We start from the raw sequence: 98,605 nt of genomic DNA, 5'->3' as shown, positions 1-98,605 counted from the left end.
TATAGTTTAACACCTTATTCAAAAAAATTAAATTGAACGGTTTAATTTAGTAATGCTTATTTTATTTATAAGCACTTGACTAATCGTAGGAAATAGAGCACCTATCATAGTTGCATGGTCATAAACAACTATGCCCTATACAGTAGCATATGACGTTAAAAAGACATAAAAAAATGCCTACCCTGTTGGGTAGGCATATACGGTCTCGACGGGAATCGAACCCGCGATCTCCTGCGTGACAGGCAGGCGTGTTAACCGCTACACTACGAGACCTAAAATGGTGACTCCTACGGGACTCGAACCCGTGTTACCGCCGTGAAAGGGCGGTGTCTTAACCGCTTGACCAAGGAGCCGTTCTTAAGCACAAGATAGATTATAGCACAGCCAAACTTCGCATGACAAGATATTTTTTACATAATTTTATTGTTATTTTTTAATTACTGTTATAAGTGAAAAATTGCAATTTATTGGTATTCAATTTATTATCATTGCATCTTGTTTAAAGTATTTTTTGTTTGAATAACATCTTAACTCACACTTTATTACATCTCAACTTTCTCGATACCTCTTATTAATTAACAAAGTCTCGATTTCGAAACTAGGACAAAGCACATAATACACTGAATTGAAAATATCGGGCAGTAACTATCTAGACGATATAACATTGATAAATTAACATCTTATCACTATAGTCCTTCTTACCGAAGTCGGATGATCACATCATTTTCTACAAGTTCTATCTCAACATCTATAAGTTCTGCCTCGTTATCTATAAGTTCTGCCTCGTTATCTATAAGTTCTATCCCAGTCCATAAAGGCAAAATAAAAAATCCTCCGTAGAGGATTTTTCTTACCATAATTCTGTTAATAAGTTTGTTTGTTCTCTATCTGGGCCGACTGAGAAAATTGAAATTTGTACATTACATAGTTCTGAAATACGTTCTAAGTATCTACGTGCATTGTCTGGTAACTCTTCTAATGTACGTACTTGTGTGACGTCTTCTGTCCAGCCTGGTAATTCTTCAAAGATCGGCTTACAACGTTTTAATTGATCTAAGTTAGCTGGGTATTCTGTAATTTCTTGTCCATCTAACTCATAAGCTGTACAAATTTTAACAGTATCTAATCCTGTTAACACATCGATTGAGTTAATAGATAAATCTGTAATACCACTTACACGACGTGCATGTCGTAAAACAACTGAATCAAACCAACCTACACGACGAGGACGTCCTGTTGTCGTTCCATATTCACGACCAACTTCTCTAATATGATGTCCATCGTCATCAAACAATTCTGTTGGGAATGGGCCATCTCCAACACGTGATGTATAAGCTTTACATACACCAATCACTCTTGATACAAATGTTGGACCTACACCGCCACCAACTGTAACGTTACCAGCAATTGGGTTACTTGATGTAACGAAAGGATATGTACCATGATCGATGTCTAACATCACGCCTTGTGCACCTTCAAATAATACTTTTTCATCTGCCATAAATGCATCGTCTAATATTTTTGGTGTATCAACAACAAATTCTTTTAAACGTTGACCTGCTGCATAATATTCTTCAAAAATGTCATCAAATGATGGGCATGTTTCATTGAACATACCTTTAAAGTAAGCTTCTTTATATTCAATATTTGCTTTTAAAAGTCTTTCAAATGTGTCTTTTTCAAGTAAATCAGCCATACGAATACCGATACGTTGTGCTTTATCTACGTATGCTGGGCCGATACCTTTTTTAGTTGTACCAATTTTATTGTCGCCACGTAAACGTTCTTCATATTCATCTTGAGCTAAATGATATGGTAAGATCACTTGTGCACGATTTGAAATACGTAAATTACTTGTTGAAATGCCACGTTCATTTAAACCGTCTAATTCTTTTAATAGTGCAACTGGATCAACAACGACACCATTACCGATGACTGCTAACTTATCTTTATAAAAGATACCAGATGGTACTAAATGTAATTTATAAGTTTCTCCACCAAATTGAATGGTATGTCCTGCATTATTACCACCTGAAAAGCGTGCAATAACATCTGCTTGCTCTGCTAAGAAATCTGTAATTTTACCTTTTCCTTCGTCTCCCCATTGTGTCCCAACTACTACGATTGATGACATGTGAGCACCTCCAAGTTTTTCTCGATTAACCATTTGATATTCTACCAATATAAAACCTATAATGCAAATAAAAATCGAACATTAAATATTGGATATCTAACCAAAATTAATTATCTCATTTTTTACTATTAAAGTTATAAAAACGTTGTCATAACAATCGTTACAGACATTTTGCGCTTTAATCAATATACAAACTTAATAGAATATACTTTGAATATAACAAAATAAAAACCGTACAATAAAACTAAAATTAAGTTTATTGTACGGATAAAAATATTTTTACATCATATCAGCATGTGCGTAATCAATATCTGTAAATTTATTATATTGTTTCATAAAGTGTAGTTTCACGGTACCTGTTGGGCCGTTACGTTGTTTAGCAATAATAATTTCAATTTCACCATTTTCATCATTCGTTTGTGGTTCGAAATTACTATCATCATCGTCATCTTCTTCACCGCCACGATTATAGTAATCATCACGATATAAAAAGGCTACGATATCAGCATCTTGCTCAATAGACCCAGACTCACGAATATCACTCATCATTGGTCGTTTATCTTGACGTTGTTCTACACCACGTGATAACTGACTAAGTGCAATAACCGGACATTCTAGCTCACGTGCTAATGCTTTCAGTGTACGTGAAATTTCAGAAACTTCTTGTTGTCTGTTATCGGAGAAACGAGAACCGCTACCTTGAATCAATTGTAAGTAGTCAATCACAATCATATCTAGGCCATGTTCTTGTTTTAGTCGACGACATTTAGAGCGTAAATCATTAATACGGATACCTGGTGTATCATCAATAAATATCTTCGTACGTGATAATTTACCAACCGCAATCGTGAAACGACTCCAGTCTTCTTCAGTCATTGTCCCTGTTCTCAAGCGGTTAGAGTCAACATTACCTGAACTACATATCATACGTGTTGCTAATTGGTCGGCACCCATCTCTAGTGAGAAAATACCAACTGTGTACATACTTTCGTGTGTCGCAACTTTTTGTGCGATATTAAGCGCGAACGCAGTCTTACCTACGGATGGTCGTGCCGCTAAAATAATTAAATCATTACGTCCAAACCCAGCTGTCATTTGGTCTAAATCACGATATCCAGTTGGAATACCTGGTGTTTGACCGCTATTTTGATCAAGTTCTTCTGCTGTTTCATATACTTGACCTAAGACATCACGAATATCTTTAAAGCCATCACTTTCTCGTGATGACGATAATTCAAGTATACGTCGTTCAGCATCACTTAATATTTCATCTAATTCTAGTTCTTCATTATAGCCATCATTCGCAATACTATCAGCGGTTTGAATCAATTTACGTTTCAACGCATGTTTAGCCACAATATCTGTGTAATATTGCACATTTCGCGTTGTCGGTACATTCGTTGATAGCTCTGCTAAATATTGAGGACCACCCGCTTCATTCAACGTACCATCGCTAGATAATTGATCCATCAATGTTACAACATCAATGTCTTTAGTATCTTCATTTAAGTGCATCATCGCACGAAAAATATGTTGATGGGCTCCTCTATAAAACGACTCAGGAAGTAGCACTTCCTGAGTAGTATTAATTAATTCTGGATCTATAATGATGGAACCTAAGACAGATTGTTCAGCTTCATTGCTATGTGGCATTTGATTTTGCTCATACATTCTATCCATGATTGATTACACCTCTTATTTCAATCCATCTTTATTGTTCAACTGTATGGACACGAATTGTACCTTCTACTTCTTTATCTAATTTAACTGGTACATTGGTATATCCTAATGAATGGATACCATTTGGTAAATCCATTTTACGTTTATCAACTTTAATGTCATGTTGTTCTTTTAAAGCTTCAGCAATTTGTTTCGTACTTACTGAACCAAACAATTTGCCACCTTCACCTGTTTTAGCAGAAATTTCAACTTCGATGTTTGCTAATGTTTCTTTTAACTTTTTAGCATCTTCGATTTCTTGTTGTCTTTCTTCTTTAGCACGTTTTTTTTGTAATTCTAATTGTTTAAGATTACCAGGTGTTGCTTCTACAGCAAAATTCTTTTTCAATAAGAAGTTGTTAGCGTAACCTACTGGCACATCTTTGACTTCACCTTTTTTACCTTTACCTTTAACATCTTGTGTAAAAATTACTTTCATGCGTCTTCACTCCTACTTAATTGTTCTGTAATTGCTTGTTGTAACTGTGCGATTGCTTGTTCTACTGTTACGCCTTTAAGCTGTGTAGCTGCATTAGTTAAATGTCCGCCTCCACCTAGTGCTTCCATGGTTAATTGTACATTAACTGAGCCAAGTGAACGGGCAGAAATACCAACTAAATTATCTTCACGTTTAGCAACAACATATGATGCTTCAATACCTTCTAAACTTAACAATTCATCAGCTGCCTGTGCAACTGTGACAGGATGATAAATTTTATCGTCTGAACCATGAGCAATGGCTATACCGTTATCTTCGACTTGCACCGTACGAATTAATTCTGAACGATTGATATACGTATCTACATCATCTTTTAAGAAATGTTGCGTTAAGATGGTATCCGCACCATGTGCACGTAAATAACTTGCAGCATCAAATGTTCTTGAACCTGTACGTAATGTAAAGTTTCTAGTATCAACGATAATCCCTGCATACATGACAGTTGACTCGAGTCTTGTTAGACGTTGTTCTGTCGGTTGATACTCTAATAACTCTGTAACAAGTTCTGCTGTAGAACTTGCGTATGGCTCCATATAAACAAGTAATGGATTAGAGATAAAGCTTTCGCCACGTCTATGATGATCTATCACCACTTTACGATTCGCTTTATTTAAGACATTTTCATCTAAGACAAGTTCTGGTTTATGTGTATCTACAACGACTACGGTCGTCTTAGAAGTCATCATATCCCATGCATCATCAGATGTTACAAAACGTTCTCTTAATTCTGGTTTCTTATCAATTTCATTCATTACTCGACGAAGTGTTGGATCAATATCTGACTCGTTTAATACAATATAGGCTTCTAAATTGTTCATCATCGCAAATCGAGATACCCCAATTGCTGCCCCTATCGCATCTAAGTCTGGACGTTTATGTCCCATAATAATGACTTTGTCACCTTCAGCTAAAATATCTTTTAAGGCGTGAGAAATTACTCGCGCTCTTACACGTGTACGTTTTTCCATTGGGTCAGTCTTACCACCATAGAAACGCACATTACCGTTAATATTCTTGATGGAGACTTGGTCACCACCACGACCTAGCGCTAAGTCTAATCCTGATTGTGATAACTCACCTAAGTCAATTAAGTTCTCCGTACCTTCACCGACACCAATACTTAGTGTTAATTGTGCACGGTAACCAACACTTTTTTCACGTAACTGACTTAAAATATCAAAGTTGGATTTCTCTAAATCTGCTAATATTTTTTGATTCAAATACGCAACGAATTGATCTGAACTATATCTTTTAAAGAAGATATTATACTCTGAAGCCCAGCGACTGATGACACGTGTCACCATAGAATTAATTTCAGAACGTTGTGTATCGTTCATATTTTGTGTGATTTCATCATAATTATCTAAGAATAACGTTGCGATAATTGGTTTCGAATTTTCATATAATGTATGTGTATGTGCTTGTTCTGTCACGTCAAAGAAATATAAACAATGATCGTTTTCAGAATAACGTACATTAAAATGATATTGATTGTACTCTATTTGCAGTTCTTTCACTTTTTCTAATTGTTTTAAAATATTTGGAAATACTTCATTTACAGATTCTGATATCACATTGGTATCTAAATGCTCAGACATAAACTGGTTAACCCATTCTATGTGATCATTCTTATCTAGAATGACCATACCAATTGGTAAATGCTTTATCGCTTTATTGTTATTAGCTGATATTACCGCACTTAAATGATCCACATAATTATCCATTTTCAGTAGCGCTTTTCTAAATAATATAACGCTCACGATAATCATCACGATAAGAATTGCCGAAGCAATCAAAGCTACAATGCTATTAAAGATAAACCATACGCCCATTAAGACGATGGCTGTAATGATCATGATGACAAATGGTATAAGTAAAGCTTTCTTAGTGGATTGCCGATTCATTATTCCACCTCTATTCACTTTTTAAAATTATTCTTCATCATACGTTTTAAATTTAAACTTAAATCAATGATACCAAGTAAGCCTACGATATGTGTCGCAGGTGTAAGTATTGTTCCGATGACCATTAATAGAATGGTTACTACATTTGGTATGCGTTTTGCTTTACCAAAGAAGTGAATGACACTTAAACCTTGGATATACATCACTAATGATAACACAAGTTCAAAATTCAAAATAATACTCTGGAAAATACTTGGTTCATTCGTAAACATTAGACAAATTAAGACAATAATATACACCCACAATAAAACTGGGCTAATTTGCCAAGCAAATAGTGGTTTGAATATTGGTGTTGCTACTTTAAATTTTCGTAAAATTGGAAATGTAATCATTAAATTAATTAAGACAATAAGAAATGTAATCACAATGAGGTAACCAGGAAGTTGTGCTGTTGTCTGTCTAAATCCTTCTTCCATGATTTGTCTCATATTTGCATCTGCACCACTCATCATTGCCGCTTGATGTAAAGCATCTTTGAATGGTTTGACTAACACTGCTGATGTTGGAATTTTATCGAAAGTTTGTAACAACATAAATCCAATCAATGAGATAACACTCATTGAAGCCGTCGTTACGTAAAGAATACGTTCTTTAGATGTTCGTTCTTTTAATAATTGGCCAATGATTAAACTTGCAATTAAAACTAACACAATAGTACTTAGGACAAATGTATTACCGAGTACTGTCGTTAATACCACAGTAAGTAATGCAGTTATACCAAACGATTGCGTAGATTTGTTCCATAACACTATACCCGGAATTGTTGCAAACAAGCATAATACTAGCCCTAAACCAGGTATTAGATATAAAGCTACAGCAACAATTAATAATGAAATAATTGAAATTATTGTAGCTTTAGGTTGTATTTTTGAAAACACATACGCCACTCCCATATTTTTAACTATAGCTATCATTTTAACCTCTTTGCTACAATTTCACAATTAAAGGAATTTGGTTTGTATAACATTTCATACAATATAATTTTGATGCTACTTATTATAGTAATTAGGCAGTGCTTATTTGAGTGATATCATATGCTATTCTATTCATTAATATTGCTATATCACTTATTTACTTTTAAAGTAGCAGCTACGGAAGTGGGACAGAAACAAATTTTATTTTGTAATTGCACCATGGCCCACACTGACTAAATTTTAAAAACGTTGATTTATCAAAATTTAGAAACCAAACAGTTACTGCTAATTGATTAAATTTAAGTGTCAAATACCTTTTATCCCAGGATCATAAAGTCATTTACGTTTAAAATGCTTTAAATTTAGAAAATGATATAAGTTAGGTGCCCATCGATTAAAATTAAGTAGGAAGCCATCATGACCAACATTATCTGGCACAAAGAAATGGCGATGATATTTAAAACGTTCGCCTAATGCTTTCACTTGGTCATCTGGATATAACAAATCATCGATGAATCCCATTGTTAAAACTTTGGTATCTATTTGGCTAAATACTTGATCTACATCTTGTCGACCTCGATCAATATTATGACTATCTAAGACATCGAGTAGTGTGATATAGCAATTCAAATCGAATTGTTGTTTAAATTTATCACCTTGATATTGTTGGTATTCTACGACTTCGTCTGGTGTAAAGCGTTGATCATAACTTTTAGATGAGCGATACGTTAGGAAGCCAAGTTGTCGAGCTATACTTAACCCTTCTTTACCACCAATATGTATGGCTTGACGTGCTATTTCATTAAATGCTCTACTATACGACGACGTTTTGTCTGTGGCTGCTAAAATAACCGCTTTATCCACAGTAAAACGTTGATTATAGAGCATTTCTATCGCTTGCATGCCACCTAAACTACCACCGATTAAAATATTAATGTTTTCATACCCAAGTGCTTCTATGCCTAATTCATTAGCTCTAACAATATCTCTTAAAGTAAGATGACGCGGAAAATCAGGATCATTTAATGGTGAGCTTGAACCAAACGGGCTACCTATCACATTAAATGTTAAGAATTGATAATCGTTAATCGGCATATAACCACCATCAATAATTTCTCTCCACCAACCATGGTTATCATCAGTACCATAAGTTAGATGGTTTCCAGTTAAAGCATGACAAACTACAACTAATGGCTGTCCTTGATACCCAACGTGTTCATATCGTAATTGTAAATTATTAATTACTTCTCCAGATTCAGTTGTAAATTCACCTAAATTCAAAGTATCTACCGTGTAATTTGTCATCATACTTTCCTCCTTATTAAAAAAACTTCCTACCCAATGAACAGTAAGAAGTTTGTGTACTTATCATTCGAGTGATTCGTTGGTCTTAGCACCGTGCTAAAAAGTCGGTTGCTGAAGTATCATCGGGCCAAGTCCCTCAACTTCTCCTAATAAGATATATGCAATTGTTAAATTTTAATTATTTAGTACAAATCAGTCTTGCTGGGGAGTCTATGAAATATTGTTCAAATTATTTGTAACCAACTCCCATTTTTGAAAGATACTAACACACTGTTGTGATAATTATTCCATGCTGTCACAATTATTATTCTGAATTTTCTAATTACTAGTATTTTAACTAAGTTAGCTATGTCGTTCAACCTATTTAAAAGAAAAATCTAAGTAATGCCATGACAACAATGCCGCCAACAATGGTTATCGTTAGACTTCTAGAAATGATAGCTAGCAATAAAGTTGGAACTAACGCAATGACATAAGGCATATTTAACGTGTAACCATGACCATGCATTGGTTGCTGTATTATTGAATCTATGACGAGTGCTGTGAATAATGTGATAGGAATAAATGATAGCCATTGTACAACTTTATCAGGTAGATGAACTTTGGAAATAAGCATAAATGGCACAATTCGAATGATGAGTGTGACTACGCCACATAATAAAATAAGTATGAACATATATGTAGAAATCGTCATTTATCCATCACCACCCCTAATGTTGCTGCTAAAACAGCTGAAATTAAAATTGCAACGTATGAAGGCATCATTAAACTCAATATCAACATCATAACAATAACCACAACAATTAATACGACATAAATACGAAATCTTGATTTTGTTATTGATTCAAATTGAGCAATTCCTAAAAAGACAAACATTGCAGTAATGGCAAAATCTAAACCAAGCATTTCTGGATTTGAAATATATTTACCAAATAGAGCACCTGCAACACATGACACTGTCCAAAATAGATAGGCTGTAATATTTAAACCGTGTAACCAGCGATCATTAATTTTTTCTCCTTTTAAATACGGTGTAATTGCTACTGCAAATGTTTCGTCAGTAACTAATGAACCAAGACCTACTCTATTCCAGAAATTATATGTTTTATAATTGGGTGCTAAAGACATACTTAATAAGAACATTCTAGAATTGACTATTGCTGTCGTGAGAATAATGGCAGTCATAGGCGTGCTAGCAATCACCAGGGCACAGACAATAAATTGTGCTGCACCAGCGTATATAATGAGGCACAGTAAGATAATTTCTAAAATACTAAAATTTTGTGAAGCGGCTACAATACCAAATGAAATTCCCACACCTGCATAACCTAGTAATGTTGGAATACATTCTTTAACACCTTGTCTAAATGTTAAATGCGTCATTTATACTGTACCTCCTTTAATTAATTTTTTATGACAATGTAAAAAGAATATACCTAGTCTAATATATGGTTAGTAGATGCGCAATAACTTTAGACTTCGGTTTGTGTGAAGTTAGACATACATCAGTCTAAAAACTTTGATTTATAGAGTCTTAAAATTTCAGAATTTTTCGTTATTAATTTAGACTTACCCGAGGTTATTTTATTAATATTGGGATGTTATCGTTTGTTTTTTGCTTCAATAATTGGGTTACTCCCCTCCCCTATTGTTGTATTTATAAATTGTCTACCTCATCAGTTAACATCATTTCCATTGTGAATTTCTTCTGACTTTAACTATATTCTCCATCATCATCATAACTATGATTGCACATAAAAATACTCTTAAAGTCATCGACAAATGTATCGATAACTCCAAGAGTATTGAATCAGTTGCTTTAAATTAAGACTTATTTAATTGGTTTTGAAATTTGAGTTTTACCACCCATAAATGGTACTAATGCATCTGGAATTGTTACTGTTCCATCTTCATTTTGGTAATTTTCAACGATAGCAGCAAATGTACGACCAACTGCTAAACCACTACCATTTAATGTGTGTACTAATTCTGGTTTCGCAGATTTATCACGTTTGAAACGGATATTTGCACGACGTGCTTGGAAGTTCGTACAGTTTGAACATGAACTAATTTCTTTATAATCATTGTAACTTGGTAACCATACTTCTAAATCATATGTCTTACTTGCACTAAAGCCAATATCACCAGTACATAGTATGACACGACGGTATGGTAATTGTAACTCTTCTAAGATTGCTTCAGCATTTAAAGTCATTTCTTCTAATGCATCCCAAGAATCTTCTGGTTTTTCGAAGCGCACCATTTCAACTTTATCAAATTGGTGTAAGCGAATTAATCCTCTTGTATCACGACCAGCTGAACCCGCTTCACTACGGAAACATGCAGATTGTCCTGTGAATTTTTCAGGTAAGATATCTGGTTGAATAATTTCATTACGATAGAAGTTTGTTAACGGTACTTCTGCCGTTGGAATCGTATATAATCCTTCTTTTTCTACTTTGAATAAATCTTCTTCGAATTTTGGTAACTGACCAGTACCATACATTGTGTCAGCATTAACAAGTTGTGGTACCATCATTTCTGTATAACCATGCTGTGTTGTGTGTTTTGTAATCATATAGTTCATTAAAGCACGTTCTAATTGAGCACCTTCATTTGTTAAATACACAAAGCGAGCACCTGATACTTTTGCTGCACGATCAAAATCTGCCATTTTTAATTCTTCTACGATATCCCAGTGTGCTTTTGGTTCAAATGTAAATTCACGAGGTGTACCCCATTTTTTAAGCTCTACGTTATCTTCATCTGATGCACCTTGTGGTACGTCATCACTAATTAAGTTAGGGATACGACAAAGAATTCCTGTCATTTTATTATCTATATCATTTAATTGCTCATCTTTTTTCTTTATGTCATCGCCTAGTGAACGCATTTCGGCAATAACGTCATCAGCATTTTCTTTATTACGCTTTTTAATAGCGATTTCTTCACTGACTTTATTACGACGTGCTTTCATTTCTTCTGTTTCAGCAATTAATTTACGGCGTTGTTCATCTAACTCTAATACGTCATCGACAACTTTTGGATCATCTCCACGTAATTTAATTTTGCTCTTAACTGCTTCAGGTTCATTTCTAAATAATTTTAGATCTAACATTAACCTTCATCCTTTCCCTTTGAATATCTTTTTTATTGGGGGCTAACACTAATTGGTACTCTGACAATTGAGACTACTACTATTCATCTAAGTTGCTTAACTACCACTGTATTTATTATGACAAATAAAAAAAGACCACATCCCTACAAGGGACGTGGTCTACGCGTTGCCACCCTATTTAACAATTTAGTTTTAACTAAATTGCACTTCACTAAAATAACGGTTATGACCGATTGTTCTCATATAGTAGGTAGATTCATATAAATATTGATTCTTGTTCACACTAACCACAAGCTCTCTGAAATCAATTTATTTATATTACTTATCCTACGAACAATAACTTTATTAAGTTATTTTTAATATAGCAAACTACGCTTGTATTTTCAAGTGATTCTCTTAGTGTTTATTGCTACTATTTAAATTTATAACTGTCTGTATGCATCGTCTCTTAAATATTGTGTTACCGCTTCTATATCTTTATGGAATTGACGATCGTGTGTAATAGCTGGCACTATTTTGCGATATTCTTCAAATTTTTGGCGTGTCTTTGGTGATAATTTATCTACACCTTTTAACTCTGCCGCTTGTAATGCAATAATACATTCAATTGCTAACACACGTCTGGCATTTTCAACAATTTGATAACCATGTCTAGCAGCTGTTGTTCCCATAGAAACATGGTCTTCTTGATTGGCTGATGAAGTGATAGAATCAACACTCGCTGGGTGTGCTAACGTCTTATTTTCAGAAACTAAACTAGCCGCTGCATATTGCATAATCATCGCGCCACTTTGTAGCCCTGGCTCAGGACTTAAAAATGCTGGCAAGTCTCCATTTAATTGTGGATTAACTAAACGTTCTAATCGACGTTCTGATACATTTGCTAATTCACTAATACCTAGTTTTAGATGATCTAAGGCAAATGCAATAGGTTGTCCATGGAAGTTACCTCCTGAAATGACAAATGTTTCATTATCTTCTTCAAATATTAATGGATTGTCATTAGCTGCATTCATTTCAAGCTCTAATTTCTCTTTAACATAATTAAATACTTGGAAACTTGCACCATGTATTTGTGGAATGCAGCGTAATGTATAGGCATCTTGTACTCGTAATTCTCCTTGTCTCGTTGTTAATTGAGAATCTGCTAACCACTCTCTCATACGTGCCGCTACATCGATTTGTTCTTGGAAATTACGTACTGCATGTACTTCGTGACGATATGCATCTGTAATACCATTCAACGCTTGATGTGTGAGTGAAGCAATCCATTCTGCTTGATAGCCCAAATTTTCTGATTCTATGTAACTAATGACGCCTTGTGCAGTCATTGCTTGTGTACCATTGATAAGTGCTAAACCTTCTTTAGCTTGTAATTGTAGTGGTTGTCTACCTAATTGTTGTAATACGTATATACTGTCTGTTTCTTCATTTTGATAATATACAGTACCTTCTCCGATTAATGCTAAAGCAAGATGTGATAACGGTGCTAAATCTCCAGAGGCACCTAATGAACCTTGTGATGGTATAACGGGAATGATACGTTCGTTAATAAAATATTGTAATTGATCCACAAGTTCTACAGTTGCGCCTGAATGCCCTTTTAATAAAGTATTCAAACGTAAAATCATCATAACAAGTGCTACTTCTTGTGAAAATGGTTGTCCAACACCACATGCATGTGAACGAATTAAATTAACTTGTAATTCGTTGTATTGACTTGGATCGATTAATACATCACTAAATAAGCCAAATCCAGTTGTAATACCATAAACAGTTTCTTTATTGTCGATAATACGTTCAACGACAGCTCTACTTTTTTTAACACGTTCAAGTGCTTCATCACTAATTGCTACACGTGATTGATGTTGTAAAAAATGAGCTATGTCCTCAATTGTCAATGTTTGTCCATCTAAATTCAATGTCATCATAGATGATACCCCCTTGTGATATATAATCTATCACTTTGAAGTATACGTTTTCATTATTGTAGAAACAATGGTTTCAGCCATATTTATACTCTATTATCAGACTACTAATGTGATGTATTAAAGTAATGTTATTAGTTGTCTTAACCCATATGATGAATGTCACAACTTACCTATTGACGAAATGCTGTTACAGGTATAGTATTTTCTATTGTATTTAATGACTCTATATTATAATGATGCACAGCATTAAAGTAGTGGTAGTGCTTCTAAAAGATATAACATAGGACAAACTTCACTTCACAATTACTCACGCGCTAGATGGGTAATGATTACTTTTATAACGGAGGTTATATCATGATGGAAACGTTAGATTCTATTAACATTCCTAAACGAAAAGAAGATTCACATAAAGGTGATTACGGTAAAATTTTATTAATAGGTGGATCTGCTAATTTAGGCGGTGCCATTATGTTAGCTGCACGCGCATGTGTATTTAGTGGTAGTGGATTGATTACTGTTGCAACACATCCTAACAATCACTCTGCATTACATTCTCGTTGCCCTGAAGCTATGGTTATTGATATTAATGATACGAAAATGCTCACTAAAATGATTGAAATGACAGACAGTATCTTAATCGGACCAGGACTAGGTGTTGACTTTAAAGGTAATAATGCCATCACGTTCTTATTACAAAATATTCAACCACATCAAAATTTAATTGTTGATGGTGATGCAATTACAATTTTTAGTAAACTAAAACCACAGATTCCAACATGTCGTGTGATCTTCACACCTCATTTAAAAGAGTGGGAACGTTTAAGTGGTATTCCTATTGAGGAACAAACATATGAACGTAATCGCGAAGCGGTTAATCGCTTAGGTGCAACAGTTGTACTTAAGAAACATGGTACTGAAATTTTCTTTAAAAATGAAGATTATAAATTAAAAATTGGTAGCCCAGCTATGGCAACAGGTGGTATGGGTGATACATTAGCTGGTATGATTACTAGTTTCGTTGGTCAATTTGATAATTTAAAAGATGCTGTCATGAGTGCTACTTATACACATAGCTATATCGGTGAAAATTTAGCTAAAGATATGTATGTCGTTCCACCATCTCGACTAATTAATGAAATTCCATACGCTATGAAACAGCTAGAAAGCTAAAAAACATAAAAATAAGACTTCCCTCAATGATAGGGAAGTCTTATTTTTATTTGTTGTTATTCTTCTTCATTATCTGATGATTGTTCCATGTCTTCTTCGACACGTTCCATAAAGTCTTGTCTAATTTCAATACGTTCATCTGTCTCATCGTCGTCATTACTTTCAATGTTCTCTTCAATGATTTCTTCAGTATGGACAGTATTACCAGGTGTTTGATCTTCTACTACAGTTTCACTAATTACATCTGTACCATCTGCAGTATCTTGTTGTTCATTCACTTCTACAACTTCTTCTTCTGGCTCTTCTCTAACTTTTGCTACTGTAGATACAAATTGACCTTCACCTAAACGAATCAAACGTACACCTTGTGCTGCACGACCATTTTGTGAAATATCAGCTACATCTAAACGGATAATCACACCTGCGTTAGTAACAATCATTAAGTCTTCTTCACCAGATACTGTTGTAATACATACTACATTACCATTGCGTTCAGTAATTGTTGCTGTCTTAATACCTTTACCACCACGATTTGATAAACGATACTCATCTACTGGCGTACGTTTACCATAACCATTTTCGGTAACAACAAGTACTTCATCCACACTATCAGTATGGGCAACATCAAGACCTACAACTTCATCACCTTGACGAAGTGTAATACCTTTAACACCTGTTGCTGTACGACCTAATGGACGTAATGTTGATTCTGAGAAACGAATTAATGACGCATGTGCTGTACCGATTAAGATATCTTCATCGCCACTTGTTAAGCGTACTGCAATTAATTCATCATCTTCTTTAAATGAAATTGCAATCTTACCGTTTCTATTAATACGTGAGAAGTTACTTAGTCGAGAACGTTTGACAATACCACGTTTTGTTGCAAATACTAAGAAATCTTCTTCACTTTCCAGATCTTTAACAGCAATCATTGTACTAATATTTTCATCACTATCAAGCTCTATAGCATTAACTACAGGTATACCTTTAGACTGACGTGATAACTCAGGTACTTCGTAACCTTTAAGTTTATAAACACGTCCTTTGTTAGTGAAGAATAACACATTATCATGTGTACTCAATGTTACAAGCTGACTAACAAAGTCTTCTTCCAATGTATTCATACCTTGTACACCACGGCCGCCACGATTTTGGGAACGATATGTAGATACAGGTAATCGTTTAATATAGTTATTATGACTAAGCGTAATAACAATTTGTTCTTCTGGGATTAAGTCTTCGTCTTCTAAATCTTCAAAACCACCAAGTTGAATTTCAGTACGACGCTCATCACCGTATTTCTCTTTGATTTCAGTCAATTCATCTCGAACTAATTGTAGTAACACTTCTTCATCAGCTAAGATAGCTTCTAACTCACTGATATAATTTAATAAATCATTATATTCCGCTTCAATCTTGTCACGTTCTAGACCTGTCAAACGTCTTAAACGCATATCTAAAATAGCTTGAGCTTGTTTTTCACTTAATTTAAAACGTGTTTGTAAGCTTTCCATTGCTACTTTATCTGTTTCAGATTCACGAATCGTTGTAATAATTTCATCAATATGATCAAGTGCGATACGTAAGCCTTCTAAAATATGCGCACGATCTTTAGCTTTTTTCAAATTATATTCTGTACGACGACGAACAACTGTCTTTTGATGTTCTAAATAGTGTACTAAAGCTTCTTTAAGGTTGATTAACTTCGGTCTACCATTAACCAACGCAATCATATTAACACCAAATGATGTTTGTAATGGCGTTTGTTTGTATAAGTTATTTAAAATAACACTCGCATTGGCATCTTTACGAACATCAATAACGATACGTACACCAGTACGTAAACTTGTTTCATCACGTAAATCAGTGATACCATCGATCTTCTTGTCTCTTACTAATTCAGCAATTTTTTCAATCATACGTGCTTTGTTAACTTGGAAAGGTATTTCTGTAACAACGATACGTTGACGACCTCCACCACGTTCTTCAATTTCAGCACGTGAACGCATTTGAATGGAACCTCTACCAGTTTCATAAGCACGTCTTATACCACTTTTACCTAATATAAGTCCTGCTGTTGGGAAGTCTGGACCTTCAATATCTTCCATCAATTCTGTAATAGAAATGTCTGGATCCTTACTTAAACTTAGGACACCATTGATAAGTTCTGTTAAGTTATGAGGTGGTATATTTGTTGCCATACCTACCGCAATACCAGAAGCACCATTTGCTAATAAGTTAGGAAATCTTGCAGGTAAGACTGACGGCTCTCTTTCATTACCATCATAGTTGTCTATAAAATCAATTGTATCTTTGTTGATATCTCGTAACAATTCAAGCGTAATCTTTGTCATACGTGCTTCAGTGTAACGCATTGCTGCTGCACCATCGCCATCCATTGAACCAAAGTTACCTTGACCATCTACAAGTGGATAACGATAACTAAAATCTTGCGCCATACGTACCATTGCTTCGTATATAGATGAGTCACCGTGTGGGTGATATTTACCCATTACGTCACCAACAATACGTGCTGATTTCTTGTATGACTTATCTGGTGTCATACCTTGCTCATTCAGACCGTATAAGATACGTCTATGAACTGGTTTTAATCCATCTCGAACATCTGGCAACGCACGCGCTACGATAACACTCATCGCGTAATCTAAAAATGATTCACGCATTTCATTGGTTATATTTCGTTCATTTATTCTTGATTGAGGTAATTCAGCCATCAAGAGATCCTCCTTCAAATTTCAGTTCATCTGACTTAGAAGTCTAAGTTGGCATAAACTGCATTATCTTCAATAAATTGTCTACGGTTTTCTACTACATCACCCATTAACATTTCAAATGTTTGGTCTGCTTCTATTGCATCTTCTAATTTAACTTGTAGTAGTGATCGGTGTTCTGGGTTCATAGTTGTATCCCACAATTGATCTGCATTCATTTCACCAAGACCTTTATAACGTGCAATTGACCATTTAGGTGTTGGATTAAGTTCAGCTTTAAGTTTATCTAACTCTCTATCGTTAAACACGTAATATTTTTGCTTACCTTGTGTTAATTTATATAGCGGTGGTTGTGCAATATAAACATAACCAGCTTCGATTAATGGTCTCATAAAGCGATAGAAGAATGTTAGTAATAATGTTCTAATATGTGCACCATCTACATCGGCATCCGTCATAATGACAATCTTATGATAACGTGCTTTTGATAAGTCAAAGTCGCCACCAATACCAGTACCAAACGCTGTAATCATTTGACGAATCTCGTTATTGTTTAAAATTCGGTCAAGACGCGCTTTTTCAACGTTTAAAATTTTACCACGCAACGGTAAAATTGCTTGTGTTCTTGAATCACGACCTGATTTTGTAGACCCTCCGGCAGAGTCACCTTCGACTAAGAAGATTTCACATTCTTCTGGTACTTTACTTGAACAATCTGCTAATTTACCTGGTAAACTTGCCACATCTAACGCTGACTTACGACGTGTCACTTCACGTGCTTTTTTAGCTGCTACACGGGCATGTGATGCCATAATACCTTTGTCAACAATGACACGAGCAACTTGCGGATTTTCATATAAAAATCTTTCAAAGTGTTCTGAGAATAATTTGTCTACAATTTGGCGAACTTCGGAATTACCCAATTTCGTTTTAGTTTGACCTTCGAATTGTGGATCACTATGTTTGATAGACACAATGGCTGTCATACCTTCTCGAGTATCTTCACCTGTTAATCGTTCTTTATCTTCTTTCATAATCTTACTATTAAGACCATAGTTATTTAATACACGTGTTAATGCTCGTTTAAAGCCATCTTCATGTGTACCACCTTCATACGTATGGATGTTATTGGCATATGTTAATAAATTCGTTGCATAACCAGAATTATATTGGATGGCAATTTCAACTTCGACATCATCTTTTGATTGATGAATATAGATTGGCTCATCATATAATGGCTCTTTATTTTCATTGAGTAGTTCAACGTAAGATTTAATACCACCTTCATAGTGATATGAGTCTTCTCTGATGTTTTCTTTATCACGTTCGTCTTTTAGGGTGATTTCAATGCCTTTGTTTAAAAATGCTAACTCTCTAATACGTTGTTGTAATGTTTCATAGTTATAAACTTGTGTTTCAGTGAAAATGCTGCCATCTGCTTTGAAACGAATTGTTGTCCCTGTTACATCTGTTGTACCTACTTCTTTTAAATCAAATTGAGGTACACCTTTTTTGTACGCTTGATGGTATATTGTGTCGTTTCTATAAACGTATACTTCTAAATCTTCTGATAAGGCGTTAACTACTGATGAACCTACACCATGTAGTCCACCAGAAACTTTGTAGCCTCCGCCACCAAATTTACCACCAGCATGTAAAACAGTTAAGATAACTTCTACTGCAGGACGTCCCATTTTTTCTTGAATATCTACAGGTATACCACGTCCGTTATCTGTTACTTTTATCCAGTTGTCTTCTTGAATGATAACTTCAATTTTGTTGGCATATCCTGCTAAAGCTTCATCAATACTGTTATCGACAATTTCCCAAACTAAGTGGTGCAAACCTCTTTCAGAAGTTGAACCAATATACATACCTGGTCTTTTACGAACCGCTTCGAGACCTTCTAGTACTTGTATCTGCCCAGCACCATAATTTTCCGTGTTGTTTACATCTGACAATGCAGTCACCATCACTTTCTGTTACTTTATAATTTCGCCTTGATTAATACGATACAATTTAGCGTTATTCATTATTTCATGATCAATACCATCTACAGATGTCGTTGTGACAAATGTTTGTACTTTATGTTGAATAGTACTTAGCAGATGTGTTTGCCGTGAATCGTCTAACTCACTTAAAACATCGTCTAACAGCAATATTGGGTATTCCCCAACTTCAATATTCATTAGCTCGATTTCCGCTAATTTAATAGACAAAGCTGTCGTACGTTGCTGTCCTTGCGAACCATATGTTTGTGCATCCATGCCATTGACACTAAAGCCTAAATCATCACGATGAGGTCCAAATAAACTGATACCTCTTTCTTTTTCTCTTTGCATATTGTCACTCAGTATCGTCATAACTTCTTCAAGTAAGACATTGTCATCTTCAGTTTCATTACTAAGTTTAAGACTAGGCAAATAGTTTAAAGAGAGTATCTCTTTGTTATTCGTAATGCCTGCGTGTATTGGTTTAGCTAAAGTTTCGAGTTCTTTAATAAAATGTGCACGTTTGGTCGTAACCTTTAATGCATATTCTGCAAACTGCTGATTCAATACTTCTAACATCGTTATATCTGTCTTTTGACCCATTTGCAGTTGTTTTAAGTAGTTATTCTTTTGCTTTAAAATACGTTGATATTGTGTTAAATCGTTCAAGTAAACAGCAGAAATTTGACCCAACTCCATATCAATAAAACGTCGTCTTATTTGAGGAGAGCCCTTGACGATATTTAAATCTTCTGGCGCAAAAAGAACCACGTTGAGATGACCAATGTACTGCGTTAGTCTGCTTTGCTCTAAGTGATTCACTTTGACTTGTTTACCTTTTTTAGTTATAAACATCGTTAATGGCATTTTGCCATGTCTGTAACTAAGTTCACCTTCTATTTTAGCATACTCAGCATCGAAACGTATGAGTTCCTTATCGTTACTCGTTCTATGACTTTTTGCTAATGCCAAGGTATAAATTGATTCTAATAAGTTTGTCTTTCCTTGTGCATTTTCACCGATTAGGATATTAACATCAGGATGACAGTTAAGAGTAACTTCCTCGTAGTTACGATAATTTTCTAATTGGAGTGTATTTAACTTCATTGTTCACCTTGATGAATGATTAAAAAAGCACCAGTATCTTCAGGCAATTCAGGGATATCTATACGATCGTTATGTTCTAATTTTTTACCACGACGTGTTTCTCGTACCCCATTGATCAAAACTTCAAAGTCTTGTAAAAACCATTTTGCTTGGCCACCTGACTCTATAATACCTTCTGTTTTAAGAAATTGACCTAAATTAATATCGCCTTCTACTACAACTTGTTGAACCAAAATAATCACTCCGTTTCTTTGTATGTCATCAATATATTATACCTTTTTTTGACACAAATTTCATTTAAAATAGCGCTTGAAATCGTTTACTTATTGATAATTAATTTGAATTTAACATTAGCTTTTAAATTTTCAATAGCACTAGTGATAAATAAGTAATCATCCACACTTTAGCAATGTTATTTTACACTTATACATTTTTGCCATTTTAAAGGCCTTTTTAGCGCATTTATTTATTTTACGTTCTATTTATCGATTTATATAAATTATTTTTATATCGTAGCTCTAAATGGCTTTTAAGATCAAATTAAAAAAGAGTTAGGACAACATCATTTATGTCCTAACTCTCATCTTTTGTAAATCTAATATGTTCTAATTGGTAAAATCAATTGAGTAACTGAATCGTCACCTTTTGGTTTTAAGATGAACGGTTTCATAGTACCGAAAAATTCTACGTCAACTTCATCATTATCAATGGCTTTAAGTGCATCCATCATGTATTTAGAGTTGAAAGAAATTTTTAAGTTGCCACCTTCTACATCATTAGCATTAACTTCTTCTTTCACTGTTCCAATTTCAGGTGAAGTTGATGATAATTCAACAACATCATTTCCAGTACTTAATTTAATAACATTGTTGCCACCTTCTCTTGCTAATAATGATGCACGATCAATAGCATGGTAAAATTCACCGTTATCTATACTTAATTTAATTTCATAATTTTCAGGGAATAAACGCGTTGTATCTGGATAATGACCTTCTAATAAACGTGAAATAAAGTTGACATTACCTACTTTAAATAGCACTTGGTTCGAAGCGAAGAAGATATCAATTTCATCTTCATTATCAGACATAATTTTATTAAGTTCAGCTAAAGCTTTACCTGGAATGATGACATTTTTATTTTCAGAAGCATCTTCCAATTGCAATTTCCTTACAGCCAAGCGGTGTGAGTCAGTCGCTGTGCATATTAATTCATTATCTTGTATAAGCCAGTTGACACCTGTTAACACCGGGCGTGTTTCTGAGGTGGACACTGCAAAGTTTGTTTGTGCTATGACATTTTTTAATACTTTTACTGATAATTGAATCGCATCATCTCTTGAAACTTGTGGTAATAATGGGTATTGGTCTGGATCTAATCCACTTAAATTAAATTCAGAATGACCTGATGTTATTAACGTTTGGAATTGTTCATTAGTAGATAATTTAACGTCTTTACCAGGTAGTTTTTTAATAATATCGACAAAGAAACGACCAGGAAGTACTACTGAGCCTGTTTCTGTTATATCGACTATATCCTCACCATCAACAGTTTTAGGAATAGTGATTTCAATTGATATTTCTGAATCTGATCCAGTTAAAATAACTTCATTATCTTTGGCATCAATTTTAATACCAGTCAAAATTGGTAATGTTGTTCTTGGTGATATTGCTTTTAATGTGTCATTTAATTGATTAATAAAATAATCACGTTTAATTGAGAATTCCATCATTAAATAAAACTCCTTCCAGTCGTTTATATATAATTATATAGGTTTTAAGTTCTTAGTAATAGTAGTAGGTGCTGTGGATTGGTGGATAAGTCTATAAAATCTAGGAATAGCAAAGTTATACACATGTGAATAACTTGTGTATGATGTGTACAACTTTTAAACATTATCCACATATTCGAAAGCTACTTACTGTCATTATTACTGGTTAATTTACAGGAAAAAATGATTTTATATCACTTCTGTTATATAACAGTTGTTATTTCCCATATTATTTTAGTCATTACGTATGTCTTTTTCTAAGTTTTCTACTTCTTGTTTAAAAATAGGATCTTCTTTTAAATCTTTTGAGATTTTTTCATGTGCATGAATAACTGTTGTATGATCACGTCCACCAAATTCTTCACCAATTTTAGGTAATGAAAAATCTGTCAGTTCTCTAGAAAGGTACATTGCGATTTGACGTGGATATGCAATCGATTTAGTTCGTTTTTTAGCACTAAAATCTTCAAGTTTAACATTATAATATTGACCTACTACTTTTTGTATATCTTGGATTGTTATTTTTTTAGATTTCGGAGCTTGGATAATATCTTTTAATGCTTCTGCAGTTAATTCAGTTGTGATTGGCTTACCTAACAATTGAGAGTACGCCAATAAACGTGTTAAGGCACCTTCCAATTCACGAATGTTAGATTGAATTTGGTTGGCAATATAATTCAGTGCTTCAGGTGGAATATCTAAATGCTCTTCTTCGATTTTTTTCTGTAAAATAGCCATTCGAGTTTCGTAATCTGGTGGTGTGATATCTACAGTTAATCCCCATTCAAAACGTGATCTTAATCGTTCTTCTAACTTAGCAATTTCTTTAGGTGGTCGATCACTTGAAATAACTATTTGCTTATTATTTTGATGCAATTCATTAAATGTATAGAAAAATTCTTCTTGAGTCTGTACTTTATTTTGAATAAATTGAATATCATCTATAAGTAAGACATCAATATTACGGTATCGTTCTCTAAAAGCTTCAGCTTCGTTATCACGTATCGATTTAATGAATTCATTTGTAAATTTCTCACTAGATGTATAAATCACTTTAGCATCAGGATTATTATTTAAGACATAGTGTCCAATGGCATGCATGAGATGGGTCTTTCCTAAACCTACGCCTCCATAAATGAACAAAGGATTATATGCTTTAGCTGGAGCCTCTGCTACAGCAAAACTAGCTGCATGTGGAAATCTATTTCCTGGCCCAATAACAAATGTATCGAAGGTATTGTGAGCATTAAATTGTTCTCTTCCTAAAACATGATTGTCATAATTTGGTTCATTTGGTTTATCTGAAGTTTCTTTAGTAGTCGAAACTTCATTATTACTATAATTTGCTAATTCATCAGTAGTAATAAAATGTGGCTTAACATCATAACCTATTACATCAAAGAGTATAGCTTGAATGATTTCAGCATATTGCTGATTTAACCAGTTTGCGTTAAATGGCATGCTTGAAAGCACAATTGCCTCATTATCTTTAATGGAATAGAGTTCAGTATCTTTAAGGAAAGTTGAATAACTCATTGCAGATAATCTATCTTGAGCAATTTCGAGTACTTTCTCCCAAATTTCTTTTTCCGACATAAATTAACTCCATCTTTCTATAATTTTTAGGTTATACACAAAAACAACAAACGTGGATAACTTTTAATAACATCATGTTGACAATTATCCACAAGTTAATAACAATCGGTGGATAACTATATTTATTTTTAAAAGTATACACAGTGTTTTTATGTAAAAATCAATAAATAAATCCTTGTATAATAACGAGTTGGATGACTTATCCACACAATTATACTTTTTCACTTCTTCATATGTCAAATGACTGTGAATATGTTATTTAAAATGGAATAACTCTGTGAGTAAATTAATATTATCCACACTTTAGATAGAAAAAATTGTGCACAAGTGGATAACTTTCTCTAGTTATTTTAAAGTGTGTTAAAACAGCTTGGGAAATAATTTATAAAGACTGTATAAGTTATGTATAGAAGGAAAATGGTGGGAAAATGCTATGATTAAGTTTTGTAGACGTTGCAGTTAATTTAATGGCAATACATTAAAGATGAATAAAAAAATATAAAGCATTTTAAAATGAACTTGCGTTATAAAACGTATTTTGTTATATTGTAGTAGTTGCTTGAATTATGACTAGATAATAAATGAGCTAAATCGAGAATTTTAATCTAAGAAACGCAAAATCTTATCTATGTAAAGTGATCAGAGGCTACATCATCTGATGTATTAGATAATTGTATAAAGATGGAGGTGTTTTGCATGGTAAAACGTACTTATCAACCAAATAAACGTAAACATAGTAAAGTTCATGGTTTCAGAAAACGCATGAGCACTAAAAATGGCCGTAAAGTTTTAGCGCGCCGTCGTCGTAAAGGCCGTAAAGTTTTATCTGCATAAGATCACTGACTCATCAGTGGTCTTTTTTTTCGCTTAAAAAAGAATGATTTCTAGAAAAGATTAGCTCGAGATACTATATAAATGAAATTTGTAAAATGATAATGATATAAGTGAGTGATAGTTATGGAAAAACAATATCGAATAAAGAAAAACTCAGACTTTCAACGAATTTATAAAAGTGGTAATTCTGTAGCTAATAGACAATTTGTAATTTATACCTATAATAATAAAGATATTGAGCATTTTAGATTAGGTATCAGTGTTTCGAAAAAATTAGGGAACGCTGTACTTAGAAATAAAATCAAAAGAGCAATCAGAGAAAACTTTAAAATACATAAACAAGACATCATTGCTAAAGATATCATTGTGATAGCAAGACAACCAGCTAAAGACATGACAACGTTACAAATACAAAGTAGTTTAGAGCATGTTTTAAAAATTGCTAAAGTATTTAACAAGAAGATTAGTAAATAGGGTAGGGGGAGATAGTTGTATAAGACTACCGTAAGTCTAACTTCAGACAAACGTTAGCCTAACCTTGAACACTTTGTTACGCAAAAATCAAGATATTAGCAATTTATAAGTAAACAAATTACAATATTATAATGATATTTTACGTCTTTAAAGGAGGCGAGATTGGATATGGAATTTGATACAATAACAAGTATTTCAACACCAATGGGTGAAGGTGCAATAGGTATTGTTCGTTTATCTGGACCACAGGCTGTGACTATTGCAGATAAATTATATAAAGGCAAGGTACCATTAGAAGAGGTGCCATCACATACAATTAATTATGGACATATTATTGATCCTGATACTAATGAAACAGTTGAAGAAGTGATGGTTTCTGTTTTAAGGGCACCTAAAACATTTACTAGAGAAGATATTATTGAAATTAATTGTCATGGTGGCATTTTGACGATAAATCGTGTACTAGAGTTAACGATGACTCATGGTGCAAGAATGGCTGAGCCAGGTGAATTTACTAAACGTGCCTTTTTAAATGGTCGAATCGATTTGTCTCAAGCTGAGGCTGTTATGGATTTTATACGTTCCAAAACAGACCGCGCATCTAAAGTAGCTATGAATCAAATTGAAGGACGTTTAAGTGATTTAATCAAAGCACAACGTCAATCTATATTACAAATACTCGCTCAAGTAGAAGTGAATATTGATTATCCAGAATATGATGATGTTGAAGATGCGACAACTGAATTTCTATTAGAACAGTCTAAAGCAATTAAAGAACAAATTAATCGCTTATTAGATACAGGTGCACAAGGTAAAATTATGCGTGAAGGTTTATCTACAGTAATCGTTGGAAAACCAAATGTTGGTAAATCTTCTATGCTAAATAATTTAATTCAAGATAATAAAGCAATTGTAACTGAAGTTGCGGGCACGACGAGAGACGTCTTAGAAGAATACGTTAATGTTAGAGGTGTCCCGTTAAGGTTGGTTGATACTGCTGGTATTCGAGATACAGAAGATATTGTTGAAAAAATTGGTGTAGAACGCTCTAGAAAAGCATTAAGCCAAGCTGATTTAATTCTTTTTGTGTTAAATAATAATGAAGCATTAACTGATGAAGATCGTACGTTATACGAAGTGATTAAGAATGAAGATGCCATTGTTATTGTCAATAAGACTGATTTGGAACAGCATATTAATATTGATGAAGTAAAACAAATGATTGGTGATACACCATTAATTCAGACATCAATGCTAAAGCAAGAAGGCATTGATGAGTTAGAACTTCAAATTAGAGATTTATTCTTTGGTGGAGATGTTCAAAACCAAGATATGACTTATGTATCAAATTCAAGACATATTTCATTATTAAAACAAGCGAGACAAACAATTCAAGATGCAATAGATGCTGCAGAAGCAGGAATCCCTATGGATATGGTTCAAATAGATCTTACAAGAACATGGGAAATTTTAGGAGAAATAATAGGTGAAACAGCTAGTGATGAATTGATAGACCAATTATTTAGCCAATTCTGTCTAGGAAAATAGCTCAAGTAAGACGGTTAGCAGTCTAAAATGAAAGATAATAATCAAGGAGGCTTAAATTGTGACACAAGAATATGATGTAGTTGTAATAGGAGCAGGTCATGCTGGTGTAGAAGCCGGCTTAGCTTCAGCAAGACGTGGAGCAAATACGTTAATGTTAACTATCAATTTAGATAATATTGCGTTTATGCCATGTAATCCATCTGTTGGTGGACCAGCTAAAGGTATTGTAGTACGTGAAATTGATGCACTTGGCGGACAAATGGCTAAGACAATAGATAAAACACACATTCAAATGCGTATGTTAAATACAGGTAAAGGTCCAGCAGTACGTGCTTTACGTGCGCAAGCAGATAAAGTACTGTATCAGCAAGAAATGAAACGTGTCTTAGAAGATGAAGAAAACTTACATATCATGCAAGGTATGGTAGATGAATTAATTATTGAAGATAATGAAGTGAAAGGTGTCCGTACAAATATTGGTACGGAATATCATGCTAAAGCCGTCATTATAACAACAGGTACTTTTTTACGTGGTGAAATCATTTTAGGAAACTTGAAATATTCTAGTGGTCCCAATCATCAATTACCGTCAATTACATTATCTGACAACTTAAGAGAACTTGGCTTTGATATTGTTCGTTTTAAAACTGGTACACCTCCACGTGTTAATGCTAAGACCATTGATTATTCTAAAACAGAAATCCAACCAGGCGATGATGTTGGTCGTGCATTTAGTTTTGAAACGACAGAATATATTTTAGATCAATTACCATGTTGGTTAACTTATACAAATGGTGATACACATAAAGTTATTGATGACAATTTACATTTATCAGCTATGTATTCAGGAATGATTAAAGGGACAGGCCCAAGATATTGTCCTTCTATAGAAGATAAATTTGTTCGTTTTAATGATAAACCTAGACATCAATTGTTCTTAGAACCAGAAGGTCGTAGTACGAACGAAGTATATGTGCAAGGTCTGTCAACAAGTTTACCTGAACACGTACAACGTCAAATGTTAGAAACGATACCTGGTCTTGAAAAAGCAGATATGATGAGAGCTGGCTATGCTATTGAATATGATGCAATAGTTCCCACACAGTTATGGCCAACGTTAGAAACTAAAGCTATTAAAAATCTATATACTGCTGGTCAAATTAATGGTACATCTGGTTATGAAGAAGCGGCTGGACAAGGTATTATGGCTGGAATTAATGCAGCTGGTAAGGTATTAGGAACAGGCGAGAAAATTTTAAGTCGTTCTGATGCTTATATTGGTGTATTAATTGATGATTTAGTAACAAAAGGTACTAATGAACCATATCGTTTATTAACATCTCGCGCAGAATACCGTCTATTGCTTCGTCATGATAATGCTGACTTAAGACTAACAGACATTGGTTATGAATTAGGTATGATTTCTGAAGAAAGATATGCAAAATTTAATGACAAACGTCGCCAAATAGACGCTGAAATACAACGATTATCAGAGATTCGTATCAAACCAAATGAACATACACAGTCCATTGTTGAACAACATGGTGGCTCACGTTTGAAAGACGGTATTTTAGCAATAGATTTATTACGCAGACCAGAAATGACATATGATATCATTTTAGATATTCTTGAAGAAGAACATCAATTATCAGCTGACGTAGAAGAACAAGTAGAAATTCAAACTAAATATGAAGGTTACATTAATAAATCTTTACAACAAGTTGAAAAAGTTAAGCGTATGGAAGAAAAGAAAATTCCAGAAGACTTGGATTATAGCAAAGTCGATAGCTTAGCAACAGAAGCACGTGAAAAATTAGCAGAAGTAAAACCGTTAAATATAGCACAAGCATCAAGAATTTCAGGTGTTAATCCAGCTGATATCTCAATATTACTTGTTTACTTAGAGCAAGGTAAACTTCAAAGGGTGACTGACCAATGACAGTAGAATGGCTAGCTGAAAAGTTAAAAAATCATGGTATTGAATTAACAGCAACTCAAAAAGAGCAGTTTCAAACCTACTATGCGTTACTTGTTGAATGGAATGACAAAATGAACTTAACTAGTATTACAGACGAACATGATGTGTACTTGAAGCATTTTTATGATTCGATCACACCAAGTTTTTACTATGATTTCAATCGAGAAATCACTGTTTGTGATGTTGGTGCTGGCGCAGGGTTTCCTAGTATTCCATTAAAAATTATTTTTCCTCAGCTTAAAGTAACTATTGTAGATTCATTAAATAAACGCATTCAATTTTTAAATCATTTAGCAGCTGAATTAGGTCTTCAAAATGTAAGCTTTATACATGATCGAGCTGAAACTTTTGGTAAGGGAGTCTACAGGGAGTCTTATGATGTTGTGACTGCTAGAGCTGTTGCTCGTTTATCAGTGTTGAGTGAATTATGTATACCACTTGTCAAAAAGGGTGGACAATTTATTGCTTTAAAATCATCAAAAGGTGAAGAAGAACTCGAAGAAGCCCAGTTTGCAATTCATGTTTTAGGTGGAAATGTAGAGGAAACCTATACATTTGAATTGCCAGAGGATGCTGGAGAAAGACAAATGTTTGTTATTAATAAACAAAGACAAACACCTAAAAAGTATCCAAGAAAACCAGGTACGCCAAATAAAACTCCTTTACTTGAAAAATAACACATAATCCTTTACAACTAATTTAAAAGGAGCGAATGGATAATGAAAAAACCTTTTTCAAAATTATTTGGTTTAAAAAACAAAGATGACATCATTGGACAAATAGAAGAAGATCGCAGCAGCAATGTTGAATCCATTCAAATTGAGCGTATCGTTCCCAATCGTTATCAACCAAGACAAGTATTTGAACCGAATAAAATAAAAGAACTTGCTGAATCTATACATGAACATGGATTGCTACAACCCATAGTAGTAAGACCGATAGAAGAGGATATGTATGAAATTATTGCTGGAGAACGCCGTTTTAGAGCAATGCAATCATTAAACTTACCTCAAGCTGATGTTATTATTCGTGATATGGATGATGAAGAAACAGCTGTAGTTGCTTTAATCGAAAATATTCAAAGAGAAAACTTATCAGTAGTTGAAGAAGCAGAAGCTTATAAAAAATTATTAGAAATTGGGGATACCACACAAAGCGAGTTAGCTAAAAGTTTAGGGAAAAGCCAAAGTTTTATCGCTAATAAATTGCGTTTACTAAAATTGGCACCCAATGTCTTATTACGATTGCGTGAAGGTAAAATAACAGAACGACATGCTAGAGCTGTTCTTTCTTTGCCTGAAGAAGAACAAGAACCATTAATTGAACAAGTGATTGCTCAAAAGTTAAATGTTAAACAAACTGAAGATAGAGTTCGTCAAAAAACTGGACCTGAGAAAGTTAAGGCTCAAAACTTACAATTTGCGCAAGATGTTACTCAAGCAAGAGACGAAGTTGGAAAAAGTATAGAAGCTATACAACAATCAGGTTTACATGTTGAACATAAAGATAAAGATCATGAAGATTACTACGAAATTAAAATACGTATTTATAAACGCTAATGATAAAGTGATATGGAAGTTAATCTGCTTCTATATCACTTTTTTGTGCGCCCGGCATGAGCAACAACTTGACGGTGAAAGTCCGTTACAGGCTTGGTAGTAGGAACTGTTAGTGAAAGACAAGGGTGTCCATTGTGAAGTGGAATCTGAAGGAAGTCGGACACAAACACTCGCACTGACGAACAGAAATATCATATAAGGCTATATAAAATGGATAAATCTGCAAAACAAGATAAAGTCCGATACTACCCAAGTTTTATATAGTAAATGATGCGGTGGTATGAGTGGAAAGTGGTTGCATCTTACCCGGGGAGGTCTCATTAGCGATTAAACAATCGTAGTAACAACGAATAATGAGAAGTCAGCAGACGTCATAGTAGGGAAAATGTACCGAAGGACTGAACAATATTCATACAAAGTAAAGAGTGGAGGTTAGAGATTTACGACGTACAGAATACAATCACTGATTGGCAACTCATAGAAAGATAAGTAGTGGAACGAAAAAGGATATATGAGTGCGTATAGTAAATCTTAGGTGAAATGAAAGAAATGTATCGTGAGTCTCCATCTACGATGGAGCTTGTTGTAAGAGACAATAATATACAAAAAGCAATCAAGAAAGTGAAGAAAAATAACGGTGCACCTGGTATCGATGGCATGAAAGTCAGTGAATTGCCTGCACATTTCGCACAATACTTTCCACAAATAAAACAAAAACTGCTTGATGGCACGTACAAGCCACAAGCAGTAAGGAAAGTCGAAATACCCAAATCAAATGGGAAAAAGCGCGTACTAGGTATCCCTGTCGCAAGAGACAGAGTGATACAACAAGCAATTAAACAAGTCATTGAACCTAGTATTGACCGTACTTTCTCCAAACATAGCCATGGTTTTAGACCCAATCATAGTACAGGCACTGCACTTAAAGCATGTGCTACTTACTATGAAGAAGGCTATAAGGTTGCCGTAGACTGTGATTTGAAACAATGTTTCGACAAACTTAATCATGACAAACTCATGTATTTGTTTGAACGACATATCTCAGATAAAGCAGTCTCAACATTTATCCGTAGAAGTTTACAAGTCGGTGCCATTGACCTATCTGGCGAAGTCGCAGAAAGAAAGATAGGTGCACCTCAAGGTGGTGTAATATCACCACTACTCTGTAATATCTATCTACATGAACTGGATAGAGAACTGGAACAACGTGGACACCGTTTTGTCAGATATGCAGATGACTTCGTCATCTTTGTACGTACAAAACGAGCAGGTGAACGTGTCATGAATAGTGTAACTACATTCATTGAAAAAGAACTGAAACTTGAAGTCAATACAGACAAAAGTAAGGTAGGTTCACCAACCCGTTTAAAGTCTTGAGTTGTCTAATGATCAAAGTAAATGGCACTTGTCGTTTCAGACCCACTATGGAAGCAAAAAGAAATTTAAAACGCAACTTAAAGTGGATAACTAGACGAAGTAGACCAGGAACCTTCCAACAAATTATAACAGAAATTAATCAAGTCACAACAGGTTGGATTAACTATTTTGGCAAAGGTTTTATAAATGGATTTATTACCGACATAGAGTCTTGGCTACATCATCGCATTAGGCAACTGATATTAAAAAGATGGAAGAAAATAAAAACCAAATATAAGATGTTACGCAAGTATGGACTTGACCATAATAGTGCAATGAAAATTGCCAATTCAAGAAAGAAATACTGGCGATTATCATCAACGCATGAGGTTCATCGTGCACTTACAACAAAATGGCTCTACAAGTGGGGTTTGAAATCATTAACCCAACTCGCAGAGGCGGCTTACGCAAGATATTGAACCGCCGAGTACGGAACCGTACGCTCGGTGGTGTGAGAGGACGGATAATCAAATAATGGTTATCCTCCTACTCGATTAGATAGAAAGTAAAGTGCATATTGCTCATTGATATATTATTGGCAAAGCAGATGACTAAGATCTTTTGGATTAAGATTTGAATGTTAATTCATTGTTAATTAAATATCCGCAATACTGCTGCAGCTAACTCGTTTTAGTAAGAGTTCTCTTAGATTGACGGTGTTGCTTCAATTATTTCAAACAATACATGGTTAAATGACTCGTTGACAGTCGTCATTAACCTGATAACTGACTCTTCAATCATACTTGGCTAAGCATATTGTTTTACGTGAAACATGTAAGTAGCATAGAAAGTGCTAGATAATGATTCGTTTCTGTATAATAGTTTAATTGTCTTTACATAGCTAAAAATAAGATTTACACTATTACTAAACGAAACGTTTCGTTTAGTAATAATCTAAAAAAGAAGGTCAGATTAATATGTTTTCAATTTCAAGTGCAATACTTCATTTTATTATTGGTGGTTTTGCAGTTGCATTAGCATCAATTATGGCAGACAAGGTTGGAGGTAAATTAGGCGGTATTATTGCAACGATGCCTGCAGTCTTCTTAGCTGCTGTCATTGCATTAGCTATTGATCACAGAGGTTCAGAGCTCATAAACATGTCGATGAGCCTAAGTATTGGTGCTATAGTTGGTATCATATCATGTATTGTCACAGTATTTTTAACTTCCATTTATATTAAACATAAAGGTTATAAGCGTGGAACAGTATTTACTTTAGTGTGTTGGTTCATTGTTTCTCTAGTTATATTTACTGTACGCCATTTATAACTTAATAACTATATCTTTATAGATGACAAAAATATGAAATATATCAATAATTGGAGGATTTATAAAATGAAATTAGTGGCAATTAAATTTTTAGTGGGTGGATTTGCAGTATTATTAAGTTACATTGTATCCGTAGTATTACCATGGAAAGAATTTGGCGGTATATTCGCAACATTTCCTGCAGTATTTTTAGTTTCCATGTTTATTACTGGTATGCAATATGGAGATAAAATAGCAATGCATGTGAGTCGTGGTGCGGTATTTGGTATGACTGGTGTACTAATCAGTATTTTGATAACATGGTTAATGTTAAATGTAACTCATATGTGGTTAATAAGTATCGTTGTTGGATTTATATCATGGTTTGTAAGTGCAGTTATTATATTTGAAATTGTTGAGTTTATTACACATAAAAGGGTGGAGAAATATGGCTGGAAGACCGAAAGATCCAACAGTAAATCATAAAATATATTTAGAAATAGATAAATTATTAAATACGAAGCCATTATCAGCAATTACCATTGATGAAATAGCTGATAATACAGGGATTTCTAAGGCAACAATATATCGACGATGGTCAGATAAATACGCTATTATTATGAGTATGTTTGTGGATCAACTTGAGTTAATTGATCCAAAACATGACGATGTATTTGATGATTTGTATAGCTTTATTATTAAAGTAATGTCAATTTATAAAACACATGTAGGGAGAGCAGTACTAGAAATACTAATTAGTGAACGACAGACCGATGCTAAGACGCTGTTCTTACAACAATATTTTGAAATTAATAGACAAAAAATAAAAGAAATTATAAGTCCGTATGTCATAGTAGCAGAACAAGACATGTTTATAGATTTAATATTTTCACCAATTTACTTTAATATTTTGATTAAACCCCACGTACTTGATGAACGATATATTCGTAACATTTTAACGAAAATTATGACAGCATTTGATATGATTTAAAAAGGCTATACGACTACAGTAACGTTTATTATACTGAGTCATATAGCCTTTTATAGTGCTTTGTTATGCTAGAATAGCTTTTTTCTAATGGTTCTCTCCCAAATTGGACTGATACATAATTATTTTTTAAGCCTCGCTATGCCCAACCTGCATTGCATGAAAAAACTGGATAACCAGTTTTTCTGTGTTGGGTCCCTTCCAAGGGTGCTGTCTCAGCCTACCCCAACTGGCAATACTTGTAGAAACTGATTAAATCAGTTTCTCTGTGTTGGGGCCCCGGTCTTCGACTAGCACTGCTTCCTCAACTTGCACTTTACAGTAAAAATTCTATTTATAGAATTTTTCTATGTTGGGGCCCGGTCCCTCAGGAGTCTCGGCTTCAAAATAATTTATATTTTAAACTATTCACTTTTTATTCATCAGTCCTGAAAAATAGAGAACCTTTCTAATGTTTAGAGAGACTGATATTTTAACTCTGTTCCACTCACACTTCGATATAATAACTAATGTTTGTGATTAATATTGAAAAACTTAATAGCATTACCACTAAGTATGCCATCAATATCAGCTTGATCTAAACGACTATTTTTAATGTAGTCAACGCTACGTTTATATTTTTCATCTTGGAAATAAGGGAAGTCTGACCCCATCATAAATTTATCTGCACCAAATGTTTCCACAGAATTGATTAATGATGGTTCGTGGAAATTTGCTGTATCATAAACAAATTGCTTGTTTAAAATTTCCCATGGATCACTATCAAAGGCATTCCAATCTTCATAATTATCCTTAATACGAGTCATAAAGAATGGTAAAGCACCTCCAAGATGTGAAATATGGAATTTAATATTTGGGTATTGCTGAGGAATATTATTTTTTAAAAGATGTAAAGTGATAAATGTTGATTCTAAAGGCGCACCAATGACCCATTCTAAAGTATAATCATTGACAAGTGGGCTTTGCGCACCGCAACCAGTTGGATGTATATATAATGTACCGTGTAAGTCATTGATAGCTTCAAAGAATGGTTCGAATTGTTTGTCAGCAATAGATACTTTATCTTTAACAATAGTTGGAATAGCAATACCTACAAATTCTTCTTGTTGTAATAATGTCTTAGCCTCTTCAATAGCTTGATCTACATATGGTAACGATACAGCACCGTATGCTAAGAAGCGGTCTGGATATTGTTGTACTAAAGAACGATATAAATCATTAATATCATTAGCACACTGATGTGCCTCTTCTTTTGTGCCCCATTGTGGTGATTGCGGCGTAGCTGAAAGAATTTGCATATCAACACCACTATCATCCATATCTTTAAAACGTTTATTTAAATCTTCTTTAGACGCAGATTGGTTAATTCCTTTAGCGACTTCAGTCCCTTTACTTCCTAATTTACCTAGTTTATCTAGGTAATCTTCGTTCCATAAATGTGCATGTGTGTCGATTATTTTAGTCATTATTAAATTACACTCCTTCAATTAAAAAAGTTATGTAATATTTAATTACCCAAAAAATTAAAATTACAATCACAATGAAATTAATCTTTATTAGATTTAAAATTATTTTTAATTAACAGTGAACGTAGGATGTCTAGAGGGTGTCTTAGAAGAATTCACAAACTACGCGATAAAGTAGGTGCTAAGACCTATTGAGTAGTATACTCATAACATCTTACTTTCTATCATAAATAAAAAGACAGCAATCATCGAGTCGTTATGATAGATACAATAAACTATCATTAAATCAAACGACTTAACAATTGCTGTCTATATATTCAAAGTGGCTACAATAATTAGTTAGCCATACCTTGCATGCCTTGTGACATCGAAGAACCTGTCATACCTGTAATAATTAATAAAATTAAAGCAACAATGGCTAAAATGATAGATGTACGTTTAGATAAACGACTTGTTGCAAAATATACAATGCCTGTTAACAATGCTTTCAATATCACTTCTAGATTGATAGTGGATAATAATACATTGCCTTTACTAAAAATATTTAAGCTATCTATTCTAGTGTCAAGTGGATTAATACCTGCAACTAAAGTAATCAAATTAACAATTAAACCATAAATAGCAATAATGATGGAGTATGAAAATGCCGCAGAGAATAAACTTAGTGCACCAACATCAGATTTTAGAATTTTTGACATTACTAAGAAAATAACAAAGACAATAATGGCACTAAAAACAGTACCAAAGGCACCACCAACAATCGTCGACATCATATATATTGATTGTTGTTGATCACTAGAAACGCCTTCTATTTTAGGTATACTATCCATAGGAATAGCTTTATATGCTACAAAACCAGAAATAATACCAATAATGAATAGTGAAATTAGTTTAATTAACCATTTTGGTTGCGTACGTAATTTGTAAAAATGTTCGACAAAAGGTAATTTTGACTCTTCCATGTTTTAAGCATCTCCTTCTTATAAGTTATCGTAAGCATAACATTATAATTAAATTAATAAAATACCTTCATGTTATTTTTATTGATGATTTCAATTATTTAATTTAAATAAACTACTTTTAATTATAAAGTTTTACATTAAATATGATAAATATAATTTATATGTTATCATTCAAGTATAAAAAATTGATAAGGAGTCGCTATACATATGAAGAAAAAGACAATCATTTGGACAATTATAGCTATAGTTATTGTTGTATTACTACTAGCTATCGCTTTTATTATTAAACAAGTGAATCACTCTGGTGATAAAAGTAGTAATGGTTATGATACATATAAAGTAAAAGAAGAAACACCTATTAGTATTGAAGGTAAAGCATCACCTCAATCTGTTAAAACATATAATAATAATAGTCAAATTGGGACATTTTTAAGTGCTGCTGTTGAAGATGGTCAAAAAGTGAAGCAAGGAACTCAACTCATTAGCTATAATACTAATGCAAGTAAAAGAACAGACCTTGCTAATAAAGTTGACCAAGCACAACAACAAGTCAATAAAGATTATGAAGAAATTAATAAAAGTCCTAATAACCAACAATTACAAACAAAGTTAACGCAAGATCAAAGTGCTTTAAATGATGCGCAACAACAATTATCTCAACATGACAGACAACTTAATGACAGTATGTATGCTGCATTCGACGGGACAATTAATATTCAAAATGAGTCAAATGTGGGCGACGGTCAGCCTATTTTGCAATTAATTTCTAATCAACCTGAAATTAAAACAACGGTTTCTGAATTTGATATAGATAAGATTAAGGTTGGAGATAAAGTCAATGTTGCGATTAATAGTAACGGTAAAAAAGGTGAAGGTAAGATTATTAAAATTAATCAATTACCCACAAGCTTTGAAGATAGTGCTAACAGTGGGACAAGTGCAAGTAGCGCTGCCAACAGTGCAAGTGGAGAACAAGGTAATGAAGAACAAGCATCAGCAGCACAGGCTTCTAATCCAACAGTTAATGTGCCTTCAGGTGGTAAAGCAGGAGAACCATCTAAATATACTGTAGTTATCGGAGATCTTGATATTCCAGTTAGACCGGGACTATCTTTAGATGCCAAAATACCATTAAAAACAATGAAATTACCTAACAATGTCTTAACAAAAGATAATCAAGTTTTTGTAGTTGATAACAACAATAAAATTCATAAAAGAGAAATTAAAATTGATAGAAATAACGGACAAATTATTGTGAAAAAAGGTCTAAAAGCAGGCGATAAAGTACTTAAAAATCCTAAAGGAAATCTAAATGATGGAGAAAAAGTTGAGGTGTCATCATGATTGAACTAAAAGACGTCAATCGATACTTCAAAAATGGTAATGAAACCAACCACATTTTAAAAGATATTAATATCAACGTAGCTGAAGGTGAGTTTATAGCTATTATGGGACCTTCAGGCTCAGGTAAGAGTACTCTAATTAATATTTTAGGTTTCATTGATCGTGGGTATGAGGGTAACTATCTTTTTGACGGTAATAATTACAAAGAAAGCTCTGATAATAAACTTGCTGAAATACGAAATAAAACAGTAGGCTTTGTCTTTCAAAACTTTAAACTGATCCAAAATAATACGATTTTAGAAAATGTTAGTATACCCCTCATTTACAATGGTATGAGTGGTAAAGAACGAAAACAAAAAGTATTAGACAGACTGCATGATGTCGGTCTTAAAGATAAGGAAAATGTCTTACCCAATAAATTATCTGGTGGACAACAACAACGTGTCGCTATTGCGCGTGCTATTGTCAATGAACCTAAATTTATTATTGCTGATGAGCCCACAGGTGCGTTAGATTCTAAAACATCAAAGGATATTATGGAACTCTTTGTTAAATTAAATAAAGAAAAAGGTACGACAATGATTATGGTGACACATGATCCTAAAGTAGCAGCACGTGCGGATCGTATCATTCATATTCTGGATGGTCGCGTACAAAAGGAAGAGGTGCTGATACATGAGTAATTTTTCTAATGTCATTGCTGTGGCATTTCGTTCAATTTTAAAAAATAAAAGACGTAACATCTTTACAATGATTGGTATTATTATAGGTATTGCAGCTGTTATTACCATTATGTCATTAGGTAATGGTTTTAAGAAAACGACGAGTGAACAATTTAATGATGCAGGTGCGGGTAAGAATCAGGCAACCATCAATTTTAATACGGAAAATTTAAAACCACCTAAAAACAATCCTTTCAATAAGGAAGATATTAGCATTGCCGAACAAGTTAAAGGTGTAAAAAGCGCTAATATAAAAGAAAACAAGGATAGTTCATATGCTACGAAGACCACGAATGTTCATGGTAGTGGTGATGTCAATGTTCAAAAAAAATCACAAGTGACTACTGTTGATAAAGGGCATGGTTTTTCAAAAGATGACAATGAATTACAACAAAAAGTCGCAGTTATTGATAGTAAACTCGCTAAAAGAGTATTCAATAATGATGCTATCAACAAAACCATTTATATTAATGGAGAAGGATTTAAAGTTGTAGGTATTGGTGATGCTAGTGGTACTGATGAAGCTGGTATGCCTTTAAAAACGGTAGCACAGGTACCATCAAAGACGTTTGATGTCTATATGAGTGATTTATCCCAGGGAATACCACAACTTAAAGTGACTGTTGCTGATGGCTACAATAAAAAAGATGTGGCAAAGAAAGTTCAAAAAGAGCTGAATAAGAAAGCATCGGGTATTTCTGAAGGTGAGTATGCCTTTGTTGATAATGAAGAAATGATGAAATCCATTGGCAAAGTATTGGATACAATTACATACTTTGTCGCAGCAGTTGCAGGTATATCGTTATTTATTGCCGGTATAGGTGTGATGAATGTCATGTATATTTCTGTTGCCGAACGTACAGAAGAAATTGCTATTCGACGTGCTTTTGGGGCCAAAGGACGAGATATCGAAATTCAATTTTTAGTGGAGAGCGTCGTGCTATGTATTATTGGAGGTATCATAGGTTTAATTATAGGAATCATTATTGCGTGGTTAGTAGATCTTGCTACGCCTGACATGGTTAAGAGTTCCGTCAGTCTATCCTCAGTAATCTTAGCAGTAGGTGTATCGACATTAATTGGAGTTATCTTTGGTTGGATTCCAGCACGTTCAGCATCGAAAAAAGAATTGATAGATATTATTAAATAGGTGATGTGAAGCGGATAGAAAGGTTAGAAGATGAACGCTGTCTTTCTATCGTTAATGTCCATCGCACCATATCGTATGGCAAACAAGGTTGATTTAAATTGATTATATGACATTCAAAATTTATACATCAGTCTAATTTGACAGAGAACCCAAAATTTATACATCAACTGAATTTGACAACGACCCGGTTGATCTAAAAATAGATATAAAAAAGCCAGCTCATTTGAGCTGGCTTTTATCATATATAAGATTAAACAGTTTGTACGTTAACTGCTTGGTCTCCACGTTGACCTTCAGTAATTTCGAAAGTCACTTTTTGACCTTCTTCTAAAGTTTTGTAGCCATCGCTAGCAATACCAGTGAAATGTACGAATACGTCTCCGCCTTCTTCTCTTTCGATGAAACCAAAACCTTTTTCTGCGTTAAACCATTTTACTGTACCGTTATTCATATAGAATACCTCCATGTGCTTTTGCACTTAATATTTTGTAACAAATTCATAACTTAAAAAGAGGATATTCTAAACAAATACACTACAATTAAATTCACGAGCTTTTATTACGTAAGTCCAACTATACACATCATTGACGATAATGTACAGCTATTTGTGAAAAATAATTTTTTCGTAATGCTTCAAAAATGATAATAGGCTGTCGTAGCGCCTTTAGACAGTGAAAAATAAATTTAAATTTATGTCATCTATATGTTACTAAAACATAAATAATGTAAAAAATGAGGTGGGAAAATATCAATTGTTTCAAAAATTATAACCTCATCCCATCTCGGCAAGGCGAACACGGATGATAACACGTTAATTTGCTAATATGTTACAACATATGTCAGTGACTGCCACATATATAACATGTTAGTTGCCTAGCTTCGATAATTAAAAGATTATTGATTTTTTTCTTCACGACGTTTTAAATAATAAGCGCCACCTAATAGTCCAGCAGGTATACCAATTATAGGTGTTGTAAAGCTACTTAATAAAATAACGAAAACGGCTAGCACTAAAATGTTAAACCCATTGATTGTTAAGTTTTTTAAATCATCATATGATTGTGCAATGAATTCTTTAATTTTCATCATAAAACCTCTCCTTTAAATCTATTTATAGTTGTTCAAATGTGAAAGTAAGCATTGAATCTTTGTGCTGTAAATGATTAATAAGTAGCGCCTAAATAGCACATTAATAGCAATAATATTATCCTTATCCTACGCGCTTAATTACTCTATTTGAATGTAAAAATGCCATGATTGCAAATAACATATAAACGACTGTATAACTAATTATAACAACAATCACAGATGAAAATGAAATTTGGCCCATTAATTTCATAAAAGCAACAGCTGCAAAAATTGAATGTAGTAGCGCAATGATTAGTGGTAGACCAAAGTTAAAGGTAACTTTTAATAGTAGCCCCGCGAACATATCTGAGTGACTAAAACCAAGACGCTGTAATATTTTGAAATTATCTAATTCATCTTCTGTTTCATCTATTTGCTTAATATAAATGATACAACCTGCCGCAATTAAGAATGCCAATCCTAAAAAGGCAGTAACAAAAATTAACATTCCATTTGTTGCTTCAGTCTGCTGTTTAAATTCTTGGGCGGAATTAATCCCAGTTATTTGTTGAGCGAGTTGTGATGCTTGTGACATTTGAGATGCATGAACGATATTAAATCCATAAAAGGTATTCACTTTATCTTGATTTTTAAGTTGTGCCTTTAAATGTTGATAATTATTAGGACTAATTTCAATGACAGGTGAATTCATGGTCACATCGATAGGGTAAACTTTGGTGTTATCTTTGTGTGTTGCGTTTACAGTTAGATGATGACGTCCTTTCAGTGTTAAAGACGCATTAGTGTTGATGCGCATTACATTTGGTAATGCTTTAATATTGGTGACAATAGCTTGATTACCATGGACGTGTTTATTTGAACTTACGATACTACTCGTACGACCAGCATCACTACCGTTTTCAAGTATGACTACATTATCTTTAACATTATCAATGGTTAGTGTTTCAGTGTAATACTTATGAAAAGCAACATGTGCTTTGTTCAAACGTTGCTCAAATTGTTGTGCTTGCTGCCTAGATGATGTATTAAAATCATTAGGTGCATAAGATGCTATTGTTTGGTTAGCATTTGCCTGTGATAAAGTAGCAAAACATAGCGCACTCATCGTTACCGCTGAAATTGTAGCTATAATCGTCAGTGACATGGCATTTTTCTTCATACGATACATCATAGATGATGTGAAGACGACGTCAGTAATATTGATTCGCCCTTTTTTGAAATTTTTAAGCGTTTTAAAAATGAGCGACACAGAACTTCTAAAAAATAAATACGTTCCAACTACAGTTAAGAACAAAATAATAAATGGTGATGTCATGGCTAATGTCAGTGCTTTGAAGGTACCAAACATTTCAACTGCCATATAATAACCAAATATTAGCATTACGACACCTAGAACACCCGCAATAGCTTCTAAGATACTTACTTTAGGATTTACTGCATCTCTATTCATCTGATCTTTTAGCAATGTTAAAATGGTACGTCTTTTTAAAAATAAAGCACTTTGTATCATAATTAATAAATAAGCAATGATAAGCATGACCAACGTAAGTAGTAGAGCCATAGGTTCGAAATGAATAGTTAAATGTGTTGTTATATTCATCACTTTAGTGACAATCATTAATAAGAGCTTTGAAAAGGCAAGGCCACTTACGACACCAATCATCCCGGTAACAATAAAAAACACCATTTGTTCAAGGCTCAACATTTTCAATAGATGATGGCGAGTCAATCCAGTCAGTTGAAACAAGGCAAATTCTTGTGTACGTCGTTTGATTAATAAATAGTTTGCGTACATTAAAAAGATAATTATGATAATAAATAAAAATACGGAACCAACTACCGAACCTTTTCTAATAATGGTAATTGCACTATCATTATTAATATCATGCGTAAATTGTAACGTTGAAAAACTAAAGTATAAGACAATACTAAAAAACACTGAAAATAAATATAAAGCATAGTGTTTTAAATTATGCAGTAAGTTTTTCAATACAAGATGATTAAACGTCATTGACCACACCACCTAGGGTAGTTTGCAATTGAACGATATCTTCATAAAACGTTTGTTTCGTGCGTTCGTCTTGATGTAATTCTGAATGTATTTGTCCATCTTTTAACATAATGACACGATGGGCATAACTTGCTGCTACTGGATCATGAGTAACCATAATAATGGTTGTATTAAAATGTTGATTCATGTCTTTTAATCTCAGTAATAAATCGGATGCACTTTTTGAATCTAGTGCACCAGTGGGTTCATCAGCAAAGATGAGTTTAGGTTGGTGAATAAACGCACGTGCTGCTGCAGTACGTTGTTGTTGACCACCCGATAATTCGCTAGGATATTTATTTCCCAGGTCATCAATACCCAATGCTGTAGTGACTTTATGGTAATTGTCTTCCATTTTACTTGCGGATAATTTATGAATAGACAAAGGTAACATAATATTTTCTTTTACTGTTAACGTTGGCAAGACACTATAGTCTTGAAAGATAAAGCCTAAAGATTCTTTGCGAAATTTAGCTAGTGCTTTTTGATTAAGCTTAGATATATGTTCACCATCAATAATGACATCTCCTTTGGAAATAGTATCAATAGAGCTTAAGACATTTAATAATGTCGTCTTCCCTGACCCAGATGGCCCCATGATGGCTACAAATTCCCCTGCTTCAATTGAAAAATTAATATCTTTTAAGGCATCAAATGGCTGTTTACCATTATATGTTTTGTAAAGATGTTGAACTGTTAATAATGTCATGATTTCACTCCTTTCTGTACTTACCGTTATTATAAAGTCATTAAAAATAAGGTGCCTTTATCTAAACTTACAAAATAACAAGTGAATCTTACATAGTTGTAAGGTTGAGTGATTAGTCGACATTTTTTTGTAGTTGTGGCAGTTGTGTGACTTGAATAAGAGATGGAGAAAACGTTTTCGTAACTTAGAAACATTGATATCACAGTACTTACAATGAATGGTCTTAAACAAAGAGGATGTGGCATTTTTAATTTTTAATTAATAAAATAAATATACTTTTAAAAAAGTGTTTGTATAATATGTATTAAGGGAATTTAACAATTGCATATTAAAATACAAATAAAATAGAAGATGTTTATTTATGAAAGGAATGATAAATATGGCAAAATCAAATAACAGTATTAAATGGTCCAGTTTAATTATGGGTGTCATTTTATTAATCGTTGCAGTGCTTATTTTTAGTTTTCCAGTTGAAAACTTTTATGCTATTACATGGTTGATAGGATTATTAGTGTTAATTAATGGGATTATTCAAATTGTTTATCGTCGTGCAGCGAAAGTGTTAGCAGGAGGTAGTCAAGGTCTGATACTCTTTATGGGTATTATTGATATTATCTTTGGACTATTAGTTATCTTTAATGTTGGTGCAAGTTCAGCATTCTTTATTTATATGTTTGCATTTTGGTTTATCTTTAGTTCTATTGCAGCACTATTTACATTTAACGGTAGCGGTAGCTTAAGAATTGTGTCTATTTTATTCAATATATTAGGCGTACTATTCGGTATTATTTTATTATTTAACCCGTTAATGGGGATCGTTTTTGTTTCAACAATGATTGCTATTACATTTGTGTTTGTTGGTATTATCTATATTACAGATGCACTTGCTTAACATTGCGCTACAATTATAATAATAAGTTAGAACATCGTACATTAAATGACAATAATATAATGAAAAGGGTCGAGACATGATTTGTTGTCTCGACCCTTTTCATATAGTACGTAAATTATAAAATGGTTGTAATAAGATGATGTAAAAATTGTGCTTTATTGTATCCTTGACGCTTCGTCATATATTGATAAAAATCACTAGAAAATGAGTTTAATAATACATTTAATTTAAAGTCGACATCGGTATCATCTGTTCCTTCAAACTGTTGACGTAATACTAATTTTAAGCGTTCAAAAAATGGAATGTTAATCATTGAGTTAGATTTTTGACCGGACTTTTCAATAAAAGAGAGGGTCTCTAAATTTTTATCTTTCAAATTAATATAAATGGATAGTATGCCATAAAGCTTATCATATAAGGAGTCACTCTGATGGGCGTCTAAAAATTGCTCAATACTATCAAACATAGCTTCAACTTGTTCATCCATCATCGTTGTACATAGTGATGCTTTATTATCAAAGTGACGATAGAGTGTACCAACACCGACGCCGGCTTTGCGTGCAATGTCTGCCATATTCATTTCAGAGATGTTAACGCCTTGTTGCGATAATTGAATAATTGTCTCTAGAATAATTAACTTATTATGTTTAGCATCACTACGTATTTTTTTATTTTCATCAAGCATAAGTGGTCTCTCCTACGAATCTTTTTGTTCAATTCTATTAATTTTAACATTTAATCCAAAATGTTTTGCTAGGAATTGTTGATAATTATCTTTCGTGACATCAAATTTTTCCTTTTGATGTTGACTTGTTAACGTCAGATAATCTTGAGACATTGTTGCTCTACCGTATTCTTTAGGCATCGTAATTAATAGTCTTTTAACGAAAGTAGAATGCGGACTCGTTTGATTATATTCAATATTATAATCAAAATCATGAATCAATTTAGCTTCAAACTTAGCTTCATACTTTGTATTCCAGTTATCATTTTCATATTTTTGAACGTAGTAAATTTGTTTAGCGTCACTATCAAAAATAGCTCTGAATGTACCAGTCACATCTTCAACTGGTTGTGGTTCATCAGGTAGCGTGATTGGAATCACTTGTAATGGTAGATCACCAAAACCTACATCTGCTACATAATACATATCATTAAGAGGTACTGCAAGTGATACATGTGAACCGGGTAAGCTTCTACCACCACCAGGTGTATGTATCGTTGCTGACATCAATTCAGGTTTAAATCCTTTTTCTAATAAATAAGCTTTAAATAAAGTATTCATCTCATAACAGAAGCCACCTCTATGATGATTGACTACTTTATTAAAAACATCCTCAACTTCAACAGAAATTCTAACCCCATTTTGGACATCAATATTTTCAAAAGGAACAGTCAACATATAGCGCTGTGCATAATAATTCAATGCCTCTAAAGTAGGTTGGTCAAATTTTGAACGATCGATGTGTAAATAATTTTCTAATTGTTCAACATTCATAATTACTCTCTCCTTAGTATTTATATCATAGCTAAATAATAAACGTAAAAAACATATTTGACAAACGGAACGAATTCCATTTATTATAAGTGATAGTTAATTCCGTTTTTGACAAAGGAGGTGCTTAATAAAATGACAAATGACTTAACCAATCAACATCAAGCATCGCAAAGAATGAATGTCATTGCGATTGTGGTGATTGGAGCATTTTTAGGTGTATTAAATCAAACCATTTTAGCTACCATTTTGCCGAAAGTAATGGTGGACTTTGATATAACTAGTAGCACAGCTCAGTGGTTAACCACTGTATTTATGTTAGTTAATGGTATTATGATTCCTATTTCAGCATTTTTAATAGAAAAATATACAATGAGAAAGTTATTTTTCGCTGCTGTTGGCTTCTTAATCTTTGGATCATTACTATGTTTATTAGGATTTAATTTCGAAATGGTCTTACTTGGTAGGGCAATACAAGCTATGGGAGCAGGCATTCTAATGCCATTAACACAAACCATTCTCTTTATACTATTTCCACCTGAAAAACGTGGTATGGCTATGGGGATGTTTGGTTTAGTTATTGGCTTTGCACCAGCTATCGGACCAACGCTAGCAGGATGGTTTGTAAATATATTTGATTGGAGACAGTTATTTACAATTGTGTTAATCATAGCTGTGATTGACTTTATTTATGGGTACATGTCATTAAGCAATATGACAACCCAAAGTTATCCTAAGTTAGACATGTTATCTGTTGTTTTATCAACAGTAGGTTTTGGTGCACTATTATATGGGTTCAGCTCTGTAGGCAATTTAGGATGGTCACATCCTGCAATATACTTAACATTAATTGTGGCTGTCATTTCAATTTGTATATTTGTCTTAAGACAATTCAAGTTAGAGTCACCGTTATTAGAATTTAGAGTATTTAAATATCAACAATTTTCTGTATCGATGGTCATTGTGTCACTGATGTTTATGTTGTTTATTGGTAATTTGACAATTTTACCAATATTTATGCAAACAATGATGCATTGGACACCGTTAGAATCAGGTCTCATCTTATTGCCTGGAGGACTTGTTATGGGCTTGCTATCTCCTGTGACCGGTCAACTATATGACAAAGTCGGCGGACGTTGGCTCAGTTTTATAGGTATGTTGATTATTACAGCTGGCGCATTATGTTTAGCACAAATCAGTAGTGATAGTAGCCGTCTATATGTTGTTATTGCATTTTCAATTACGATGTTAGGTAACGCAATGATCATGACACCTATGACGACACAAGCATTGAATGCGTTACCGAGAACATTTATTGCTCATGGAACAGCTATGAATAATACAGTAAGACAGCTGTCAGCAGCAATCGGAACAGGACTATTAGTGACTTTAATGACGACATTAGGCGCAAAATCACCTGTTGGAGGCGTTCAAGGTGCCATCCAAGGTTTAGATATGACATTTTATGTGATAGCAATCATCGCTTTAATAGGCTCATTATTAGCGTTACTAATAAAACCTAACAATAATTAACAAGAATAATTGGAGGAATGAAAGATGTTATTAAGACACTTAGTGAATGGGTTTGTAGGATATAATATTATGCAAAGTAGTTTACCAAAAATTAAAAATGATGAAGGTATGGCTCAACAATTTAAAGAAGGATTTAATTTATCAAGAAATTCCATGAAATTAGCAGGTATATTTGAATTCGTCGGTTCAATATTCTTATTTGCCTCAGTATTAGGTAAAGTAGGACAAAAATTAGCGGCGATTGGCGCGATTATGATTAATATCGTTATGGGAACAGCAATTTATCATCATTTTAAAGCTGGACATGGTTTTAAAGGTGCTAAAGCAGCTTCTAAATTTTTCGGTATTAATGTGTTTAGCATTGTAGAAGTATTGTTAATTAATAATAGAAAATAATGTAATGGATTGAAGTGCTTAAAAGTCAGGTTATCTAACAAAGTGGACTGATATGTTACTAGCTTCCTAGCTAATTTGTTCAGAAAATAGAGAACCATAAAAAAGCAGTGAACAACTATCTTGGTTGATAGTCCCTTCACTGCTTGTTTGATGATATAAGCTAAGTGGCAGTCATAAATATAATACGAAGTTAATCTAGGATCAATGTATCAATGTCCGACACTTAGTTATTACATATTCGACCTTATATCTAGATGGCATGATTAATACTAATTAGAATTGGTCACCTAATAAGCGTTTCACTTGTTGTTGTAACTTTTTCCCTGTTGGATCAGATTCAGTCTTAATCGCTGTAAATCTTTCAGCCCAATCAGAAGTACGTATGCGAATAGGCGGATCGGCATCTTCAATGACATTTAAAATGACTTGTGCTACTTCTGCACCACTTTGAGAAGCATCTAAACCATAATTTTCTTTTAACCCGCCTAAATAAGAATTTAGTAGTGATGCATAATCCGCGTCATTAATACCACCTGTAGTTTCAAGTTGCGACAATACATTATTAGTAAATTCAGTTTTAATACCACCTGGCTCTACAACCGTAAACTTAACGTTAAAAGCAGGTTGAACATAGCTAGCAAGTGATTCTGTATAACCTTCAACACCAAATTTTGCAGCACAATATACTTCGTTAAAAGGTTGTCCTACGAGTCCACCAACAGATGAAATATTAATAATATGACCGTCTCTTTGTGAACGCATCGTTGGTAAGACAGCTTTAGTCATACGCATGACACTCATCAAATTAACATTCATTTGCCACATTAATTCATCATCTGAAGCAAGCTCCGTCGTTTTAACAAATCCTGCACCAGCATTATTAATTAAAATATCAAGACGTCCCTCAGCTTCAACGATGTCATTCACTGTTTGTGTAATGCTATTAGTATCTGTGACATCTAGTTGTTTAACTGTCAAATTGATATTTAATTCATCGGCTTTATCAAGTAATGGTTGTTGTTTTGTTAAATCCCGCATTGTGGCATACACGTTATATCCATTTTGAGCAAGAGTTAAGGCAGTCTCAAACCCTAAACCTGTCGATGACCCTGTAATTAGTACAACTTTATTATTCATAACATAACTCCTTTAATATAATGTCTGTTAAGTATATCCTTTAGTATATTAAAGTCAATTAATTAGAAATGACGTGTATTTTCCGATTAGTTATAAACCTGCTATTTGTTTAACATAAATGATTATTTTAAATGCAAAAATGGAGTGTGATAGAAATAAAATTTATTTCCATCACACTCCGGTAAGACTGCCTAAGTTTGTAAAACGCTGATTTATCAGCATTTTAAACACAAAAAGCATCCTGATGAATGATGTCATTAACCAGGATGCTCAATATTATTTTGCCCAACGATGTTCAATGTTACCGAATTTCCAAATTAAGCTTGAAATTAGCCAGGTAATTAAGAACAATGCAACTAAGATGTAACCTAAATAATCAAATTGAATACTTTGGACAAATGTCCAAAATGAGCCATGTAAATTCAGTTTGTCCGCTAAAATTTGTAATAATTCAATCATACCTATAACTAAAGCAGCAATAACTGAAATAGCTGTTATCGTAATATTATAATAAATTTTACGTATTGGATTAAAGAAAGCCCAATTATAAGCTGATTTCATAACGATACCGTCTAATGTATCTAATAAACTCATACCTGAAGCAAACAAAATCGGTAATGATAGAATACCGATAAGTGAAATAGCTTGTTGTGATGCACCTGAAGACAGAGCTAATAAAGCAATTTCACTGGCAGTATCAAACCCTAAACCAAATAAGAAACCAAGCGGCAAGACGTGCCAACTACGACTAATAACTTTAAAATATGGACCGACAAAACGACTGACAAAGCCTCGTGCTTCAAGAAGTTGGTCTACTTCCTCATCTTCGATATGTTCGCGTCGTAATTTAGCGAAAAGTTTAATCAGAGATACTAAAATAATAAGATTAAGTACACCAATTAATACTAAAAAGAAACCAGAAACTAGGGTGCCAATGGTGCCACCAATATCTTGAAAATGAGGTAGTTCATGTTGTGCCCATTTTACAGAAACCCCTAAAAATACAGCCATTAAAAAGACCACTGAAGAGTGTCCAATAGAAAAATAAAAGCCTACACCGACAGGATCTCTACGTTGTTGTAACAATTTACGGACAGTGTTATCAATTGCTGCAATATGATCGGCATCAAATGCATGTCTTAAACCTAAAGTATAAGCTAGAATCCCCATGCCAATTAAGATGTGATGGTCTCGACCAGCAATCCACAAGAAACTAAAACCTATAATATGTAAAATCACCACAATGATAATATATGGTAGCCAAGATAAACGTTGATTATTAAACATTATTAAATAAAAGCCTTCTTTCCATTTATAATGACTAATCATATACCATGTTGTTAGCGTATTCTATAATAATAATTGAGTGTGACAAAAATGTTAGACAAATTAATTAAAAAAAATAATGATTATGTGTAAAGTTTAACTGTCGTAATTAAGTTAAATTGAATTGTGATGCTAGTGATTCAGTAACATGTTCGTAGGTTGTTGCTTGAGTGATATTGGCATTATCTGAATCATTGTCAAATTCAAAGAAAGTTGCAAAATAAACTTGAGCATCATTCTCTAATGTTTGCATACCTTGCAAAGATCCTAAGTTTCCATCTGTTAAGATAGATGTAATATCAATGCCAGTGACTTTTGGTTGTGATGATAATTGTTGCAGCAAGATTTGTACACCGTGTATTTCTATAGTGCCTGGTATCTTCCAAATAAAATGATCAGTAACGATGCGACATAACACATCAATATCTAAAGAAGCTGTAGCTACTACGAAATCAAACATTTTTTGAGTTTTAGCAGTATGGGTATATGTCTGTTGTATTGTTAACGAGATAGGTTGTGTTGGCCTTACACCATTAAAATGCAGATTGTACTTATGTAATGACGCTTCAATTAAAGCAATGGTTTTAGGTCCAACACCATGTAAACTAAGAAGGTAAGCCTTTGAAAAATGTGCGACATCTTCTAAACAAGTAATATCTTCACGTTGTAGTGCTCTAGAAGCGGGTTGCCCAATTTTGGGTAAATTTGTCATTCTATGTCATCCTCCAGTCTTTGTTGAAATATACCCGTTTTAACAGGTTTAAAATATAAAAATAGCGTAAATGTAGTAGCGTTCAGAATAATTTTAAAATATTTGGAATTAATAATAATTAATAAAATCAAAATACCATACTATTACAATAAATGTTAAAATTTTAAGAATAGTAATAATTTGATATTAAGGGGGGATTTTATGAATACAGAATATAGAAATGGTATATTATTTGCTTTAAGTGCATATGTGCTGTGGGGTATCTTACCAATATATTGGGATTTAATTAGTGGCATTGGTGCCTTTGAAATTTTAGCATTTCGTATTATATTTTCTATGATATTCATGGTGTTGATTATTGTTGTAGGGAAGAAGCAACGTTATGCGTTTCAAAGAGATGTGCATCAATTATTCACTCATCCAATACAACTCATCACGATTATCATTGCAGGATATATTATCACATTAAATTGGGGAACATTTATTTGGGCAGTGACTAATGGTCACGTCCTACAATCTAGTTTAGGCTATTATATTAATCCTCTTGTTAGCATTTTACTGGCATTAATTTTCTTAAAAGAAAGATTTAATAAATTTGAATGGCTAGCCATACTATTTGCCTTTATTGGTGTACTATATATGACAATTGAAATAGGAGAGTTTCCGATTGTCTCAATCATGTTAGCTTTAACCTTTGGTGTCTATGGATTATTGAAGAAAGTAGTGCACATCGATGCAATTAGTAGTATCACGATAGAATGTATTGTGACAGCACCAGCTGGGTTAATTTATGTTATTTATTTATGGCAACATCACGATATGTCATTTGGCTTGAACGTCTCATCTTTCTGGTTATTATTTTCAGGTGCGATCACTGCCATACCATTGATACTATTTTCTGCAGGAGCAAAACGTATTCCGTTATCGTTAACAGGTTTTATTCAATATATAGGTCCAACCATTATGTTTGTTCTAGGGATATTTGTATTTAAAGAACCATTTGATGTTCATCAATTAATTACATTTATATTTATTTGGATTGGTATTATCTTATACAGTCTTTCTCAATACATTAAAATTAAGAATAATCCGGTAACAAAATAAATCATATAGTAAAAGCGACTTTTCAGATGTTGAAAGGTCGCTTTTTTATAAGGTTCTCTCCCAAATTGGACTGATACATAATTATTTTTTTAAGCCTCGCACCCCAGCTTGCACATTATAGTAAAAATTCTGTTAACCGAATTTTTCTTTGCTGGGGCCCAAATGCCCAACTATGCCCGTCTTGCACATTAAAGTAAAAATTTTAGTTATAAAATTTTTCTATGACGGGTCCCTGCATTGCTTGTAGAAACTGTTTCACAGTTTCTCTATGTTGGGTCCCTACCTCAGGAGTCTCGGCTTCAAAATAATTTATATTTTAAATTATTCACTTTTTATTTATCAGTCCTGAAAAATAGAGAACCTTTTATAAAGAGATGATGATTTTAGAGTGTCCTTAGACATACCTCTATCAGAGTTGTAACTAACTATATAGCTAGTATCCACCATATACTACGCTGCTTAAATGGAGGTACATACATGTAATTACATTATTATGATAACAAATGGGACTGAGACAAAAACATTTCACACTTAACTTCAAGAATTTGGCAGTAACTGTCTGGTTTGTAAAATGCTGATAAATCAACGTTTTACAAACCTAGTCAGTCTTGCCGGGGTGGGATTACGAAATAATTTGTTATGAAATAATTATTTCTATCCCACTCCCATCAAAGTGTCTAGTTATTGATTGATATTTTAACAATATGAGATTCACACTAGAAAATACCTAACATCTTCATCCATAGGGAGCCTAGACCAATCCAAATAATAAAGTAAACAATACCTAGCACAAAGTTCATTGTCCACCAACGTTTTTGCGTCACGTAGCCTGAAGAAAAAAGAATAGGTGCTGGACCACTACTATAATGTGTTGTAGATGCCATTAAATTACCAAAGAAACCTAGGATCAATGCACTAAATAATGGTGGTGCACCAGCTGCTACTGCAACACCTAGTAAGGCTGCATACATAGCACTGACATGTGCTGTGGAACTTGCAAATAAATAATGAGAATAGAAATAAAATAAAATCAAAATAACGATTACTATTGGCCAACTTAGACCACCTAAACTTGTGGCGATACTTTTACTAAGCCAAGGAATAAATCCTAACTTGTTTAATTGATCTGCCATTAAGACAAGAACAGAGAACCATACTAACGTATTCCAAGCGCCTGTTTCATTTAGGATATCTTGCCATGATAAGACACCTGTCAATAGTAATAAAGCTAAAGCGATAAATGCTGTTAACGTAGCATCAACATTGATAAAGCTGCCAACAATCCATAACCCTAAAGCAATAATGAAAATACCAATCATAAATTTTTCAGCTAAAGATATTTTACCCATAGTCGCAAGCTCATTTTCAGCCCAACTTTTAGCGTTAGGTGTTTCTTTAACAGTTGGAGGATACATTTTATAAATAATAAAAGGTACAACGATTAAAGACACTAGTCCAGGTACTAAAGCAGCTAAAAACCAATTCATCCATGTAATATGAATATGAGCCGTACTAGATGCTAAATTTTGAGCTAACGGGTTTCCAGCCATAGCAGTTAAAAACATTGCTGCAGTAATTAAGTTACCTTGAAACTCCGTAAATATTAAAAATGATCCCATTTTACGTTCAGTACCATCTTTAGGGTTTGAACCAAATGATTCAGACAATGATTTAATAATAGGAAACATAATACCACCGGCACGTGCAGTATTACTTGGTGTTGCAGGTGCTAAAATTAAATCAACACCTACTAATGAATAAGCAAGACCTAATGTTTTTTTACCGAAGAGACGCACAAATTGTAATGCGATACGTCGACCGAGACCTGTTTTAACAAAACCTCTAGAAATGAAAAATGCCATTGCAATAAGCCAAATGCTATTGTTACCAAAGCCAAGTACAGCAGTTTTCATATCGATAATGCCTACAAGTACCATAATGGTAAAGCCGATAATTGAAACTGCACCAATTGGCATAGGTTGTGTAATACAAGCAATGATTGTAGCTACAAAAATAGCAAACATATACCAAGCTTGAGTATCCACAGCATCCGGTTTTACAGGGGTTAATGCAAAAATAAGTAAACCGATAATAATAGGGAGTATAAATTCACGATATTTTACTGTGTTTTTCATAAAGTGTGGTCCTTCTTTCTATTTTAAATACTTATTTAAATTCAGAATAATATTAATCTCAATATATGTACAGTAGATATTTAGATTATTTTGCAAAATTATATAATTACAAAAACATAAATTACCATATCCTTACATTGAGTTAATCATTAACATACAAAAACTCACCGTTAGTAGTTTAACGGTGAGTCATTAAGATATTATTTACTTCTTAATATGCGAGACATTTCTTCAATTTTGCCAGCGTGTAATGGGATATGAATGGCATTTAAGACTAATAATTCTTCCAAATTATTACAACCAGCAACTGGTTGAGGTAATTGAATGGCTAAGTCTTCAGCTGTAAGCTGCTGTGCACGTTCCGGTAACGTTTTAATGGCTGCTAATATGTCGTCAATTGTAGGAACCTCTTGTCCCCAATCAGCAGGTTTAGAGCCATAACCGAAAAGTTGATTATAGTAGTCAACATCAATATTTTGTTTGCCAGCAACAGATAATGCTGATTCAAAAATAGTTAGTACATGCCCAAATTGCCAATGTAATGTATTTGGAAAAACATCATGTTGTTGGTCTAACACTTCAGCGACATGCCAATGATCATAGACGTTGGTAATGTAACCAACTCCGGTATTAATAACATCAAATACTGTTTTAGTAGTCATCATCATTACTCCTTGTTTATTCAGTGTTATTTCATTCATATACCCGTTTTATTAGTATATTAGACAATGACAAGACTTAACGTATTATTAATTTGAAAGAGCATTATTTTTAATATCAGTAATAGACATATGACCTGGTGAGTGTGTAATCATCAGGTCAGGTTTTGCTTGTAATGCAACGGATTGAGGTGTGACACCACATCCCCAAAAAACTGGAACTTCATTATGATGGATAGTAACAGCTTGTCCAAAGTCTGGTTGATTAATGTCTGAGATTCCAAGAAACTCAGGGCTACCAATGTGTATTGGAGTGCCGTGAACATTGTTAAAATGAGTAGTAATTTCTGTAGCCTTGATAGCTTGTGACATCGTCATTGGACGCATGCTCACAGTGATATTCCCCTTAAAAATGCCACTACTTTGTGCTGGTTGATTTGTTATATACATTGGTACATTATGATGTTCTTCTAAATGACGAATAGGTATATCAGCTTCTAACAAGGCATGCTCAAAGGTAAAGCTACATCCAATCAGAAAACTTACTAAATCGTCATTAAACCAATCCAAGATGTCAGTAGGTTGATCAATTAATACGCCATTTTGATAAATATGGTATTGCGCTACTTCTGTACGTATGTCAGCTTTGCTACCATATGTTGGAAATGTTACCTCGCCGACTTCAGCAACGTCTAATAAAGGACAAGTTTTAGGATTTCTAAAGCAAAATTTCAAAAAATCATAGGCGTACTTAGACGGCAAGATGACCACATTTGCTTGAATATAATCTTTAGCCAAACCACTAGTGTGTCCAGTAATTTCTTTGTTACTAATCATGTGACGTAATGTTTGTGGCGTGTGATTCGTGACAGTCATGTCAATCATCCCCTTATTATTATATTCCACTTAGTGTAACAAAATTATGAATAAGGGTAAATTGTAATTATAAATATATTATTATTTATGGCTAATGTTATTAAAGTATTTGCTAATTATTATTCAGTGGTCCCCAAAGCTAAATGATGATGCTCATCGTGATGTATAACTTGCAGTGCAGCTGTCAAACCTTTGACGATATCATCTAGTGACATCGCTGGTGTGTCGGGTTTTTCGATGATTTGTTGTGATAAGTAAGGGACATGAATAAAGCCAAAACGAAGCCACGGATACTTAGTTGCTTGTAAGTAACCCAGATAATAGAAGACATGATTACATACAAAAGTGCCAGCACTATTGGATAATTGACTAGGCAAGCCAGCAGCTCTTATTGCTTGTGTCATAGCTTTGACTGGTAAATTTGAAAAATAAGCATTCGCACCGTCTAATTTTATCGTTTTATCGCTAGGTTGATTACCACTATTATCAGGAATTCTAGCATCATCTAGATTAATACCAATACGTTCAGGAGTAATCGCATATCTTCCACCTGCTTGACCAATTGCAACAATCGCATCATAATGTTCAGGTTCAATTAGATGATCAAGTACTTTTTCCGATTCAACAAATGATGTAGGGAGTTGTCGTTTAGTAATGGTATGTGGACCAAGTGTATCATCTAATAATTTGACGGCTTCCCACGATGGATTGATTTCATTTTGTTCAAAAGGTTCAAAGCCTGTTACTAGTATATGCATGTTGAACACCTCGAATTATATTATTTTAAGATAATGTTAGTATAGCAAGCAGCCATCATAAAAACGACTAAGCCAACAATTGAGGTTCTCAATTGTTTAGACTAATAAATAAAAAGGTGAATCATTATGTATCAGTCCAATTTGTGAGAGAACCAAAATTGACTAAGACACTGCAATGCTAGTCGATAACTTGAAGCGGCTATATACAAGAAAAGACAATTTCTATCAACGTTCAATAGAAATTGTCTTTTTAAAATTTTATCTTTTACTCACTGAGTATACGTTTATTAAGCGTTTTGATGTTCTTGATCAAAGTTTTCTAATCGACGTTGCCACTCTTCGTTACTAATATGATGTTTAGCAACATAACGATTACGTTCATGTTTAGCACAATCATAAGAGCAGGCACCTAAATATTTAGCTTCATTCTCTTCTGATACAAGAATTTGTTTATTACATTCAGGGTTTGAACAGTTGATATAACGTTCACATGGTGTGCCATCAAACCATTCTTTCCCGATAACAGTACGATCTACATGGTTAACATCTACGCTGATACGTTCGTCAAAGACATACATTTTACCGTCCCAATATTGGCCTCGCGTTTCAGGATCTTTACCATATGTTGCAATACCACCATGAAGTTGTGCCACATCCTCGAAGCCTTCTTTAATTAACCAGCCAGAGAATTTTTCGCAACGAATACCACCAGTACAATATGTGACAATCTTCTTACCTTCAAGCATATCTTCGTGATTTTTAATCCAGTCTGGCAAATCTCTAAAACGTGTAATATCTGGACGAATTGCACCACGAAAATGTCCTAAATCAAATTCATAGTCATTACGAGCATCAATAATCACAGTATCATCATCTTCAAGCGCTTCTTTAAACTCGCTAGGAGATAAATATTTACCAGTTGTTTGACGTGGATCAACATCTTCCTCTAAGTCTAAAGCAACAATTTCCTTACGAGGTCTAACATGCATTTTTTTAAAGGCATGGCCGTCTGCTTCATCAATTTTAAAAACCATATCTTTAAAACGTTCATCAGCGTGCATATGCTCGATATATTGATCTGTTTCTTCTTTTGTACCAGACAGTGTACCATTAATACCTTCTGTTGATACTAAGATTCTCCCTTTTAAATTATGTGCTTTACAAAATGCTAAATGATCAACTGCAAATGTTTCGGGGTCCTCAATTGTTGTGTATTTATAATATAAAAGAACTCTATAGTCCATATCTCATTCTCCTTCTTACTATGACGATAAATATTAACTTTGTTTATTTACGTAATGTGAAAAACATTCAAATTTCATACTTTTACCATTATATTATTTTAACAAAGTAATGTAATGTTTCAATGAATGAGCTTATAAATCCTCCATAAGACTGATAAAATAAAAATATGAAAGCGATAACATAAATGGAGGAATGAAATTCTGCTAAAATTTAAATAGCATGACAAAGGAGGAACATAACATTATGACAGCTCAGCAATTACCTACATTGGTATATTCAGGAAAATCTAATAGTGCCGTACCTATTGTTACAGAAAGTGAATTACAAACGATAACTGCAGAACCTTGGGTTAAGATATCAGACCGAGGGCTACAGTTAGAAGGTCTCAATTTTGATAAACAGGGGCAATTGTATCTATTAGATGTTTTTGAAGGTAATATTTTTAAAGTGAATCCTGCAACGAAAGAAGTTACACATCAATTTACAGCAAATAAAGATCATCCAGCAGCAATTAAAATACATAAAGATGGTCGTCTGTTTATTTGTTATTTAGGAGATTTCAAATCTACGGGTGGTATATTTGCAGTAACGCCAGAAGGTCAAAATCAACAAGATATTATTAACGATATTGCAACCGAATACTGTATTGACGATATGGTCTTTGATAGTAAAGGTGGTTTCTATTTTACAGATTTTAGAGGTTATTCGACAAAACCAGAGGGTGGTGTATATTACGTCTCACCAGATTTAAAAACTGTTACACCTGTCATTCAAAACATTAGTGTCGCTAATGGTATTGCTTTAAGTACAGACGAAAAAGTCTTATGGGTTACAGAAACAACAGCCAATCGTTTACATAGAATTGCCTTAAAAGATGATGGCGTAACAATTCAACCTTTTGGTGCAACGATTCCTTATTATTTTACAGGTCATGAAGGACCAGATTCATGCTGTATTGATAGTGATGACAACTTATATGTTGCGATGTATGGTCAAGGAAGGGTATTAGTATTTAACAAACGAGGTTATCCAATTGGACAAATTTTAATACCAGGACGTGATGAAGGACATATGCTACGGTCGACACATCCACAATTTATTCCTGGAACGAATCAACTTATTATTTGTTCAAACGATATTGAAATGGGTGGCGGTTCGATGTTATATACTGTAAATGGTTTTGCGAAAGGACATCATAGCTTCCAATTTCATTAACATCGGAGTGACATAAACATCATTTTTATGAACATCAGGTTATCATTTGAACCTGGGGTAGACTGACCGAGGTGTAAAACATTGCTTTATGACCATCATACGATCTAGATACTAATTGTTGTGCGCTTCATATTATGTATGGCATCCTTTTGCTACATACGTTAAAGGCTACAACTTACTATATAGGAATAAAAAAAGAGAATCGCCACGGCGATTCTCTTTGCTATTAATACATTACTCTGAAATTGCGAATTCTACAGCAGCTTCAAATTTCACGTCTTTACCTAACATAACGCCGCCTGTTTCTAAAGTTTGGTTAAAGCTCATATCATAAGCTTCACGGTTGATTTTACCAGTTACGATAAAGCCAGTTACTTGTGAACCGTCCATAGGGTTTTTACTTACACCATTGAATTCAACATCAAATGTTTCTTCGTGAGTAACACCTTTAATCGTTAAGTTACCAGTTACTGTATTGTCAGTAACAGATGTAGTTACAAATGTAATTTTATCAAATTCATCAGTTGCAAAGAAATCACCAGTACGTAAGTGATTGTCACGATCTGCATTTTTAGTATCGATTGAGCTTGGAATAATTGTGGCAGTTGCTTGTAATGAACTCAAATCATTAATGTCACCTGTAAGCGCTACGTCAAATTGTTCAAAAGTTCCTTTAACTTTAGATACCATTAAATGTTTGATTTGAAATTCAATACTGCTGTGTACACCGTCAAAAGTAAAGTTAGTCATAATAAAAATCCTCCAGTTATGTTTACATAAATATATTTTTTATACTTAATATAAATACCATATCACCTATGTATGAAATATGCAAGCATTATATTTAGAATTCGAAATAACGTTATATTTTGGCAATTTTTAAAAATCTGAGGAAAATTATCGCAATACTTATAAATACTGTTGACTTTGCTAGTTACAACTCGTAATATTTTAATATAATTCTGAAAATTCAAATAATACATTGAGCAATAATTTATTGGGGAGGTTACTTATGGGAAAATATTTAGTATTACAATCAGATTTTGGCTTAGGTGATGGTGCAGTAAGTGCGATGTATGGTGTTGCACATACTGTCAGTGATGATATTAAAGTAAATAATCTTACACATGAAATACCGCCATACGATATTTGGGTAGCATCATATCGTTTATATCAAACTGTTAAATATTGGCCTAAAGGGACAGTGTTTGTATCTGTCGTTGACCCTGGTGTAGGTAGTGATCGTCGTAGTATCGCATGTTTAACGTCGACTGGACATTATATTATTACACCTGATAATGGTTCTTTAAGTCATATTAAGCATTACGATGGTCTTGAAAAGGTGATTGAAATCAATGAAGTGACAAGTCGATTACCACATTCTGAAGAAAGTCATACATTTCATGGAAGAGATGTTTATGCATACAATGGTGCAAGATTGGCGGCAGAGGAGATTGATTTTGAGCAACTAGGCCGTGAAATAGCATTAAATTCTATAGAAGAACTTGAAATTATAGAAGCACAGCTTAATGACGGAGTATTATCAGGTAGCATTGATGTCCTTGATATTAGGTTTGGATCGTTATGGACCAATATTCCTCTGTCCTATTTAAAAGATCTTAACGTAGTGCATGGTGATGATTTAGTGGTGACTATCTTACATCATAATAACAAGGTATATCAAAATATTATCAAGTTCGCACGTTCATTTGCAGATGTAAATGTTGGAGAACCATTAGTATATGTTAATTCTTTAGTCAATATTGGTGTGGCAGTTAATCAGGATTCATTTTCTGATTTATATCACATTGGTACTGGAAACGAGTGGACAATTCAATTATCAAAAGCACCAAGTATAGAATAAGTATCAATTTAGGGAGAGTTATTAAATGAATAAACAAGGTATTTCAGTTAAGACAATTGTCGCAATAGGTATTGGCGCAGCAGTGTTCGTTATTTTAGGTCGTTTTGTCGTTATTCCAACAGGATTTCCAAATACGAATATAGAGACTTCCTATGCATTTTTATCACTGATTTCAGTTATATTTGGTCCATTTGCTGGCTTAATGATTGGTTTGATTGGTCATGCTGTAAAAGATTTCACTACATATGGTAGTGCTTGGTGGAGTTGGGTAATATGTTCAGGAATTATAGGTTTCTTATATGGTTGGATTGGCTTGAAGATTAATTTATCTTCAGGACAATTTTCTAAAAAAGCTATGGTTTACTTTAATGTTGCACAAGTTGTAGCTAACATTGTTTGTTGGGCAATTATTGCACCATTTTTAGACATTTTAATATATAGTGAACCAGCAAATAAAGTGTTCACACAAGGTATGATTTCAGCAGTGTTAAATATCATTTCTGTTGGCATTATAGGGACATTATTAATTAAAGCATATGCAGCTACACAAATTAAAAAAGGTAGTTTACATAAAGAATAATGTCCATATTGAGGACACAACTGCAGCGTATTAACTTTGAAGGCAGAAAGGTAAGAGGTAGTTATGACTGAACCCATTATATCGTTTAAAGATTTTAGTTTTCAGTATCATAGTCAAGCAGAACCTACGTTACATGATGTTAATATTGATATTTTCCCTGGGGAAAAGGTGTTAGTCATTGGTGCGTCAGGTAGTGGTAAATCGACATTTTTAAATTGTATTAATGGTCTTATTCCTTTCAAGATAAAAGGTGACATCAAAGGAGAATTATATATTAATGGCTTAAATGCAGTCGATGGCAATTTACATGAAAGATCTAATATTGTAGGAACAGTCTTACAAGATACGGATGGACAATTTATTGGATTAACAGCAGCTGAAGATATGGCTTTTTTACTTGAAAACAATCGTCAATCACAAGATCAGATGCAAGAAGAAGTTGCATTTTGGGCTGACAAAGTAGGCATCCAACATCATTTAAATCATAGGCCACAAGATTTATCAGGTGGGCAGAAACAACGTGTTTCATTAGGTGGCATTTTGATTCATCGTGCACCTATTCTTATTCTAGATGAACCGTTAGCTAATTTAGATCCAAGGACGGGTATTGAAACTATGTCGTTGTTACAACAAATACATCAAGATACACAAACAACCATGCTCATTGTTGAACATCGTTTAGAAGAAGCATTAGATGATACGTTTGATAGAGTGTTGTTATTTAAAGAAGGGCATCTCATTGCAGATACGACACCATCACAATTATTAACATCCACACAATTAATTGAAGCGGGTATTAGAGAACCTTTATATAGCAGTGTGTTGAAATATGCTAATGTGCCGTTACAAGAGATACCAAATTTAGCAAACTTGACAGCTACTGCGCATCATTCCAAAGTTCAAACAGCAATTCAACAGTGGTTTAAACCGGCAAATTCTCATTCATACTCAAATAATAATAAAACGCCACTCCTTAGCTTAGCGCATGTAAATTTTCAGTATGAAACATATAGCGCAAAAGTTTTAGATGATATCAATCTTACTATTCATGCTGGTGAGATGATTAGTATCGTCGGGCATAATGGTGCAGGCAAGTCCACTTTAGCTAAAGCAATTTGTGGCTTTGTACCGGCTACTGGAGACATGAAGTTAAATGATAAAGATTTCAGTCATTGGACAATTAGCGAACGTTCTAATGAAGTGGGATATGTGATGCAAAATCCTAACCATATGATTTCTGAAAAAATGATTTATGATGAAGTAGCACTAGGATTGCGACTCAGAAATATTGCCGAAGAAGATATTAAACAACGTGTTATGGAAGTACTAGAAATTTGTGGTTTATATACTTATCGCAATTGGCCAATAGCAGCTTTAAGTTATGGTCAAAAAAAGCGAGTGACTATTGCTTCAATTTTAGTACTAGACCCACAAATTATTATTTTAGACGAGCCGACTGCTGGTCAAGATTACCAACATTATACTGAAATGATGTTATTTTTAGAGCAGTTAAACCAACAAGGCAAGACAATTATAATGATTACCCATGATATGCATTTATTAGTAGAGTATACACAGCGCACGTTAGTCATAGCTGAAGGACGATTGATTGCAGACACAACACCAATAGCTGTATTAGATAGTGCAGAATTATGTGAATTAGCCAATTTACGTCAAACTTCACTGTATGCTTTAGCACAACAACTCAATATAACTAACGTACAGCAATTCGTTAGTTATTTCATAGCGTATGATAGAGAGGTGAAGCGACATGAATGATAATACGTTAGGTTATCATCAAGGGAATAGCGTTATTCATCATATCAATGCAACTGCAAAATTAATTTTTTTGTTATGTATCTCTATAGCTGCAATGACAACTTATGATACAAGATATTTAATTGTTATTAGTATCATATCGATTAGCTTATTTAAAATGTCTCAATTAAAATGGAGACAAGTAAGTTTTGTCATTAAATTTATCGGCTTTTTTACGGTTATTAATATCATTGCAGTATACTTGTTTGACCCTGAATACGGTGTCAGATTATATGATCATCGTACGGTCTTACTGGATGGTATCGGTCGATTCACAGTGACGTCACAAGAACTTTTTTATTTATGTAACTTATGTCTTAAATATGTTAGTACAGTACCATTAGCATTAGTATTTTTAATGACGACTAATCCAAGTCATTTTGCCGCCAGTTTAAATAAAGTTGGTGTTAATTATAAAATTAGTTATGCAGTTGCTTTAGCACTGCGATACATTCCAGATATTCAAGAAACGTATCACAATATTTCATTAGCACAACAAGCAAGAGGATTTGAAATGTCTAGCAAAGCATCTTTGCTGAAGAGACTTAAAGGTATTAGTCATATTGTCGTGCCACTTATTTTTTCGAGTTTAGATAGAATAGATACTATTAGCACTGCAATGGAATTACGTCAATTTGGTCATTATAAAAAAAGAACATGGTATGTTGGTCAGAAGTTTAACAGTATCGATTATGGTGTCATTGTCATTACTGTTATATTACTTGCATTAGCAGTCGTATGTTTTTTCATAAATGGTGGACGATTCTATAATCCGTGGCAATAAGTGCGATCGACTGTAACATAGCCGTTTATTACATTTAAGGTAAGACTTCGGTTTGTGTTACTTCACACTGATGTATGTCTAAAACATCACCTACCCTACTGTATATAAAGATATAAGTGCGTTAAATATTGAAAGATTTGATAATACTATTGTACTCATACGCCAATAAAATTTGTGTATGATTTAGGCTTCGTGAATTAGGAAAGGTCAACACACATAAAATATAAAATTTTTATTGAAAAATTAATTAATTTATTAAAATAGTGGTATAATTGTGCATAAAGTTACGAAAGGAGTAAGTTAATGCATAAACGATATATACCACTATTTTTTATTATCATATCAGTTGTGCTATTAAGTAGTTGTTCCACATCACTACCAAATCATAAAAATGAAGCTCAAGCATCGCACCCTTTTGCTAAATATAAATCAAAAGTTGATGACAGTTGGCAAGATTATCACGGTCAAATTTATCATGTTTTCTATCATCCATTAATTACAGACCCTAAAATTGCTTTTACGCGTGAAAAAAACCAGGCTAAAGGAAACAATGATTGGATGATTACAGTAAGTGAATTTAAAAAATCATTAAATGAATTATATAAAAATAACTTTATGATTATTAATCCACATGATGCATATGATTTAACGTCCAATCCAATTAAAATAAAACATTTAAAATTACCAAAAGGTAAAAAGCCATTAATTATTTCAATTGATGATATGAACTACTATACATATATGAGACATAACGGTTATGCAGACCGGTTAGTACTAAATAAAAATAAAGAAGTTGTATCTGAAACTACAGATAATAAAGGACATGCGACGCAATCATCCAATAATGATATTGTGCCAATACTTAATCAATTTGTGAAAGAACATCCTGATTTTTCCTTAAATGGTCAAAAAGGTGTGATCGCATTAACAGGATATGAAGGTGTCTTAGGATACCGTACCAATGAATTAACTAGTAAGCATTATCATAAAGATAAAGAAGATGCTAAAGCAGTTGTTAGAGCGATGAAAAGAGATGGTTGGTCATTTGCTAGTCACTCATATGGACATATTAATTTTGCTAAAACACCAATAGATGGCATAAAAAGAGATACGACTAAATGGGAGAAAGAAGTAGTACCGATTGTTGGCAAGACAGATATTTTTGTCTTTCCACATGGCGCTCAAGATAGACATACACCAGCATATAATTATTTAGTGAAAGAAGCTGGTTTCAAATTTATAGCAGGCGTTGGACCGAACAATTATACTGTGGTCTCTCCTACAAATGTTTATCAAGATAGAGTTGCAATAGATGGTTTAAATTTATTTGAATTTAAATCAAAGCTCAAACCATTTTTTAACCCAATCGATGTGTATAGTAAAGTAGACCGCCAATATTTTAAAGGTGACAAGAACTACGAAAAATAATATAGCCTACATTGACCCTCTACTAACAATAAAAAGTGGAGGGTTTTATTAATAAATATGTTAAAGACTATATGCTGAGGAGTTATTTATCGAATCCATTCATTTAAATAAAACTTATAGCCAACCCCCTTTTCACTACTAAAAATAAAGAATTTTCAGAAAAAGGTTGTCTTTAACTAATAAAAATGATAATTTAGTATGCATATTACACTTTATCGTGGTAGAGAAATAAAGTGTTTAAAAAATAAGATGTAACAATGATGACTAAAAGAGGTGACTAAGTGAAAGAAGCAAAGCAAATCATAGCATTAAAGGAAACGGAAACAGCATTCTTATCATACTTTAATCAACAAAACTATCGTCTTGTTGATTTCAGTGTTATTGAGAGACTGGATTGGCAACAATTAAACCACGAAGACTTACAACAAATGGGTGAACGACGTTTTTGGCAGCACAATCGCCAAATTTATGCGTTGAGAAATGATTTTACAGACCAATTATTACGTTACTATACAATGTATCCAACTGATGCTGAAAAAGTAGCGTATACAGGCTTGATTATTCGTCATAATGATACAGCAACACAAGTAGGCATAGAGCATTATCATCCTACATTAACGAATGTGCAACATAGTTTACAATTATTTATTGATTTCATTATGACAAAGTTAAATGATCAAGTGAATTTTGTTGTGTTAGGACATTATCAATTGTTAGATGCACTTTTAGCAAAAGAGCTTCAAACGCATAAAGTGTTAGCAATGATTGAAGAACGTAATTTGTCTGGTCTAGCACAACATTTATCATCTAGTCATCCGTTGATACAGCTGTTACAACAAAATACGATTACACAACTTAATCAATTAGATCATTATATCTCGTCAGAGCACGCAGCGTTCCAAGAGTTAAAGGTTTGGCAACAATGGTTGTTAGCTCAAGGTTATAGTGACATTCATTTAGATTTAACTGCCCAGCCACCGAGGTCTTATTACAAAGGACTGTTTATACAGTGTCATTTAACCCACAGTGATCGTATCTTAACAGGTGGTTACTATAAAGGGGCTATAGAAGGTTTCGGTTTAGGATTGACATTATAAAAGGGGGGTCTATGCATGCTGAGAATTGCGATAGCAAAGGGGCGGTTGATGGATAGCCTCATAGATTATTTAGATCGTATTCAATTTAATATACTATCTGACACGCTCAAAAAAAGACAACGGCAATTATTATTAAACGTTAATAATTTAGAATGTATTTTAGTTAAAGGTAGTGACGTACCTATCTACGTGGAACAAGGTATTGCCGATATAGGTATAGTAGGTAGCGACATTTTGGATGAACAACCTTATGATATTAATAATTTACTAGCATTACCATTTGGGCATTGTCACTTTGCAGTTGCTGCGAAACCACAAATAACAACGTTTCATAAAATAGCAACAAGTTATACAACGACTGCCGAAGCATTTTTTAAAGCACAAGGCATTGATGTAGATATTATTAAACTCAATGGTTCTGTAGAACTCGCTTGTGTTGTAGACATGGTAGATGGCATCGTTGATATCGTTCAAACAGGAACAACGTTAACGGCGAATGGATTAGTTGAACGGCAACATATTAAAGATATAGAGGCTAGATTAATTACTAATAAAGCTGCTTATTTCAAAAAGTCACAGCAAATAGAACAATTTATACAATCATTGGAGGTGTCGATAACGAATGATTAACGCACAACAATTTTTATCAGAATTTTCAGAACAAGAGTCACTAGATGAATCTTTATATCCACTTATTAAAGATATTTGTCACAATGTAAAACTTCATGGAGATCAAGCTTTAAAGCAATATAATTTAACTTTTGATCATACAGCAACAGAGCATTTAGAAATTTCAGCAACTCAACTTAAAGCGGCATATGACACATTAAATTCTAAGACAAAACAAGCTTTAGAACATAGCTATGACAGGATAAAAACGTATCAACAGCAAATTAAGTATGACAATCATCATAATCATACAACTAGCGAAACATTCGAAGTCTATCATCCAATAGAAAAAGTGGGCATTTATGTGCCTGGAGGTAAAGCAAGTTATCCTTCTACAGTATTAATGACAGCTACATTGGCTAAAGTTGCTGGTGTTGACCATATTGTGGTCGTTACACCTCCACAAACGAAAGGGCTATCACAAGAAGTGCTAGCTGCATGTTATATCACAGGTGTAGATCAAGTGTTTCAAGTAGGTGGCGCACAAAGTATTGCAGCATTGACCTATGGTACGGAGACCATACCAAAAGTCGATAAAATTGTAGGTCCAGGTAATCAATTTGTAGCTTATGCAAAAAAATATTTATTTGGACAAGTGGGCATTGATCAAATTGCAGGTCCAACAGAACTCGCTGTCATTATTGATGACACTGCCAATCTTGATGCTATTGTCTACGATATATTTGCACAAGCAGAGCATGACGAGTTAGCCCGTACATATATTATTAGTGAAAACTATCAACTACTAGAAGACTTAGAACAAAGAATTCAGGATATCCTTCCAACTATCCAGCGACATGATATCGTCGCAGCGAGTATTAAAAATTATAATTATTTGATTCACGTTGCTGACATGGATGAGGCATGTAAAGTAATGAATACGATTGCGCCAGAACATGCATCTATTCAAACGAATCATCCGCAAAGGTATATTGAACAAATCAAATATGTAGGTGCATTATTTATCGGCCATTATTCTCCAGAAGTTATTGGAGATTATGTTGCTGGACCGAGCCATGTATTACCAACAAATCGAACTGCTAGATTTACTAATGGATTATCAGTAAATGATTTCTTAACACGTCATACTGTTATTAATTTGAAACAACAAACATTTGAAGACATTGCTGATACTGCACAACATATTGCTCAAGTTGAATCACTATATAACCACCAACAATCTATTCTAATTCGGCAACAATAAGGAGTGTTATACCACATGATTTATATAGATAAAAATGAAAGTCCCATAACACCATTGGATAATGAAACGATGACGTCGATTATAACGACTACACCTTATAATTTATATCCAGATGAAGCGTATCAACACTTTAAAGAGGCATATGCACAATTTTATCAATTATCACCAGCACAACTGATTGCAGCAAATGGCTCAGATGAATTAATTCAAAAATTGATGTTAATTATGCCAGAAGGTCCAGTATTAACCTTGAATCCAGATTTCTTTATGTATCAAGCGTATGCCGCGCAGGTACACAGACCTATTGAATTTGTAAAAGCAACGCAAAATTTAGACTTCAAGTTGAATGATATATTGCAGCGTATCGATGAAGTACAACCATCTTTCTTTATTATGAGTAATCCACACAATCCATCAGGAAAGCAATATGATCTTTCTTTCTTAACAGCTATAGCTAACAAAATGAAAGACATAGGAGGTTATTTCGTAATCGATGAAGCGTATTTAGACTACGGGGATGCTTACCAAATAACGATGTCACCACATATATTAAGAATGAGAACATTGTCTAAAGCCTTTGGCATTGCTGGACTACGTTTAGGTGTTTTAATCAGTACACCTGAAACCATTCAACTGATTGAACGCATTGAGCATCCGTATCCACTGAATGTACTCACTTTGAATATTGCAACTTATATTTTTGAACATGATAAAGAAACATGGCAGTTTATCGCTATACAAAGAGCATTAGCACAGCAATTAAGAACAATTTTTGATAACTATGTAGCAGATGTAATGACCGTATATCCATCACAAACAAACTTTGTCTTAACTCAAGGGGAACAAGCACAACACTTAGGTCAATATATTTTAAATAAAGGTTTTCAACCTCGTTTTTATGATGAAACTGGTATGGAAGATTTAGTGAGATATTCTATAGCAACAGTCGAGCAGTTACAGCAATTGGAACATATCGTTAAAGAATGGAGAGCACAATATGACATATCAAAAACAACGTAACACGGCAGAAACACAACTTAATATTACACTGACTAAGGAACCAATAGCTTCTCAAATCGATACCGGTGTTGGCTTTTTGAATCATATGCTAACGCTGTTCACGTTCCATAGTGGCTTATCTTTAACAATCGAAGCCAGAGGTGATATTGATGTGGATGATCATCATGTGACTGAGGATATTGGTATTGTTATTGGTCAGTTGCTACAAGATATGATTAAAGATCATCCATTTATGACACGTTATGGTTCAATGTATATTCCAATGGATGAAACGTTAGCCCGTTCGGTTGTCGATATCAGTGGTCGTCCATATTTATCATTTAATGCTCAGTTCAGCAAAGAAAAAGTCGGTACCTTTGATACTGAACTTGTAGAAGAATTTTTTAGAGCGTTAGTGATTAATGCACGTCTAACGGCACATATTGATTTGCTTAGAGGTGGTAATACACATCATGAAATTGAGGCTATTTTTAAATCGTTTGCTCGTGCGCTAAAAGTAGCATTAACACCGTCTAATGAACAAGTAATACCATCGTCGAAAGGCGTGATTGAATGATTGTTATTGTAGATTATGGGTTAGGGAATATTGGTAATGTAGCAAGAGCAGTTGAGAGGTTAGGTTACGATGTCGCAATATCTCACGAGGCATCAACGATCAATAAAGCACAAGCAGTTATTTTACCAGGAGTAGGTCACTTCAAAGATGCTATGTTAGCCATCCATCGGTTAAAACTACATGAGATATTAAGAAATGTTAAAGATAAACCTATCGTCGGCATATGTCTTGGTATGCAATTAATGTATGAACACAGTGATGAAGGGAATGTAGATGGTTTAGGCTTAGTACCTGGCAATATTACATTGATCAATACAATATTTCCAGTGCCACATTTAGGATGGAATAACTTAATCAGTAACAATGATATTTTAAATAAGGATGTCTACTTTGTTCACTCATATCAAGCGCCTATGACTCAACATGTAGTTGCTTATGCTTCATATGGTACAAACATACCTGCAATCATTCAATATAATAACTGCATCGGTATTCAATTTCATCCTGAGAAAAGTGGGGACTATGGTTTAAAAATTTTGCAACAAGCTTTGCAAGGGGGATTTATAAATGATTCAAATATGGCCAGCAATTGACCTCATTAATTCTACAAGTGTGCGCTTAACAGAAGGAAAATATGCTAGTGAAGAAAAAATGACACGTTCAGCAGAAGAAAGCATTCAATTTTATAATAAATTTCAATGTGTAAAGCGTATACATATTGTTGATTTGATAGGTGCTAAAGCACAAAAGGCTTGTGAATTTACTTATATTAACAAACTAAGACAATTAACAAATAAAGATATTGAAGTTGGTGGTGGGATTCGTACAAAACAACAAATCATGGATTACTTAGCTGTAGGTATTAACTATTGTATTGTTGGTACGAAAGCCATTAAAGACATTGAGTGGCTAACGGCTATGTCACATCTATTTCCTGAACGGCTTTATGTATCAATTGATGCTTATGGTACCAATATTAAAATTAATGGTTGGGAAGAAGATACAGCGCTTGATTTATTTGATTATGTATCACAAATTAATCATCTACCTTTAGGTGGCATCATTTATACTGACATTGCCAAGGATGGTAGGATGGCTGGGCCTAATTTTGAATTAACAGGTAAGTTGGTTCAAGCAACATCATTACCAGTTATAGCTTCAGGAGGTATTAGACATCAACAAGATATTAAGCAATTGGCTCAATTAAATGTACATGCAGCCATTGTTGGTAAGGCAGCACACCAACCTTCATTTTGGGAGGGGCTACAATGATTAAAAAAAGGATCATTCCATGTTTGGACGTTAAAGATGGTCGTGTTGTTAAAGGAGTTCAATTTAAAGGACTACGAGATATTGGTGATCCCATTGATTTAGCTATGTATTACAATGAAGCGGGTGCCGATGAAGTAGTTTTCTTAGACATCTCTAAGACGGAAGAAGGTCATCATTTAATGCTCGATGTGATTGAGAGTACTGCTAAAAAGTTATTTATCCCTTTAACCGTTGGCGGCGGTATTCAAAGTTTAGAAGATATAACATTACTATTAAATCATGGTGCGGATAAAGTATCATTGAATTCGAGTGCGTTGAAAAACCCAGATCTTATTAAACAGGCAAGTGATAAATTTGGCAGACAATGTATCTGCATTGCTATAGATAGCTTTTATGATCAAACAAGCAAAGACTATTATTGTTGTACACATGGTGGGAAGAAACTAACTAACGTTAGAGTTTATGACTGGGTACAGCAAGTTGAAGCATTAGGAGCTGGTGAACTCTTAGTTACCAGTATGAGTCATGACGGTATGAAACAAGGATTTGATATCGAACATTTAACTGCCATTAAACAGCTGGTCAACATACCTATTATCGCATCTGGTGGTGGAGGTAATGCACAACATTTTGTCGAATTATTTCAACAAACTGATGTTTCAGCAGGTTTAGCTGCCAGTATATTACACGATCGAGAAATTACGGTGCAATCATTGAAAGACACAATGCGTCAAGGAGGTATACAAGTAAGATGACAACTTACGATATTGATTTTAGTAAAGGATTAATACCTGCCATACTTCAAGATAATCAAACAAAACAAGTTTTAATGTTAGGTTATATGAATGAAGAGGCATTTAACAAAACAGTTAAGGATCAAATTGTATGTTTCTATTCACGTTCAAAACAGCGTCTGTGGGTTAAAGGGGAAACATCTGGACATGTACAACATGTTGAAAATATTCATATAGATTGCGATCGAGATACGATTTTGATTGAAGTCACACCGCATGGTCCAACGTGTCATACTGGACGTCAAAGTTGTTTTAACACAACAATGCCATTTAAAGTTCAAGATTTAGAGGTGACAGTTGCTAAAAGTGCGAAATCCGATAATCAACACTCCTATACTAAATATTTACTGACTGAAGGAATCGAGAAGATCACTAAAAAGTTTGGAGAAGAGGCATTTGAAGTTGTCATTGCAGCAATGAAAGAGGATAAGACTGAACTTGTTAATGAGGTCGCTGACGAGTTATATCATTTATTTGTTCTTTTAAATGCATTAGAAGTTGATTTCTCTGCAGTTGAAAAAGTATTAGCTAACAGACATCGTCAAGTTAATAATTTTAAAGGTGAACGACAAGACATATCGCAATGGTAGGATTGAAGTTAGTTATAATGCATCATAAAAAGTAGAGTTCTCTAATTTTTAAGACTGATAAATAAAGAGTAAATAATTAAAAACAAAAATTAATTTGAAGCCGAGACTCCTGATGTAGGGACCCAACACAGAGAAACTGTGAAACAGTTTCAACGAACAATGCAGGGACCCGTCATAGAAAAATTTTATAACTAAAATTTTTACTTTAATGTGCCAGACGGGCAAGGTTGGGCAAGTGATACGCAAAGAAAAATTCTGTAAGGATTACAGTTGACACTATTCGTGCAACTGCATAGGGACCCAACATAGAAAAATTCTTAACAAAGAATTTTTACAATAAGTGCAAGTTGGGCAAGAATTAGTAAAGATTAAAAATCTAACTAGCTTTATGGGATGCAAGGCTTAAAAATAATGATGTTTCAGCTCAATTTAGGAGAGAACCAAAAAATATTGATGTACAAGTGAGTACGACAGAAATAATGCTATGACAAATTATTTCTGTCGTACGCCTTTTTAGATTATAGTTACAAATTACATTGAAATTCGTTTTATTAAATTGTACATAATTGTTGACGTAAGCAAATTTTTACATTAAAATATTAATTAATTATTTGAAATGGTTAGCGAAACATATTTAATTCTCATAAAGAGAATATATTTTTTGTATGTTAATGTAAACGCTTACTTTTTCGAAAGTATTAAAGAAAGGATGGTTATATGAAAGCTTTATTAAGTAAGTTTTTTGGGTTTATTCCTCGAGTGATTATCAATTTATTCATTTAAAAAAATACAAATAGAGGTGCTGACAATGAAAACAAGACAAAATAAATACAGTATTCGTAAATTTAGTGTAGGTACATCTTCTATACTTATTGCCACTTTATTATTTATGGGCGGTGGAAATGCACAAGCAGCTGAAAAGCATGTGGATGTGGGAAGTTCACAGCAGAGTACAGTAACAGCACAATCTATTGGGGAAGAACAAACAAGGGAAGCAGATTCTGAACAGTCATCAACGGCAGATAAACTACAGAAATCAGAAGATCAGGCAAATACAACAAACTTACATAGTAACAAAGGTATCATCGAGCAAGATGAGCGAGATACGAATGAAGCGTTAAATAATAACCAAGACGAAACACCAGGAGCATCAACCAAAGACGGTGGTATAGAAGCTCAAGCGTCAACCAAAGAAGCAACAACGACAGATAAAGAAGAACAACATAACACAAAAAACGATGCTCAACAGAATCATCAACAAAATACAAATGCCAATGATGAAGTGAAGCATAATAAACAAGCTAAAGATCAACAAATAGAAGCAACAACTAATTTGACAAAGGACAATACAAATAGCCCAGCAGCTAAAGTCAACAGAGATGATAGTGAAGGTTCATTTGCTAATAACCAAAAACAAAATTCTACAGTCACAAGTGCTGGTAATGGACAACAGGTCTCTGAAAATGAAGGTAAAGTTGAACGACAAGGCGCTGAGCAACAACAAGTCCAACAACAGGACGTTAAACCAGAAGAACAACGTGTAACAGCATCGACATCTAAAAAGACAACACCAGTATTAGATCAGTTAAATCATACTAAGATGGATGATAACAGCCAAGATAAAGATCAAAAACAACATCGAGATTTAGACGTCTTAAAAAATAATGCAGTAGTCACACCACCAAGTAAGTCCTCATCTCAACGTGTGTCACAAACAAAAGATGATCAAACGAATAAAGTTGCTAAACAAGGACAATATAAAAACCAAGATCCTATTATCTTAGTACATGGTTTCAATGGTTTTACAGATGATATTAACCCATCAGTACTGTCACATTATTGGGGTGGCGATAAAATGAATATTCGTCAAGACCTAGAACAAAATGGTTATCGAGCTCATGAAGCTAGCATTAGTGCATTTGGTAGTAACTATGACCGTGCGGTAGAGCTATATTACTATATTAAAGGTGGCCGAGTAGACTATGGTGCTGCACACGCTGCCAAATATGGACATGAAAGATATGGCAAAACATATGAAGGTGTTTATAAAGATTGGCAACCAGGTCAAAAAGTCCATTTAGTTGGTCATAGTATGGGTGGTCAAACGATTCGTCAATTAGAAGAATTGCTACGTAACGGTAATCAAGAAGAAATAGACTATCAACGACAACATGGTGGTGAAATTTCACCTTTATTCCAAGGAAATCACGACAATATGGTATCTTCAATTACAACGTTAGGAACACCACATAATGGCACACATGCATCTGATTTAGCAGGTAATGAAGCTATTGTACGCCAAGTGGTTTATGATTTAGGTAAAATGTTTGGTAATAAAAATTCACGTGTTAACTTTGGTTTAGATCAATGGGGCTTAAAACAACAACCGAATGAATCATATATTGACTATGTTAAACGTGTGAAAAATTCTAAACTGTGGAAATCACAAGATAATGGTTTTTACGATTTAACAAGAGATGGCGCGACTGAGTTAAACAGAAAGACGTCATTAAATCCCAATATCGTATATAAAACATATACAGGAGAAGCTACACATAAAGCGCTAATTGGTGATAGACAAAAAGCAGATTTAAATATGTTTTTACCTTTTATATTAACAGGTAATTTAATTGGTAAAGCTACTGAAAAAGAATGGAGAGAAAACGATGGCTTAGTATCTGTGATTTCTTCTCAACATCCTTTCAACCAAGCATATACAGATGCTACAGATCAAGTACAAAAAGGGATTTGGCAAGTAACACCGACACTTCATGATTGGGATCATGTAGATTTTGTTGGTCAAGATAGTACTGATACAGCACGAACTCGAGAAGAATTACAAGATTTCTGGCATGGTTTAGCAGATGATTTAGTACAAGCAGAGCAACAAACAACATAAAATATGCATGTAAAAGAATAAAATGATAGGAGGGTTTGGTAATGACGGCAGACTTCTTCCAACTTATCGGCTCACTTTTTCGAGTACTTAAACAATTATTTAAATAATTAGCTCAATATAAACGTAATATGAAAAAACACTTGGTAGATGAAATCATTCTTTCATCAGCCAAGTGTTTTTGCGTGGTCATACTAGTAAGCAAAAATATTAAGTTTGTATGGTTGTTTACCTATAATAAATCTGAAAATGTAGAATTCACGTAAGATCATTCCGACACCAATACATAGTCCAATAATAAATAGTAATGATATTGCTAAGAACACAATGGTATTGTCTTCGAAAATATTTGTGTAAGCAAATAATGAATCTAAAATAATTGGATGTAACAAATAGATAAAGAACGAAAATGCACTAATCATTTGAACGGTGTTGAATAACATCGTTTTAAAATGGGTACATATACCTAATATAGCGATAAACATAACACTGTTGTAAAGCGTTAATGAATATGAAAAGCTTGTGACATTCCAATAATCACCATTAGATAAAGCGATAAATACAAAGTACGATGCGACTGCTAATACTAGAATAATGACTAAAAAGCGATCTAAGAAATTAAGAATTCGATCATAATTATATCCAATATAAGCACCTAGGAAGAAATAGAATATCCATCCAAAAATAATAGTGTTTTCACTTAAAGGATAATAATGTAGTACAGCAGCATGGAATTGTGAATTATTAGAGAAATAGTATAGGAATACTTGTTGTACGATAAATGATAGTAACAACAGAATTTTACTATTAAATAAATTGTAATTTATTTTAAAGATAATATAACTCAAAATAAAGAATTGCATGATAACAACAATAAAATAACCATACCATTGTCCGAGTAATACATTTTCAAGGAACTGCTTACTAAAAGATGAATTTGTTAATAACGATTCGCTATAGCTATAAAATAATCCCATTAAAAGGTAAGGAATTAAAATATACTTGATACGCGAAGTGAGATATCTATATGTAACCTTTTGATAATTCAACGTTGTTAATAATTGAGACAAGATAATAAAGCAAGGTGTGCCAAAGATAACAATATTTCTAATGTAAAATTGTAATACGAGTGAACCACCTCCTAAATTTTCATGTTCTAAGGTAATTTGAGTTAATAAGTGCGTAATAATGATAATCGAACAAATTAAAGCTCGTAAGTATACTAATTCAAGTCTAATCTTCTTCATGAAATCCGTCCCATCTCTTAATTAAATGCTCGAATGCATCATCACTAATTAATATTCTTGGGATGTAGTAGTCGTCGGTGTCGGGCGTGACTGCTTTTTCTTCTAATGAAAAACCATATTTAATACCTGCTTTTTTAAGAGCGGGCAATTTATCATCATTCATTAAACCGTAAGGATAGGCAATTGTTTTTTGAGGTTTATGAAAATGTTTCGTTAAATAATCGTCACTTTTTTCAATATCTTCAGTAATTTTACTGTTCGATGTTTGTAGCATTTTTGATTTGTTATTTTTATACAATGAATGTAAATTGTCGGTATGTGTTTCAAATTCCCATAAACCTGAGTTATACATCTCTTTTAAATGTGGTTCAGTAATCATATTTAAGTTATGGAAATTCTTTTCGCCGACATGTCCTGTAATGACAAATCCAGTTGCTGGAACTTTATATTTCTTTAAAATTGGATAGGCATTTTCATAAATTGTAGCATCCATGTCGTCGAAGTTTATCCAAACACTACGTTTAGGAAACTTGCCCTTCTTTTTGTAATAAAGAAATTCTTTTAATGTTAAGAATTTAGCATCATGTTTTTTCAACCACTTAATTTGTGACTCGAATTGAGATTTAGAAACACTATAGTTCTTAATTTCTTTACTACTAGAGAAGAAATAGATAAAGTTGTTGAGAAATCCAGATTTTCTTACTCTATGATAATTAAGTGCTAAGGCACTATTTTTATGATATTTAAGTTTTTTAGGCTTACCATCATCACTGTCTGCATGTGCAACATTGTGAATTGGAGTAATCATTGGTAAGATGAGAATGATACTCATTACGATAAGTAAAAATTTATTTGGTTTCACGCTGATGTCTTCCTTTCTGCCATCTTTGAATTAACAAGCAAATTGTGAAAAAGACAAAGATGATAATTGAGAAGATCCCCATTATTTTGAAAATTTTGAATATTTCGGTATTTTCGATGTTTAATGCAACACGAATTGTAATAATGCTCTCATCTTGAATATCAAAGATTGTGCCAATATAAACAAGTAGTACCACGACACAATAAATCCAAAAGATACAAGAAATGGCAATTAGTGATGTTTCTCTAACTATATTTAAGGATGATTTTAGCGTTGGATATTCCCTCTGTCTGGGCTTGACCATGTTGCGTAACCACCTTTCTTTCTTTTTAATGCCTTAGGAAACGCGACTAATACAACTGCGGCATTGATAATCCAATAGACAGTTGGGTACCAGCTGACGAATATCAGTCCGGCCATATTTTTCTTTTCGTAGCGACTATCGATAAAGAGTGCGACTGTAAATTGAACAACGTTTATAAATGTCATAGTAAATGATGAAAATAAGAAAATAGAAAAACTATATGTCATAAATGTATAATCTAGGAAATTAGCAGTGATGAGTAAATATCCTAAGTATAAGAGAACAATGTATACCCATAATATTGAGATAATTTGTTCAAACATTAATATATATAGTGGGAATTTTCTTTTTTTCATCGTTGTGAAAAAGTCCCTAAGTAATACTTCGTGACCACCTTGCGCCCAGCGAACACGTTGCTTCCATAAACCTCCCAATGTTTCGGGAACAAGCATCCAACACATTGCGCGTGGTTCATACTTAATATGATAACCAGATAAATGAAGCTTCCAAGATGCGGCAATATCTTCTGTGATCATATCAGTATCCCAGTAGCCAACATTTTCAACTGCACTTTTTTTGAATAACGTGAAGACACCTGAAATCGTATTAACAGCACCAGCAAGTGTTTGGCTTCGCTTAATACAACCAATTAAGCTAGCATATTCAATCGTTTGGATTTTACCTAAAATAGAACTTTTATTACGTATTCTAGGATTACCAGTGACCGCACCAAGTTTTGGATCATGTTTAAAGTTCTCAATCATGTAATACGGTGCATCTTCAGCCACAATTGTATCGGCATCTAAACACATAACATAATCATAAGATGCATGTTTAATACCTTGGTTAAGGGCATTTGCCTTACCTCTGTTTTCTTGCAAATCTACAAAGATGAAGTCGTTATTTGGATCTTCTTTCATTTTGTAGATAAGTTCAGCTGTGTTGTCAGAACTGCCGTCATTAATAATGATGATTTCTTTTTTCTCATATTTTAATGACAATACGTTAGACAACGTGTCTTCGATTGTCTCGCTCTCGTTATAACACGCGAGTAAAAATGAAATACCTTCCAATTTTTCAGGATCAATGTCTAATTTTCGGTGCATTTTATGTGTTATTTCTTTAGTAAAGAAGTAATAAATTGAACCTACAATCCAATAAATAGACATGAAAACCGGATAAAAAAGTAAAAAGTTAAAAAAATGCAAGATGTTTACCTACCTTTCGTTAGTTAGGTTGTAAGCCATATGGTAATTGATAGTATTTTAATTTGCAATAGATTGTTGTTATAATTAAACGGAAATATTTGTAATTGCAACTTAATTTTCCTGTAACATTATGTGATTAATTTTCCGTAGGGGGTTTTAAAAATTGAAGGATAAGATTATTGATAATGCAATAACCTTATTTTCAGAGAAGGGGTATGATGGTACAACACTTGATGATATAGCTAAAAGTGTGAATATAAGAAAAGCTAGTGTCTACTATCATTTCGGTTCAAAAAAGGATATTTATGAACGAAGTGTAGAATGCTGCTTTGATTATCTGGCCAATACTATTCTGATCAATCAAAATAAGTCCAATTATTCTATTGATGCACTATATCAGTTTTTATTTGAATTTATTTTTGATGTTGAAGAAAGGTATATTAGAATGTATGTCCAATTGTCTAATACACCGGAAGAGTTTTCTGAAGATATTTATAATCAAATTCAGAGCTTAAATAGTAAGTTGAGCGATGAAGTATCAAGGTTTTACGATGAAACGAAGATGACAATGTCTGAAGAAGATTTTAAAAACTTGATATTGCTGTTTTTAGAAAGTTGGTATTTAAAAGCGTCATTTTCTCAAAAATTTGGAGAAGTTGAAGAGAGTAAAAATCGCTTTAAAGATGAAGTTTATTCACTTTTGAATATATTTTTAAAAAAATAGCCGTGTAATATATTTGTAATAAATGACTTCTCTATGTAACAAAAGACATGATATTAATTTTGAAAAATTAGTATAGTTGACAATACACCTCAGAATTGAGATTCTTAAATATGGATAATATATAAATCAAATACAATACATTAAAATAAATATCAATTATAATTTGTGGTTATTCTTTGGGAACTTGTTTAAGACATCTGATATTACCGTTAAAGTGCGTAACATTTATTTAACCCCAATGGTATATGTAATATCCCCTAAAGTAACGTAATCACCGAGACTTTATTTGGACAACATCCAATATAAATAAAGTGCATCATATGAGTGTCTATCCATAAAATACTGAATACTCACGTCTAAAGTGGATATTAGAATGCTACTTTAGTATTCAGTATCTGTCACAAGGATAGGTGCTATTTTTAGTGTTTTAATAAATCGGATTGATGAAAAAAATCGTTAATTTTTCATCAATCCGATTTTTTGTTTTGTTTGGGATATATGACATTTTAACGTTGTTGAGGTAACTAGGGTAGGCAATTTGAATTTTGATAAGCAATATTTATTAAAGAATTTATAGTTGTTGTTAATGATGGTAGCGCATGTTGATTGATTCAACATTTTACTTTGAAGTACGCCAGAATGTAGTGACATTTGCTTTTTCAGTTATATTTAACTTAATCATGTCACGCAACAAGTCGTAATCAATATGGTCATGCCATTTTATACGAAAGACAAATTCAGTGTGACTATAACCGTTATCTTGAATTCGTTGAGTGAAGTGCTTTAAACAACCTGGTTCTGGTGATACAGTAAAATGCTTTTTAGCAGTACTAAAACCAATAATAAATGTATCGTGATGTGTGAATATAGGTTGATTCCATTTAATGATAGATTGTAATTCTGGAAACTGTTGTTCAATCCATTGAAAAAGAACGTTTAATTTATGTCGATAACTATCTTGAGTGATGTCTGAAAGGAATGCTTCGTACGCTTTAGTCACAAATAAACCTCCTCATCGTTTTCATTATCATAGCACGATGATTCATAAATGTTATATTAAACGCTTAATTTTTGTCTAACAGCTATATTAATAGGGAATAACATAATATTAAGTTAAAAATAATAAACACTTATGATGTGTTCATTGAAGAATTTTAGGAGGAAAAGTTATGGATTATACATTACTAGGGAACTCTGGACTTAATGTGTCAAAATATGCTTTAGGTACAATTCCTTTTGCTGCTACAAATGGCTTTGAAAATGCTGGCGGTATGTCTAAAAAAGATATTGATCGCATGATTGATTATGCGTTAGATGAAGGTATCAACCAATTTGATACGGCGAACTTGTATGCTAAAGGTGATGCTGAAATAGCTTTAGGAAAATCTATTCGTAATAAACGAGATCAAATGGTTATTAGTACCAAAACTGGTTTTCCATATGATAATAATCCCAATAATATAGGAGCATCTCGACTTAACATTGAACGTTCAATTGACCACTCTCTTAAACGTTTAGGCACAGATTATGTTGATTTATATTATGTTCACGTATGGGATGGTCAGGTACCTGTTGAAGAAACGGTACAAACAATGAACGATTTGATTCGTGCTGGGAAAATACGTTATTGGGGTGTGTCAAATTATAGTGGCTGGTCATTAGCTAAGACGCATACTTATGCTGTACAAAACCACTTAGCACCACCAATAGCTCAACAAATTTACTATACACCTGAGTCTAGAGAAGCTGAATATGAATTATTGCCTGCCGGTAAAGAACTGGGTATTGGTAATAGTATTTGGTCTCCATTAGGTGAAGGTATGTTAACAGGAAAAATTACCAAGCAACATAGACAAGGTGACAAAGGTACACGTCAAGGTGATGGTTGGGCTGAACCGTATATTAAAGATGCTGATCTATTTTATAACTTGATTGATATTTTGACACAGATTGCTCATGCACACAGTGTATCAGTACCACAAGTTGTTTTAGCATGGTTACGCCAAAGACCTAATGTTGATTCGATTGTCTTAGCAGCACGTTCAAAAGAACAGTTACAAGATAACATTGCGTCATATCAGTTACAATTAACTTCTGAAGAAATTGATATGATTTCAACATTAACGACTCCAGAACCTATTTATCCATTATGGCATCGTGCTATGAACGCTTATGATAGAGCATCGAATGCAGAAAAATCATATCTAGCAGCATATAATCACCTGATGTCTAAAAAACCAAATATCATTCAACAACATTAATACAATAACTTATTAATAGTTAAAAGGCTGTCAACAATATTAGTTGGCAGTCTTTTTTCACTACATAAGACAATAAAAAATTCAAAAATAACAATATAAAATCAATGTAGTTGTCATATTAATTATGTCAATTGTAAGATGATTTTATATGATAATATGTCATAGTATTAGAAGGGGTGATGACATGCAGTTTAGACATGCAACTTTAAATGATTTAGATGAATTGATTAGAATCGAGAATATAGGTTTTTCAGAAGAAGAGCGTGCATCAGCTGAAGCGTTAAGAGAGAGAATTAATTATATCAATGATACGTTTATCATTTTAGAAGATCATGGAGCAATTGCGGGGTATATTAATGGGCCAGTTATAAGTCAAAGATACATAACCGATGATTTATTTGAGCATATTGATAACAATCCTGAGCAAGGTGGTTATTTGAGTGTCTTAGGTGTTGCTGTGGCACCTGAATATAGAAACCAAGGTATTGCTGGACGTTTGTTAAAATATTTTGAACAACTTGCACAACAACATCAACGCACAGCTGTAACATTAACTTGTAAAAATGAATTAGTTTCACTCTATGAATATTATGGTTATATTAATGAAGGTGTTTCTGAGTCATCTCATGGTGGCATAACCTGGTATAACTTAGTAAAAGATGTTTATTGAGTGAAGATAGATAATGAAGTGGAAGTACTATCACTATGAAAAGATAGCTGATAGACTATGCGAACTACGTATCTATACTTTTATATATAAGGAGACGGCAATGGAGACGATTTATGTAGCTGGTGGATGTTTATGGGGCGTTGAAGCATTTTTTTCAACAATTCCTGGCGTTATATCTACAGAAGCAGGGCGGGCAAATGGTTCATCTTTAGATTTACAAGGAGATTATGATGGTTACGTTGAATGTGTTAAAGTAGATTTTAATCAACATAAATTAACGGTATTTGACGTTATAACATATTTATTCGAAATCATAGACCCATATAGCATCAATCGCCAAGGTAATGATGTCGGTCGTAAATATCGTACAGGTATTTATAGCTTAGTAAACCAGCATCTCATTGAAGCACGACAATTTATCAATCAGAGACAAGATAGAGAACGCATTGCAGTGGAAGTCTTACCTCTGTCTAACTATGTTAAAAGTAGTGAAGAACATCAACAACATTTGAAAAAATGTCCAGAAGATATTGTGATGTGTCACATTCATCCAGAGTTATTATATAAATATAGATATGGCGATTAAAAATAGAGAAAGGTGTGAACGATGATGCCAACATTCAATGCCAACGACATTTCTGCTAAAGATAATTATAAATTATTGATAGGGTCAATTATTCCTAGACCTATAGCATTCGTCACTACCATGAATCAAGATCAATCTATTAATGCAGCACCGTTTAGTTTCTTTAATATTGTTAACAATGAACCGCCAATGATAGCGATAGCTGCACAACGGTCTAACGGAAAACGTAAAGATACAGCAGTTAATATCGATAGTAATGGTGACTTTGTTGTACATATTACTGATAAAATTAATGTTGTTGATATTAATGAAACAGCAGCTCCCTTGCCATACAGTGATAGTGAGTTAGAGCGCACGGCTTTTACAACAATAGCATCAACTAATATTACAACGCCTGGTATTAAAGAGGCGAGTATTCGTTTAGAGTGCCGCTTAGATCAAATTGTTGTCTTAGGTTCCGAAGACAATGGTGCGGATTTAATCATTGGTGAAGTTGTGACATATCATATAGAAGATGATGTATATAAAGGGGATTATAAAATAGATGCCACACATTTAAACGCAGTATCACGTTTAGCGGGTAATGACTACGCTAATATAGGTGACATATTTACAATAAATAGACCAACTGAATAAGTAGAATGCAATCAATATAGGTTCTCTCCTAAATTGGACTAATATATAATTATTCACTTTTATGTATTCGTCCTAAAAAATGGAGAACCTCAATATATTATTTAAGTATACATGAATACAAAAATATCCCCTGTAAATTAATGATTTGCAGGGGATTAATTCAATAATTAACTATTTGCTTTTACTACCACCAATAGTATCTAATAGGCTTAATGTTGCAAGTTCAACTAAATCAAGTGCGTGTTGCGCACCTTTTTTACCCTGGCCAGCTTCGAAGTGTTTATAGACAGCGACACTTAAAATACCAATTGTTGATAAAGAAGCAAGTCTTGAAACATTTTTGTTTAAGAAACTCACTGAATATAATGCAGCTGTTGCAGCCTCAGCAGCACCTACATATTTAACCATACTTGATGGTAAACCAAAGACATTTGAAAATGTATCTTGCATATCTTGGTTATCTTTTAATTTTGGTTTGCTCGCTTCGTATAGTTCTTTAGCAATTTTTAAATTTGTTACATAACGTAAAATCATAATTCATTTCCTCCAAATAGTTAATTATTTTTAAAGTGCTTATCAACGATAGGTTTTACTTTTTCGCCAAACAATCGAATAGCTTCCATTGTTTTATCGTGTGGCATAGACCCTACAGGTATGTGTATCATAAAACGATTAATACCTAAACCTTCTATCGTCATAATGATTTTCTGTGCTACAGTTTCAGGACTACCTAAGTAAAGTGCACCTTGGTTGCCAATTTCACGTTCAAATGAATTTTCATCATAAGGTGGCCAACCTCGCTCTTGTCCTAGTACGTCTTGGTGTGCTTTCAAAGAAGGGAAGAACTCATGTCGGGCCTGTTCATCAGTTTCAGCAATGTAGCCCCATGAATGTACGGCTATAGGTAACTGTTCACTATTATGTCCATAGGCTTCAGCAACTTGTTTATATACTTCGATATTACGTGTGAAACGCATAGGGTTGCCACCAATAATAGCATATACAATAGGTAAACCTAAAGCGCCAGCTCTTAAAGAAGACTCCGGAGTGCCTCCGGTAGCAATCCATATTGGTAAATCACCATACTCAGTTCGTGGATAGACACCCGCTTGTTTTAAACTAGGTCTAAGTGAACCTTCCCAAGTGATGACTTCATGTTGGTTGATTTGCAACAGTAATTCTAATTTTTCATTAAATAAAGTTTCATAATCGTCTAAATTAAAGCCGAATAGTGGAAAGGATTCGATAAATGAGCCTCTACCAACCATGATTTCAGCTCGACCATTTGACACGGCATCTAAAGTTGAGAAGCGCTCGTAAACACGTACAGGGTCATCTGATGATAATACTGTGACTGCTGATGAAAGCTTAATATTTTTCGTCCTACATGCTGCAGCAGCTAGAACAGTGACAGGATCAGACACAGCGTAATCTTGACGGTGATGTTCTCCTAAACCATAAATATCTAATCCCAATTGATCTGCTAGTTCTATTTCTTCGACAATGTTTCTTATTCTTTGTGCTTGTGGGATAGCCTTTTCAATGCCATTAGGTGTATGAATAGGTCCGTTATCAGCGAAAGAAGTTAATCCAAGTTCGATTTTCATTAGTACACCTCTCTAGGTATATTTTTTATACTCGGTTCATTGTAATGTGCAATAAGTGTTCTGTCAATGATTATATTTCGAATTAGAGATTTTTGGTTGCATAATTTTAATGAAGCTTATAATTATGGTGTATAAGTCATTTACAAATAAGTATTAGATGTATGTTTAAAATCAATCGGAAGTAAAATGAGGGAGAGGTGTGAACGATATGCAATATTCACCAAAGCAAGAAGTTAGAAGTCATTTAAAAACTTAAAATAAGAAAAAATAATGCTGAAGGTAGGAACTATTTTAATAACTTTAAAAATCATTAAAGTAATACTTTTTACTTTATACTTAATATAGTAAATTATCATTAATAGAATTTGCTAAAAGAGCTAGATTTTTATGTGGTTACGATTTTCTGTGCAATTAATGATGTCTATCTTGATGTTGATTTTTATATATCAGCAGGTAAATCAGAGTCATTTAGATTTTTGGTTTATTATTTATTTTTTACTCTTTATGGTTGTGATTTTATTTTGGCCAGCTTCTAAAAAACGAAAGTGAACTATGAATTGACGGATTTTGAAAAAAAGAGCACAATACCCTATCATTTAAGTCACCACAACTATAGAAAGAGAGGGATTGCGCCTATACTTAATTCTATTATAAAAATATTAGATTATAAAGGGAAATACATTATATTTGAAGATGACGTTGAAGAAGTTTATATGGATTTAGTGAGAACTTTGATTTATAAAAGCTACGCTGACTTATGTAATTTTCCAGTAAATTGGTATATAATTGGAATTAAATATTTATTTGAAGAAGTATGGAAGGAGTAAGTTGATGGCAAACATTCATTCACACCCATTTAAGTTTTATGTGAAATTAACATGCTCAGCCATGATTTTGAGTAGTTCTTTAATGACTGTTAACATCAGTAATCATGATGCACATGCAGAAGATAATCAACGTACTGCAGTTGATGAGCAAGTACGAGATAAACAATTAGAACAAGACATTAAAAATGCTAAGAACGACATTTCAAAAATGGCGCATTTGACTGATAATAAGAAAGCACAATTTAAGAAAAAATTAGAAAAAGTAACATCATCTTCAGACATTGATGATATCGTTCAACAGGCTAAGGACGACAATAAAGCTAAGCAACAAGATACAACTAAAGATGATAACGATAAATCTGCTAGTGAAGTAGATTCAACAAAAGCTAAGAGTGATGACACTGAAGAGAAACTTGATCAATTTTTAGCTGATTTAGATGAATTAAACGATAAAGTTGATAGTAGTCAACAAAAAGAAATGATAGAAGATAAGACATCAGCATCGCCAAAAGAAGCAACTAAAGAAAGAGGTGCAACTGATGATCATGCTGAACGTGATGATGTCAGTGATAAGGTAGATCAAGCATTAAGTGATTTAGATAAGATAGATCAAGCGACTAAAGAAGAGAATCAAAGTTCTAATACTAGTGAAACTAATACTCAAAATCATAAAGCACAGTCATATGATGAAGCGTCTACTAACGACAATGACAATGATGTATCAAAAGATGGAGCTCAAGATACCATAAAGAATCAAGATATCATAAAAGATCTTAGTAAAGAGGATGTACTATTCAATAAGAATGAAGATAAAGCTAATAACATATCACAACAGTTACAAGGTAGTGATAAAATCAATTATAATTTAGCATCTAAAATGACGCATGACACTAATCAACCAGCAAAACAATATACCTTACGTAAATTAAACGCTTTACAGAATTTGGATAAACAAATTAATAAATCAGATTTATCTGCTTCTGATAAAGCAACTTTGAAAAAAGAAGTAACCAATACTAAACAAAGTATAGCTAGACAAAGACAAATTATCTTGCAGCAATTAGCTAATACTAAAAATAAAGAGCAAGCTGTACAAAATATTGTTAACAGTGTCTTTAGTAAAAATGAAGCGGACCGAATATTAAAAAATATTACAACGACAAACCAAACAGATCAGCAGATTGCAGATCAAATTGCTCATCACATCGATGGTCTGACATTAAATAATAGTGATGATATCTTGAAAGCTATGTTGGATCAATCTAAAGATAAAGAACAATTAATTAGCCAATTATTAGCAACAAAATTAAGTTCAAAAGAAGCACAGTCATTAGCAAAACAATTTGTAGATAAAAAATTGACTAATGGTCAAATTGTTGATCAGCTTAAACGTCATTTTATATCATCTGGAAAGGCAACTGCGGATGATATTTTACAAGAAGTGATTAATAATGCTAAAGATAAAAGACAAGCGATCGAAACGATTTTAGCAACACGTATTGAACAAGGCAAAGCTAAATTATTAGCGGATTTAATTACTAAAGCAGAACAAGATCAGTCTAAGATACTTAATTTAGTTAAAGCAGCATTGAATGGTAAAGCGGATGATTTATTACAATTGCAACAGCGTTTGAATCAAACGAAACAAAATATTAATGGTATTTTATCACCTATCACAAATCGTCCTAGTTTGTTGGATAGAGTGAATCACAGAAATAGTTCTGATCATCTCGGTCAATTGTCAAATGTATTAAATGATGGCGCAGGCTTATTAGGTGGCCACAGTATCTTGGATGACATTCCTGATTTACCAACACCGACGCCAGAAGATACGTTGACATTAGGTTCAGGTGATGGCTTGTTAAGTGGCTTACTTGATGATGATGGTAATATTTCTCTACCTAAAACTGGGGAAGCCATTAAACACCATTGGTTACCGTTATCTGTCATCTTATTGTCAGCAGGCCTTGCTATTATTGCATTAAATCGTTACAACAGACGCAAACACAGCTAAAAAATGCTATAGCCTAGCTCAACGATTTTTAAAATGCTGAAAAATATAATACAATAATCTCTTATTATTGAAATAAGTAGAGGAGAATAGCAATGTCTCAGAAAAATGCGTTACTAGTTATGGATATGCAAGAAGGTATAGCTAGAAGTATGCCGAGAATTAATAATGTTATTAAAGCTAATCAAAGAGCAATAGTAGCAGCTAGAAATAATGATATACCAGTATTTTTCATTCGTTTGGTCTTAGATAAACAGTTTATGGATGTTTCTCCAAATAATAAAGTGTTCTCAAATTTTAAAGCACAAGGCTATGGCATGACAGAGCAAGATCAATCAACAACAATTCTTGAAGAATTAGCACCATTAGATAGTGAGCCACAAATTGCTAAGCGTCGATTCAGTGCGTTTGCTGGAAGTGAGTTAGAAGTTTTATTACGTGCCAATCAAATAGACCATCTCATTCTTACAGGTGTGTCAACAAGTGGTGTTGTATTGAGTACAGCTTTAGCAGCAGTAGATAAAGATTATATAGTTACCGTATTAGAAGATGCAGTAGGAGACCGCTCAGATGATAAGCATGATTTTATTATTGAACAAATTTTAAGTCGTTCTTGTCATATTGAATCGGTGGAATCATGGAAAGGTACCTTGTAATAAGATGTTAAACAAATAGTGACATTAAAAATACCCAAGAAACAATCATGACTGTTTCTTGGGTATTTTTGGTTCTCTATTTTTAGGACTGATAAATAAAAAATGAATAATTATGTATCAGTCCAATTTGGGAGAGAACCGTATTTTTTGACTCATACTTTTATTGACATTCAATTAATGGATATCAAAAAAACGTCATTATATATTATAGTTATTTTCCAGAGATATAAGATAATGCTTCAGCATCATCTGCATTAATGATTCGATATGAAATCACGCCTAAACCTTTGACATTAGATTCAGAAATAATAATTGAACCATCACGATTTACTTTTTCAACAAATGCAACGTGACCATATTGAGCATCTGCACCATTTTGACCAGCTTCAAAGACAACGGCAGTATGTGCTTTTGGCGTATGGCTTACATGATAACCATCTTGAGCAGCACGATCATTCCAATGGTGTGCGTCTCCTAGGCTGCCACTAATGGATAAGTCAAATTGTTTCATACGATTGTAGACATACCAAGTACATTGACCGTGTGGATAAGGCATACTACTAGTCGTTTCTTGGAATGCTTTGAAATTATGATTTGAAACATCACTATCTTTAATAGATGATGTATAGTTAGTTAAATTAGGCATTTTTTTGTTATCAAATTGAGTCAAATTGTAATGTTTGATCAAGGTATTCAACTTTTTAGCATAATTTGGATCCGTGGCATATGTTTTGGCTAAATGTGAAGTGGCGTCTTTATAACTAGGTGCATCACTTTTCCATGTTGGCTTATATATCGTTGGATTACCATCTATACCCTTTTTAATTAAGTTGGAATAATCTTGTAAAGATGCCTTTGTATCGGGATATTTTCTGAATCCAGCATTAATACTATACATACTGTCGCCATCTGCTTCAAGAGTATTAAAAGAGACAGACTGTCCTTGATAAGTACCTTTAATACCAAATAGATTGTAGTTTGGTGATTTAGATAGTGCACTACGACCAGAATCAGACTCTAAAATTGCCTGGGCAATCATCACAGATGCATAAATATCATCATTTTGGCCAATGTCATGCGCATCTTTAGCGATAGATTTAATAAAACTACGAGTATCTTTAGAATCTACGACGTCAAAGTTGTTACTGTTGTCATTACTACCTGACAAGTTTGGCAATGATTCGAAGAGTGTCGTCGATCTGATATCAGATCGACGAATATTATCATGATCTTTAAATGATTGTATAGGTGTTTCTTTATGTTCTAATTCTTTTTTTGTAGGTAATTGTGGATTGTCATTTTTAGATGTTGAAGCGTTATGATCTGTTGTTGTCTTGTGATGCTTATGTTTAGATTCGTAATCTTGTTGTGTTTTTTTAGCATCTTCACTATATTCATCTAATATTGAATCCAATGCTGAATCTGTAATTATACTATCGCTTTCTTCAGGGTTAGATGTTTTATTATTGTGTTGTTTGCTATCTTGACTACCATCAGTTTGTTGTTTGTCATCATTAGTTGTCATTTGGTTCGTATTATTATCGTTTGATGACTGGTTATCTTCTTCATCAACTATAGTATGCTCATTTTTTGAAGATGATGACTTACTATTATCATCCTGTTGCTCATTATCTTGATGATGTTGAGCTTTATTGTCTTCAGTTTGTGTTTGTGATGATGATGTGTCTTCAGAAGTGTTATCAGATTCATTGTTGTGAGATGATGATTCTGGTTGTTCATAGTCTGAGATATCAGAGTTTAAGTTAAATAAATTTTGAATTAATGAAGTCAACGTGATACTATCTTCATATTTATCAGGTTCAAATAATTGAGTGAAGTGCGATTGTTTCAACATGTCATCATTAATAATATGATCCATTAAGTTATTATCTTTGTTTTGGTCATTAGTAACATCATCTTTAGTATGGTCATCATCATCTTGTGACAGTTGGTTATAGTCGGATGCTTTATTAGCTTGAGTTGATGATTTACGTGTTGAAGTATTTTTCTTTTTGTCTTTAGTAGTGCTATCTTTTGCCGTTTCTTTATCATCAGCTGTGTTACTTTTAGTATCAGTAGGTGACTGTGATATCTTATCGTTTGGTACTTCATCTGCATGCGCAGTAGGGATAGCCAAAGTTGGTAAGACAAGTGTTGTAGATAATAAATATATTAAAATTTTATTTTTAGGCATATTAACATTCTCCCTTGAAAAATATGATGTTTAAGTGTGATAATGAATTATAATTTGTTATAATTTATCATATCTTTGAATTAGTTGATAGATATCAATCAAAATTAACATCACAATAAAGGTATTATACTAACTAATGATGAAAAAATAAATCGTTTTAATAGAAAAATATATCGGAGAATCGAAGCGGTATAGGAGTGTGACAATGAGGAACGCATTTAAATTATTTAAGATGGACTTGAAGAAAGTAGCTAAGACACCTGCTGTTTGGGTTATTTTGGCAGGGTTAGCTATTTTGCCATCATTTTATGCATGGTTTAATCTGTGGGCTATGTGGGATCCTTATTCTAATACAGGACATATTAAAGTGGCTGTTGTTAATGAGGATAAAGGTGACAAAGTTAAAGGCAAAGAAATTAATGTCGGTAACACTATGGTTAAATCATTGAAGAAAAATGATAGTTTTGATTGGCAATTTGTTAGTCGTGAAAAGGCTGATCATGAAATTAAGATGGGTAAATATTTTGCTGGGATTTACATACCTTCCAAATTTACGCATCAAATTACAGGAACGTTAAGGAAGCATCCTGAAAAAGCGGATGTTGATTTTAAAGTTAACCAGAAAATCAATGCCGTAGCATCAAAATTAACTGATACCGGTTCATCGATGGTAGTTGAAAAAGCTAATGAGCAATTTAATAAAACAGTAACTAAAGCGTTATTAGAAGAAGCGAATAAAGTTGGCTTAACAATCGAAGATAATGTACCAACGATAAATAAGATTAAAGATGCAGTATATGCAGCCAATAATTCCTTGCCAAAAATTAACAAGTTTGCAGATACAATTATTTATTTAAACAAACACCAAGATTCTTTAGATAGTTATGCTAATGATTTTAGAAATTTAGGGAATTATAAAGGTGACATTTTATCTGCACAACAAAAATTAAATGATGTGAATGCTGCGATACCAGAGCTTAACGAAAAAGCTAAATTAATCTTAGCGTTGAATGCTTATATGCCAAAAATTGAAAAAGCGCTTAATTTTGCAGCTGATGACGTACCAAATGCCTTTCCAAAGATTAATCAAGGTGTTAATTTAGCAAGTCAAGGTATTAGTGTAGCTGATAGACAGTTAGAAGATGCAAAAGGATTTGTGACACAAGTTAATGATCGTGCTGGTGATTATAAAGATGCCGCAGGACGTGCGCAACAATTTAATCAAAATGTCCAGCAAGATTTACAACAAAATCAAAGTAGTAATACACTAGATGCTAATCAACAAGCAACCAATACAGCAACACAGAGTGCTAAGGCTAAATCAGCAGGTCGTAGTTATAGTGATTTGAAGACCACGCCTGTAAGTACGGCAGATACTGAATCCAATAATAATAATGGCACACTATCAAATAAAGATGTCAAGTCAATGGATATTGCCTTAACAGAATCACTCTTAGCATTGTCTAATAATATGAATACACAAGCTAAAGCGACACAACAAGATAATAAAGACTTAAGGAATATTGCATATGGTATCTTAGCGACGAATCGTCCTAATGAATTTGCCAAGCCTTTAGATAACGTTAAATCACGTTTAGAAAATACAACGAAATATAACCAACAAATGATAGATATTTTACAACAATTAGAAAACGATGAAGATGTTGACTTATCTAAAGAAATTAAGAAAATTAAAAATGCCAACAATCAAATCAATCGACAATTGAGATTGGTCAATCAACTTAGTAATGCTTTAGCCAATGGTGGTTCAGGTACGAATGAAGCGGCAAAAGTGCTAGATAATCTTCCGAAATTGGATCAATCGTTAACATCATTTAGAAACTATATTAAAGATGAACTTAATAAGAATTTGTTATCTGTATCTAATGATATTATGAAAGGTTTAGCAGACGGACAAGCGTCATTATCAACAATACAATCTAAATTGAACTCAATTAACCAGGTCATTACGTCTGGCCAAGCAATTTTAAAAAGTGGTCAAGAACGTATCAATAAGCTACAAACAGTCTTGCCTAGTATTGAGCGAGATTATATTACTGCAATGTCTACAGCTAAAGCCTACTTCCCAACCGCTAAAAATGATGTAGCAAAAGCTGCTAGTTTTGTTCGTAATGATTTACCTAAATTAGAACAACAACTTACTAATGCTACAGCAAGTGTTAATAAGAACTTACCAACATTATTCAGCGGTTATGATCAAGCAGTTGATTTATTAGATACAAATCAACCTAAAGCTAAGAAAGCATTATCTAATCTAGCTGATTTCTCTGAAAATAAATTACCAGATGTTGAAAAAGACTTGAAAAAAGCTAATAAAATCTTTAAAAAATTAGATAAAGATGATGCTGTAGATAAATTAATTGATACATTAAAAAATGACTTGAAAAAACAAGCTGATGTCATTGCTAACCCAATCAATAAGAAAACAACGGATGTATTCCCAGTTAAAGATTATGGATCTGGTATGACACCATTCTATACTGCACTGTCAGTGTGGGTAGGTGCTTTACTAATGGTTAGTTTATTATCAGTAGACAACAAACATAAAAATTTGCAAAATATATTAACGACACGCCAAATTTTCCTAGGTAAAGCCGGATTCTTCTTTAGTCTAGGTATCATTCAAGCATTTATTGTGTCAGTAGGGGATTTAGTTATTTTAAAAGCGAGTGTGGAATCGCCAGTACTATTCGTTGCCATTACAGTGTTCAGTTCACTTATTTTTAATGCTATTGTTTATACATGCGTATCTTTACTTGGTAACCCAGGTAAAGCCATTGCAATTATTTTATTAGTGCTACAAATTGCTGGTGGTGGTGGAACATTCCCAATACAAACGACACCACAATTTTTCCAAAATATTTCACCATACTTACCATTTACGTATGCAATTGACTCACTTCGTGAAACAGTAGGTGGTATTGTGCCAGAAATATTAATTACCAAGTTAATCATACTTACTTTATTTGGCATAGGTTTCTTTGTAGTAGGATTGATTCTTAAACCTATTACAGATCCAATGATGAAAAAAGTTTCAGAAAAAGTTGATGAAAGTAATGTAACAGAGTAAACAAAAGATCCATACCTAAGGTCGACAAATCACTTGTCTACCAAAGGTATGGATCTTTTTAGTTATATTGGCGCTCCAATTTTTGAGACTATTCTATAACATACCGAAACGCGTAGCCCACATTTTATTAGAGAACTATGGCTGTTTAATTTAGTGCTTAATCACTGGAATGATTAAGTGTGAATCATATTGACCACCAGAATAAATAGTATGTTGTCCTTTATTTAATCGTTCATTATGTTCATATCTCGTACTTAAACCTGGTGTACTATTACCTTTGACAACTTCACTTGCTTTAACAACAACTTCTAAACTTTCCCCTTTATTAAATTGTGTACCTGAAGGAAGAAGTTCAATTTCTACAGGTACTATTTCGTTAGGTTGTAATTTTTGAAGTTCATCATGTGAATGCCAAGGTTGTGCAATCGTAGATTTTTCAGTATCTAATTTACGATGTGATACGCGTAACCAACCAGTTGCAACTTGACCATCTTCAATATGATTAAAGTCTGGGAAGTGAACTTCATTGCCACGACGATCTAATTTTTTAATACCAGCAAATAAATCCATATCATCAGATTGATCAGTAGATACCCATAGTTTTAATTTCATGTTACCTGTTAATTCAGTATTTTGATTGAATGTATAGTTGAAACGAACTTCATCGTTACCACTCTCAATAGCTTCACTATCATATGAAATTTGACTGATTTGAGTTGGTTCTTCCATAGATAATTGTTGATTGGAAGCGTCTAAATATAATGCTTCATAATCAGTGTCTGGAATTGGCCAATCACTTGCGCTACGTAGTTCACCTTTATAGAATGAATCACGCACTTCATAAATAACACGTGGACGTTCTGTCCAATCGTTATCAATACCTTTTAAGAAGTAATCAAAGAATTGACGTTGTGCTTCGAGAGATTCTCTAGCATAATATGTTTCCCATTCTTTACGACCATGAACAAACAACCATTTTTGCTTAGAGCTTGCTTGTTTGAAACCTTCAAATGTACCACGGTTGTGTAAGCCTTGTGTTGACCAGCTAGCACAAACAAACATAGGCACTTGAATATTAGCTAACGGAGCTTGTTTATGTTGCCAATAGCTATCAAATAAAGGGTGATTTTGTTGATTGCCAACTAAATCTTCTATTTGGTCATTGTTTGGCCATCTTTGAACAATACCTTGATACCAGAAACGATAGAAGCCAGTGTCTGGGATGCCACCGTGGAAAGCTACTTCACGATACATATCATTTAGACCTTCCCAAGGAATCATGGCTTTTAAATGTTTAGGATTTAATGATGCAGCCCACCATTGTGTTACTGCTAAATAAGATACACCATTCGTTCCAACATTTCCATTGCTCCAAGGTTGTTCACCTGCCCAATCAATCACTTCTGCGTAATCTTGAGCTTCTTCTGGTCCCCAAGGTAATAAACGGCCAGTTGATTGAGCACTACCACGTAAAGCTACTTTAACAACGACATAACCATTTGGTACCCAATATCCAGGATCTGGTGATTCTTCTGGAGTAAAACTTGACGTTTTAAAAGAACCTAATGTTGGCCAATTCGCACCCATATTTGTAATTTTAGGTTTATTATCTTTACCATAAGTATCTGCAGAAATAACAACAGGATATTGTCCTTCTTCAAGGGGTCTAAATATATTGACATACAATGTTGTACCGTCTGTCATAGTTACAGGTACATTTTTTTCCATTGTCATTTCTTGATTTCCGTATTGCACACTGTCAACAACAATGTGATTAACACCATCTTGTACGTATTCAACAGGAGTCACTGTTAATTGTGGATTCCCTAATTTACTTTGTGTCATTAATCATCACACCTTTTCTTTAATCTGTGCTTTGTTTATATTTATATCCTAGTAGGGTTTATGACTTTAAACAATCATTGATACTCTTTGATTTGTAGGTTAACCAACATTTCGCATATAATTGTGGGATAATATGTTTTGAAAGGATGATTATAATGCCACAAGATCGCCGTATTCGTAAATCACAACAAGCGATTCAAGATGCATTTTTAGAATTATTAGAAACAACATCCTTTGAGCAAGTATCCGTTCAACAAATCGCTCAATTAGCAGATGTCAATAGAAGTACATTTTATGCACATTATTTAGATAAATATGATTTACTTGAAAAAATGGAAGATGAAAGTATTGCAGAGATTGCTTCATACACAACATCTGAAAGTAAAAACTATGAAGCGGATTTTTCTGAGGAATTAATCAAAAATGTCATGGAAAAAGTGATTAAACATATAGATGATCATATGGATTTTTATCGCATTAGTATCGAAAGTATTGGTAAAGACTCTAAATTAGTAGATAAGCTTTATAATCAAATCTATAATCATTTAAATCATTATAAAAATGAAAGCGTTAGTGATGACCAAAAAATTCCATTCGACTATTTTATCAGTTATGTTTCCGGTGCAGGTTTATCAATGATACAACATTGGATTAAAGATCCACATCGTGTAGATAAAGAAACATTAGTACAAACATTTTATACTATTGTTAGTCAAGGTCCTGCAAAAATTATTAGAAATAAGAAGATATAGATGGTAAGACGATATAGTAAATAACTTGAAGGGAGTGGGACGGACATAAATTTTTTATAAAGTTTATGTTGTTACCGCACTCCGACAAGACTAACTAGGTTTTTAAAACATTGATTTATCACCATTTTGAAAACCCCCTCTGACTATAGTGAATAGTTTGAGGGGGTTAGCTATGTTAATCTTTATTGCCTGTTTGTGCATTTGAATTTGCAGGTTTCGTACTGTTCGTGGAAGACGGGTTTGACGATGTATTAGGTTGTGTTTGTGGTGTACTATTAGTGGCAGGTTGTTTATTGCTCTCATTACTATTTGTGCCACCACCAGAGTGGGTAGTTGGTTCTTCTGCTTTAGGTTGTGTTTGTTTATGACTACCTTGATTTGGTGTTTGATTATGCGATGAAGATTTAGACTGTGTTGTGTTATTATTTGTTGCTGTATTCTGTTGAGAAGACTGGCCAGCCTGTTCATTATTGTAACTATTATCATCGCTAGTAACATTATTATCTTCGGTATCGCTAGTGTCATCTTTGTTGTCACTAGATTTTTTATCTTTTTTATCATGTTTTTCTGTTTTATGGCTTTTAGTATCAGGTTGACTATCGTGTGTGACTGCAGCAAAAATTGCAAATCCAAGAGCTCCGATGAGTATAAGGACGACGATGGTTGCTAATATTTTCTTCAAATTATTATCCTCCGTATATTCAAGAAGTAACATTACTTCAAGAACTGATATTTTAAATTAAAAATTGTATTTGTAGCATCTTATGGTGAAAGGAATTAAAACATAAGAAACTTAATGAATGTGATTTTTATTAAGTATAACAAAATTGTTATATATAGATAAATGAAATTAATAGTATTTAATAAATGGAGGGCGTTATAATTAATTTGAAGCCCTTAATAATATATAAAGAGAGGTCATATTATGAAGAAAACAACAAAAATACTTCTAGCTACTACTATGTCACTTAGCACTTTGTTAGGTGCTAGTATTTCAACTGCACCTGTGCAACAAGAAGCTCATGCAGCAACAGTCCCACACTATAGTTATCATGGTTATATAGGAAAAGATGCATCGTTTATAACAGATAAGACTTTCATCAATGCTATAAAACATCAAAATGTTAAATTTAATGATGTTAAATTAGCAAAGACAAAGAGTAAAACATCAATTGAAAAGTATGACCAAAAATTTAATGGTATTACATCTGATGGACAAAAGGCTAACCAACTACAATTTGTAGTTAAAGACGATGTGTCTTTAAATGAGTTGCAACAAGCGTATGGTCAACAATTAAAATCTAAAACGCCACAAAGTGCAGATAAACAAAGTGGTATTTTTTATTATCAACCTAAGAAAAATCAGTTAGGCATTTGGTTTGTTATCAATCATAATAAAGTGGTTGAAGTAGCTATGGGTTACGCGCCATATACCACAAGTAAATAAAAATTATCTTTAAAAAAATGAGTCGTTAAGTGTAGTTTATAAACTTTTAACGGCTCATTTTTTTATGAATTGATGAATATTAAGGAATTATTGATAAAGTTAAGTACATATAACTTTGTCAGGGAATAATTA

Annotated in this window: 84 protein-coding genes, 2 tRNA genes, 2 pseudogenes, 1 riboswitch and 1 other annotated feature; of the genes and pseudogenes, 43 read left to right on the top strand and 45 right to left on the bottom strand. The window is 33.4% G+C overall.

Annotated features, from left to right (window positions below):
* Positions 1-200: 200 nt before the first annotated feature.
* The 12 genes from CD113_RS00455 to hutH all read right to left on the bottom strand — a co-directional run bounded on the left by CD113_RS00455 (position 201) and on the right by hutH (position 13,581).
* A tRNA-Asp gene (locus CD113_RS00455) sits at positions 201-273 on the bottom strand.
* Between the two features lie 5 nt (positions 274-278).
* Positions 279-353: transfer RNA gene (locus tag CD113_RS00450), tRNA-Glu, on the bottom strand.
* 497 nt (positions 354-850) lie between these two features.
* On the bottom strand, positions 851-2,134 hold the full coding sequence (locus tag CD113_RS00445; RefSeq protein ID WP_002461665.1) for an adenylosuccinate synthase: 1,284 nt from the start codon (positions 2,132-2,134) through the stop codon (positions 851-853).
* 279 nt (positions 2,135-2,413) lie between these two features.
* Positions 2,414-3,814, bottom strand: coding sequence for a replicative DNA helicase (gene dnaB, locus CD113_RS00440; RefSeq protein ID WP_002461663.1), 1,401 nt, complete (start codon positions 3,812-3,814; stop codon positions 2,414-2,416).
* Between the two features lie 31 nt (positions 3,815-3,845).
* Positions 3,846-4,292 (bottom strand): 50S ribosomal protein L9, encoded by a 447-nt coding sequence (rplI, locus tag CD113_RS00435; RefSeq protein ID WP_002461662.1) that lies wholly within the window; start codon positions 4,290-4,292, stop codon positions 3,846-3,848.
* Complete coding sequence (locus tag CD113_RS00430; RefSeq protein ID WP_002461661.1) at positions 4,289-6,256, bottom strand: DHH family phosphoesterase; 1,968 nt, start codon at positions 6,254-6,256, stop codon at positions 4,289-4,291. Before CD113_RS00430 ends, rplI begins: the two co-directional genes overlap by 4 nt.
* Before the next feature lie 14 nt (positions 6,257-6,270).
* A complete protein-coding gene (locus CD113_RS00425) occupies positions 6,271-7,209 on the bottom strand; it encodes a YybS family protein (protein WP_002461659.1) in 939 nt (312 codons plus the stop codon).
* Positions 7,210-7,566: 357 nt separating this feature from the next.
* Positions 7,567-8,535 carry a homoserine O-acetyltransferase MetX gene (gene metX / locus CD113_RS00420; protein WP_002461658.1) on the bottom strand — a complete coding sequence of 323 codons (969 nt, stop codon included), beginning with the start codon at positions 8,533-8,535 and terminating at the stop codon, positions 7,567-7,569.
* A 57-nt stretch (positions 8,536-8,592) separates the two neighbouring features.
* Positions 8,593-8,691: riboswitch (SAM riboswitch) on the bottom strand.
* Positions 8,692-8,899: 208 nt separating this feature from the next.
* Positions 8,900-9,229 carry an AzlD domain-containing protein gene (locus tag CD113_RS00415; RefSeq protein ID WP_002461656.1) on the bottom strand — a complete coding sequence of 110 codons (330 nt, stop codon included), beginning with the start codon at positions 9,227-9,229 and terminating at the stop codon, positions 8,900-8,902.
* Entirely contained in the window at positions 9,226-9,918 is a 693-nt protein-coding gene (locus tag CD113_RS00410; protein ID WP_002461654.1) for an AzlC family ABC transporter permease, read from the bottom strand. The genes CD113_RS00415 and CD113_RS00410 overlap by 4 nt, the downstream gene beginning before the upstream one ends.
* A 448-nt stretch (positions 9,919-10,366) precedes the next feature.
* On the bottom strand, positions 10,367-11,653 hold the full coding sequence (gene serS / locus CD113_RS00405) for a serine--tRNA ligase (RefSeq protein ID WP_002461653.1): 1,287 nt from the start codon (positions 11,651-11,653) through the stop codon (positions 10,367-10,369).
* Between the two features lie 145 nt (positions 11,654-11,798).
* Positions 11,799-11,991 (bottom strand) — a binding site (T-box leader).
* 84 nt (positions 11,992-12,075) lie between these two features.
* Entirely contained in the window at positions 12,076-13,581 is a 1,506-nt protein-coding gene (gene hutH / locus CD113_RS00400; protein WP_040800851.1) for a histidine ammonia-lyase, read from the bottom strand.
* 360 nt (positions 13,582-13,941) lie between these two features.
* On the opposite strand from hutH, the gene CD113_RS00395 reads away from it, so the two are divergent.
* Positions 13,942-14,754 carry an NAD(P)H-hydrate dehydratase gene (locus tag CD113_RS00395; protein WP_002461649.1) on the top strand — a complete coding sequence of 271 codons (813 nt, stop codon included), beginning with the start codon at positions 13,942-13,944 and terminating at the stop codon, positions 14,752-14,754.
* A gap of 56 nt (positions 14,755-14,810) precedes the next feature.
* Here the strand turns inward: CD113_RS00395 and gyrA are convergent, their stop codons facing one another.
* The 6 genes from gyrA to dnaA all read right to left on the bottom strand — a co-directional run bounded on the left by gyrA (position 14,811) and on the right by dnaA (position 23,951).
* The gene (gyrA, locus tag CD113_RS00390) at positions 14,811-17,492 is read right to left on the bottom strand and encodes a DNA gyrase subunit A (protein WP_002461648.1); all 2,682 of its coding nucleotides are present in this window, start codon (positions 17,490-17,492) and stop codon (positions 14,811-14,813) included.
* A gap of 35 nt (positions 17,493-17,527) precedes the next feature.
* Positions 17,528-19,462: a DNA topoisomerase (ATP-hydrolyzing) subunit B gene (gene gyrB / locus CD113_RS00385; protein WP_002461647.1), complete on the bottom strand. Its 1,935-nt coding sequence runs from the start codon at positions 19,460-19,462 to the stop codon at positions 17,528-17,530.
* A 9-nt stretch (positions 19,463-19,471) separates the two neighbouring features.
* Entirely contained in the window at positions 19,472-20,587 is a 1,116-nt protein-coding gene (recF, locus tag CD113_RS00380; RefSeq protein WP_002461645.1) for a DNA replication/repair protein RecF, read from the bottom strand.
* Positions 20,584-20,829: a S4 domain-containing protein YaaA gene (yaaA, locus tag CD113_RS00375; protein ID WP_088177445.1), complete on the bottom strand. Its 246-nt coding sequence runs from the start codon at positions 20,827-20,829 to the stop codon at positions 20,584-20,586. Before yaaA ends, recF begins: the two co-directional genes overlap by 4 nt.
* A 353-nt stretch (positions 20,830-21,182) precedes the next feature.
* Positions 21,183-22,316 carry a DNA polymerase III subunit beta gene (gene dnaN, locus CD113_RS00370; RefSeq protein ID WP_002461643.1) on the bottom strand — a complete coding sequence of 378 codons (1,134 nt, stop codon included), beginning with the start codon at positions 22,314-22,316 and terminating at the stop codon, positions 21,183-21,185.
* A 273-nt stretch (positions 22,317-22,589) separates the two neighbouring features.
* The gene (gene dnaA, locus CD113_RS00365) at positions 22,590-23,951 is read right to left on the bottom strand and encodes a chromosomal replication initiator protein DnaA (protein ID WP_002461641.1); all 1,362 of its coding nucleotides are present in this window, start codon (positions 23,949-23,951) and stop codon (positions 22,590-22,592) included.
* Positions 23,952-24,647: 696 nt separating this feature from the next.
* On the opposite strand from dnaA, the gene rpmH reads away from it, so the two are divergent.
* From rpmH to CD113_RS00315, 10 genes and pseudogenes are all read left to right on the top strand, one after another.
* Complete coding sequence (gene rpmH / locus CD113_RS00360; protein WP_000240855.1) at positions 24,648-24,785, top strand: 50S ribosomal protein L34; 138 nt, start codon at positions 24,648-24,650, stop codon at positions 24,783-24,785.
* 117 nt (positions 24,786-24,902) lie between these two features.
* A complete protein-coding gene (rnpA, locus tag CD113_RS00355) occupies positions 24,903-25,259 on the top strand; it encodes a ribonuclease P protein component (protein ID WP_162096497.1) in 357 nt (118 codons plus the stop codon).
* Positions 25,260-25,427: 168 nt separating this feature from the next.
* Positions 25,428-26,807, top strand: a complete 1,380-nt coding sequence (gene mnmE, locus CD113_RS00350; RefSeq protein ID WP_002461639.1) for a tRNA uridine-5-carboxymethylaminomethyl(34) synthesis GTPase MnmE — start codon at positions 25,428-25,430, stop codon at positions 26,805-26,807.
* 58 nt (positions 26,808-26,865) lie between these two features.
* Positions 26,866-28,746 (top strand): tRNA uridine-5-carboxymethylaminomethyl(34) synthesis enzyme MnmG, encoded by a 1,881-nt coding sequence (gene mnmG / locus CD113_RS00345; RefSeq protein ID WP_002461637.1) that lies wholly within the window; start codon positions 26,866-26,868, stop codon positions 28,744-28,746.
* Positions 28,743-29,462, top strand: coding sequence for a 16S rRNA (guanine(527)-N(7))-methyltransferase RsmG (gene rsmG, locus CD113_RS00340; protein ID WP_002461635.1), 720 nt, complete (start codon positions 28,743-28,745; stop codon positions 29,460-29,462). Before mnmG ends, rsmG begins: the two co-directional genes overlap by 4 nt.
* A gap of 42 nt (positions 29,463-29,504) precedes the next feature.
* A complete protein-coding gene (gene noc, locus CD113_RS00335; RefSeq protein ID WP_002461633.1) occupies positions 29,505-30,344 on the top strand; it encodes a nucleoid occlusion protein in 840 nt (279 codons plus the stop codon).
* A gap of 549 nt (positions 30,345-30,893) precedes the next feature.
* Positions 30,894-32,179, top strand: a pseudogene (gene ltrA, locus CD113_RS12970) (group II intron reverse transcriptase/maturase).
* A 498-nt stretch (positions 32,180-32,677) separates the two neighbouring features.
* Entirely contained in the window at positions 32,678-33,031 is a 354-nt protein-coding gene (locus CD113_RS00325) for a DUF3147 family protein (protein WP_002461632.1), read from the top strand.
* Positions 33,032-33,097: 66 nt separating this feature from the next.
* Positions 33,098-33,496 (top strand): DUF3147 family protein, encoded by a 399-nt coding sequence (locus tag CD113_RS00320; RefSeq protein WP_002461631.1) that lies wholly within the window; start codon positions 33,098-33,100, stop codon positions 33,494-33,496.
* On the top strand, positions 33,459-34,001 hold the full coding sequence (locus CD113_RS00315) for a TetR/AcrR family transcriptional regulator (RefSeq protein ID WP_002461630.1): 543 nt from the start codon (positions 33,459-33,461) through the stop codon (positions 33,999-34,001). Before CD113_RS00320 ends, CD113_RS00315 begins: the two co-directional genes overlap by 38 nt.
* 503 nt (positions 34,002-34,504) lie before the next feature.
* Here CD113_RS00315 and CD113_RS00310 read toward each other — a convergent pair.
* Together CD113_RS00310 and CD113_RS00305 are read right to left on the bottom strand one after the other, a co-directional pair.
* On the bottom strand, positions 34,505-35,464 hold the full coding sequence (locus CD113_RS00310; RefSeq protein WP_002463845.1) for an amidohydrolase family protein: 960 nt from the start codon (positions 35,462-35,464) through the stop codon (positions 34,505-34,507).
* 335 nt (positions 35,465-35,799) lie between these two features.
* Positions 35,800-36,426: a YIP1 family protein gene (locus CD113_RS00305; protein ID WP_002463846.1), complete on the bottom strand. Its 627-nt coding sequence runs from the start codon at positions 36,424-36,426 to the stop codon at positions 35,800-35,802.
* Between the two features lie 207 nt (positions 36,427-36,633).
* Here CD113_RS00305 and CD113_RS00300 point away from each other — a divergent pair, with 207 nt between their 5' ends.
* The 3 genes from CD113_RS00300 to CD113_RS00290 are packed head-to-tail and all read left to right on the top strand — an operon-like array spanning position 36,634 to position 39,642.
* Positions 36,634-37,770, top strand: coding sequence for an efflux RND transporter periplasmic adaptor subunit (locus tag CD113_RS00300; protein ID WP_002463847.1), 1,137 nt, complete (start codon positions 36,634-36,636; stop codon positions 37,768-37,770).
* Positions 37,767-38,453, top strand: a complete 687-nt coding sequence (locus CD113_RS00295; RefSeq protein ID WP_002463848.1) for an ABC transporter ATP-binding protein — start codon at positions 37,767-37,769, stop codon at positions 38,451-38,453. Before CD113_RS00300 ends, CD113_RS00295 begins: the two co-directional genes overlap by 4 nt.
* The gene (locus CD113_RS00290) at positions 38,446-39,642 is read left to right on the top strand and encodes an ABC transporter permease (protein ID WP_002463849.1); all 1,197 of its coding nucleotides are present in this window, start codon (positions 38,446-38,448) and stop codon (positions 39,640-39,642) included. Before CD113_RS00295 ends, CD113_RS00290 begins: the two co-directional genes overlap by 8 nt.
* Positions 39,643-39,892: 250 nt before the next feature.
* Here CD113_RS00290 and CD113_RS00285 read toward each other — a convergent pair whose 3' ends face one another.
* The 4 genes from CD113_RS00285 to CD113_RS00270 all read right to left on the bottom strand — a co-directional run bounded on the left by CD113_RS00285 (position 39,893) and on the right by CD113_RS00270 (position 43,490).
* Positions 39,893-40,093 carry a cold-shock protein gene (locus CD113_RS00285; protein ID WP_002463850.1) on the bottom strand — a complete coding sequence of 67 codons (201 nt, stop codon included), beginning with the start codon at positions 40,091-40,093 and terminating at the stop codon, positions 39,893-39,895.
* A gap of 443 nt (positions 40,094-40,536) precedes the next feature.
* On the bottom strand, positions 40,537-40,728 hold the full coding sequence (locus CD113_RS00280; protein WP_002463851.1) for a VraH family peptide resistance protein: 192 nt from the start codon (positions 40,726-40,728) through the stop codon (positions 40,537-40,539).
* A gap of 124 nt (positions 40,729-40,852) precedes the next feature.
* Positions 40,853-42,742, bottom strand: a complete 1,890-nt coding sequence (locus CD113_RS00275; protein WP_002463852.1) for an ABC transporter permease — start codon at positions 42,740-42,742, stop codon at positions 40,853-40,855.
* Positions 42,732-43,490, bottom strand: coding sequence for an ABC transporter ATP-binding protein (locus CD113_RS00270; protein WP_002463853.1), 759 nt, complete (start codon positions 43,488-43,490; stop codon positions 42,732-42,734). Before CD113_RS00270 ends, CD113_RS00275 begins: the two co-directional genes overlap by 11 nt.
* 379 nt (positions 43,491-43,869) lie before the next feature.
* Here CD113_RS00270 and CD113_RS00265 point away from each other — a divergent pair, with 379 nt between their 5' ends.
* Positions 43,870-44,382, top strand: coding sequence for an HdeD family acid-resistance protein (locus CD113_RS00265; protein WP_040801964.1), 513 nt, complete (start codon positions 43,870-43,872; stop codon positions 44,380-44,382).
* 115 nt (positions 44,383-44,497) lie between these two features.
* Here the strand turns inward: CD113_RS00265 and CD113_RS00260 are convergent, their stop codons facing one another.
* Together CD113_RS00260 and CD113_RS00255 are read right to left on the bottom strand one after the other, a co-directional pair.
* Positions 44,498-45,067: a TetR/AcrR family transcriptional regulator gene (locus tag CD113_RS00260; protein WP_002463855.1), complete on the bottom strand. Its 570-nt coding sequence runs from the start codon at positions 45,065-45,067 to the stop codon at positions 44,498-44,500.
* A gap of 12 nt (positions 45,068-45,079) precedes the next feature.
* Positions 45,080-45,880, bottom strand: a complete 801-nt coding sequence (locus CD113_RS00255; protein ID WP_002463856.1) for an arylamine N-acetyltransferase — start codon at positions 45,878-45,880, stop codon at positions 45,080-45,082.
* A 132-nt stretch (positions 45,881-46,012) separates the two neighbouring features.
* Between CD113_RS00255 and CD113_RS00250 the strand changes: the two genes are divergently transcribed.
* A complete protein-coding gene (locus CD113_RS00250; RefSeq protein WP_002463857.1) occupies positions 46,013-47,410 on the top strand; it encodes a DHA2 family efflux MFS transporter permease subunit in 1,398 nt (465 codons plus the stop codon).
* A gap of 24 nt (positions 47,411-47,434) precedes the next feature.
* The gene (locus CD113_RS00245; RefSeq protein WP_002463858.1) at positions 47,435-47,806 is read left to right on the top strand and encodes a DoxX family protein; all 372 of its coding nucleotides are present in this window, start codon (positions 47,435-47,437) and stop codon (positions 47,804-47,806) included.
* Positions 47,807-48,079: 273 nt separating this feature from the next.
* Here CD113_RS00245 and CD113_RS00240 read toward each other — a convergent pair whose 3' ends face one another.
* The 3 genes from CD113_RS00240 to CD113_RS00230 form a co-directional block, all read right to left on the bottom strand.
* Positions 48,080-48,943, bottom strand: a complete 864-nt coding sequence (locus CD113_RS00240) for an SDR family oxidoreductase (RefSeq protein ID WP_002463859.1) — start codon at positions 48,941-48,943, stop codon at positions 48,080-48,082.
* Positions 48,944-49,219: 276 nt separating this feature from the next.
* Positions 49,220-50,230 carry a HoxN/HupN/NixA family nickel/cobalt transporter gene (locus tag CD113_RS00235; RefSeq protein WP_407070845.1) on the bottom strand — a complete coding sequence of 337 codons (1,011 nt, stop codon included), beginning with the start codon at positions 50,228-50,230 and terminating at the stop codon, positions 49,220-49,222.
* Between the two features lie 148 nt (positions 50,231-50,378).
* A complete protein-coding gene (locus tag CD113_RS00230; protein ID WP_002463861.1) occupies positions 50,379-50,981 on the bottom strand; it encodes a helix-hairpin-helix domain-containing protein in 603 nt (200 codons plus the stop codon).
* Between the two features lie 201 nt (positions 50,982-51,182).
* Here CD113_RS00230 and rarD point away from each other — a divergent pair, with 201 nt between their 5' ends.
* Positions 51,183-52,085 (top strand): EamA family transporter RarD, encoded by a 903-nt coding sequence (rarD, locus tag CD113_RS00225; RefSeq protein WP_002463862.1) that lies wholly within the window; start codon positions 51,183-51,185, stop codon positions 52,083-52,085.
* A gap of 716 nt (positions 52,086-52,801) precedes the next feature.
* On the opposite strand, the gene CD113_RS00220 is transcribed toward rarD, so the two are convergent.
* The 5 genes from CD113_RS00220 to trhO form a co-directional block, all read right to left on the bottom strand.
* Positions 52,802-54,220: an anion permease gene (locus CD113_RS00220; protein ID WP_002464488.1), complete on the bottom strand. Its 1,419-nt coding sequence runs from the start codon at positions 54,218-54,220 to the stop codon at positions 52,802-52,804.
* Positions 54,221-54,420: 200 nt separating this feature from the next.
* Entirely contained in the window at positions 54,421-54,882 is a 462-nt protein-coding gene (bstA, locus tag CD113_RS00215; RefSeq protein ID WP_002464489.1) for a bacillithiol transferase BstA, read from the bottom strand.
* Positions 54,883-54,969: 87 nt separating this feature from the next.
* Entirely contained in the window at positions 54,970-55,755 is a 786-nt protein-coding gene (locus tag CD113_RS00210) for a putative hydro-lyase (protein WP_002464490.1), read from the bottom strand.
* Between the two features lie 119 nt (positions 55,756-55,874).
* Positions 55,875-56,513 carry a pyroglutamyl-peptidase I gene (gene pcp, locus CD113_RS00205; protein ID WP_002464491.1) on the bottom strand — a complete coding sequence of 213 codons (639 nt, stop codon included), beginning with the start codon at positions 56,511-56,513 and terminating at the stop codon, positions 55,875-55,877.
* 287 nt (positions 56,514-56,800) lie between these two features.
* Positions 56,801-57,757 carry an oxygen-dependent tRNA uridine(34) hydroxylase TrhO gene (trhO, locus tag CD113_RS00200; protein WP_002464492.1) on the bottom strand — a complete coding sequence of 319 codons (957 nt, stop codon included), beginning with the start codon at positions 57,755-57,757 and terminating at the stop codon, positions 56,801-56,803.
* A gap of 244 nt (positions 57,758-58,001) precedes the next feature.
* Between trhO and CD113_RS00195 the strand changes: the two genes are divergently transcribed.
* Entirely contained in the window at positions 58,002-58,973 is a 972-nt protein-coding gene (locus tag CD113_RS00195) for an SMP-30/gluconolactonase/LRE family protein (RefSeq protein ID WP_002464493.1), read from the top strand.
* Positions 58,974-59,207: 234 nt separating this feature from the next.
* Here the strand turns inward: CD113_RS00195 and CD113_RS00190 are convergent, their stop codons facing one another.
* Positions 59,208-59,723 carry a YceI family protein gene (locus CD113_RS00190; RefSeq protein ID WP_002464494.1) on the bottom strand — a complete coding sequence of 172 codons (516 nt, stop codon included), beginning with the start codon at positions 59,721-59,723 and terminating at the stop codon, positions 59,208-59,210.
* A 262-nt stretch (positions 59,724-59,985) separates the two neighbouring features.
* On the opposite strand from CD113_RS00190, the gene CD113_RS00185 reads away from it, so the two are divergent.
* The 14 genes and pseudogenes from CD113_RS00185 to lip all read left to right on the top strand — a co-directional run bounded on the left by CD113_RS00185 (position 59,986) and on the right by lip (position 75,548).
* Positions 59,986-60,837: an SAM hydrolase/SAM-dependent halogenase family protein gene (locus CD113_RS00185; protein WP_002464495.1), complete on the top strand. Its 852-nt coding sequence runs from the start codon at positions 59,986-59,988 to the stop codon at positions 60,835-60,837.
* 25 nt (positions 60,838-60,862) lie between these two features.
* Complete coding sequence (locus CD113_RS00180) at positions 60,863-61,417, top strand: ECF-type riboflavin transporter substrate-binding protein (RefSeq protein ID WP_002464496.1); 555 nt, start codon at positions 60,863-60,865, stop codon at positions 61,415-61,417.
* Positions 61,418-61,480: 63 nt separating this feature from the next.
* Positions 61,481-63,196: an ABC transporter ATP-binding protein gene (locus CD113_RS00175; protein ID WP_002464497.1), complete on the top strand. Its 1,716-nt coding sequence runs from the start codon at positions 61,481-61,483 to the stop codon at positions 63,194-63,196.
* Positions 63,189-64,019, top strand: coding sequence for an energy-coupling factor transporter transmembrane component T family protein (locus CD113_RS00170; RefSeq protein ID WP_002464498.1), 831 nt, complete (start codon positions 63,189-63,191; stop codon positions 64,017-64,019). The genes CD113_RS00175 and CD113_RS00170 overlap by 8 nt, the downstream gene beginning before the upstream one ends.
* A gap of 303 nt (positions 64,020-64,322) precedes the next feature.
* Entirely contained in the window at positions 64,323-65,447 is a 1,125-nt protein-coding gene (locus CD113_RS00165; protein ID WP_002464499.1) for a polysaccharide deacetylase family protein, read from the top strand.
* A gap of 281 nt (positions 65,448-65,728) precedes the next feature.
* Positions 65,729-66,544, top strand: a complete 816-nt coding sequence (locus CD113_RS00160; protein ID WP_002464500.1) for an ATP phosphoribosyltransferase regulatory subunit — start codon at positions 65,729-65,731, stop codon at positions 66,542-66,544.
* 15 nt (positions 66,545-66,559) lie between these two features.
* Positions 66,560-67,174 carry an ATP phosphoribosyltransferase gene (gene hisG, locus CD113_RS00155; protein WP_002464501.1) on the top strand — a complete coding sequence of 205 codons (615 nt, stop codon included), beginning with the start codon at positions 66,560-66,562 and terminating at the stop codon, positions 67,172-67,174.
* Positions 67,167-68,417, top strand: coding sequence for a histidinol dehydrogenase (gene hisD, locus CD113_RS00150; protein ID WP_002464502.1), 1,251 nt, complete (start codon positions 67,167-67,169; stop codon positions 68,415-68,417). The genes hisG and hisD overlap by 8 nt, the downstream gene beginning before the upstream one ends.
* A 15-nt stretch (positions 68,418-68,432) precedes the next feature.
* Entirely contained in the window at positions 68,433-69,437 is a 1,005-nt protein-coding gene (locus CD113_RS00145) for a pyridoxal phosphate-dependent aminotransferase (RefSeq protein ID WP_002464503.1), read from the top strand.
* Complete coding sequence (gene hisB, locus CD113_RS00140) at positions 69,415-69,993, top strand: imidazoleglycerol-phosphate dehydratase HisB (RefSeq protein ID WP_002464504.1); 579 nt, start codon at positions 69,415-69,417, stop codon at positions 69,991-69,993. Before CD113_RS00145 ends, hisB begins: the two co-directional genes overlap by 23 nt.
* Positions 69,990-70,586, top strand: a complete 597-nt coding sequence (gene hisH / locus CD113_RS00135) for an imidazole glycerol phosphate synthase subunit HisH (protein WP_002464505.1) — start codon at positions 69,990-69,992, stop codon at positions 70,584-70,586. The genes hisB and hisH overlap by 4 nt, the downstream gene beginning before the upstream one ends.
* Positions 70,561-71,265, top strand: a complete 705-nt coding sequence (hisA, locus tag CD113_RS00130; RefSeq protein WP_002464506.1) for a 1-(5-phosphoribosyl)-5-((5-phosphoribosylamino)methylideneamino)imidazole-4-carboxamide isomerase — start codon at positions 70,561-70,563, stop codon at positions 71,263-71,265. Before hisH ends, hisA begins: the two co-directional genes overlap by 26 nt.
* Positions 71,262-72,649 (top strand): annotated as a pseudogene (hisF, locus tag CD113_RS12800) (imidazole glycerol phosphate synthase subunit HisF). Before hisA ends, hisF begins: the two are co-directional and overlap by 4 nt.
* An 808-nt stretch (positions 72,650-73,457) precedes the next feature.
* Complete coding sequence (lip, locus tag CD113_RS00115; RefSeq protein ID WP_002464509.1) at positions 73,458-75,548, top strand: YSIRK-targeted triacylglycerol lipase; 2,091 nt, start codon at positions 73,458-73,460, stop codon at positions 75,546-75,548.
* Between the two features lie 191 nt (positions 75,549-75,739).
* On the opposite strand, the gene icaC is transcribed toward lip, so the two are convergent.
* Genes icaC through icaA form a run of 4 tightly spaced genes read right to left on the bottom strand, consistent with a single transcriptional unit; the run spans position 75,740 to position 79,166 of the window.
* A complete protein-coding gene (icaC, locus tag CD113_RS00110) occupies positions 75,740-76,792 on the bottom strand; it encodes a polysaccharide intercellular adhesin biosynthesis/export protein IcaC (protein WP_002464510.1) in 1,053 nt (350 codons plus the stop codon).
* Positions 76,779-77,624, bottom strand: a complete 846-nt coding sequence (gene icaB / locus CD113_RS00105) for an intercellular adhesin biosynthesis polysaccharide N-deacetylase (RefSeq protein ID WP_407070846.1) — start codon at positions 77,622-77,624, stop codon at positions 76,779-76,781. The genes icaC and icaB overlap by 14 nt, the downstream gene beginning before the upstream one ends.
* A 16-nt stretch (positions 77,625-77,640) precedes the next feature.
* The gene (gene icaD / locus CD113_RS00100; protein ID WP_088177497.1) at positions 77,641-77,958 is read right to left on the bottom strand and encodes an intracellular adhesion protein IcaD; all 318 of its coding nucleotides are present in this window, start codon (positions 77,956-77,958) and stop codon (positions 77,641-77,643) included.
* Complete coding sequence (gene icaA, locus CD113_RS00095) at positions 77,922-79,166, bottom strand: poly-beta-1,6 N-acetyl-D-glucosamine synthase IcaA (RefSeq protein WP_002464512.1); 1,245 nt, start codon at positions 79,164-79,166, stop codon at positions 77,922-77,924. Before icaA ends, icaD begins: the two co-directional genes overlap by 37 nt.
* Positions 79,167-79,329: 163 nt before the next feature.
* Here icaA and icaR point away from each other — a divergent pair, with 163 nt between their 5' ends.
* Positions 79,330-79,890: an ica operon transcriptional regulator IcaR gene (gene icaR / locus CD113_RS00090; protein WP_002464513.1), complete on the top strand. Its 561-nt coding sequence runs from the start codon at positions 79,330-79,332 to the stop codon at positions 79,888-79,890.
* A gap of 619 nt (positions 79,891-80,509) precedes the next feature.
* Here the strand turns inward: icaR and CD113_RS00085 are convergent.
* The gene (locus CD113_RS00085; protein ID WP_002464514.1) at positions 80,510-80,890 is read right to left on the bottom strand and encodes an iron chaperone; all 381 of its coding nucleotides are present in this window, start codon (positions 80,888-80,890) and stop codon (positions 80,510-80,512) included.
* 169 nt (positions 80,891-81,059) lie between these two features.
* Between CD113_RS00085 and CD113_RS00080 the strand changes: the two genes are divergently transcribed.
* The 4 genes from CD113_RS00080 to CD113_RS00065 all read left to right on the top strand — a co-directional run bounded on the left by CD113_RS00080 (position 81,060) and on the right by CD113_RS00065 (position 84,043).
* Complete coding sequence (locus CD113_RS00080; RefSeq protein ID WP_002464515.1) at positions 81,060-82,151, top strand: aldo/keto reductase; 1,092 nt, start codon at positions 81,060-81,062, stop codon at positions 82,149-82,151.
* Positions 82,152-82,335: 184 nt separating this feature from the next.
* Entirely contained in the window at positions 82,336-82,821 is a 486-nt protein-coding gene (locus CD113_RS00075; RefSeq protein ID WP_002464516.1) for a GNAT family N-acetyltransferase, read from the top strand.
* 100 nt (positions 82,822-82,921) lie between these two features.
* Entirely contained in the window at positions 82,922-83,407 is a 486-nt protein-coding gene (locus CD113_RS00070) for a peptide-methionine (S)-S-oxide reductase (RefSeq protein ID WP_002464517.1), read from the top strand.
* A 24-nt stretch (positions 83,408-83,431) separates the two neighbouring features.
* Complete coding sequence (locus CD113_RS00065; RefSeq protein WP_095092809.1) at positions 83,432-84,043, top strand: flavin reductase family protein; 612 nt, start codon at positions 83,432-83,434, stop codon at positions 84,041-84,043.
* Between the two features lie 171 nt (positions 84,044-84,214).
* Here the strand turns inward: CD113_RS00065 and CD113_RS00060 are convergent, their stop codons facing one another.
* Entirely contained in the window at positions 84,215-84,577 is a 363-nt protein-coding gene (locus CD113_RS00060) for a hypothetical protein (protein WP_002464542.1), read from the bottom strand.
* A gap of 20 nt (positions 84,578-84,597) precedes the next feature.
* Positions 84,598-85,650 (bottom strand): LLM class flavin-dependent oxidoreductase, encoded by a 1,053-nt coding sequence (locus CD113_RS00055; protein WP_002464543.1) that lies wholly within the window; start codon positions 85,648-85,650, stop codon positions 84,598-84,600.
* Positions 85,651-86,481: 831 nt separating this feature from the next.
* Between CD113_RS00055 and CD113_RS00045 the strand changes: the two genes are divergently transcribed.
* The gene (locus CD113_RS00045; RefSeq protein WP_002464546.1) at positions 86,482-88,491 is read left to right on the top strand and encodes a GA module-containing protein; all 2,010 of its coding nucleotides are present in this window, start codon (positions 86,482-86,484) and stop codon (positions 88,489-88,491) included.
* Positions 88,492-88,583: 92 nt separating this feature from the next.
* Positions 88,584-89,144 (top strand): isochorismatase family cysteine hydrolase, encoded by a 561-nt coding sequence (locus CD113_RS00040; RefSeq protein ID WP_002464547.1) that lies wholly within the window; start codon positions 88,584-88,586, stop codon positions 89,142-89,144.
* Between the two features lie 211 nt (positions 89,145-89,355).
* Here CD113_RS00040 and CD113_RS00035 read toward each other — a convergent pair whose 3' ends face one another.
* Positions 89,356-91,338 (bottom strand): amidase domain-containing protein, encoded by a 1,983-nt coding sequence (locus tag CD113_RS00035; protein ID WP_002464360.1) that lies wholly within the window; start codon positions 91,336-91,338, stop codon positions 89,356-89,358.
* 205 nt (positions 91,339-91,543) lie between these two features.
* On the opposite strand from CD113_RS00035, the gene CD113_RS00030 reads away from it, so the two are divergent.
* Entirely contained in the window at positions 91,544-94,429 is a 2,886-nt protein-coding gene (locus CD113_RS00030; protein WP_002464361.1) for a YhgE/Pip domain-containing protein, read from the top strand.
* Between the two features lie 150 nt (positions 94,430-94,579).
* Here the strand turns inward: CD113_RS00030 and CD113_RS00025 are convergent, their stop codons facing one another.
* A complete protein-coding gene (locus CD113_RS00025) occupies positions 94,580-96,274 on the bottom strand; it encodes a CocE/NonD family hydrolase (RefSeq protein WP_002464362.1) in 1,695 nt (564 codons plus the stop codon).
* Between the two features lie 155 nt (positions 96,275-96,429).
* On the opposite strand from CD113_RS00025, the gene CD113_RS00020 reads away from it, so the two are divergent.
* On the top strand, positions 96,430-97,026 hold the full coding sequence (locus tag CD113_RS00020) for a TetR/AcrR family transcriptional regulator (protein WP_002464363.1): 597 nt from the start codon (positions 96,430-96,432) through the stop codon (positions 97,024-97,026).
* Between the two features lie 175 nt (positions 97,027-97,201).
* Here the strand turns inward: CD113_RS00020 and CD113_RS00015 are convergent, their stop codons facing one another.
* A complete protein-coding gene (locus tag CD113_RS00015; protein WP_002464364.1) occupies positions 97,202-97,708 on the bottom strand; it encodes a hypothetical protein in 507 nt (168 codons plus the stop codon).
* 243 nt (positions 97,709-97,951) lie between these two features.
* On the opposite strand from CD113_RS00015, the gene isaB reads away from it, so the two are divergent.
* Positions 97,952-98,473: an immunodominant staphylococcal antigen IsaB family protein gene (gene isaB / locus CD113_RS00010; protein ID WP_002464365.1), complete on the top strand. Its 522-nt coding sequence runs from the start codon at positions 97,952-97,954 to the stop codon at positions 98,471-98,473.
* Positions 98,474-98,605: the final 132 nt, after the last annotated feature.

This window comes from Staphylococcus simiae (assembly GCF_002902085.1).
GTDB lineage: Bacteria > Bacillota > Bacilli > Staphylococcales > Staphylococcaceae > Staphylococcus > Staphylococcus simiae.
The sequence above is the reverse complement of the archived record's forward strand: the minus strand, read 5'-3'. Positions and strand labels throughout refer to the sequence as shown.

Excerpts from the sequence above, each read along its gene's own strand:
- CD113_RS00320 (WP_002461631.1), top strand. The coding sequence starts at position 33,098 with ATGAAATTAGTGGCAATTAAATTTTTAGTGGGTGGATTTGCAGTATTA.
- dnaB (WP_002461663.1), bottom strand. The coding sequence starts at position 3,814 with ATGGATAGAATGTATGAGCAAAATCAAATGCCACATAGCAATGAAGCT.
- CD113_RS00425 (WP_002461659.1), bottom strand. The coding sequence starts at position 7,209 with ATGGGAGTGGCGTATGTGTTTTCAAAAATACAACCTAAAGCTACAATA.
- CD113_RS00065 (WP_095092809.1), top strand. The coding sequence starts at position 83,432 with ATGCCAACATTCAATGCCAACGACATTTCTGCTAAAGATAATTATAAA.
- CD113_RS00055 (WP_002464543.1), bottom strand. The coding sequence starts at position 85,650 with ATGAAAATCGAACTTGGATTAACTTCTTTCGCTGATAACGGACCTATT.
- hisB (WP_002464504.1), top strand. The coding sequence starts at position 69,415 with ATGACATATCAAAAACAACGTAACACGGCAGAAACACAACTTAATATT.
- gyrA (WP_002461648.1), bottom strand. The coding sequence starts at position 17,492 with ATGGCTGAATTACCTCAATCAAGAATAAATGAACGAAATATAACCAAT.
- dnaA (WP_002461641.1), bottom strand. The coding sequence starts at position 23,951 with ATGTCGGAAAAAGAAATTTGGGAGAAAGTACTCGAAATTGCTCAAGAT.
- rsmG (WP_002461635.1), top strand. The coding sequence starts at position 28,743 with ATGACAGTAGAATGGCTAGCTGAAAAGTTAAAAAATCATGGTATTGAA.
- CD113_RS00250 (WP_002463857.1), top strand. The coding sequence starts at position 46,013 with ATGACAAATGACTTAACCAATCAACATCAAGCATCGCAAAGAATGAAT.
- icaC (WP_002464510.1), bottom strand. The coding sequence starts at position 76,792 with ATGAAGAAGATTAGACTTGAATTAGTATACTTACGAGCTTTAATTTGT.
- CD113_RS00070 (WP_002464517.1), top strand. The coding sequence starts at position 82,922 with ATGGAGACGATTTATGTAGCTGGTGGATGTTTATGGGGCGTTGAAGCA.
- CD113_RS00075 (WP_002464516.1), top strand. The coding sequence starts at position 82,336 with ATGCAGTTTAGACATGCAACTTTAAATGATTTAGATGAATTGATTAGA.
- bstA (WP_002464489.1), bottom strand. The coding sequence starts at position 54,882 with ATGACTACTAAAACAGTATTTGATGTTATTAATACCGGAGTTGGTTAC.
- mnmE (WP_002461639.1), top strand. The coding sequence starts at position 25,428 with ATGGAATTTGATACAATAACAAGTATTTCAACACCAATGGGTGAAGGT.
- rarD (WP_002463862.1), top strand. The coding sequence starts at position 51,183 with ATGAATACAGAATATAGAAATGGTATATTATTTGCTTTAAGTGCATAT.
- CD113_RS00430 (WP_002461661.1), bottom strand. The coding sequence starts at position 6,256 with ATGAATCGGCAATCCACTAAGAAAGCTTTACTTATACCATTTGTCATC.
- CD113_RS00080 (WP_002464515.1), top strand. The coding sequence starts at position 81,060 with ATGGATTATACATTACTAGGGAACTCTGGACTTAATGTGTCAAAATAT.
- CD113_RS00175 (WP_002464497.1), top strand. The coding sequence starts at position 61,481 with ATGACTGAACCCATTATATCGTTTAAAGATTTTAGTTTTCAGTATCAT.
- CD113_RS00325 (WP_002461632.1), top strand. The coding sequence starts at position 32,678 with ATGTTTTCAATTTCAAGTGCAATACTTCATTTTATTATTGGTGGTTTT.
- pcp (WP_002464491.1), bottom strand. The coding sequence starts at position 56,513 with ATGCATATACTAGTAACAGGCTTTGAACCTTTTGAACAAAATGAAATC.
- recF (WP_002461645.1), bottom strand. The coding sequence starts at position 20,587 with ATGAAGTTAAATACACTCCAATTAGAAAATTATCGTAACTACGAGGAA.
- CD113_RS00210 (WP_002464490.1), bottom strand. The coding sequence starts at position 55,755 with ATGACTGTCACGAATCACACGCCACAAACATTACGTCACATGATTAGT.
- CD113_RS00230 (WP_002463861.1), bottom strand. The coding sequence starts at position 50,981 with ATGACAAATTTACCCAAAATTGGGCAACCCGCTTCTAGAGCACTACAA.
- CD113_RS00025 (WP_002464362.1), bottom strand. The coding sequence starts at position 96,274 with ATGACACAAAGTAAATTAGGGAATCCACAATTAACAGTGACTCCTGTT.
- CD113_RS00290 (WP_002463849.1), top strand. The coding sequence starts at position 38,446 with ATGAGTAATTTTTCTAATGTCATTGCTGTGGCATTTCGTTCAATTTTA.
- hisA (WP_002464506.1), top strand. The coding sequence starts at position 70,561 with ATGATTCAAATATGGCCAGCAATTGACCTCATTAATTCTACAAGTGTG.
- rplI (WP_002461662.1), bottom strand. The coding sequence starts at position 4,292 with ATGAAAGTAATTTTTACACAAGATGTTAAAGGTAAAGGTAAAAAAGGT.
- hisD (WP_002464502.1), top strand. The coding sequence starts at position 67,167 with ATGATTAACGCACAACAATTTTTATCAGAATTTTCAGAACAAGAGTCA.
- CD113_RS00410 (WP_002461654.1), bottom strand. The coding sequence starts at position 9,918 with ATGACGCATTTAACATTTAGACAAGGTGTTAAAGAATGTATTCCAACA.
- serS (WP_002461653.1), bottom strand. The coding sequence starts at position 11,653 with ATGTTAGATCTAAAATTATTTAGAAATGAACCTGAAGCAGTTAAGAGC.
- CD113_RS00295 (WP_002463848.1), top strand. The coding sequence starts at position 37,767 with ATGATTGAACTAAAAGACGTCAATCGATACTTCAAAAATGGTAATGAA.
- CD113_RS00035 (WP_002464360.1), bottom strand. The coding sequence starts at position 91,338 with ATGCCTAAAAATAAAATTTTAATATATTTATTATCTACAACACTTGTC.
- CD113_RS00245 (WP_002463858.1), top strand. The coding sequence starts at position 47,435 with ATGTTATTAAGACACTTAGTGAATGGGTTTGTAGGATATAATATTATG.
- CD113_RS00180 (WP_002464496.1), top strand. The coding sequence starts at position 60,863 with ATGAATAAACAAGGTATTTCAGTTAAGACAATTGTCGCAATAGGTATT.
- CD113_RS00145 (WP_002464503.1), top strand. The coding sequence starts at position 68,433 with ATGATTTATATAGATAAAAATGAAAGTCCCATAACACCATTGGATAAT.
- gyrB (WP_002461647.1), bottom strand. The coding sequence starts at position 19,462 with ATGGTGACTGCATTGTCAGATGTAAACAACACGGAAAATTATGGTGCT.
- isaB (WP_002464365.1), top strand. The coding sequence starts at position 97,952 with ATGAAGAAAACAACAAAAATACTTCTAGCTACTACTATGTCACTTAGC.
- CD113_RS00275 (WP_002463852.1), bottom strand. The coding sequence starts at position 42,742 with ATGACGTTTAATCATCTTGTATTGAAAAACTTACTGCATAATTTAAAA.
- CD113_RS00305 (WP_002463846.1), bottom strand. The coding sequence starts at position 36,426 with ATGGAAGAGTCAAAATTACCTTTTGTCGAACATTTTTACAAATTACGT.
- CD113_RS00315 (WP_002461630.1), top strand. The coding sequence starts at position 33,459 with ATGGCTGGAAGACCGAAAGATCCAACAGTAAATCATAAAATATATTTA.
- CD113_RS00060 (WP_002464542.1), bottom strand. The coding sequence starts at position 84,577 with ATGATTTTACGTTATGTAACAAATTTAAAAATTGCTAAAGAACTATAC.
- CD113_RS00285 (WP_002463850.1), bottom strand. The coding sequence starts at position 40,093 with ATGAATAACGGTACAGTAAAATGGTTTAACGCAGAAAAAGGTTTTGGT.
- lip (WP_002464509.1), top strand. The coding sequence starts at position 73,458 with ATGAAAACAAGACAAAATAAATACAGTATTCGTAAATTTAGTGTAGGT.
- CD113_RS00395 (WP_002461649.1), top strand. The coding sequence starts at position 13,942 with ATGGAAACGTTAGATTCTATTAACATTCCTAAACGAAAAGAAGATTCA.
- hisG (WP_002464501.1), top strand. The coding sequence starts at position 66,560 with ATGCTGAGAATTGCGATAGCAAAGGGGCGGTTGATGGATAGCCTCATA.
- CD113_RS00270 (WP_002463853.1), bottom strand. The coding sequence starts at position 43,490 with ATGACATTATTAACAGTTCAACATCTTTACAAAACATATAATGGTAAA.
- CD113_RS00255 (WP_002463856.1), bottom strand. The coding sequence starts at position 45,880 with ATGAATGTTGAACAATTAGAAAATTATTTACACATCGATCGTTCAAAA.
- CD113_RS00170 (WP_002464498.1), top strand. The coding sequence starts at position 63,189 with ATGAATGATAATACGTTAGGTTATCATCAAGGGAATAGCGTTATTCAT.
- CD113_RS00265 (WP_040801964.1), top strand. The coding sequence starts at position 43,870 with ATGGCAAAATCAAATAACAGTATTAAATGGTCCAGTTTAATTATGGGT.
- dnaN (WP_002461643.1), bottom strand. The coding sequence starts at position 22,316 with ATGATGGAATTCTCAATTAAACGTGATTATTTTATTAATCAATTAAAT.
- noc (WP_002461633.1), top strand. The coding sequence starts at position 29,505 with ATGAAAAAACCTTTTTCAAAATTATTTGGTTTAAAAAACAAAGATGAC.
- CD113_RS00235 (WP_407070845.1), bottom strand. The coding sequence starts at position 50,230 with ATGTTTAATAATCAACGTTTATCTTGGCTACCATATATTATCATTGTG.
- CD113_RS00260 (WP_002463855.1), bottom strand. The coding sequence starts at position 45,067 with ATGCTTGATGAAAATAAAAAAATACGTAGTGATGCTAAACATAATAAG.
- rpmH (WP_000240855.1), top strand. The coding sequence starts at position 24,648 with ATGGTAAAACGTACTTATCAACCAAATAAACGTAAACATAGTAAAGTT.
- CD113_RS00185 (WP_002464495.1), top strand. The coding sequence starts at position 59,986 with ATGGGAAAATATTTAGTATTACAATCAGATTTTGGCTTAGGTGATGGT.
- CD113_RS00030 (WP_002464361.1), top strand. The coding sequence starts at position 91,544 with ATGAGGAACGCATTTAAATTATTTAAGATGGACTTGAAGAAAGTAGCT.
- CD113_RS00165 (WP_002464499.1), top strand. The coding sequence starts at position 64,323 with ATGCATAAACGATATATACCACTATTTTTTATTATCATATCAGTTGTG.
- CD113_RS00445 (WP_002461665.1), bottom strand. The coding sequence starts at position 2,134 with ATGTCATCAATCGTAGTAGTTGGGACACAATGGGGAGACGAAGGAAAA.
- CD113_RS00415 (WP_002461656.1), bottom strand. The coding sequence starts at position 9,229 with ATGACGATTTCTACATATATGTTCATACTTATTTTATTATGTGGCGTA.
- CD113_RS00310 (WP_002463845.1), bottom strand. The coding sequence starts at position 35,464 with ATGACTAAAATAATCGACACACATGCACATTTATGGAACGAAGATTAC.
- CD113_RS00040 (WP_002464547.1), top strand. The coding sequence starts at position 88,584 with ATGTCTCAGAAAAATGCGTTACTAGTTATGGATATGCAAGAAGGTATA.
- trhO (WP_002464492.1), bottom strand. The coding sequence starts at position 57,757 with ATGGACTATAGAGTTCTTTTATATTATAAATACACAACAATTGAGGAC.
- CD113_RS00300 (WP_002463847.1), top strand. The coding sequence starts at position 36,634 with ATGAAGAAAAAGACAATCATTTGGACAATTATAGCTATAGTTATTGTT.
- CD113_RS00045 (WP_002464546.1), top strand. The coding sequence starts at position 86,482 with ATGGCAAACATTCATTCACACCCATTTAAGTTTTATGTGAAATTAACA.
- CD113_RS00240 (WP_002463859.1), bottom strand. The coding sequence starts at position 48,943 with ATGAATAATAAAGTTGTACTAATTACAGGGTCATCGACAGGTTTAGGG.
- CD113_RS00220 (WP_002464488.1), bottom strand. The coding sequence starts at position 54,220 with ATGAAAAACACAGTAAAATATCGTGAATTTATACTCCCTATTATTATC.
- CD113_RS00280 (WP_002463851.1), bottom strand. The coding sequence starts at position 40,728 with ATGAAAATTAAAGAATTCATTGCACAATCATATGATGATTTAAAAAAC.
- CD113_RS00190 (WP_002464494.1), bottom strand. The coding sequence starts at position 59,723 with ATGACTAACTTTACTTTTGACGGTGTACACAGCAGTATTGAATTTCAA.
- metX (WP_002461658.1), bottom strand. The coding sequence starts at position 8,535 with ATGACAAATTACACGGTAGATACTTTGAATTTAGGTGAATTTACAACT.
- CD113_RS00020 (WP_002464363.1), top strand. The coding sequence starts at position 96,430 with ATGCCACAAGATCGCCGTATTCGTAAATCACAACAAGCGATTCAAGAT.
- CD113_RS00195 (WP_002464493.1), top strand. The coding sequence starts at position 58,002 with ATGACAGCTCAGCAATTACCTACATTGGTATATTCAGGAAAATCTAAT.
- icaD (WP_088177497.1), bottom strand. The coding sequence starts at position 77,958 with ATGGTCAAGCCCAGACAGAGGGAATATCCAACGCTAAAATCATCCTTA.
- hisH (WP_002464505.1), top strand. The coding sequence starts at position 69,990 with ATGATTGTTATTGTAGATTATGGGTTAGGGAATATTGGTAATGTAGCA.
- icaB (WP_407070846.1), bottom strand. The coding sequence starts at position 77,624 with ATGAGTATCATTCTCATCTTACCAATGATTACTCCAATTCACAATGTT.
- hutH (WP_040800851.1), bottom strand. The coding sequence starts at position 13,581 with ATGACATTGAATTTAGATGGACAAACATTGACAATTGAGGACATAGCT.